Raw genomic sequence first — 113,759 nt, 5'->3', positions numbered from 1 at the left:
CTTCCGAAGACCCTCCCTGGAGGCCGCAAGTGACGGACACCAACGAGCGACCGCTGCGTCTGGCGGTGGACATCGGCGGCACCTTCGTCGACGCCCTCGCCTACGACGAGACCACCGGCAGGGTGAGCCTGCACAAGGCCTCCACCACGCCCGCCGCCCCCGCCGAGGGGGTGATGGAGGCGGTCCGGGGCCTGGCCGAGGACCTGGCGCCGGTGGCCGCCTTCGTGCACGGCACCACGCTGGGGCTCAACGCGATCCTCCAGCGGCGCGGCGCCGACGTCGGCATCATCACCAACGAGGGCTTCCGCGACCTGTTCGAGGTCGCCCGCGCCGCCATCCCCGCCGACCACATGTACGACTTCTCCTACGCCCCGCCGCCGGTGCTGGTGCCCCGGCGCCACCGGCTGGGGGTCCCCGGCCGGCTGGACGCCCAGGGCCGGGAGGTGCAGGCCCTGGACGAGGACGCGGTGCGCGAGGCGGGCCGGGTCCTGGTGGAGGAGCACGGGCTGGGCTCCATCGCCGTGTGCTTCCTGCACTCCTACGCCGACCCCCGGCACGAGCAGCGGGCGGGCGAGATCCTGCGGGAGGCGTTCCCGCACGTGTCGGTGTCGCTGTCCACGGACATCACCCGCGAGTACCGCGAGTACGAGCGCACCAGCACCGCCGTCATGGACGCCTACATCCGCCCGGTCCTCAACGACTACATCAGCGCGCTGGAGGCGGGGCTGCGGGACAGGGGGCTGGCCGACCCGCTGCACATCATGCGCTCGGGCGGCGGCGCGATGACCGCCGACCTGGCCCGGAGCGCCCCGCTGACCACGGTCCTGTCGGGGCCGGCCGGGGGCGTGGTGGGGGCCGGGCACCTGGCCTCGGAGCTGGGCATCGGCCGCCTGCTGTCCTTCGACGTCGGCGGCACCAGCATCGACTCGTGCGTGATCGTGGACGGCGAGCCCAGCGAGGTCCACGAGGCGAGCATCGACGGGTTCCCGCTGCTCATCCCGATCTTCGACCTGCGCACCATCGGCGCCGGGGGCGGCTCCATCGCCTGGGTCGACGACGGCCTGCTGCGGGTGGGCCCGCACAGCGCGGGCGCCGTGCCCGGACCCGTCGCCTACGGGCAGGGCGGGACGGAGCCCACGGTCACCGACGCCGCCCTGACCCTGGGCTACCTGGACGCCGCGGAGTTCCTGGGCGGGCGGATGGGCGTGGACGCCGACGCCGCGGCCGAGGCGGTGCGGCAGAAGATCGCCGAGCCCCTGGGCGTGGACACCGCCGAGGCGGCGGCCAGCGTCTTCCGCGTGATGATGGCCCGCTCGGTGGGCGCGCTGCGCGAGATCACGGTGGAGCGCGGCCTGGACCCGCGGGAGTTCACCCTGCTCGCCTTCGGCGGTGCCGGGCCGATGCTGGGCCCCATGCTCGCCCGCGAGATGGGCATCGCCACGACGGTCGTGCCGCGCGTGCCGGCGGCGTTCTCCGCCTTCGGCATGCTGATGTCGGACCTGGAGTACGAGTTCTCCGGCACGGTCCTGCGCGCCCTGGACGAGGAGGGGCTGGCCGGCCTGGCGCCCGTCTTCGGCGACCTGGAGGAGCAGGCCCGCTCGGTCCTGGCCGAGCAGGGCATCCGCGAGGAGCAGGGCCGCCTGGTCCGCCGGGTGGACGTGCGCTACCGGGGCCAGGAGCACACCCTGGGCATCGACCTGGAGCCCGGCGACACCGCCGGGGCGGTCCGGGACCGGTTCCACGCCCTGCACCGCTCCCGCTACGGGCACGCCATGGACGAGCCCTGCGAGGTCATGACGGTGCGCGTGCGCGCGGTGGGCCGCCTGCCCAAGCCCGCCCTGGCCCCGGAGGAGCCCGCGCGCGGCCCCGCCGTCGCCTGCGGCTCGCGCAAGGCCTTCGACCTGGCGACCGGCGCGGTGGCGGAGTTCGCCGTCCACCGGCGCGGGGACCTGGCGCCCGGCCACCGCGTGGCGGGCCCGGCCATCGTCGAGGAGGGCACCGCCACCACCGTCCTGTTCGGGGACCAGGTCCTGACCCTGGACGCCTACGGACACCTGCTGGTCACCGCCGCCGCGGACGCCGGCACCACCACCGGGGAGGAGCACCCGTGAGCACCACCGCCGCACCGCTGGACGGTGCCACCGTCGAGGTCATCCGCAACTACGTCCACTCCGTCGCCGAGCAGATGCGCCGCACCCTGGTGCGGTCGGCGTTCAACCCCGTCATCTACGACGTGCTCGACTTCGGCATCTCCATCTACGACTCCACGTGCCAGCTCATGGCCGAGGCCGCCGGCATCACCCACTTCCTGGGCGCCAACGACCACGCCCTGCTGAAGCTGGTGGAGTACGTGGGGCGGGAGGCGATGCGCCCCGGCGACGTCTACCTCATGAACTACCCGTACTGGAGCGGCGCCCACTCCTACGACGCGATGCTGTGCGCCCCCGTGTTCCGGGAGGGCCACGAGGGGCCCGCCGCCTACCTGGCGGTGCGGGCGCACTGGATGGACCTGGGCGCCAAGGAGGCCGGGTACGTCCTGGACTCCACCGACATGCACCAGGAGGGGCTGATCTTCCCCGGGACCCGGATCGTCGCCGACGGCGAGGTGGTCCGCGACATCGTGGAGCTGATCCGGTTCAACTCCCGGCTGCCCGAGGCCACCATCGGCGACTTCCACGCCCAGCTCGCCGCGCTGCGCACCGGCGAGGAGCGGCTGCGCCAGGTGTGGGACAAGTTCGGCGGGGCCACGGTGGAGCAGGCCATCCACCAGGTCATCGAGCACGGGGAGCGGGTCGCCCGCCGCGCCGTGGCGGCCCTGCCCGACGGGACGTGGCGGGCGCAGGACTACGTCGACGACGACTACGTCACCGACGACCCGATCCTCATCGCGGTGGAGGTCACCATCGACGGCGAGGAGATGACCGTCGACTTCAACGGCTCCTCCGGCGCCGTGGCGGGCCCGGTCAACCTGCCGATCGGCTCCACCCTGGGGCTGGCCAAGGCCGCCTTCAAGGGGCTGACCACCCGCGATGAGGCGACCAACGCCGGGCACTTCCGCCCGCTCAAGGTCGTGGCCGACCCCGGCACGTTCTTCCACGCGGTCTACCCCGCGGCGACCTTCACCCAGTGGAGCGCCATCGTGGCGTTCGAGCTGATCTACAAGGCCCTGGCCGGGGTCATCGACTCCCTGCCCGCCTCCAGCGGCGGGGACGAGCCCGGGTTCATGGCCCTGGGCAACGACCCGCGGACCGGCCGCGACTTCGTGGTCAGCAACAACGAGGGGATCGGCTGGGGCGCGGCCCGCGACCACGACGGGGGCACCGCCCAGCAGCACCCCTCGCAGACCACGGTGCGCAACACCCCCGTCGAGGTGCTGGAGCACAAGGCGGCGCTCTTCCACGAGAAGGTCGAGCTGATCCCCGACTCCGGCGGGCCCGGGCGCCACCGCGGCGGCCTGGGCGTGGAGCGGGTGGTGCGCTACACGGCGCCCGGCGAGGTGCTGTCCATGAAGAAGAAGAGCAAGACCCGGCCCTGGGCGATGCACGGCGGCCACGAGCCCGAGCCCAGCCACATGGACCTGTGGCCCGGCACGGACCGCCACAAGCGGGTCGGCATGTACCGGGCCCCGATGGCCGAGGGGGAGCGGTTCGCCAACCGGACCGCCGGGGGCGGCGGCTACGGCCACCCCCTGGAGCGCGACCCCGCCGCGGTGGCCGCCGACGTCCTCGACGGCTACGTCACCGCGCGCTCCGCCCGCGAGCACTACGGGGTGGAGGTCGCCGCCGACGGCACCTGGAGCCCCACACCCGAGAGGACCGCGCACACCGGTGCGGAACCCGGGGCCTGAGCGCCCCGGCCCGGACCGCAGCACGAGTCGTCCGCGCGGGCGCACCACGCCCGCGCGGACGAACCCCCGGCGGAACACGGACACCGAGTCCCGCCCCCGCTGTACCGAGACCGCAGCGCACGCCCCGCGCACGGTCCATGGCGCCCCCGGGCGCCGTCGGGGCAGGCGGTCCCGCGCGAGGACCGCCACAGGACGAAGGGCAGGCAATCCCCAGTGCGACACTTCCACGGTCGGCCGAGCCGACACCACACACCGCGTCCGGGCGGACCCGTCGGGCGGTGCGCCACCGCGGGCGCGCTCGTGCTCGCGGCCTCCCTGCTGATGACCGCCTGCGGCGGCGCCCAGGGCGGCGCCGGAGCGGACCTGCGGGCCGCCTCGCTGGTCATCGCGGAGAACGAGCCCCCGGCCACGTTCGACCCGGTCCAGGCCGACAACTCCACCGTCAACGAGGTGTCGCGCCCGGCCTACGACACCCTGGTCCGGTTCGAGGGCACCGACCTGGCGCCCTCGGTGGCCACCGAGTGGACCGTCTCGGAGGACGGCACCACCATCGGCCTGACCCTGCGCGACGACGTGGTCTTCCACGACGGGACCGCGCTCACCGCCGACGACGTGGTCTACACCCTGGACCGCGTCCAGCGCCTCCAGATCGGCGTGGCCTCGTTCCTGTCCGCCTACGAGTCGGCCGAGGCCGACGGCGAGACCGGGGTGACCATCACCCTGTCCGAGCCCTCCGCCCCGTTCCTGTCCGCGCTGAGCCGGGTGTACCTGCTCAACGCCGACCTGGTGGAGGAGAACGCGGGCGGGGACGACGCCCAGCAGTGGCTGTCGGCCAACGACGCCGGGTCGGGCCCCTACCGCCTGACCGGGTACACGCCCAACCAGGAGGCCACGTTCGAGCTGTTCGAGGACTACTGGGGCGGCGTCGACGGGCAGGCGCCCAACGTCGTGTTCCGCTACCTCGCCGAGGCCTCCACCCAGGCCACGGCGCTGCGCCAGGGCGAGATCGACATCGCCATGGACATCTCCCCCCAGGACTGGGAGGCCCTGGAGGCCGAGGGCTTCACCGTCGACCGCGCCGACACCAACGTCCAGCTCTACGCCCTGTTCGACATGACCGGCAAGGGCGAGACCGAGCAGCGGGCGCTGCGCGAGGCCGTCTCCTACTCCTACGACTACGGGCAGCACGTGGAGAGCATCCTCAAGGGGGCCGGGGAGCCCGCCCGCGGCGTCCTGGCCGCCGGGATGCCCTGCCACGACCCCGACGTGGCCGCCCCCTCCTTCGACCCCGACCGCGCGCGGGAGATCCTCGCCGACGAGGGGCTGGAGGGCACCTCCCTGACCATGACCTACCTGGAGGCCACGGCCGAGATGGAGCAGGCCGCGACCCTGCTCCAGTCCAACCTCGCCGACGTCGGCGTCGAGCTGACGCTCCAGGCCATCACCTACCCGCAGTACATCGAGATGACCTCCGCGCCGGAGGACGTCCCGGACCTGGGGATGATCTACTCCTTCCCCGCGTTCCCCGACGCCTCCGCCGTGCTGTACCAGGGCTTCCACTCCTCCAACGCCGGCGGCGGGCTGAACTTCGGCGGCTACTCCGACGAGGAGGTCGACGCCCTCGTCGAGCGCGGCCAGACCGCCACCGACCCCGAGGAGCGGTGCGCGGCCTACAACGAGGCGCAGGACATCGTCGTCGACGACCACGCGGCCATGGTCCTGTCCAACCCGCAGTACGTCACCGTGATCGGCGAGGGGGTCTCGGGCTACGCCTACGACCCCGCCCACCACCAGACCGTGGACGTGTACCGCATCAGCAAGGGCTGAGGCCCGCCCCGGGCGGCGCCGCCAACGGCGCGGCGCCGCCCGCACCCCCGCAGAACCACCACCGGAAGGGGAGGCGCGGTGCTCTCGTTCATCGCCCAGAGGCTGGGCATGATGGTCCTGGTCCTGGCCGGCCTCATCACCGTCACGTTCCTCATGACCCAGGTCCTGCCCGGGGACCCGGCGCGCGCGGCGGCCGGCCGCAACGCCACCGCGGAGCAGGTCGAGGGCGCCCGCGAGCGCCTGGGCCTGGACCGGCCGGTCCCCGAGCAGTACGTTTCCTACCTCGGCCGGGTCGCCCAGGGCGACCTGGGCACCTCGGTCTTCACCCAGCGCCCCGTCAGCGACGACATCGGCCGGGTGCTGCCCTCGTCGGTGGAGCTGGTCGGCGCCGCGATGCTCATCAACATCGCCGTCGCCCTCCCGCTGGGGGTGGTCTCCGCCTACCGGCGGGGACGGGCGGCCGACCTGGCCGCGCGCCTGGTCGCCCTGCTCGGGGCCGCCGTCCCGGTCTTCTGGCTGGGCCTGATACTCCAGGCGTTCCTGTCCGCCCGCTGGGGGCTGTTCCCCCTCACCGGGCACCTGGGCTTCGGGGCGAGCGTCCCGGCGGTGACCGGGATGACCACGGTCGACGCGCTGCTGGCCGGGGACCTCGCGGCCTTCGGCGACGCGCTGCACCACCTGGCGCTGCCCGCGGTGACGCTGGCCGCGTCCTACATCGCGGTGGTCACCCGGACGCTGCGCTCGACCATGATCGGCGCCCTGGACGCCGACTACATCACCCTGGCCCGCTCCACCGGGGCCTCGGAGTGGCGGGTGGTCCTCTCCCACGGGCTGCGCAACGCCCTGGTGCCCACCAGCACCATCCTGGGCATGCAGCTGGGCTGGATGCTGGGGTCCACCGTCCTGGTGGAGTCCATCTTCGGCCGGGTGGGCGTGGGCGCCTACTCCGTCACCGCCGTCCTCCAGAACGACCTCTACGCGGTCATCGGCGCCGTCCTGGTGATCGGCGTCGTCTTCATCCTCGCGAACTTCGTCGTGGACCTGCTCCAGCTGTGGCTCAACCCGCGCCTGCGGCGGGGCGGGCGCCGCCGGCGCGCGGGCGCCGACGAGTCCGCCGTCCAGGCCTTCGACCTCGCCGGGGAGCGCACATGAGCACCACCACCACACCGGCCCCGGCCCGCTCCGCGGGGCTGCGCGCCCTGCTGTCCCGCACCGGGGGCGAGCGGCGCGGCCACACCACCGTCGTCGACCGGATCGCCCTGGGCACGGCCGGGCTCATGGTCCTGCTCGCCCTGGCCGGCCCCTACCTGGCGCCCCTGGACCCCTACGCGGTGAACCTGCCCGCCGCGCTGACCCCGCCGGGGGCCGAGCACTGGCTGGGCACCGACGCCAACGGCCGCGACATCCTCAGCCGCATCCTGGCCGGCGGGCGCACCACCCTGCTGGCCACCGTCGCGGTGATCGCCGCGGCCACCGTGATCGGCACCGTCATCGGCACGGCCGCCGCGCTGGGCGGCCGGATCGTCGACGAGGTCCTCATGCGGATCTGCGACGTGGGCCTGTCCCTGCCCGCGATCGTGGTGGCCCTGGGCCTGGCCGCCGCGATGGGGCCGAGCCTGCAGTCCGCGGTGATCGCCCTGGCGGCCACCTGGTGGCCGGGCTACGCCCGGCTGGTGCGGACCCTGGTCCGGGAGGTGCGCGACGCCGAGTTCGTGGAGTCCGCGCGGGTCCTGGGCGTGTCCCGCACCCGCCTGGTCCTGCGCCACGTGCTCCCCAACTCCCTGAGCGCCCTGTACGTGCAGACCACGCTGGACGTCTCGGCGGTCATGCTCGTGATCTCGGGCCTGTCGTTCGTGGGCGTGGGCGCCCAGGTGCCCGCCTCCGAGTGGGGCGCGATGATCGCGGCCTCCCGCGACACCGCCGTCACCGCGTGGTGGACGGTGCTCTTCCCCGGACTGGCCATCGCGATCACCGCGATCGCCTTCAACCTGGTCGGTGACTGGCTGCGCGTGCGCACCGACCCCACCCTGAGAACGGGAGGGCGCCGATGAGCGCGCACCCCACCCAAGGAAGCCCGCTGCTGGACATCCGCGGGCTGACCGTGTCCTACCCGACCCCGCAGGGGCCGGCGCAGGTCGTGCGGGGCGTGGACCTGGCGGTCGCCCCCGGCGAGCGGGTCGCCCTGGTGGGCGAGTCCGGGTCCGGCAAGTCCGTGACCGCCCGGTCGGTGCTGCGCCTTGACCCCGACGCCCGCACCGGCGGGCGCATCCTGCTGGAGGGCGAGGACGTCCTGGAGATGACGCCGCGGGAGGTGCGCCGCGTGCGCGGCGCCCGCGCCGGCCTCGTCTTCCAGGACCCGCTGGCCTCGCTCAACCCGGTCAAGACCGTGGGCTGGCAGATCACCCAGCCGCTGCGCATCCGGGGCGTGGGGCGGCGCGAGGCGCGGCGCCGCGCCGTGGACCTGCTGGGCCGGCTCGGGGTGGCCGACCCCGACCGGCGCTTCGACGACCACCCCCATCAGTTCTCCGGGGGGATGCGCCAGCGCGTGGTCATCGCCATCGCGGTGATCGCCGAGCCGCGGCTGCTCATCGCGGACGAGCCCACCACGGCGCTGGACGTGCGCGTGCAGGCCCAGGTCCTGGAGCTGATGGAGGACCTGGCCCGGGAGCGGGGCATGGCGGTCCTGCTCATCACGCACGACCTGGGCATCGTCGCCGGGTTCGCCCGGCGGGTCGCCGTCATGCGCCACGGGCTGATCGTGGAGGAGGCGGACGTGGACCGGCTCTACGCCTCCCCGTCCCACCCCTACACCCGGTCCCTGCTCGACGCCGTCCCCCGCATCGGCGACGCGCCCGGCCGCCGGCTGGGCGCCCCCGTCCCCGCCACGACCGAGGGAGAAGCACTGTGAACACCGCGGGGGAGCCCCCGATCCTGGAGGCCCGCAACCTGGTCAAGACCTTCCCCGGACAGGCGGGGACCCGCGCGGTCGACGACGTGTCGTTCACCGTGGGCCGGGGGGAGGCGCTGGGCCTGGTCGGGGAGTCGGGGTCGGGCAAGTCCACCACCGCGCGCTGCGTCGCCGGACTCGTGCGCCCCGACTCCGGGCGGGTCCTCATCGGCGGCCAGGACGTCACCCGGGCCCGGGGCCGGGCGCTGCGCGCCACCCGGCGCCGGGTCCAGATGGTGTTCCAGGACCCCTACTCCTCGCTCAACCCGCGGATGACCGTGGCCGAGCTGGTGGGGGAGGGTCTGTACGTCCACGGCATCGAGCCCGACCGGGCGCGCCGCCGGGACCGCACGGTGCAGATCCTGGAGACGGTGGGGCTGGGGGCGGAGCACCTGGACCGCTACCCGCGCTCCTTCTCCGGGGGCCAGCGCCAGCGCATCGCCATCGCCCGCGCCCTGGCGGTCGGCCCCGACCTGCTCATCTGCGACGAGCCCGTCGCCTCGCTCGACGTGTCCGTGCAGGCCCAGGTCCTGGACCTGTTCTGCGACCTGCGGGAGAAGCTCGGGCTGGCGCTGCTCTTCATCGCCCACGACCTGGCGGTCGTCCACCACCTGTGCGGGAGGGTCGCCGTCATGAACTCCGGGCGGGTGGTCGAGCTGGGCGGGCGCGAGCAGGTGTACACCGCGCCCGAGCACCCCTACACCCGCGCGCTGCTGGACGCCGTCCCCGTTCCCGACCCCGCGGCGGAGCGCGCCCGCGCGGGCGCGCTCCGCCCCGTTCCCGCACACCACGACCCCGAGGAGACCCGGTGACCACGGTCCGCATGTTCGTCAACGGCCAGGCCATGTCCGGCGGAGAGATCAACCACGCCCTGGAGGGGGCGCGCTTCCTGGGCCCGGCGCTGACCGCGCCGCGCTACCGCTTCTACTCCGTGCGCGACGAGTTCCCGGGCCTGCACCCGGTCGCGGAGGAGGGCCGCGCCGTCCCCGGCGAGCTGTACGAGGTGGAGTACGCGCAGCTGCGCGAGCGGCTGCTGCCCGAGGAGCCCGAGGAGCTGGAGCTGGGGGTGGTGGAGATGGCCGACGGGTCGGGGTCGCTGGCCATGCGCATGCGCGCCGCCTCCCTGGAGCTGCCCGGCGTGAGCGACATCAGCGACCGGGGCGGCTGGCGCGCCCACCTGGCCGCCGGGGAGGAGCGGTGAGCGCCGCCGACCTGGTCGTGCGCGGGGGCACCGTCGTCAACGCCGACTGGCAGGGCGCGGCCGACGTGTTCGTCGGCGCGGGCCGGGTGCTGGCGCTGGCCGAGCCCGGCGCGCCCGCCCCGGACGGGTCCCGCCCCGAGGAGGTCGACGCGACCGGCCTGCTGGTCCTGCCGGGCGGGGTCGACCCCCACTGCCACGTCGGGTTCACCTCGGGGGAGTTCACCTCCCTGGACGACTACCGGGGGTGCACCACCGCCGCCGTCTTCGGGGGCACCACGACCATCGTGGACTTCGCCATCCCCGGGCCGGGGCAGAGCCCCCTGGAGGCCGTGCGCGAGCGGCAGGGGGCGGCCGGGCAGGGCCTGTGCGACAGCGCCCTGCACGGGTGCGTGGTGACCTGGGACGACACGACCGGGGAGCAGCTGGCCGCCATGGCGGGCCTGGGGGTGAACACGATCAAGATGTTCACCACCTACCGCGGCGAGACCATGGCCGACGAGTACACGGTGCTGCGGACCATGAAGGCGGTGGGCGCCACCGGCGGCATGGTGGTGATCCACTGCGAGGCCGACCACATCATCGAGGAGGCCCAGCGGCTCAGCGGGGACCGCGGCCGGACGGGCGCCGAGCACATGGGGGACACCCGGCCCGAGCTGGCCGAGACGGCCTCGGTCGCCGAGGTGCTGGCGATCGCCGAGTCGGTGGGCGCGCCGGTGTACTTCGTCCACCAGTCCTCCGCCGAGGCCGTGGAACTGGTCGCGGCGGCCCGGCGGCGCGGCCGGCCCGCCTACAGCGAGGCGGTCGCCCACCACCTGGTGCTGGACGAGGGCGCGTACGCGGGCGAGCACCCCGAGCGGTTCGTGTGCTGCCCGCCGCTGCGCCCGCGGGCCACGGTCGAGGCCCTGGGGCGGCACCTGTTCACCGGCGAGATCAGCACGGTCGGCAGCGACCACTGCTGCTACGACACCGCGCAGAAGGAGCGGCACCGCCACGACGTGCGGGCCATGCCCAACGGGCTGCCCGGCGTGGAGACCCGCCTGGCGGTGCTGTACTCGGAGTACGTGGCGGGGCGGGGGCTGTCGGCCACGCGGTTCGTGGACCTGGTGGCGGCGGCCCCGGCGCGCCTGAACGGGCTGTACCCGCGCAAGGGGGTGCTGGCGCCGGGGTCGGACGCCGACATCGTGCTGTGGGACCCGGCCGCCCGGTGGACGGTGCGCACGGGGGACCTGCACATGGCCACCGACTACACCCCCTATGAGGGGCGGGAGCTGACGGGCCGGGCCCGCACGGTGGTCGTGGGCGGGCGGGTGGTGGTCCGCGACGGGGCGCTCGCCGACCCCCGCCCGCTGGGGCGGAGCATCCCGTCGGGGCCGGTGGGCCCGCTGCGCTGAGGGGCGCGCCGCCGCGGGCCGGGGAAGGCCCGCGGCGGCGCGCGGCTCCTGTCGCCGCGGCCGGAGCCGGCGGCGTCCGGCGGTGTGCGGGGCCCGCCGTGCGCGGCCCCGGGTGTCCTGCGCCGGGGCCGGATCCGATGCCGTCCGGTAGCGCCCGCGAGAGACGCGCGGCCCCCGGCGCCGGGGGTGCGCCACGCGCCCTGCGGCGCCCCGCCGCCCGGTGAGGGCCCGCGGCGGCGCGCGTCACACGGCCGGGGACGGGGCGGCTCCGGCGGGCGGACGGCCGTGGATCATGATGGTCCGATGAGCGATCCCCTGACGCACGCCCTGGACCTGCACGCCGAGCGGGAGGGGCGCCCGCCCACCGTCCTGGTGGACATGGACGACGTCCTGTGCCGCTGGGAGGACCACTTCGTCTCCTCGCGGCGGCGCCTCTTCCCCCACATCCCCGTCGCCGACGCCGGGAGCCGGGAGAGCTTCGACCTGTTCACCGGGTTCTCCGAGGAGGAGCGGGCGGCCACCGTCACCGTGGTGGACGAGCCCGGGTTCTTCGCCGCGCTGGAGCCGGTGCCGGGCGGGGTGGAGGCCGTGGGGGAGATGGTCGGCGCGGGCATCGACGTGGCGGTGTGCACCAGCCCCTGGCTGAGCAACCCGACCTGCGCCTCGGACAAGCTGCGGTGGGTGCAGGAGCACCTGGGCGCGGAGCTGGCGGACGCCACCGTCATCACACGGGACAAGACACGGGTCCTGGGCGACGTGCTGATCGACGACAAGCCGCAGGTCACCGGCGCCGTCCGGCCGCGGTGGTCGCTCCTGCGGTTCACCCGCCACTACAACCGGCTCCTGGCGGGGCCGCGCATCGACGACTGGTCGCAGTGGCGCGCGGGGCTGGCCCGGGTGCTGGCGGACCGGCTGGAGGGCCGGCCGCGGAGCCGCTGAGACGGCCCCGGCCGGGGGAGAGAGCGGATAACGGGTTCCTGTTAGCGTTGATAGCCTGGCCGCATGGGAGACAGGCAGGACACCCGCGGCCGCATCATCGGCGCCGCCGCCGACCTTCTCACCCGCGAGGGGCGCGAGGCCGTCACGACCCGCTCGGTGAGCGCCGCCGCGGGGGTGCAGCCGCCCGCCCTGTACCGGCTCTTCGGCGACATGGCCGGGCTGCTCGACGCCGTGGCCGCCGACGGGTTCGAGCGCTACTTCGCCGGCAAGGAGGCCCAGGTGCCCTCCGGCGACCCGGTGGAGGACCTGCGGGCCGGGTGGGACCTGCACGTGCGCTTCGCCGTGGAGAACCCCGCCCACTACGTGCTCATGTACGCGCCCGGCTCCCCGCACGGGGGCGACTCCGCGGCCCGGGCCCGCGTCTTCCTGCTCGGCCTGGTGGACCGGGTGGCCGAGGCCGGGCGGCTGGCCGTGGACGCCGGCACCGCCGCCGACATGATCCACTCCTGCTGTACGGGCGTGGCGCTGGGCCTGGTCGCCCGCGGCGCCGACGACCCGCGCCTGTCCGAGGCGGTGCGCGAGTCCGTGCTGGCCTCCGTGGTGGCCGACGCGCCCCGCACCTCCGGGGGCGGGGCCTCCGCGCACGCCGGGGCGCTGCGCGCGCTGCTGGCCCGGGACGGGACCCGGGGGGTGCTCACCCCCGGCGAGGCCGCCCTGCTGGACGAGCTGCTGGTGCGGCTGGGCGCCCCGCGCCCCGCAGCCGGCTGATCCGCCCCCGAGAGCGGGCCCCGGGGGCACGGGGGAGGGCCGGAGCGGCCCCGCTCGCCACCCCGGCCCCGTCCTGTGCCGCCCCTGCGCGATCGGGGTCCTGCGCGATCGGGGCTTCGCGCGGTCTCGACCCCTGCGCACCCCGGACTCCGTGCGGCCCCGGTCCCCGTGCGATCGGGGCCCTGTGCGGCCCCGGTCCCGGTCCGCCTCAGGCCTCGGGCGCCCCCTCGCGGCGGCGGTGGGTGGAGGCGTCGCGGAACCCGGTGTAGGTGTAGGGGTTGTCCAGGACCTCGGCGTCGGGCACGTCCGGGTTCATGCCCTGCTCCCAGGCCCGGTCGCCCATCACTTCGCGCAGGTAGTCCAGGGTGGACTCCACCGCGCGGCGCACCGCCGCCATGTCCGCGCCGACCAGCCGGTGCTCGTGCTTGACCACGCGGCCGTCGACCACGACGGTGTGCACGTCCGCCCGCTGGGCCTGGAAGGCGACGTGGCCGTAGGGGTTGAGCAGGGGGAACATCGCGGGCGAGGTGTCGTTGCGCAGCAGCACCACGTCGGCCCTGCGGCCCGGCTCCAGGCTGCCGACCGCGTGGGACAGCCCCAGGGCGCGGGCGCCGCCGCGGGTGGCCCAGCCCACGACGTGCTCGGCGCGCAGGTGGCTGTGGGTCACCGTCTCGCCCCGCTCGTGGGCGCGCAGGTGCTCGCGGGAGCGGTCGGCCCCCAGCGTCGCGCGCATGGCGCTGAACAGGTCGGCGCTCCACCACACGCCGGTGTCCATGGACAGGGAGACGGGGATGCCGTGGCGGCGCAGCCGCCAGGTCGGCGGGTAGCCCTGCCCGGCGCTCTGCTCGCTCTCGGTGGAGACCGACACCGAGCCGCCGGTGGCGGCGATGCGCTGGTAGGAGTCCTCGGACAGGGACGCGGCGTGCACGTACACGGTGCCCGGCCCCATGAACCCGTGGTCGTGCATGAGGCGGATCCCGGCGTCGCCGGTGGCGCCCCACACCCCGGCGTGGGTGGTGACCTCGGCGCCCATCTCCCGGGCGGCCTCGAAGGCGGCCAGCTCGGGGAAGGACTCCTCGCCCGTGACGTCGAAGGCCAGCTGGAAGCCGCGCATGTCGTCGGCCCGGCCGTGGAAGCGGCGGTCGTGGAAGGAGCGCAGGTCGGCGGAGGGCGCCCACTCCCACGGGGCCGCGTGGATGTTGCCGTAGGCGAACACGTACCGGGTGGGGACCTCCTCCAGCGCGTCGACGGCGGCGTCGGCGTGCTCGGGGGTGGCCAGGCCGTGGGACCAGTCGGCGGTGGTGGTGACCCCGGCGTCCAGGGCCTCCCACGCGCCCAGGAGGTTGCCGGCGTGGATGTCCTGGGGGCGAAAGCGCAGGCCCCACTCCAGGTAGAACCACACGAAGTACTGCGTGAGGGTCCAGTCCGCGCCGTAGCCGCGCAGGGCGGTCTGCCAGGTGTGGCGGTGGGTGTCGACCATGCCCGGCATGACGATGCCGCCGCGGGCGTCGATCTCGCGGGCGTCCTCGGGCACGGCCAGCCGGGGGCCGACGGCCTCGATGCGCCCGCCGACCACGAGCACGTCGGCGCCGGTCAGCACGGTCCCGGCGTCGTCCATGGTCAGGACGGTGCCGCCGCGGAAGACCAGGGGGCGGCCGGGCTCGGGGACGGGGGTGGGCCGGTGGTCGGAGGGGTGGTGCGTCATGGCGACCTCTCCCGGGGGCACGGACCGGCCGGACACTCGTCCGCCCAGCGATCTCCTTGGGTGCCACCAGGGTGAATCGGGTGCGGCCCCCTTGTCAACGGGGGTCGGCCTGTTTTTCCCGAAGCTCCCTCATCCGCTGTTCGGAGGGGTTTCGGGCCCTTGACACGGTGGTGCGATCGTCCGACGATATTTGCGGACGCACGTCCGTAGAGCGGTCAACGAAAGGTCGTCCCGATGCAGGAAGCCACCCAGGGGCCGCTCTCCGGCCTCCTGGTCGCGGACTTCTCCCGGATCCTGGCGGGTCCCTACGCCACGATGCTGCTCGCCGACCTGGGCGCGGAGGTGGTCAAGGTCGAGTCGCCCGCCGGCGACGACACCCGCACGTGGTCGCCGCCCCTGCGCGGGGACCGGTCCACGTACTACCTGTCGGTCAACCGCAACAAGCGCTCGGTGGTCCTGGACCTCGCCGACCCCGGCGACCTGGAGGCCGCCCGCACCCTGGCCCGGCGCTGCGACGTGTTCATCGAGAACTTCCGCCCCGGGGCGCTGGAGCGGTTCGGCCTGGACCACGCCTCCGTCGCGGCCGGCAACGAGCGGGTCGTGTACGCCTCCATCTCGGGGTTCGGCACCGGGGAGGGCGCCCGCATCCCCGGCTACGACCTCATGGTGCAGGCGATCTCCGGCCTCATGAGCCTGACCGGCGACCCCGACGGCCCGCCCTACCGCGCCGGGATCTCGGTGTTCGACGTGGTGACCGGCCTGCACGCTGCGGTGGGCGTCCTGGCGGCCCTGCACGAGCGCGAACGCTCGGGGCTGGGCCGGCGCGTGTCGGTGGACCTGCTCTCCTCTGCCCTGTCGGGGCTGGTCAACCAGAGCGGCGCCTACGCCGCCGCCGGCGTGGTGCCCCACCGCATGGGCAACGCGCACCCCAGCCTGTTCCCGTACGAGCCGCTGCCCACCGCCGACGGGGACCTCATCGTCATCGCCGGGAACGACCGCCAGTTCGCCCGGCTGTGCGACGCGCTGGGGGTGCCCGGACTGGCCGCCGACCCGCGCTTCGCCCGCAACCAGGACCGCACCGCCCGCCGCGACGAGCTGCGGCCCCACCTGGTGCGGGCCCTGGCCGCCCGCCCCCGGGCGGCGTGGTTCGACCTGCTCATCGCGGCCGGGGTGCCCTGCGCGCCCATCAACAGCGTCGCCGAGGGCGTCGCCTTCGCCGAGGGGCTGGGACTGGGGCCGGTGGTGGCGGCGGGCGAGGGGGAGGACGCGGTGCCGGGGGTGCGCAACCCGCTCTCGTTCTCGCGCGGCGCGCCCCGCTACGACCTGCCCCCGCCCCGCCTGGGCGAGCACACCGAGGAGATCCGCGCCTGGCTGGAGGAGGACGACCGTGAACGCTGAACCCGAGGGGCCCGGCGGCCCGGGCACCGGGGCCGAGGGTCCCGGGGGCGCGGGAGGGGGCGCCGCCTCCCGGGGGCCCGCCGGCCGGCCCGGCCGTACGGGCGGCGCGGCCCCGGGGACCGGGACGCCCGCGTTCCCCACCGCCCTGGGCGCCTCCACCGCCGCGGACATCACCCTGCTGGGCCACGACCTGGCCGACGACCTCATGGGCCGGGTGGGGTTCGGCGAGCTGGTGTTCTGGATGGTGGCCCGGCGCAGGCCCGGACCCGGCCAGGTGCGGCTCTTCGAGGCCTGCCTGGTGGCGCTCGCCGACCACGGGTTCACCCCCACCGCCATCGCGGCCCGCCTCACCTACCTCAGCGCCCCGGACTCCCTCCAGGGGGCCCTGGCCGCCGGACTGCTGGGCGGCGGCTCCCGGTTCCTGGGCGTCACCGAGGACACCGGCCGCTTCCTCGCCGACACCCTGGCCGCGGCCGGGGACCCGCCCGCGGACGACGCCGGGTGGGACGCCCTGGCCCTGGAGGCCGTCACCGCCGCGCGCGCCGGCCGCCGGATCATCCCCGGCCTGGGACACCCCGTCCACAAGGAGCGCGACCCCCGCACCCCCGCCCTGGTCCGCATCGCCCGCGAGGAGGGCCTGGAGGGCCCGCACCTGCGCCTGTTCCAGGCGGTGGGCCGGGTCCACGCGCCCGTCCTGGGCCGCCGGCTCCCGCTCAACGGGGCCGGGGTGTGCGGGGCGGCCCTGGCCGACCTGGGCCTGCCGGTGGACCTGCTGCGCGGGTTCGCCCTCCTGGCCCGGGCGGGCGGGCTGCTGGGCCAGCTCGCCGAGGAGCGCGAGCACCCCGTGGCCATGGACGCCTACCTGCTCGTCGACCGCAACGCCACCCGCCTTCCCCCCGGAGACGACGATGCCCCACGCGACTGAGGACAACATCACCGACCTGGCCCGGCAGCGGTGGGCCACCGCCGCCGAGCCCCGGCTCGCCGAACTGATGACCGCGCTGGTGGACCACCTGCACGCGTTCGCCCGCGAGGTCCGCCTCACCGAGGCGGAGTGGGCGCGCGCGGTGCGCTGGCTCGCCGACACCGGCCGGATCAGCGACGACAAGCGGGAGGAGTTCATCCTCGCCTCGGACGTGCTGGGCCTGAGCATGCTGGTGGTGCAGATGAACCACCGGTTCGACGCGGGCGCCACCCCCGCCACCGTGCTGGGGCCCTTCCACATCGACGGGTCCCCGCCCGCCCCCTACGGCTGGGACATGGCCGCGGGCATCGACGGCACGCCGCTGTTCGTGCACGGCACCGTGCGCGACCTGGCGACCGGGGAGCCGGTGCCGGACGCCGTCCTGGACGTGTGGCAGGCCGACGGGGAGGGCGTGTACGAGGCCCAGCTGCCGGAGGTGGAGGAGGCGCGGCTGCGCGCCAAGTACCGCGCCCGCCCCGACGGGCGGTACTGCCTGCGCACGGTGGTGCCGCTGGGGTACACCATCCCCATGGACGGGCCGGTGGGGGAGCTGGTCTCGCGCACCGCGATCTCGCACTTCCGGCCCGCGCACATCCACTTCCTCATCGAGGAGGCCGGGTACGAGCGCCTCGTCACCCACATCTTCGAGGAGGGCACCCGCCACCTGGACGAGGACGTGGTGTTCGGCACCAAGGAGGAGCTGGTGGTCCCGTTCACGCGGCACGCGTCCGGGACCGCGCCGGACGGCACCCGCGTGGACGGGCCGTTCGCCACCGCCGAGTTCGACTTCACGCTCCAGCCGGCCCGGGGGTGAGCGCGGTGGACGCGGGCCTGCTCCTGCTGCGCGCGGCCCTGGCGCTGCTGCTGCTCGGCCACGCCGCCCAGAAGACGCTGGGGTGGTTCCGGGGCGCGGGCCTGTCCGGGACCGCGGGGATGTTCCACACCCTGGGGTTCCGGCCCGCCCGGCCGATGGTGGCGGTCGCCGCGGCGTCGGAGACCGTCGGCGCGGTGCTGCTGCTGGCCGGGGCGGCGGTGCCGCTGGGGGCGGCGGTCGTGTGCGGGACGATGGCGGTCGCGGGGGCGGCCAACGCGGACAAGGGGCTGTGGGCGCACCGGGGCGGGTACGAGGTGGCGCTCGCCTACGGGGTGACGGCCGCGGCGCTGGCGTTCACCGGGCCGGGGGCGTACTCCGTGGACGCCCTGCTGGGGGCGGCGGAGCACCCGTGGTGGGTGGGTGCCGCCGCGGTCGGCCTGGGCCTGGCGGCCGCGCTGCCGGTGCTGCTGCGCCGCCGGGCGGCGCTGCGCCGCGGTGAGGCGGACTGAGGCAGGGTGCCCGCTCCTTCCCGGTGTGCGGGAGGGGTGCGCGTTCCGGAGACGGGGGCGTGCGGCCGGGACGCCGGCCGGGGGTCCGGGCGCAGGGGGCGCCCGCCGGGCCGGCGGTCCCGCCCGGCGCGGGCCCCGCGCCGCCCCGGGGGAGAGAGGGGCGGGGCGCTAGGCTGGACCGATGGCCGCCCGGGACGGCGCCGCCCGCCCCGGGCCCGCGTTCCGGCGCCCCGGGGTGCCCTGAGCCGCCCGCGCCCCGCCGCCGCGCCGTCCACCACCGGGCCGTGCGCGGCCACCGAGAGAGCCGGAGAGTCCGTACATGCGTCGAGACAGCACCCCCGACTTCATCGAGGCGCTCGCGCGCGGGCTGGACGTGCTGCGGTGCTTCGGCCCCGGGCGGCCCTCGATGACCCTGGCGGAGGTGGCCGCGGCCACCGGGCTCGCCCGGCCCACGGTCCGGCGCATCCTCATCACCCTGGAGCAGCTCGGCTACGTCCGCTCCGACGACGGCGCGTTCGCCCTGACCCCCCGCGTCCTGGAGCTGGGCACGGCCTACATCGGCTCCCAGAACCTGGGGGACCTGGCCCTCCCGCACCTGCGCGCCCTGGTGCGGCGCACCGGGGAGTCGTGCTCGATCGCCCAGCTCGACGGCTCCGACATCGTGTACGTGGCGCGGGTGGCGGTGCCCAAGCTGGTCACCCTGGCGGTCACCGTCGGCACCCGGTTCCCCGCCGCCGCCACCTCGCTGGGCAAGGTGCTGCTGGCCGACCTGCCCCCGCGTGAGCTGGACCGGGTGCTGGCCGAGCCCTCCCGGGCCGGGGTGCGGGCGCACCGCCCGCTGGAGCGGGAGGAGCTGAACGCCGTCCTGCGGGAGGTGCGGGCCCGCGGCTGGGCGCTCACCGACGAGGAGCTGGCGCCGGGCATCCGGTCGGTCGCCGCGCCGGTGCGCGACGGGTCGGGGCGGGTGACGGCGGCGGTCAACGTCAACGCGCACGCCGCCGAGACCCCGGTGGACACCCTGGTGGAGGGGCACCTGCCGCTGCTGCTGGCCGCGGCGGGGGAGGTCAGCGCCGACTGGGAGGCGTGGCGGGCCCGCCCGCTGGAGGTCGTGTCCACCGACCGGGGCTGAGCCCCGGCCGCGGCGGGCCCGCGCCCCCTCAGGAGGAGGCGGTGAGCACGCGGACGCGGCCGTTGGTGCTGCGGACCTCCACCCGGTGCGGGCTCGCCTGGTCGGTGTCCACCTGGGTCAGGACCTCGCCGTTGCCGGAGGAGGCGTCCACGTCGTAGGCGCCCTCGGGCAGGGTGACGTCGGCGTCGCCGTTGGAGGTGTGCACCTCCACGGCGTCGGGGACCGCGGTGAGTTCGAGGTCGACCCTGCCGTTGGAGGTGGCGGCCTCCACCCGGCCCGAGGTGAGCCCCTCGCCGGTGAGGTCGCCGTTGGAGCTGTCCAGGGTGAGGTTCCCGGCGATGTCGGAGACCGAGACGTGGCCGTTGTCGGTGTCGACGGCCAGCGCGCCCTCCAGGCCCGAGGCGGTGACGTCGCCGTTGCCGGTCCGCAGGGTCAGCGCGGTGTCCGCGGGGACGACGACCTCGTACTCGGCGGAGCAGTCGCCGAACACCGCGCAGCGCACCCGCAGTTCGAGGGTGTCGCCGGTCAGCTCCCAGGTGGCCTCGGGGGAGCCGCCCAGGGAGCTGGAGGAGAGCCGCCGGGTCACCTCCACCTCCTCGACGTCGCCGGTGGTGACGCTCAGCCCGCCCTTGTCGGCGTCGATGGTGAGCGCGTCCGAGGTGAGCGCGAACGACGCCTGCTCGGGTTCGTGCTCCTGGCTGGTGCAGGCGGTGAGGGGTAGCAGCAGGGCGGCGGCGGTCGCGGCGGTGACGAGGCGGCGGGGGGTCATGCGGGTTCTCCGGATTCGGTGGGGGGAGCGGCGGTGAGCGCCGCCAGGACGGTGGACAGGGCGCGCTCCACGGCCCGGGCGTCGACCGCGTCGGGGTCGGCCAGGTGCTCCATGGACAGGCCGTTGGTGAGGCAGTGCACGATGAGCGCGGTGGTGGCGGGGTCGGCGGCCAGGGGCAGTCCGCGCCCGGCCAGGCGGGCGATGGTGTCGGCGGCGGCGTCGCGCTGGGTGCGGCGCATGCGGGCGACGGCCTCCCGGGTGGGGGCGTCGTGGGTGGCGTGGGCGGCGAACTCCAGGCCCAGGCGGCCGTGCTCGGTGTCGCCGGTGATGCGGCGGGCGGTGTCGCGGGCGAGGCCGTCCAGCACGGCGGCGGGGTCGGAGCCGCGGGCGCGCTCGGCCAGGGCCGCGGCCTCGGCGGCGGAGCGCTCGCCCAGGACGGCCGCGAAGAGGTCGTGCTTGCCGCCGAAGTTGGAGTAGACGGCGCCCTTGGTGAACCCGGCGGTGCGGGCGATGTCGTCCAGGCGGCTGCCGGCGTAGCCGTGCTCGGCGAACACCCGGGCGGCGGCGTCCAGGAGGCGGCGGCGCACCTGGTCGCGCGGGGTCCGGGGCGCGGGGCCGCCGGGGGACGGGGCGTTGCTCATCCCGGCGAGGTTAGCATACCCGCCGGTATCCGATACTCGCGGGTATGGAAAAGTCGGTCCGGAACACCGCGGGGCCCCGGGGCGGAACACCCCGGGGCCCCCGCGGGCCCGGCCTACTCCTGGCCGAGGGTGTCGTGGATGAGGGGGACGATCCCCTCCAGGGCGTGCGAGATGCCCAGGGTGGAGCCGCTGGAGAAGGCGTTGGCCAGCTCCGGGTCGTCGATGATGAGGAGGCGGTCGTCCTGCGCCGAGCCGATGCCCTGGAGCACCGGGTCCTCGCGCAGGGTGTCGGCGGTGTCGCCGATCGGGAAGACGACGGTGAGGTCGGCGTCCAGGACCTCCACCAGCTCCGGGCTGAGGTCGACGTAGAACGCGCCGTCGGCCATCTCGGTGATCTCGGACTTGTACTCGAAGCCCAGGTCCTGGAGGACGTCGACGCGGCTGTCGCCGGGCACGTAGGCGCCGTACTGGCCGTCGAAGTAGGCGCCCACGGCGATGGTGACGTCGGCGAAGTCCGGGTTCTCCCCGCGCAGGGCCTCGAACTCGCCCTCCAGCTCGGCGATCAGCTCCTCGCCGCGCTCGGCCTCGTCGAGCACCGCGGCGACCTGGCGGGTCTGCTCCTGCCAGGTGGTGCCGTAGGTGACCTCCACGCCCGGCGGCGGGCCGACCACCGGGGCGACGGGGGAAAGCAGGTCGTAGCGCTCCTGGCTGTTGTCGGAGCGGGTGTCCAGGATGACGTCGGGCTCCAGCCCGGCGATCTGCTCCAGGTTGGGCTCCATGGTGTCGAGCTGGGCGGGCTCGGAGTCGAACAGGTCCGCCGCCCAGGGGCCGACGCCGGGGGCGCCGTAGCCCTGCCAGTCGGCGACGCCGACCGGCTGCACGCCCAGGGCGAGCGCGGTCTCGGCGTCGGACCAGCCGGTGGCCACGACGTTCTCGGGGCGGTCCTCGACGGTCACCTCGCCGAAGAGGGTGTCGACGGTGACGGGGTAGCCCTCCGCGGCCTCGCCCGAGGCGTCCGGGGAGTCGTCGGCGGCCTGGCCGCCGCAGGCGGCGAGCATCAGGACGGAGAGCGCGCCGGCGGCGAGCGCGCCGCCTCGGGTCAGCGGGCCACGGTACATGGAGCCTCATTCTCGGGAGGGACGTAGTCAGCTTAGGCTAGCCTAAGCAGAACAAGGATGACGGACTCCGGGGGTGGGTGCAAACCGGCACAGAGGGTGCAAAACGCTAATCAGGGCCTGGCGTACCGCTGTGGCCCGCGCCTCCCGGGGGCCGTCGCGGCCCGGACGTGTGGCGGGAGTCACGGCCGACCGGTCCGCGGCGCTGCCCCGGCGGGCCGGTCGGGGCCCCGTTCGCGCGGGTGCCGCCGCCTGGCTAGCCTGATCGCGGCACGACGACAGGGGAATGGGACGATGATCGGATGACCACATGTTCAAGGGCGGGCGTGCGCCCCGGCCCGGACGGGACGGCCGCGTGAGCACCCCGGTACCCCCCGACGTGCGGGCGCTGAGCCGGCGCACCCTGAGCCGCAACCGCCGCGACGTCGCCTGCGCCACCGTCCTGCACTCCCTGCACCAGCTCGCCGAGGCGCTGGTCCCCGTCGCCATCGGCGTGACCATCGACCAGGCCGTCGCCACCGGGGACCCCGGCGCCCTCGCCCTGTGCGTCCTGGGCATGGTCGTCCTGTTCACCGTGCTGGCGCTGGCCTACCGCACCGGCGCCCGGTTCTCCGTCCGCGCCGTCGAGAACGAGGCCCACCTGCTGCGGGTGGAGGCCGCCCGCCGGGCGCTGGACCCGCGCGGGGAGCGCAGCGGGCTGCGCGCCGGTGAGCTGCTGTCGGTGGCCACCTCCGACGCCGAGCAGGCCTCGCTGTACGTGCGGGCCTGGGTCGGGCTCATCGCCATGGGCACCGCGATCACCGCCACCACCGTCGCCCTGCTGGCGATCGACGTCCCCCTGGGGATCGGCGTCCTGGTCGGGGTGCCGCTGATGATGTTCCTGCTGCGCTTCCCCGCCGCCCGCATCACCCGGCGCAGCGAGGCCAAGCAGGCCACCGCCGCCGGGGCCACCGCGCTGGCCACCGACCTCGTCGGGGGGCTGCGCGTGCTCATGGGCATGGGCGCGCGCACGGCCGCCGCAGACCGCTACCGCCGCGCCAGCGGGCAGGCCCTCACCGCCTCGGTGTCGGCCGCCGCCAGCAACGGCGTGTACCGGGGGATGGTGTCGGCCGCGGGCGTGCTGTTCCTGGCCGCCGTCGCCGCCGTCGCCGGGTGGATGGCGCTCCGGGGGCGGCTGAGCATCGGCGAGCTGATCACCGTGGTCGGGCTGGCGCAGTTCCTGGCCGAACCCGTCCAGGGGCTGGGTATCGTCGGCCAGGTCTTCGCCACCTCCCGCGCCTCGGCGCGGCGCCTGGTGCGCCTGCTGACCGCCCCGGCCGCCGTCGCCCCCGGCGGACGGCCGGTGCACGCCGAGCCGGTGGTGGCGCTGGAGGGCGTCTCCTACCGCACCCTGCGCGGGGTCGACCTCACCCTGGCCCCCGGCGAGACCGTGGGCGTGCTGGCCACCGACCCCCGAGACGCCGAGGCGCTGCTGGACCTGTTGTCGGGCCGGGCCGTGCCCGAGGAGGTCGAGGCCGGCCGGGCCGCCGTGGGCGGGGTCCCCGTGCACGAACTCGACCTGGCCGCGCTGCGCACCGCCGTCCTGGTGGAGGAGCACGGGGCGACCCTGTTCGAGGGCACGCTGCGCACCAACCTGGCCACCGGCACCGACCGCGGCGAGGAGCACCTGCACGAGGCGCTGCGCGCCGCCGCCGCCGAGGACCTGGTCAGCGGGCACTCCCTGGGCCTGGACCGGCCCGTGGCCGACCGGGCGGCCAACCTGTCCGGCGGGCAGCGCCAGCGCGCGGCCCTGGCCCGCGCCCTGGCCGCGGACCCGCCGGTGCTGGTGCTGCACGACCCCACCACGGCGGTGGACGCCGTCACCGAGGAGGCGATCGCGCGCGGGCTGGCCCGGGCGCGCGCGGACCGCGCCCCGGCGGGGGCCACCCTGGTGGTGGCCTCCAGCCCGGCGCTGCTGGCCCGCGCCGACCGGGTGGTGGTGCTGGAGGAGGGCCGGGTGCGGGCGCTGGGCACCCACACCGACCTGGTCCGCGGGGACTCCGGGTACGCCGAGGCGGTGCTCCGGTGACCTCCCCCTGGAACACGGCGACCCCCGCCGCCGGCGGGTCCGCGGCACCGGTGGGTGCCGCCCGGGCGAGCGGTACGGGTCCGGCGGCGGCGGTGGAGCACGCGGGCGCGCCCGCGACGGAGAGGACGGTGGCCGCGTGAGCGCGACCGACGAACACGCGGAGCTGCTGCCCACCGCGTCGGCCCGGCGCACCTGGGCGGTGCTCGGCGACGGGGTGCGGCGCAGCGGATGGGGCACCCCCCTGTCCCTGGTCGTGGTGCTGGCGGGCAGCGCCGTGGGCCTGGTCGCCCCCTGGACGCTGGGCGTCATGGTGGACGACATCACCGACGGCGCCGGGCTGGACGCCGTGCTGCGCGCGGCCGTGACCATCGCCGCGGCGGCGCTGGCCGGAGGCCTGTTCACCGGCCTGGGCGCCTGGCTGGTGACCCGGGCCGGGGAGCGCGTGCTGGCGCGGCTGCGCGAGCGGGTGATGGACCGGGTCCTGCACATGCCCGCCGCGCAGGTGGAGCGGGTGCGCATCGGCGACCTGCTGGCCCGGGTGGGCGACGACGTCGCCGTGGTCACCACCGGGATCGCCCGCAACGGCCCCGACGTGGTGATCGCCCTGGCCATGGTGCTGTCGACGGCGGCCGGCATGACCGCCCTGGACTGGCGGCTGGGCCTGGCCGGGCTGTGCGCCCTGCCGGTGTACGTGTGGGCGGCCCGCTGGTACCTGCCGATCTCGGGCCCTTACTACGCCCGCGAGCGGATCGCGATGGGCGAGCGGTCGCACGCCATGATGGGCGCCCTGCGCGGGCGGTCGGCGGTGCGCGCCTACCGGCGCGAGGAGGAGCACGAGGGCCGGGTCTCCGACCGCTCCCTGGCGGCGATGGACATCACGGTGTCGGTGTTCCGGCTGCTCACCCGGTTCGGGTCGCGGCTCAACGCCGCCGAGTGCGTCGGCCTGACGATGGTGCTGGTCACGGGCTTCTGGCTGGCGCGCGGCGATCTCGTGACCGTGGGCGCGGTGACCGCCGCGGCCCTGTACTTCCACCGGCTGTTCGGGCCGATGATGTTCCTGGTCATGAACTTCAACGAGGTGCAGTCGGCCGGGGCGAGCCTGGCCCGGCTGGCCGGGGTGGTGGACCTGCCCGAGGTCGCCGAGCCCGAGCACGCGCGCGAGCCGCAGGACGGGTCGGTGCGGGTCAAGGGGGTCGGGCACCGGTACGGCCCCGACACCCCGCCCGCCCTGGACCGGGTGTCGCTGGAGATCGCCCCCGGGGAGCGGGTGGCGCTGGTGGGCGCCAGCGGCGCGGGAAAGAGCACGCTGGCGGCGGTGGTCACGGGCCTGCGCGTCCCCGACACGGGTGAGGTGCACCTGGGCGGCGTGCCGCTGGCCGACCTGGGCGAGCGGCTGCTGCGCGGGCACGTGTACCTGGTGAGCCAGGAGACGCACGTGTTCGCCGGGACCCTCCTGGAGGACCTGAGGCTGGCCCGCCCGGAGGCGGGCGCCGCCGAGGCCGAGGAGGCGCTGGAGCGGGTGGGCGCGCTCGCGTGGGTGCGGGCGCTGCCCGAGGGGCTGGACACCGTGGTCGGGGAGGGCGGGCACGCGCTGACCGCCGAGCAGGCCCAGCACCTGGCCCTGGCCCGGATGGTGCTGGCCGACCCGCCGGTGGCCGTCCTGGACGAGGCCACCGCGGAGGCGGGCAGCGCCGGGGCGCGGCGCCTGGAGCGGGCCTCCCTGGCGGCCACCGAGGGGCGCACCACGCTGGTCGTGGCGCACCGGCTGACCCAGGCGCAGGCCGCCGACCGGGTGGTGGTGATGGACCGCGGCCGGGTGGTGGAGCAGGGCCCGCACGAGCGGCTGGTGGCGGCCGGGGGACGCTACGCCGACCTGTGGCGCAGCTGGCAGGGCTCGGCCTGACCCCGTGACCCGCGCGGGGAGGCCCGCCGGGAGCCGTTCCGCTCCCGGAGCGGAACGGCGGGCCCGTGGTCCGTCGGCGGTGCCCGCCGCAGTCCCGGGCCGGTGCTGTCGTCCGGTGCGGGCCCGTGCGGGGCACGGCCGTCCGTGGGTGTGTCCGGACCGGTGGCGGGCCGGTGCCCCGGGGAAACGTATCCCTCCGTCCCCGCGGGCGTGGCCGACGACGATCGCCTCAGCCGCCCCGGCGTAGGGAGGCCGCTGCCTTCCCGGCCTGGGGCGGATGCCGGACGCCGCCCGGCGGGCCCGTGGTCCGTCGGCGGTGCCCGCCGGTGCCCCGGCCCGCGGCGGGCGGCCCGGTGTTCCGGGGCGGTCAGCCGCTGGTGCGGACGACCACCCGGACCCCGCGGTAGTCGTCCAGGCCGGTGAGCAGGGTCGGCCGCCCGTGCACCCCGCCCCGCTCGTCCTCGCGCACGGAGCCGCCGAAGAAGTCGGCCCAGGCGTACGCGGCCTCCGCGCCTCCCCGGGAGGCGGTGCCGTGCAGCCCGCCGTCGCGGTCCAGCAGCCATTCGACCGGTGGAAGACGGTGTTCGGACTCGGCGGCCACCAGCCGGGGCAGCAGGGCCGCGGCGCGGCTGCGCGCCTCGTACGCGGGTTCCTCGGATGCGTGCGTCACGGCGTCCCCCCGTCGTTGCCCGCGCGGGTGCGGGGCGTCGTTCGTCTCCGGCCCCCATTCTTGCCGGTCGGGGGCGGGAGCGGCGGGGAAAACCCGAATCCGTGGACGACCGCCGTGACCGGCCCGACCCCGCCCCGGCGTCGAGGGGCCCCGGCGCGGCTGCTTTGATGCACCGGGGCGGACGCCGCCCCGCCACGGACACGGAAAGGCCGGTGGGCCGCGATGACCCCTCCCGCGACGGGAACGCCCTGGCTGCGTCGCTTCCACGACAGGCCGCACGCCCGGACCACGCTGGTGCTGTTCCCCCACGCGGGCGGCACGGCCAACTTCTACCGCGACTGGTCGGCCGACCTGCCCGCGGAGTACGCGCTGGCCGCCGTCCAGTACCCGGGCCGCGAGACCCGGTTGCGCGAGCCCCTGCCCGAGCGCCTGGAGGACCTGGCCGACGGTGCGGCGGCGGCGCTGGAGGGCCACCTGACCGGGCCCTACGCGCTGTTCGGCCACAGCATGGGCTCGCTGGTCGCCTACGAGACCGCCCTCCGCCTGGCGGCCGGGCCGCTGGGCCCGCCGGTGCGCCTGTTCGCGTCGGCGCGGCGCCCGCCGGGCCGGGAGGGCACCGCCTCCGGGGTGCACCTGCTGGACGACGACGGGCTGGTCGCCGTCATCGAGAAGCTCGGCGGCACGCCCCCCGGCCTGTTGGACGACCCCGACCTGCGGTCCCTGGTGCTGCCCGCCGTGCGGGCCGACTACCGCAACATCGCCGCCTACCGCCCCGGGGACCCCGTTCCCCTGGACGTGCCGGTCACGGCGCTGGCGGGGGCCGACGACCCCTCGGTGGCCCCCGCCGAGGTGGACGGCTGGGGCGCGTTCACCACCCGGGGGCACGTCCTGGAGGTGCTGCCCGGCGACCACTTCTTCCCGGTGCGGCGGCGGGCCGAGGTGCTGCGCATCGTCGCCCGCGACCTCGCGGGCGGAGCCTGACCGGTGCCGTCGGGGGACGTCGCCTCCGGGGCCGCGCGGTGCCCTCCCCGGCCGGGCACGAGGGCACGGCTCGCTTTCCGGTCAGGCGCGCGGGTCGACCGGGTCGGCGGCCGGGCCCTCGATCCGGAACCGGTCCAGCGCGGTGACCACGTACGCCCCCTCGCCGTCGGAGCCGTCCGTCCACGAGGGCGTGCCGGTGACCCCGAGCAGCGCTTCGGAGGTCAGCGCCTCGCACACGTCCTCGACCCCGCCTGCGGCGACCGCCCGCGCCCGGTCCGCGTCGATGCGGTACACCGCGTAGGAGCGGGCGCCGTCCAGGGCGTCCCAGGACAGCTCGGTGCCCTCCCCGCCGGTCTCGGCGCTCAGGCCGCGCACCGCCCCGACCTCCGGGTCGGTGTCGGGGGCCACGTCGCCCAGCGGCGGCAGCGCCGGGTCGGTGTAGTACTCCCCGGCCAGGTGGGCGAAGGCGTCGGCGGCCTCCTCGGTGAGCGAGGTGAACGAGAAGTACACGTCGCCGCCCACCTCCTCCACACCGTCGGAGTAGTCGAGCTGGTCCGTCAGGGAGCTCTCGCCCCACCCCGGCTCGCCCACCCGGTAGGCGGCCTGGCCGACGTACAGGTCCACGCCGGTGCCCTCGACCTGGTCGGCCCACCAGTCGGTGAGGACCTCGTAGTCGGCGGCGCCGAACCCGCGCTCCCAGTACAGCTGGGGCACCACGTAGTCGATGGTCCCGTCCTGGATCCAGGTGCGGGTGTCGGCGTGCTGGGCGGCGTAGGACTCCAGGCCGTCGGTGTCCGAGCCGGCGGGGTCGCTGCCGGAGTTGCGCCAGATGCCGAACGGCGAGATGCCGAACCGGACCCAGGGCTTGGTGTCCTCGATGCGCTCGTGGATCCCGGCGACGAAGCGGTCGACGTTGTCGCGGCGCCAGTCGTCGCGGTCCTCGAAGCCGTCGCCGTGGGCCTCCCACGAGTCGTCGTCGCCGAACTCCTCCCCCTCCTTGGGGTAGGGGTAGAAGAAGTCGTCGAAGTGGACGCCGTCGATGTCGTAGCGGTCCACGACGTCCATGATCACGTCGGTGACCCAGCCCCGCACCTCGGGGTTCCCGGGGTCGAGGAAGCCCTCGCCGCCGTAGCGGACCATCCAGTCGGGGTTGTCCTTGACGGGGTGGTCGTCGGCGAGGGTCTCCAGGTCGGAGGAGATGCCGACCCGGTAGGGGTTGAACCAGGCGTGCAGTTCCAAGCCGCGCTCGTGCGCGCCGGCCACGGCGTACTCCAGCGGGTCGTAGCCGGGGTCGCCGCCCTGCTCGCCGGTGAGGTAGCGCGTCCAGGGCTCCAGGTCGGACTCGTAGAGCGCGTCGGTGGTGGGGCGCACGTGCAGGAAGACGGTGTTCAGGCCCAGGTCGGCGGCCTCGTCGAGGCGGGCGTCCAGCTCCTCCTGCTGCTCCCCGGCCGACAGGCCGGGCTCGGAGGGCCAGTCGATGTTGCCCACGGTGGTGAGCCAGGCGCCGCGCATCTCCCGCTTGTCGTCGGCGGCCCGGCACAGGGAGGAGCCGGGGCCGGGCGCGGGGGTGTCCGCGGCGCCCGCGACCACGTATCCGGCGGCGACCACCGCGGCGGCGGCGCCGAAGGCCGCCCACTTCCGGTAGGGGCGGGGAGCGGGGCGGGTGCTGTGTCGACCGGGTGCCACATGACCTCCTCGGGGCCTGGCTGGGGGCGCCGAGCGGCGCACCAGGCATCAGAGTAGGTCATTGCATAACATTTTGGACACGCAGAGGCGCCCTGGAGAATATTTTTACCTTTGCCGGGTAAACCGACGCGCCGGTCCGTGCCCGGAGCGGCCGGGCTCAGTCGGTGACGGCCTGGCCGTGCTTCCAGTACCCCACGAAGGTGATGTCGTCCTTGGCGTAGCCCCGCTCGCGCACCAGGTGGCGGCGCAGCTCCGTGGGCAGCGCGTTCTCCCCGGCGACGAAGCAGTACGTGCGCTCCTCGGGCAGGTCGGCGGCGCGCACCGCCTCCAGGGCCAGGCGGCCGGGCACGTCATGCGGGTCGGTACGAGCCAGCCAGTGCACCTCGACCCCCGGGAGCGCGCGCAGCGGGCGCACGTCGTCGGAGGAGGGCACCTCCAGGTACACGCGGGCCCGCAGTGTCTCGGGCGCCTGCTCCAGGATCGACACCAGGGCGGGGAGCGCGCTCTCGTCGCCCACCAGCAGCTGGGCCCGCGCCCCGGGGGAGGGCAGGTAGTAGACGCCGTCGGTGAGCAGGCCGATCTCGTCGCCCGGGCGGGCGCCGCGGGCCCAGGCCGAGGCGGGGCCGCCCTCGCCGTGGTCGACGAACTCGATGTCCATCTCCCGGGCGAGCGGGTCGAACCGGCGCACCGAGTAGTTGCGCACGTAGGGCTGGCGCTCCTTGGGCATGTCGTACAGCTGCGACACCCAGCGGCGGTCGGCGTCGGTCGGCAGGTGCAGGTTCTCCTGGCCGGGCCGCGTCAGGAACAGGCGCACGAACTGGTCGCGGCCCAGGAACTCGAAGTCCGCCAGCGCGTCCCCGCCCAGGGTGACGTTGATGAAGTGCTCGGTGACGCGTTCCGTGCGCACGACGCGGGCGCGCATGATCGCGCGGTGGGCGGGGTTCTCGACACGCACAGAGCACTCTTCTCAGGATCGGACGAAGGAACACGAACTTCACATGAGGTTAGCCTTACCAACCCGTGCCCGTCGAGCCGGGGCGGCGGCTCCGGCCCCGGCGTTCTTCGCGCACCCCGCTCCCGCGGCGGCCCCCGGCCCGGCGCCGCGGGGCTGTGCGCCGTGGCCGCCCTGCTGTCCTGGGCGATCCGCACCCGCAGCCCGGAACCGGGCCCCGACCGGGTTCGTTGAGTCCTGCGCAGAACTCCCGGTTCTGCCCAGAGCCTCAGGAAGGCCACCGATGGAACCCGCCGCCCCCGGCAGTCCCCGCGTCCTCGAACTGTTCCGCTTCCACGACCCCCGGCACGCGGTCGCCGCGCTGGTCACCGTCCCCGACACCCCCGGTGCCCCGGCCGTGGCGGCCGAACTCGTGGTGGAGAGCGCCTTCGTCAGCGGCCGGGTCGGCCTGTCCCTGACCGGCGCGGACCTGGCCGACTGGGAGCTGCGGCTGGCCGACTTGGAGGCCCTGCGCGCCGTGCAGTGGCCGCCCGCGGAACAGGGGGCCTGGCTGTCGGTGGTGCCCGACGCCCCGTTCCTGATCACCGTGTACGACGCCGGGCGCGTCCCGGTCGAGGTGCGGGTGCCCGTGGACCCGGCGGGGCGGCAATGGCAGGAGGAGAACCGGGCCGCCCTGGACCGGGTCCGCCGGGCCTGGGAGGAGGCCGGCGGCTGAGCACCGGACCTCCCGTGCCGCGCGCCGCCCCGCCCCTCAGGCGGGGCCCAGGCGCCGGTCCAGGAGGTCCGCCAGAACCGCGCAGCCGCGCCGCAGGCCGGCCGCCGACACCGATCCGTACCCCAGCACCAGGCCGTGCACCGTGGGCGTCCCGTGGCTGGTGCGGCCGGTGTCGTCCACCACCACCCCGCGGGCGGCGGCCCCGGCGACCACCGGGGCCACCTCCGCCGCGGGCAGCGGCAGCATCGCGTGCAGCCCCGCGGTGTCCCCGGTCAGCCGCGGCCCCAGGTACTCGATGAGCAGGGCCCGGCGGCGCGCGTACTCGGCGCGCATCCGCCGCAGGTGCCGGTCCAGGTCGCCGCGCTCCAGCAGCAGCGCCGTGGCGGCCTGCACCGGACCCGGCGTGCGGTCGGTCAGGCCGCGGCGCACCCGGGCCAGGTGCTCCACCAGGTCGGGCTCGGCGACGATCCACCCGATGCCCAGGTCGGGGGTGAGGGTCTTGGACAGGGTGCCCAGCAGCACCACCCGCCCCGGGTCCATCCCGTACAGCGCGGGCAGCGGGGCCACGTCGTAGCGGAACTCGGCGTCGTAGTCGTCCTCGACGACCACCGCCCCCGTCGCGCGGGCCCAGGAGATGAGCAGCTCGCGCCGGGGCACCGGCAGCCGCCCGCCCAGCGGGTACTGGTGGGCCGGAGTGGTGTACACCATGCCCAGGCCGCCGGGGAGCGCGTCCACGACCAGGCCGTCCCCGTCCACCGGGCAGGGCACGATGCGGGCGCCGCGCGCGGCCAGCACCGTGCGGGCCCTGCCGTACCCCGGCTCCTCCACCCCCACCCGGTCGCCCGGGGCGATCAGGGCGGCCCCCGCCAGGTCCAGTCCGTTGCCGGTGCCGCGGGTGACCAGGATGTTCTCCGGACCCACGGCGATGCCGCGGGCCCGGCGCAGGTGGTCGGCGAGCAGGGCGCGCAGCCGCGGCAGGCCGCGCGGGTCGGGGTCGTCGTCCTGGGGCAGGTCGGCGGCCGAGCGCCAGGCCCGGCGCCAAGCGGCCCGGTCCACCGACCCCACCCAGGGTGCTCCGGGGCGCAGGTCGATGAGGCCGCGGGCGCGCAGCTCGCCGCGCGAGGGCCGCCCGTCCGGCCCGGCGATGCGGCCGCCGCGGGCGGCGGCGGTGCGCCAGGCGGGCTCGATGGGCGCGGGCTCCGCGGGCGCGGGCGCGGCCCCCGGGGCGACGAACGTGCCCGACCCGTGGCGGCCCTCCAGCCACCCCTCGGCGTAGAGCTGCTGGAAGGCGTCGGTGACGACGGTGCGGCTCACCCCCAGCCGGGCGGCGAGGGACCGGCTGGAGGGCAGGCGCTCGCCCTCGGCCAGGGACCCGTCGGCCACGGCGGCGCGCAGGGCGGCGGCCAGCTGGACGGTGAGCGGCGCGCCGCTGGACCGGTCCAGGTGCAGGGCGGGTTCGGTGTGCTGTCGTGGCACGGGCACCGGCTCCTAGTCCCGGAGGTGGTAGAGGCCGACCGGGGCGGGCGGCGGCAGCGGAGGGGCCGCCGCGGCGTCGGCGCGGAAGGACCGCAGCAGGTGGGCGACCAGGCGCCGGGCGGCGGCGCCCGCCGCCTGGGGGGTGTCGGCGCGGATGCCCTCGACGGCCATGAGGACCAGGGTGAGGTCGGTGCGGTGGAAGTCGGTGCGCAGCGCGCCGGACTCCTGCGCGCGCCGGATCAGCCGGGCGATCCCCTCCTCGGCCCGGATGCGGCGCTCCTCCAGTTCGGGGGACAGCGCGGCGTTGCGCAGGAACGCGGCGCCGAACCCCCGGTCGGCGACCTGCATGGCGGCGACCCGGTACAGGGTGGAGGCGAACCCGCGCCAGGGGTCGGGGTCGGCCAGGGCGTGGTCGACGGTGTCGGCGCAGGCGGAGGCCTGGTCGGAGAACGCCTCGGCGACCAGGGCGTCCCGGGTGGGGAAGCGCCGGTAGAGGGTGGCGGTGCCCACCCCGGCGCGGCGGGCGATGGTGGCCATCGGCACGTCGATCCCGTGGGAGGCGAACGCGTCCCGGGCGGCGAGCAGGATGCGTTCTCGGTTGCGGAGGGCGTCGGTGCGCAGCGGGGGCTCGGGCGGGGCCATCTGAGACGAATCGGCGGGCATGTGTCTCACATTACCGCTAAGTGGACGATGCCCTCCGTTTCCCTGGTTAGCGTTCACGTGGCGCCGGCCGAGAGCCGGTCCGGCGCCCGCGGGTGAACGGAGGAGACGGGTGGCACAGGAGATGCGCGCGGCGCTGTTCGACCGGGTCGGACCGCCGGAGGTGATCTACGAGGGGCGCCGCCCCGTTCCCGACCCCGGGGACGACAAGGTGCTGGTGCGGGTGCTGGCCTCCAGCGTCAACGGAGGCGAGCTGTCCGGCCGCTCCGGTGACCTGGGGCTGCTGGGCTCCCTGGTCATGGGACCCTTCCCCCGGGCGGTCGGCCTGGACTTCGCCGGGGAGGTGGCCTCGGTCGGGGCGGACGTGCGCGGCGTCGCGGTCGGCGAGCGGGTGTGGGGGCTGATCCGCGGCTTCGGGGCCATGGCCGAGTACGTGGCGGTCCCGCCGGACCGGATGGCCCGGATGCCCGAGGGCATGGAGCCCGTCGCGGCGGTGACGATCCCGGTCGCCACCACCGTGGTCACCGCGCTGCGCGACAAGGCGCGGCTGCGCCCGGGGGAGCGGCTGCTGGTGCGCGGCGCCACCGGGGGAGTGGGCGTGGGCGGGGTGCAGCTGGGCCGGGCCTACGGGGCGCACGTCACCGCCCTGGCCAGGGCCGAGCACCTGGACCTGGCCCGGGACCTGGGGGCGCACGAGGCCTTCGACTACCGCACCACCGCCCCGGCCGGCCTGGGCCGGTTCGACGTCGTCCTGGACACCGTCGGCACGGACCTGCGCGCCTACCGGCGGCTGCTGGCCCCGGGCGGGCGGATGGTCGCGGTGTCCTTCGACACGGCCAGGCCCCTGCGCTCGGTGGGCTACATCCTGGGCTCGGCGGTGTTCGGCCGCCGCCGGGTGCGGTTCTTCAGCGGGAACCCCCGCCGGGACCTGCTGGAGGAGGTGGCCCGCCTGGCGGAGGCCGGGGACCTGCGGCCGGTGGTGGACCGGGTGTTCCCGCTCTCCGACGTGGCCGGGGCGCACCGGGCGCTGGAGGCCGGGGGAGTGCGGGGCAAGGTGGTCGTCGACGTCACGGCCTGAGCCCGAGAAGTGGTCGTGCGTTCCGGGGCGGAAGTGGACCTGTCCACAGGTCCACCCGGCCCCTAGCGTGAAGGCATGCTCTCGACCACCGAAACCGCGGACGCCCGCGGCCCGCAGGCCCCGGACGCCGGGTCCGCCCCGCTGTCCCCCACGGACCGGACCCGGCTGCGCCGGGGAAGGCACAAGCAGCGCGCCGACCGCGCCGAGCTGTACGCCCTGCTCGACGAGGGGCTGTTCTGCCACCTCGGCGTCGTCGTGGACGGCGCCCCGCGGGTGCTGCCCACCGCCTACGGGCGCGTCGGCGACACCCTGTACCTGCACGGGTCCACGGGTGCGCGCTCGCTGGACACCGGCGGCGAGGTGTGCGTGGCGGTCACCCTGGTCGACGGCCTGGTGCTGGCCCGGTCGGCGTTCCACCACTCGGTCAACCACCGGTCGGCGGTGGTCTACGGCCGCCCGCGGGTGGTCGACGACGAGGACGAGCGCACGGCCGGGCTGCGGGCCCTGACCGAGCAGGTCGCCCCGGGGCGGTGGGACGCGGTTCGCGTGCCCACCCGCAAGGAGATGGCGGCCACCCGGGTGCTGGCGCTGTCGCTGGCCGAGGCGTCGGTCAAGGTCCGGACCGGCCCGCCGGTCGACGACGAGGAGGACCTGGCGCTGGACGTGTGGGCCGGGGTCGTCCCGGTGCGCTCGGTGTTCGGCGAGCCGGAGCCGGACCCGCTGCTGCGGGAGGGCATCGGGGTGCCGCGGCACATCGCGGAGCACCGCTCGCCCTGAGGCTGTGGGGCGGGCCGGGACCGCTTGCGCGGAACCGGTTGTGCGCGGGGCGTGGGATGGCTATGTTCTGCTGTGATCACTCACTGTAGTCATGACATCACTCGAAGGAGTGTGCCCTGGTGCTGCACGGCCTCCTGCTCCCGGCCCTCGCCCTCGCCCTGCTGCCGGCCCCGGCGGTCCCCGCGGCTGTGGCCACCGCCGGACCCGCCGCCACGGGCGAGGCGGTGCGGGCGGCGCCGGGCCACTGCGACGGGGCCGTCCGCTCCGGGACCGCCTGGCAGGCCTCCTGCCGGGCCCTGCCGCGGCTGCCCGGCGACGCCGGGCCCCGGGCGCTGGCCGAGCGGGTCCGCGCCCTGCTGCCCCTGCCCGCGCCGATGGGCGCCGACGACCGGGCGGTGGCCGCCGGGGCCCGCCTCGAACTGCGACCGGCCGCCGACGCGCGCCGGGAGGTGCGCGTGGGGGCGTCCGCCCGCGGCCACCGCGTCACCGTCGCGGCCGTGCCCCGCCGCGCCCGCTGGGAGATGGGGGACGGCACCGTCGTCACCTGCGAGATCCCCGACGGGGACTGCGCCCACACCTACACCGGCCCCTCCGAGCACGAGCCCGAGGGCGCCTACTCCGTCACCGCCGCCCTGTCCTGGGAGGTGCGCTGGTGGGACGGGCTCGGCAACGGCGGCGTACTGGACCCCCTGGTCACCGACCGCACCCGGGTCGTGCGGGTGCGCGACATCGACGCCCAGCTGCGGTGACCGCCGCCGGGGGCGGCCCGGCGGCGCCCCGCCCCGGGGTCGACCGGAAGACGGGAGAAGTCGCGTGAGTGGAGGACATCAAGTGTCCTCCACTGCCGGGAAGGTGAGGCGATCGAACCGAGACGAACGAGACGGGGGACGGCCATGACCGTTCTGGTGACAGGAGCGACGGGCACCGTGGGGCGCCATCTGGTGCGGGGGCTGGCCGAGCGGGGGCACCCGGTCCGGGCGCTGACCCGGCGCCCCGACCGCGCCGACCTCGGCCCCGGGGTGGAGGTCGTCGGCGGCGACCTGACCGACGCCGCGACGCTGGAGGAGGCGTTCACGGGGGTGGACGCCGTCCACCTCATCACCTTCGGCGGGGACGACGGGGCCGAGCTGGCCAACGCCGGCGAGATCCTCGCCCTGGCCCGGGAGGGCGGGGCGCGGCGCGCCACCGTCCTGGGGGCCTTCGGCGGCAGTCCCCTGGAGGACGCCGTGCGCGGGTCGGACCTGGAGTGGACGGTGCTGGTACCGCTGGAGTTCATGTCCGGCGCGCTGGAGTGGGCGCCCGACGTGCGCGAGACGGGAGCGGTGCGCACCCTGGCCGCCTGGCCCAGCGCCGCGGTCCACGAGGCCGACATCGCCGCCGTCGCGCTGACGGCGCTGACCGAGGGCGGGCAGGGCGGGCGCGACCTGGTGCTGACCGGGCCGCAGGCGCTCACCCCGGCCGAGCGGGCGCGGGACCTGGGGGACGCGCTGGGGCGCGAGGTCGCCTGGGTGCGGCTGACCGAGGAGCAGGAGCGCGAGCGCCTGCGCGCGCAGGGGTTCCCCGAGGACTACGTCGAGTTCGGGATCGCGCTGGCCACCGACCCGCCCGGGACGGCGGGCCGGGTGCTGCCCACGGTGGAGGAGGTCACCGGGCGCCCGGCGCTCACCTTCGCGCGGTGGGCGCGGGAGAACGCCGACGCCTTCCGCGCCTGACCCCGGCGCCGGGGGCCGGGCCGCGCGTGCGGGACGGACGTCCCGCACGCGCGGCCCGTGGCCCGGATGCGTCGGAAGCGGGACGGGTCCGACGCCCCCGGGCACGGGTCCGGCCCGCGCCCGGGGCGCCCGTGGGTCAGGCGGGGGCGGCCTCCAGGAGCGCGTACCCCGACGGGGGCGCCAGGATCCGCACCGAGGCCAGCGTGAACCCTGCCCGGGAGCACAGCGCCTCGAAGTCGGCGCGGGTGCGCTCGCGCCCGCCCGTGTTGACCATCATGTTCAGGTCGCTCAGGAACGGCACCGGCGGCCCGTCCGCGCCCGGCCCGTCCGGCAGCATCGGCTCCACCAGCAGCACCCGGCCGCCGTCGGACACCGCCTCCCGGCAGCGCGACAGGATCGCCCCGGCCCGCTCGTCGTCCCAGTCGTGGATGATGCTCTTGAGCAGCAGGACGTCCCCGGCCGGGACCGACCGGAAGAAGTCCCCCGACACCACCGAGCACCGGTCGGCGACCCCGGCGCGCTCCAGTACCGCCGGGGCCCGCCCGGCACCGCCCGGCGCGTCGAACAGCACCCCGCGCAGCCGCGGGTGCGCGGCCAGGACCGCGGCGACCAGCGTGCCGTCCCCGCCGCCCACGTCCACCACGGTGGAGAACGGCGCGAAGTCGTAGGCGCCCGGCAGCACCCGGGCGGTGCCGCGGGTGCCGTCGGCCATGGCGCCGTGGAACATCTCCGCCTCTTCGGGGCGCCCGTCCAGGTGCTCGAAGAACGTCTCCCCGTGCGCCCGCTCGAAGGCCACCGACCCGTCCCGCACGCTCTGGGGCAGCCCCCGCCAGGAGTCCAGCAGCAGCGCGTCGGTGTAGAAGCGCGCGATGGCCGCCATGGACCCCGGGTGGCCGGTGCGCAGCAGGCGCCCGGCCGGGGTCAGCGCGTAGCGGCCCCGGCCGGGCTCGGCCACCAGGTCCACGGCGGCCAGCGCCCGCAGCAGGCGCTCCAGGGTGTCGGCGCGGGCGTCCAGGGCACGGGCCAGCTCGGCGGCGGTCGCCTCCCCCTCGCCCAGGGCGTCGGGCAGGCCCAGGCGCACGGCGCCGCCGATCAGGTGGGCGACCATGCCCCCGTACAGCATCCGGCCCAGGGCGAGGTGGGCGCGGGTCTCCTCGTTCGCGTCGGCCACCGGCTCACTCCCCGGAGCCGGCGCGGTGGGGCAGGACCGCGACCGGGACGGTCGCCGCGTGCAGGACCCCCTGGCTGACCGAGCCCAGGAACATGCCGCGGACGCTGCCCCGGCCCCGGGACCCGACCACGACGAGGTCGGCCTCCGCCCCGGCCTCCACCAGCGCCTCCACCGGGTTCTTGCGGGTGCGCACCACGGACACGTCCACGTTCTCGACGGTGTCGTCGAACACCTCGGCCAGCACCCCGGCGACGACCTCCTCCGACTGCCGGTCCAGGAACTCCTCGTGCGGGGTCCAGCCCGAGGCGATCAGCGCCTGGGACGCGAACGGGGTGGGCGCCTCCCAGCTGTTGACCACGACCACCTCGGCCCCGGCGGTGCGCGCCGCCTGGTGCAGGGCGAAGTCCAGGGCGTGCTGGGAGTCCAGCGAGCCGTCCACGCCGACGACGATGCGCCGCGGGTCGACCGGGACCGCGCCGCCCTCGGCGGGCCGCGGCACCACGACCACCGGGCAGGAGGCGCGCGAGGCCAGGCGGATGCCCGCCGACCCGGCCAGGGCCGAGCGGACCGGGCCGAAGCCGCGCGAGCCCACCACGAGCAGGTCGCCGGGGCCGGCGCGGTGCAGCAGCGCGGACGCGGGGTCCTCCGGCGCGAGTTCGGTGAGGACCTCCACGCCGGGGCCGGCCCCGCGGGCGTGGGCGGCGGCCTCCTCCAGGATGGCGGTGCCCTGCCGGGAGATCTCCTCGGTGGGAGGGAACCGGGTGCGCCCGGCGTAGACGCTCGTCACGACCGGCATCGACAGGGCGTGCACCGCCTTGAGCGGCCACCCCCTGCGCGCCGCCTCGGCGGCGGCCCACTCCAGGCCCGCCCGTGCCTCGGCGGAGCCGTCCACACCCGCCACCACCGCCGGCGTGCGCTCCTGGTCGTCGGTCATCGCTGCTGCCTCCTCGGCCCGGGGCGCCCTGGCCCGCGTCTTTTCTGGAGTGTGCCCCACGGGTGCCGCGGGAACCGGGAGCACGGATGGTGCTGCGGTGGACCCCGCCGTCTCAGGGGCGGGGTCCGCTCCCCGCGGGCGAGCGCTCCCCGTGCGCGGCGGCGCGGGCGGCGTGCTCCTCGGTCCAGGCGACCAGCGGCACGAGGCGCTCGGTCACCTCGCGTCCGGCCGGGGTGAGGCTGTACTCCACGTGCGGGGGCACCACCGGCCGCGCGTCGCGCAGCACCAGGCCCTCGGCCTCGAAGGAGCGCAGGGTGCGCGCGAGCATCTTCTCGCTGACACCCTGGATGCGGCGCAACAGGCCGCTCCAGCGCATCGGACCGTCCTTCAGCGCCACCAGGACCAGGACGCCCCACTTGGAGGTGACCTCCCCCAGCAGGCGCCGGGACGGGCAGTCGGCGCTGAACACCTCGCCCTGCGGAAGACCCCCTGCGATGCTCACGCCTCCAACCTACCCGCAGGGTGCGCGAGCCGCGCTGCGGAGCCGCCGACCCTCCGGGGCGGCTATCGTCCGGTAGGCGGGAACCGGTCCCGGACCCCCGGCGCGCTCCCGCGCCGCGCAGTACAGACAAGGAACCTCAGGCTTGCAGACGAACTCCCCGGCGCCCCGGCCGCCGAGCACCGACCGGCGGGCGGGCATGCCCCCGTGGCTGCCCCGGGCCATCATGCTGGTGATGTGGACCGTCACGGCCTTCGGCGTGGCCCTGTGGCTGTTCCTCCAGTTGCAGGGGCTCATCCTCCTGCTGCTGATCTCCCTCTTCCTGGCGCTGGCCCTGGAGCCCGCCGTCAACTGGCTGCACCGCCGCCGCTGGCCCCGCGGCCCGGCCACCGGCGCGGTCATGCTCCTGGTGCTGCTGGCGACCGGGATCTTCCTGAGCATGCTCGGCTCCATGCTGATCGGGCAGGTGCTGGCGCTGGCCGCCGAGACGCCCCGGATGCTCCGCTCGACGCTGGAGGAGGTCAACTCCGCCTTCGGCACGGACTACTCGTCCACCACCCTGATCGACCAGGTCACCAGTGCCAGCGGGGTGGTCCAGCAGTACGCCTCCCGGATCGCCGACAACGCGCTGGGGGCGGGGACGACCCTGCTGGGGCTGCTCTTCAACGGGCTGGCGATCGCGCTGTTCACGTTCTACCTGTGCGCGGACGGCCCGCGCTTTCGGCGGGTGATCTGCTCGGTGCTGCCGCCGCGCACCCAGCGCGAGGTGCTGCGGGCCTGGGAGATCGCCATCGAGAAGACCGGAGGGTACCTGTACTCGCGGGCGCTGCTGGCCCTGGTCTCGGCGGTCGCGCACTACCTGGTGCTGGTGGCGCTGGACGTGCCCTTCGCGTTCGCGCTGGCGCTGTGGGTGGGCGTGCTGTCGCAGTTCATCCCCACGGTCGGCACCTACATCGGCGGGTTCGTCCCGGTACTGGTGGCGCTGCTCCAGGGGCCGTGGGAGGCCGTGTGGGTGCTGGTGTTCGTGATCGTCTACCAGCAGTTCGAGAACTACGTGCTGCAACCGCGCATCACCGCCCGGACGCTGGACATGCACCCGGCGGTGGCCTTCGGGTCGGTGCTGGCGGGCGTGGCGATCCTGGGGGCGCCGGGCGCCCTGCTCGCCCTGCCGATGGGTGCGAGCATGCAGGCGTTCCTGGGGTCCTACATCCGGCGCTACGAGGTGGAGCAGCACCCGCTGCTGAGCGAGGCGGAGCGGTCGGACGGGCCCGGCGCGGACGGGAGCGGCGGGGAGGGGCCCGCGCAGGAGGGACCCGGGGAGGAACCGGGGCGGACACAGGCCGGAGGGCCCGGGGGGCCGCGGGGCCCGGGGGAGGGCTCCGGGCGGGACGGCGGGGCGGCCGGGGCCACGGATTCCACGGCCCCCTGACACCCTGACCTCCTGCCTAACCTTCAGGTGGGTACCTGACAAAAAGGTGGGTACACGCAGATCGGAATGTGCCTCCCACCTGGCCCGTTGTCCCAGGGCAGCGGCCGGGGACGTCCCGGCCCGGCAAGGGAAGGACCATCGCTCATGTCCGTCGTCATCGTGGGTGCCACCGGCCACCTGGGCCGTCTCGTCGTGGAGGAACTCCTGGAGCGGGGGACCCCGGCCGAGCGGATCGTCGCGGCCGGCCGCGACACCGGGCGCCTGGCGGAGCTGGCCGGGCGCGGGGTGCGCACCGCGCGCATCGACCTCGACGACCCCGCCACCCTCGCCCCGGCCTTCGAGGGCGCCGCCGCCCTGCTGCTGGTCTCCACCAGCGAGCCGGGCCGCCGGGTGCCCCAGCACAGGGCTGCCGTCGAGGCCGCTGCCGCCGCCGGGACCGGGCACATCGTCTACACCAGCGCGCCCCGGGCGGACGACACCCCGCTGGTGCTGGCGCCCGACCACAAGGCCACGGAGGAGCTGCTGGCGGCCTCGGGCATCGCCCACACGGTCCTGCGCAACAACTGGTACAGCGAGAACTACCTGCCGCAGCTGGAGCAGGCCCGCGCCACCGGCGCGTTCCTCGGCAGCGCGGGGCGGGGCCGGGTGCCCAGCGCCTCCCGCCGCGACTTCGCCGCGGCGGCGGCGGTGGTGCTGGCCGACCCGGCGGCCCACGCGGGCGCGGTGTACGAGCTGACCGGCGACACCGCCTGGACCCACGACGAGCTGGCCGCCACCCTCGCGGACGTCCTGGGCCGGGACGTGGTCTACAAGGACCTGTCCACCGCCGAGCACACCGCCGCCCTGGTCGGGGCGGGCCTGGACGCGGGGACCGCGGCGTTCGTCGCCGCCCTGGACGGCAACATCCGCGACGGCGCCCTGGGCGAGCCCACCGGCGACCTGCGCCGCCTCATCGGCCGCCCGTCCACCCCGCTCGCCGACACCCTGCGCGAGTCGGCCTGACACCTGCCGGGGCGGGTCGGGCGGCGCGCCGCCCGACCCGCCCCGGGTCCTCGCCGCCGCGTCTGCCCGCGCCGAGCGGGGGAGGCCGCCCGGGAGCGACGGCGTCCCTCCCGACCCACCGCGGCCGCCGTCCGCGCCCGGCCCCCGGCAACCACGGCCGCTGCGCCGGGCACCGCCGCCCCGGGGCCGGAGCAGCGGGCCGGTCACTCCTCGGACAGGACGCGCCGGGCGCTGCGGAACGCGGCGTCGGCGTCGGGGACACCGCGGCAGACCGCGCTCCGCGACACGACCTCCCCGCTCTCCGCCGCGGTCCCGTGTCGGGGACGTGCCGCCCCCGGCGTTCGCGTCCGGCACGAAGCGGGTACGCGTGGTGGCGAAGGGCGAGTACAGAGGTCAGGAGGCCGCGCATGCACCACCGCACCGCACCGCGAAGCCCCGGCGGACCCGGCGCGCCGACCGGGGGAGGCCGCCCGTGAGCGGCGGCGCCCCTCCCGCCGCCCCCGGCTCCGGCCCCGCCGTGACCGCCGTGCGCGGCTCCCTGGCGTGGTTCTCCGACGACCCCTTCCTCACCTCCGACGACCGGGCCCTGGAGTACGTCGAGGACGGCCTGCTGGTCTGCCGCGACGGCAGGATCACCGCCTCCGGCCGCTACGGCGACCTGGTCGGCTCCCTGCCCCCGGGCACCGCCGTCGTCCACCACCGCGGCAAGCTCGTCCTGCCCGGGCTCATCGACCCCCACGTGCACTACGTGCAGACCCGGATCACCGGCTCCTACGGGGAGGAGCTCCTGGACTGGCTCCAGCGGTACGTCTATCCGGAGGAGGTCCGCTTCGCCGACGCGGCCTACGCGCGCTCCTGCGCGGCGCTGTTCTGCGACCAGCTGCTGCGCAACGGCACCACCACCGCCCTGGTCGGCTGCGCCACCTTCCCGGTCTCCGTCGACGCCCTCTTCGAGGAGGCCGCCCGGCGCGGGATGCGGATCGCCGCGGGCAAGGTGCTCATGGACCGCAACGCCCGCACCGACCTGCTGGACCGGTCGCCGATCCGGGCGTACGAGGAGTCCGAGGCGCTCATCCGCAGGTGGCACGGCGTCGGCCGGAACCTGTACGCCGTCACACCCCGGTTCGCGGTGGCCTGCACCGACGAGATGCTCCGCCTGGCGGGGCGGCTGTGGCACGCGCACCCCGGCACCCTGGCCCAGACCCACCTGGCCGAGAACCGTGAGGAGGTCGGGCAGGTCCGCGAGCTGTTCCCGGACCGCAGGGACTACGTGGACGTGTACGACCACTTCGGGCTCCTGGGGCGCGGGGCGGTCTTCGCGCACGCCGTCCACCTGAACGGGCGCGAGTGGCGCAGGCTGTCGGAATCGGGCAGCGGCGTCGCGCACTGCCCCACCTCCAACCTCTTCCTGGGCAGCGGCCTGTTCTCCGCCCGCGCCGCCAAGGACCCCCGGCACCCCGTGCGCACCGGCCTGGGCACCGACGTGGGCGGGGGCACCGGCCTGTCGCTGCTGGAGACGATGGGCGAGGCCTACAAGGTCGGGAGGCTCCGGGGGTTCCCGATGAGCGGGGTCGGGCTTTTTTACCTGGCCACCCTGGGCGGGGCGCAGGCGATGGGGCTGGAGGGGACCGTGGGCTCCCTGGCCCCCGGCAACGAGGCCGACTTCGTGGTCCTGGACCCCTCCGCCACCCCGATGCTCGCCGCCCGCACCGCCGAGAGCGAGACGGTGGGCGACCTCCTCTTCGCCCTCGGCCACCTGGGCGACGACCGGGCCGTGGCCCTCACCTACGTCGGCGGCCGTGTGGCGCACGAGCGCGGCCCCTGCCGGGACGCGGAGGGGTAGGGCGCCCCCCGGGGGCGCCGCGCGGGGCTGCACCCCTGCTCTGGCGGGGCTGCACCCCTGCTCTGGCGGGGCTGCACCCCTGCTCCGGCGGGGCCTGCGCCCGCTCCGCGCGGGCCCCCTCCGGGACCGCGGACCGCCGCGGCGGCGCGGGGCCGTCCGGCCGGGACGGTCCGCATCGGGGACACCCCCGCACGACTCCGGCGTGGGTCCCGCCGCACGCGGACCGCACGGCCTCCGGTGGTCGCGCCTCGGGCGTGCCCGGCTCTCGCCGGCCGCCGGGGGCCGCCGTGGTTCCCCGCGGGGCCCTGCCGAACACCGCAGCGGCCCCGGTCCCGGTCCCGGGACCGCTGCGCTCACGCCGGGCCCGGCTCGGACAGGACGCGCTGGGCGATGCGGAACGCGGTGTTGGCGTCGGGGACACCGCAGTAGACCGCGCTCTGCAACACGACCTCCTCGATCTCCGCCGGGGTCAGCCCGTTGCGCAGTGCGGCGCGCACGTGCATGGCGAATTCCTCGTGGTGGCCGCGGGCGATCAGCGCGGTCAGGGTGATCATCGACCGGCTGCGCCGGTCCAGGCCCGGCCGGGTCCACACCGTGCCCCAGGCGTAGCGGGTGATGAAGTCCTGGAAGCCGGCGGTGAAGTCCGTGGTCGCCGCGACCGCCCGGTCCACGTGGGCGTCGCCCAGCACCTCGCGGCGCACCGCCATGCCCGCCGCGTGCACCTGCTCCTGGGTGAGGGCGCCCGGGCCGGTGCCCGCGCCGGGACCGTCACCGGCGCTTGCCCCGGGGTGCCGGCCGGTGTCCGGGGCGAGCCTCGCGCCGGTGCCCGGGCCGGTCGGTGGTCCCGTGGGCGCGCCGGCGCCCGGGTGGATGTCCGTGTCCAGGTTTCCATCGGCGCCCGGGTCGGTGGGCGGGCCGGTGCCGGGGCCCGCGGCGAAGTCCTCATCGGGATCCTCACCGGAGCCCCTGCGGGTGTGCGGGCCGGACGGTGGGGCGGTGGGCGCGCCGACGCCGGTGCCGGTGGGCGGTCCGACGGCCCGGGAGGCGTCCGGGGGCGACCCCGGGTCCGCGAAGTGGGCGCGCAGCAGGGCGGCGACCCGGTCGGGTGCCTCCGCCGGGGCCAGGTGGGCGACCCCCGCCAGGACCTCCGCGCGGCCCCGGCGCACCCCGCGCGCCAGGGCCTCCAGCGACGCGGGCGGGGTGGCGCCGTCCCGGGCCCCCGCCACGGCCAGCACCGGCGCGGTGACCTCCCCCAGCCGGTCGCGCACGTCGAACCCGGCCAGCGCCCCGCAGGCCAGCGCGTAGCCCCCGGCGTCGGTGTCGCGCAGCGCGTGCAGCAGGGCGGCGGCGGTCGTCGGCTCGCGCCCGGCGAAGCCCGGGGCGAACCACCGCCGTGCCGAGCCCTCCACCACGGCGGCGGTGCCCGAGGCCCGCACCGTCGCGGCCCGCTCCCGCCACGCGCCGGGTTCGCCGATGCGCGCCCCCGTGCACAGCAGCGCCGCCGAGCGCACCGCCTCGGGGGCGTCCAGCAGCAGGTGCAGGCCCACGGCCCCGCCCAGGGAGACGCCCGCGTAGCGGAACGAGCGGTCGGCGCCGCCGCGCGCGGCGGTGACGCCCCGGGCGAACCCCAGGACGCCCCGCGCCAGCTCCTCCACGGTGAACGGCGCGTCCGCGGTCGGGGCGCCGCCGTGCCCGGGCAGGTTCCAGCCCACCACGTGGAAGGCGTCGCCGAGCCGGTCGGCGGCGGCCGACCACAGCGCCGCCGCCGAGGTGCCCAGCGAGGGGCCCGCCAGGAGCAGCGGCCGGTCGGGGCCCCCGGCCAGTTCGACTCCGGTGATACGGGGGACCGTCATGCGTGGGCCTCCAGGAAGCGGTCGGCGCGGTCCAGGACGGCGTCAACGAGGGCGCCGGCGGCCCCCGTCCCGTCCGGGGGGCCGTGGCCGGCGGCGTCGGCGCCGGTGAACGCGGCCACGGCCCGCGCCTCGGCGGTCAGCGCCTCCCGGGCCCCGGCGGCGGTGGCCGCCATCCGGTCGGCGTCCACGGTCAGCCCCGCCAGCAGCTCCCGGGTCTGGGAGGCGGCGGTGGCGGTGCGCCGGGCCAGGGTGCGCAGGGTCGCCCACTCGGCGTGCCAGGCCCCGTCGGGGCGCTCGTCCACGGTCAGCGCCGACGCCAGGTGCAGGGTCGAGGCCAGCGGGGGAGCGGCCAGCGCCGCCCGCCGGACCAGCACCGACAGCACCGGGTTGCGCTTGTGCGGCATCGCCGAGGAGCCGCCGCGCCCGTCGGCGGCGGGCTCGGAAACCTCGGCGATCTCGGGCCGGGACAGCACGGCGACGTCGGCGGCCAGACGCCCCCAGGCGTCGGTGCAGATCACCAGGGCGTCGCCCAGGGCGGTGACGGTGGCGCGGCGGGTGTGCCACGGCGGGTCCGCCGCCAGGCCCAGGCGGCGGGCGGCGTCCCCCGCCAGGGCTTCCGCGGCGGCCACCGGGTCGGCGGACCCGCGGGCCCCGGCCAGGGCGACGACGGCCGAGCGGGTCCCGGCGGCACCGCCGACCTGCACCGGGAACCGCAGCCGGCCCAGGGTGCCGGCGGCGTCCAGCACCCCGGCCAGCCACCCGGCGGCCTTGAGCCCGAAGGTGACCGGCACCGCGTGCTGGGTGAGGGTGCGCCCGGCCATCACCGTGCCCCGGTGGGCGCGGGCCAGGCGGGCCAGGGACCCGGCCTGGTGGCGCAGGTCGGCGCGCAGCCGCGCCACGGTGTCGCGGGCGCACAGCACCAGCGCGGTGTCCACCACGTCCTGGCTGGTCAGGCCCCGGTGGATCCAGGCGGCGGCGGGTCCGCCGGCGCGTTCGCGCAGCAGCCCCACCAGGGCGATGACGGGGTTGCCGCCGCCCTCGGCGGCGCGGGCCAGGGCGGGCAGGTCGCCGGGGCCGGCCAGACCGGCCAGGTCGGCGCGGGCCGGGGCGATCCCCGCCCCGGCCAGGGCGTCCAGCCAGGCCTGCTCGACGTCGGCCATGGCGCGGAGCCAGGCGCCCCCGGTGAACAGGTCCCCGGCGCGCTCGTCGCCGGGCCAGAAGAGGTCGGTCACGGCGCCCGCCGCCCCGACAGGTCCAGGAACACGGTCTCCCCCTCGCCCTGGAGGCGGATGTCGAACACCGGTCCCCGCCCGTCGCGGCGGGCGACGAGCGTGGCGCGGCGCCCGGCCGGCAGGGACGCCAGCAGCGGGTCGGCGGCCAGCGCGGCGGTGTCGTCGGGCAGGTAGGCGCGGGTGAACAGCCGGTCCGTCAGCCCGCGGGCGAACACGGTGAGGGCGAAGAACGCCGCCGCCCCCGGCCGGTCGGGGCCCGGCTCCAGGGTGCTGAACCAGTACCGGCCGTCGCGGCCGGTGCAGGTCCGGCCGAACCCGGTGAAGGTCCACCCGTCGCGGCGCAGCGACCCGGTCTCGCGCGGGACCGCGCCGTCGGGCCCGGCCTGCCAGACCTCCACCAGGGCGTCCCGCACGGCCTCCCCGGCCCCGTCGGTGACCCGCCCGCCCAGGCGGACCGCGCCCGCCGAGCCCGGGGGCACGAGGTCGCGGTCGCCGTCGTAGGGCAGGGCGTAGTGGAAGAACGGGCCGACCGTCTGGCCCGGGGTGGTGCGCGTCGGCGGCTCTTCGCGTGGAGCGGTGCTCATGCCCGGTCCCCCTCCCCGTCCTCCAGCGGCGTGCCGTGCGCGCCGCCCAGGACGATGTCCCACCGGTAGCCGGTCGCCCACTCGTGGGTGGTCACCCCGTGGTCGTAGGCGGCCACGAGCATCGCCCGGCCGCGCGGGTCGGTGACCGACGCCAGGATCGGGTCCAGGGCCAGCAGCTGGTCGCCGGGGAAGTACATCTGGGTGACCAGCCGCTGGGAGAACTCCGTCCCGAACAGCGAGAAGTGGATGTGCGCGGGCCGCCAGGCGTTGTGGTGGTTGCGCCACGGGTAGGGCCCCGGCTTGACCGTCTGGAACCGGTAGTACCCGTCGTCGTCGGTCAGGCACCGCCCGGCGCCGGTGAAGTTGGGGTCCAGCGGGGCCGGGTGGCGGTCGCCGCTGTGCACGTAGCGTCCGCCCGCGTTGGCCTGCCAGACCTCCACCAGCTGGCGGCGGACCGGCCGGCCCCGGGCGTCGGTGACGCGGCCGGTGACGACCGTGCGCTCGCCCAGGGGCTCGCCGGCGCCGCCGAGGGTGAGGTCGGCCTCCAGGGGGTCCACGTCGCGCTCGCCGAAGCAGGGGGCGAAGAGCTCGACGGCCTCGGGGTCGGCGTGGTGGAGGTCCTTGGTGGGGTGGCGCAGCGCGGTGCTGCGGTAGGGCGGGTAGTCGAGGGCGGGCTGGCGCGGGTCCGCGCCCGTGGCGCGGCGGGCCTCCTCGACGGCGGCCATCCGCGCGCTGAGCGCCGACTGGGGCTCCAGGCCGGAGGCCGTGACCGGGGTGCTGTCCATGGCCGGAGGCTACGGCCGGGGCGGAGGGCGGCGCAGGTCTCCTTTCCGCTCAGCGGAAGGCCGGTCTGCGGGGGATGGCACAATGCCTGCCATGGCGGGGAACACCGGCACACCCGGGGCGACCGTGGCCGGCAGGGTCATGGCCGTGCTGGGCGCCTTCGACGAGCACCACCGGCGGCTCACGCTGTCCGCCATCGCCCGGCGCGCCGGACTGCCGCCGCCCACCGTGCACCGGCTGGTGGGGGAGCTGGTGCGCCACGGCGCGCTGGCCCGCGAGGACGGCGCCTACGTGGTGGGCCGCCGCCTGTGGGACATCGGGCTGCTGGCCCCGGTGCAGACCACGCTGCGCGAGGCGGCCTCGCCCTTCCTGCACGACGTGTACGCGACCACCCTGGCCACCGTGCACCTGGCGGTGCGCGACGGCGACGAGGTGCTGTACCTGGAGCGGCTGGCGGGCCGGGCGTCGGTGCCGGTGGTCAGCAGCGCGGGCTCCACGCTGCCGATGCACTGCACCGGGGTCGGCAAGGTCCTGCTGGCGCACGCGCCCGAGGAGGTGCGCTCCCGGGTGCTGGGGTCGCTGCGGCGGGTCACCCCGTACACGGTCACCCGGCCGGGGGTACTGCTGCGCCAGCTGGAGCGGGTCCGCCGCGAGGGGTACGCGACCACCGTGGAGGAGATGACGCTGGGGGCGTGCTCGGTGGCGGTGCCGGTGCGGCGGGGCGGGGAGGTGGCGGCGGCGGTCGCGGTCGTGGTGCCCACGCTCAAACGCGACCGGGGCAGGCTGGTCACCGCGCTCCAGGTGGCGGCGCAGGGCATCGCGCGGAGGTTGTGACCCCCCTCGTTCCGTCCCGGCCGTCGCCGACCCGGCGCGCGCCGGGGACACCCGCCCGGCCGGCGCCCGCCCCGGCACCGCGCCGCGCCGGGTGCGGCGGCGCACCCGCCTCTCGTGGTGGACGGCCGCCGTGCCGCACACGGGCGGGAACCCCTGCGACGTCCGGCTCCGGCCGTCCCGGCCGCACCGGGCACCACCGGCCGGCCGGGCGGGCGCCGCAGACCCGGAGAACCACGCGGTCCCGTCCCCGGTGCCCCGTCCGCGCCGCCGAGCGGACGGTGCGCGGTCCCCGGCGACCGGGCCCCGCGCATCGCCCGCTGTGGGGCCGGGCCCCGAGGTCAGCGGTGCCCCGGCGCTGCGTCCTCCTCCGGATCGCCCGTCCGTTCCCCCTCGCCCCGCCCGGCGCCCCCGCGGCGCGCCGCCAGGTCCTCGGCGATGAGCAGCCCGGCCGGGACCAGGCCCAGCAGGAAGCCGCTGGGCCCGATGAGCAGGGCGCACCCGGCCGCCCAGAGCCCCAGTCCCCAGCCGACGTAGGCGGGCACGCGCCCGCCCCGCCGTCCCAGCCGCGCCACCAGGAGGCCGAGCAGGACGAGGGGGACGACGAAGCCCCCGGGCAGCGCCCAGAACACGGACAGGGAGGCGTCACCGCCCTCGCCCGAGCGCAGCCCGCCGCCGAGCCACTCGCTCCAGTAGGGGTGGGGCAGGAAGACCAGGGTGTGCAGGACGCCGATGGCCGCCGTCGACCACCCGGCGGCGACCGTCAATCGCTTCTTGGACATGACCCCAGCCTCCCCCTCCCGCCCGGGAGCGCGCTTCCCCCGGGAGAGCGACCCCCTCCCCCGCGGGAGGGAGTCCGCGCGCGGCTGCGGGGGAGTCCGAGCGGGGCCCGGGACTCCGCCCTCGGCCCGGGCCGCCCCTCACGGAACGGCGCGGCCCGAGCCGGCACCGCGGATCCTGGGACCATCGGCCGCGGGTGGTCCCGCTCAGCCTTCGGGCGGCGTCAGCCAGTCGACGATCTCCTCGACCAGCGCGGGTTGCATCGCCGCGTAGGCGAGGTCCTCGAAGACCGTCGAGAGGCCCTCGCGCTCCTCGGTCTCGATGAACCACTCCCCGGCCGCGGCCTCGGTCGCGTGGATCCGTCCCGCCAGCGCGGCCAGCGCGGTGCGCACGAGGGGGCGTCGGGGCTTGGGCCCCAGCGCGGCCAGCTCGCGCTCCGTGTCCCGGATGTGCTCGACGATCGCGTCCCGGAACGAGGCCGGAGGGAACGGTGGTGAGGGCTCCCAGTCCTGGAGCAACGGCTCCTCGAGCAGCTGCGCGAAGGTGAGTGTTCGCAGCCGCGTCCGCAGCCTGCGCTCCCGCTCCGCGGACTCCCGGTGCCGGCGCTCCTGCTCCAGCTGCTGCTCGCTCCGCATCTGCCGCAGCTCGTGACGCCAGCGCCACCGCTCCTCGATCTCGTCGCTCAGTCCCTTGGCCGTGCCGTGCACGATCTGCCACGCCTCACCGGTCAGCGACGGGTGCGCCAGGCGTGCCTCGACGTCGGTGACCTCACGCCGACCCAGCAGGGTGAGCTCGGGCAGGCGCGCGTTCTCCCCCTTGACGATCGTGACGACGACGGCGGTGCCACCGCGTCCGCCCTTGCCCCGTGTGATCGCGGCCGCGGCGGCGGCCGCCGCCAGCGAGGGCGGCTCGGTCCAGACCTCGGCGAGCGGGACGAGGACGACGACGCGTGCGGTCCGGCCGATGACGACCGCGGCTGCGTAGCGGCCGGTGTTCTCGGGGGAGACCGGATACAGCGGCACGGTCCGGAACGACAGGACGCTCCCCGGATCGGCGAACAGGTCGGTCGCGGGTTCCGGCATGCCGCAATCTTAGGCGCACCTGCCTCGATCCCGTGGTCTGGACCCGTCCCGGCCATGCTGGGCGGCGCACGCTCCGGCGCTGGGTCGCGCGAACCGGGAAGCTCCGGCCAACGGGCGCGCGGCGCCCATCGAGTGCCCGCCGAGAGCGCGCGATCGCATCATCTTCATTTCGCCACAAGGCCTGAGGAGGCGGCGGCCTGGGCGATGGCCTGGGCGTGCAGGCGCAGCTGCTCCCGGGCGAACCACCGGACGACCCGGTTGGCGATCCGCCCGCGCAGGGCGTTGGGCCACTCCATGGTCATGCGGAGCCGGGCGCGGTGCCCCCGCGGCTCGATGACGATCCGCAGCGACCGGGGCGCGGTCCTCTCCCCCTGGTCCCGGGTCCAGACGACCTCGCGGCCCTCGACGCGGTGGGTGATCTCCTCGCGGGTCCTCTCGCCGTCCCGCGAGGTCAGCTCCACGGCGCCGCCGCCGAGGCCGCGCGCCGACGCGGCGCCCGCGTCCCACTCGGCCCGGCGCCCGGGCTCGCGGACCAGGCTCCACACCCGTTCGGCGGAGACGGGGACGTCGAGGTCGTAGCGGGTGCGCTCCCACCCCCGGGGCTGCGGGCCGGGGGCGTCGGCCCCCTCCCCGTCCGCGGGCGCCGGGTCCGCCGCGGGCCGGTCCGGGGCGTCCGGGTCCAGGGCTCCGGCGTCCACGCCCAGCCGGTCCAGCAGCCGCCGCACCCGGCCGCCGCCGTCCGCGACCAGGGCCGCGAGCAGCGCCCGGTCGCCGCCGGAGGAGGGGCACTCCTCCAGGAGCTCGTTCACGCGCGGGGCCACGGGGAGCCGGGCGGCCTCCTCGGCGAAGGACGCCGAGGGGGAGGGCAGGGGCGTGTCGATGCCCAGCGAGGCGAGGTCCTCGGCCAGGAGGGCGTCGATCGCGGCGCGGGCCCGCCCCAGGTCGATCCCGGCGTCCATGAGGAGCCGGGCCCCCGGGCCGCCGTTGACCAGGATCCCCAGGAACAGGTGCTCGAACCCGACCTCGGGGTGGCCCGCGCGCGCCGCCTCACCGCTGGCGGCCATCAGCATCACCGCGCGGTCGTAGCCGCGGGCCAGGGCGTTGGGGCGGGGCGGAGAGTCCGTCATCGTCAACCTCTCGTGTCGGTGATGTGGCGCAGGCGCTTGCCGTACTTCTTGTGGACGGCCTGGCGGGTGACCCCGAGCGCGGCGGCGATGGCCGTCCAGGACTCCCCGGCGCGGAGGGCGTGCTCGACCTGGCGCAGCTCCAGGGTGTCGACCAGCGTGCGCAGCGAGGCCACGGCGCGCAGGCCCTCCACGGGGGAGGTGGTGTCGGAGGCGGCGCCCGCCAGTTCCACAGCGTCCATGGTGTCAACCTAGGTTGCTCATTCGGTCGGTGTCAACCCGGGTTGCGCTACGTTCCGTGTCCGGGGTGTCCCGGCGCGCAGCGCGGGTACCGCCGCACCCTGCCGTCGGAGCAGGCCGCGAAGACGGGGGGCGCCGGGCCACTGTGGGGCCGCCGCGGCCCCCACCGCCGCACGCCGTGGCGGCGGTCCCCGCCCACGGCGCCCGCGGGCGGGGGCGCCCGGCGGGGAAGTTCCCCTGAGCGGACCGATGTCCCGGCCGGAGCGCCTGCCCGGACCGCCCGGCCGGCGGCGCGATGCGTCAAGCCCAGGGGAGGGGCGCCGGGGCACGAGGGGTATTTCCGCGATTTCGGGAAGACGCCTTTTTGCGTATTCCCTCCGGGGGATTTCCGGGAAGCCTTTCCGCGCCCCGGCGCACGTGGAGCGGAGTCCGGCGCCGGAGCCTATTCCCCGGAGAGCCCGTCCCGGATTTCCGGCGGAACTCCGCGGCGCCCGGAGCGCCCTCACTTTCCCAGGTACACCAGCACGGCCAGCACCCGGCGGTTGTCCCCGGAGGCGGCCGGGAGGCCGAACTTGGCGAAGATCCGGCCGATGTGCTTGGCCACCGCCGCCTCCGTGACCCCCAGTTCCCCGGCGATCGCCGCGTTGGACCGGCCCCGGGCCACCAGCTCCATGACCTGCTCCTCCCGCGGCGACAGCAGGTCCAGGACCGACCGGTTCCGTTTCCGCCCGATCAGCCGACGCACCACCTCGGGATCGACGACGGTCCCGCCGCCCGCCACCTCCTCCAGGGCGGCCAGGAGGTCGCCGACCTCGCCCACGCGGTCCTTGAGCAGGTAGCCGACACCGGCGCCCGCCGCCTCCAGCAGCTCGGTCGCGGTGCCGCGGACGACGTACTGCGACAGGACCAGGACACCCGTGTCCGGGTGGGAGCGGGTGAGGGACAGCGCCGCCCGCAGGCCGTCGTCACCGTGGTCCGGCGGCATGCGCACGTCGGTCACGGCCACGTCCGGCCGGTGCTCGGCCACCGCGCGCAGCAGGCCCGGGGCGTCCCCCACCGCCGCCACCACCCGGTGCCCGGCCATGGTGAGCATCTGTACCAGCCCCTCGCGCAGCAGGGCCGAGTCCTCGGCGATCACGACGCGCACGGGATCTCCACCTCCACCGACGTGGGGCCGCCCGCCGGGCTGCTCAGCCGCACGGTCCCCAGGTAAGCCCCCGCCCGGTCCGCGAGCCCCGCCAACCCCGACCCCCGCCCCGGGTCGGCGCCCCCGACGCCGTCGTCCACCACCCGCAGCACCAGGCTCCCCGCGCGCGAGACCCGCACGCTCAGGCGGATCTCCCCGGCCCCGGAGTGCCGGACGGCGTTGCCCAGGGCCTCCCGGGCGCAGAAGTACGCGGTCGACTCCACCGCCCCGGGCAGCCGCCCGGTCTCCCCGGCGTCGAGCACCACCGGCACCGGACAGGAGTCGGCCAGCTCCTCCAGGGCGCCGACCAGGCCCCGCTCGGTGAGCGCCGCCGGGTGGATGCCGTGCACCAGCTCCCGCAGCTCGGCCAGGGCGCCCCGCGCCTCCTCGTAGGCCTGTTCCACCAGCTCCCGGGCCTGCTCCGGGTCGGCGTCGAAGCGCGTGCGCGCCATGCCCAGCCGCAGCGTCAGCACGGTCAGCCGCTGCTGCGCGCCGTCGTGGAGGTCCCGCTCGATCCTGCGCCGCTCGGCGGTGAAGGCGTCCGCCAGGCGCGTGCGCGACCGGACCGCCTCGCCCAGGCGCTCGCCCAGCTCCTCCTCCCGGTCCGCGGCGAGCATGACCCGCGCCAGGCGCGCCCGGCCCACGGCCAGCGCCGTCACCAGGTAGGCCGCCGCCACCAGGGCGAGCGCCCCCAGCGCCATGTCCGCCGCCCAGGGCAGCGCCGGGAACAGGCGCGCGCCCGCCGTCAGCGACGACTCGCGCGCGTCCAGCCCGCCGGTCGCGCGCAGCAGCGGGGACAGCAGCAGTGTCAGCGGCAGCGACACCAGCAGGACGACCGCGACCGCCTCCAGCAGCGCGAGCGGTAGGAGCAGCAGCCCGTAGGCGAGTTCGCGCCACGTGGCGGCCTCCCGCGCCCGGAGGCGGATCCAGCGCGCGGACGGCACGGGGGCGGACGCCGGCCCGTGCGGGGAGGGGGCGGCGGCGCGGTCCACCAGCGCCAGCCGGCGGCGCTCCACCGCGCCCAGCGGCACGCCCGCCAGCAGCCCCAGCGGCCAGCACACCGCCGCCCACACCACCGCCACCGGCAGCGAGGTCGCCAGGTACAGGAGGGAGCGCAGGGGCCAGAGCGTGAGCGGCACCCGGAGCGGCCCGCCCGCCACCGCGCCCGGGAAGCCGGGCCCCGGGACCGCCGGGCCGTCCGCCCCGCGCCGGGGGCCCAGGAGGGGGAGGGTCTTCGGTTCCATCGGCCCTCCGAGTCCGTTTCCGCGGAGGGCGTCCGTCCCCTCGGTGCGAGAGCATACGAGATCCACAAAAGTGGAGGAGGGAGGTAGAGGTTCCTCCACCCGGGTGCTCCGGCCACCGCCAGTGACGCCCCCCGTGCCCTTCCGCTTGGCTTTCCCCGACACACGAGACGGGCCGTGGAACACCCGCGGCCGCGTGGACGAGGAAAGGACCGCCATGCGAGGACGGGGTGCCGGATCCGGCGCCGGAACGGAGCGCGGCGCCGGCGCGGGGCCGCCCGGGGGAGACCCGCGGGACCCGGCCGCACTGCGGGTGGTCGGACTGGAGAAGACGTTCGCCGGGGGCGACGCGCCCGTGCGCGCCCTGCGGTCGGTGAGCGCGGCCTTCCCCCGCGGCGGGTTCACCGCCGTCATGGGCCCCTCGGGGTCCGGCAAGAGCACGCTCCTGCACTGCGCGGCCGGGCTCGAACGCCCCGACGCCGGGACCGTCCTCGTGGACGGGCGCGACGTCACCCGGCTCGCCGAACCCGCCCTGACGCGCATGCGGGCGCACGCCTTCGGGTTCGTGTTCCAGTCGTTCAACCTCCTGCCCGCGCTGACCGCAGAGGAGAACATCACCGTCGGACAGCGCTTCGCCGGGGTCCCCGTGGACGCGGCCTGGCGGGACCACCTGGTCCGGTCCCTGGGGCTGGAGGGGCGCCTGCGCCACCGCCCCTCCGAACTCTCCGGGGGCCAGCAGCAGCGGGTGGCCATCGCCCGCGCCCTGGTGCACCGCCCCCGGGTCCTTTTCGCCGACGAGCCCACCGGCAACCTCGACTCCCGCTCCGGCGAACGGGTGCTCCAAGCCCTGCGCGACGCGGTGTCCGACCACGGCCGGACCGTCGTCATGGTCACCCACGACCCCGTCGCGGCGGCCCGCGCGGACCGTGTCCTCTTCCTCCGGGACGGCGCCGTCGAGGGAGAACTCGCCGACCCCGCCGCCGACTCCGTGCTCGCCTGGATCCGCCGCCTGGAGTCCCTGTGACCGCCCTCGTGCTGCGCGGCCTCCGCGCCCGCGCCGGCTCCCTGGCGGTGTCGGTCCTCACCCTCGCCCTGGGCGCCGGGCTGACCACGGCCGCCCTCTCCCTCCAGCACTCCGCCGACCTGGCGGCGGCCGACGGCTCCGACGCCGCCTGGCGGCTGTCCGGGGCGCCGGTCGTGGTGGTCGCGGAGACCGACCTGCGCGCCATCACCGCCACGCCGTCCGGGGAGCCGCCCCGGCTGGACCCGGGGGTCCTCACCGCCCTCGCGGACCTGCCCGGCGTGGAGCGGGTGGAGGCGGAGGCGCCGTTCGCCGCCTACGTCGTCGCGGACGGGCGCACCCTGGGCGGCCAGGCCGACCGCTCCTGGGGCCACTCCTGGGCGCTGGCCCGCGCCGAGCGGCTCACCCCGGAACAGGGCAGGGAGCCGCGGGACCCCGGCGAGATCGCCGTGGACGCGCGGACCGCGGCCGAGGCCGGCCTCGGGCCCGGGGACCGCACCGAGGTCCTCACCGCCGACGGGACCTTCCCGGCACTGGTCACGGGCGTCCTCGCGCCGGGCGCGGGCGGCGACCGGGAGCGCGCCCTGTTCTTCGCCCCCGGGGAGGCGGCCGAGCGGGGCGGCGCCCCGGTCCTGGCCGCCGTCCTGCCGCGGGAGGGCGCCGACACCGGGCGGCTCGCGCGGGAGATCGCGGAACAGGTGCCCGGGACCCGGGTGCTCACCGGTGCGGACCGCGGCGACGCGCTCGCCCTGGACCGGGCCGGACGCGAACTCGGCTCCGGCATGGGCCGGTTCCTGGGGACGGTGGCCGTCCTCGCCTTCGTGGTCGCGGGCGTGATGGTGTCCGGCCTGATGAACCTGTCCGTGCGGCGGCGCTCCCGGGAGTTCGCGCTGCTGCGGCTGGCCGGGGCCACACCCGGGCTGGTGCGCCGCCTCGTCCTCGGGGAAGCCCTGGTCCTGGGGGCCGTCGCCGCCGTCCTGTCGCTCGGGGCCGGGGTGGCGGCGGCCGTGCTGCTGCGCGGATTCTTCGCGGCCATGGGCGTGCTGCCCGCGGGCTTCGACCTGGTCATCGGCTGGTCGCCGCCGCTGGCCGGGGCGGCGCTCGCCCTGGCGGTGCCGCCGGCGGCCTCCTGGCGGCCGGTCCTGGCGGCGGGGCGCACCGCGCCGGTGGAGGCGCTGCGCACCGCCGCCGCGGACCCCGCCCCCGCCTCCCGGGCGCGCCTGGTCCTGGGCGCGCTCACCCTGCTCGGCGCCGCCGCGCTCTTCGCGGTGTCCTGGGCCGCGGCGGGCTCCCAGGGCGCGGTGGTGGCGGCGTACACCGCGGCGATGGTGCTCGTCCTGGGGATCGCCCTGCTCACCCCCGACCTGGTCCGCGCGGCCCTCTTCGCGCTGCGCCCGCTGACGCGCGGGCACCCGGCGTCGCTCGTGGTCCACCGCGAGGCGCTGGCCGACCCGCGGCGGTTCTCGGGCGTGGTGACGCCCCTGACGGTCACCGCGGCGGTGGCGTGCCTGCTGATGTTCCAGGGGAGCACAGCCACCGAGGCGCGCCTGTACTCGCTGGGCGAGCGGCTCGGGGCGGACCTGGTGGTCGCCGGGCCCGAGGGCGTGGGGGTGCCGCGGGACGCCGCCGAGCGGGCGGCCCGGGTGCCCGGGGTCGCCGCCGCGGGCGGGTTCCGCCAGACCGTGGCCTCCGGTGGGGGCCCGTACATGTTCGCCTACACGGTGGACCCGGGAACGGTGCCCGACCTCTTCCGCCTGCGCACCGAGCAAGGGGAGTGGGGCGCCTTCGACGAATCCTCGGTCGCGGTGCGGGCGGACGTCGCCGCCGCCCGGGGGTGGGCGGCGGGGGAGGAGGTGACGCTCGCGGGCCCGGACGGCCGGGAGTTCGGGACCGCCGTCGCGGTCGTCTACCGGGCGGGGCTCGACTTCCCCGAGCTGCTGCTGCCCCGGGACCGGATCGCGCCCCGGATGCTCGACGGGATGGACAGCGGGGTGTACGTGGCGCTCGACCCCGGCGCGGACCCGGACGAGGCCGCGCGCCTGCTGGCGCGGGAACTCGACGGGACGCCTGGGCTGCGGGTGATGGACCGCGGCGGACACCTGGCCGACCAGGCCGCGGCGGCGGAGGAGGACGGCTGGATCACCCACCTGATGGTGGCCCTGGTGGCGGGGTTCGCGGCGATCGGCGCCGTCAACACCCTCGTGGTGTCCGGCTTCGCCCGCGCCCGCGGGTTCGCGCTGCTGCGCCTGGTGGGGGCCTCGCGGCGCCAGGTCGCGGGCATGGTCGCGGGCGAGTCGCTCGCCACCTCCTGCGCGGCGGTGGCGCTGGGGACGGCCGCGGCGGCGCTGGGCCTGGCCTGCACCGGCTACGCGTTCACCGCGCAGGCGGCGGTGCTGTCCATGCCGTTGGAGCGGTACCTGCCGATGGCGGCAGCCGTCGTGGGGATCGGCCTCCTGGCCAACCTGGCGCCGCTGGCCGTGGTCCTGCGCGCCCGCCCCGTGCACGCCGCCGCCCCCTCCGCCTGACCGGCCGCCGGGAACGCTGCCGGTCGGTCGGCGGGCCCGGCCGGGCCCGCCGACCGACCGGAGAGGGGCCCGCTCCCCCCGCCGGTGCGCCCGCCCGCCGGACCCCGGCCCGGCGCGGGTCCCCGCGCCACCGCGTCAGTAGAGCTTGCGGAGCACCAGCTCCAGGGAGAACTCCACGTGGAGGCGGGCGACCTCCTGGGCGGCGTCGGCGTCGCGCGCGAGCAGGGCGTCGATCAGCCTCCCGTGCTGCTGCGAGGAGGTGCGCAGGTCCTCCTGGTCGTAGAGCGCGGCGATCCTGCGGTTGAAGTGGAACAGCCGGTGGTCGCGGATGGTGGCCAGCATCCGCGCGTTCCCCGACGCCCCCGTGATGAGGTCGTGGAACCCGTCGTTGGCCCTGGCCCGCTCGGGCAGCACCATCATCGACTCGTTGGTCATCGCCTGCCGCTGCGCGGCGATCTCCTCCAGCTGCCCGTCGGTGGCGCGCTGGGCCGCCAGCCGCGCCGCGTGCGACTCCAGCGCGGCCCGCACCCCGTAGATCTCCGTGACCTCCTCGGGGGTGAAGACGTGCACCACCCAGCGGCGCCTGCGGGACACGACCAGCCCGTCGACCGCCAGCCGCTGGATGGACTCCCGCACGGGGGTGCGCGAGACGCCGAGCCGCTGCGCGAGCTCGTCCTCCACCAGGGGCGAGCCCGGCGGCAGGAGGCCGTCGGTGATCTCCGCGCGCAGCGCCTCGTAGACCTCGGCGGAACGCAGCCGCGGGTGTCGCGTGGTCATCGGGCTCCTCCTGATGCGGGGTGAAGGGGATGGCCGGGCGGGGCCGCCGAACGCGTCCGGCGGCCCCGCCCGGCGAGAGGGGTGTCCCTCTCAGTACACCGGACGTTCGGCGTCCCCCGTCAGCCCGCGGTCCCAGGCGGGGACGGGAGGGGCGAAGTCGATCATGTGGGGCACCCGCACGTCGGCGTAGAAGGGCCGCGGGTTCGCCGCGAAGTCCGCCAGGACCGCGTCCAGCGCCTCCACCGACTCCACCCGCGCCCCCTCCATGCCGTTCGCCGCCGCCACGGCCACCGCGTCCACCGGCCCCGGGTCGACGCCGAAGTACCGGCCCCCCGTGTAGAGGTGCTGGAGCATCTTGATCCAGCCCATGGAGTTGTTCGTGAGCTGCACGAACAGCACGGGCAGGCGGTGGCGGACCACCGTCTCCAGCTCGCCGCAGGCCATGGAGAAGCTGCCGTCGGCGGTCACGGACACCACCGGCAGGCCCGGCCGGGCCTTGGCCACGCCCACGGCGGCCGGGATCGCGTAGCCCATGGGGCCGTGGCCCCGCGGGATGACGGTGCGGCGGCCGGGGGAGTCCTGGGTCCAGAACGCGGCGACGTTGGGGGTGGGGGTGCCGGGGTCGGCCACGACGGTGGTGCCCTCGGGCAGGACCGCGCGGATGCGCTCCACGACCGGCCGGGGGTAGAGGATCCCGGGGGCGAACTCGTCCCCGTCGGTGCGCGGGGTGGCGGCGGCGCGGGCGGCGGCGGCGCGCTCCTCGCGCTCGGCGCGGGCGGGGCCCTCCACGCGCCGCACCTCCCCGGCCAGCTGCCGGAGCACCTCGGCGCAGTCGCCGACCAGCCCCAGCGAGCCGGGGAAGTTGCGCCCGGCCCGCCCCCGCTCCACGTCGATCTGGATCACCGAGGCCGTGGTCCGGTTCGGCGCCGTCCAGCTGTTGGTGTCGGTGGCGTTGCCGCGCGTGCCGACCAGCAGCACGACGTCGGCCCCGGCCACGAGGTCGTTGGCGCCCGGCTGGCCCGAGTTGTTGCCGACGATGCCCACGTTCCACGGGTCGGAGGTGGCCACCGCGCCCTGGCCGTGGATCGTGGTGGCGACCGGCAGCGCCAGCGCGTCGGCCAGCGCCGCCAGCTCCCCGTGCGCGTCGGACAGGTGGACGCCGCCGCCCGCGACCACGGCGGGACACGCGGCCTCCTCCAGCAGCCGGGCCGCCGCGGCGACCGCGCCGGCGTCGGCGACCGGGCGCGCCGAGGGCACCCGCGCCCCGGGGGCGCCGACCTCGACGGGGGCGTCGGTCAGCTCCTCCAGCAGGTCCTCCGGGACGATCACCGCGACCGGCGCGGGGCGGCCGGTGGTGGCCTCGTGCAGCGCCTGCGCCACGGCCCCGGGGATCTCGTCGGCCGACTCCACCATGGTCCGCCACTTGGTGACGGCGGTGAACAGGGCGACCTGGTCGATCTCGGTCAGCGCCCCGGTGCCGCGGCTGGAGGTGTGGATGTCGGAGGTGATGAGCAGGACGGGGATGCCCGCCGCGTAGGACTCGCCCAGGCCGCCCACGACGAAGGTGGTCCCCCCGCCGCTGGAGACCTCCACGACCCCCACCCGGTTGGACACTCGGGCGTAGCCGTCGGCCATGGAGGCCGCGTGTCTCTCGTCCCGGGCCAGGACGTGCTCGATGTCGCCGGTGCGCCCGTGCAGCGCGTCGTAGAACACGACGCCGGTGTCGCCCGGCACGCCGAACAGCGTCGTCACCCCGTGGGCGACCAGCGCGTCCACCAGCGCGTCCGCGCCCCTGCGCGGGGCGGGCCGGTCGGCGCCCGGGATCGTGTCGGTGCTCGTGGTGGTCATCGTTCCCCCTCATCACGGCCCGCGCTCGCGCGCGGGTCGGTCGGTGCGGTCAGGTGGCGCAGCGCCAGCGCGCCCAGCAGGCGCGCCATGTCGCCGACCACGGAGTCGTCGAAGAGCGCGGTGGGGGCGTGGTTGCCCGCGACACCGGCCCCCGGGTCGGTGCCGCGGGCGGCGGCGCCCATGTAGGCGAAGGCGCCGGGGACCCGGGCGAGGATCTCGGAGAAGTCCTCCGAGCCCGTGCGCGGGTGTTCGAGGGTGACGTAGCGGTCGTCGCCCAGGAGGGCCCGCGCCTCGCCGGCCAGCAGGTCCGCCGAGACCGGGTCGTTGACGGTGGGCTCCATGACCCGGCGCCAGGTCACCCGGGCCGCGATGCCGTGGGCGGCGGCGATCCCCTCGACCAGCGCGGGCAGCTCCCGCGCGACGCGCTCGGTGGTCTCACGGCCGAAGCTGCGCACCCCGGCGCGCAGGGTCACCGTGTCGGGCACGACGTTGGGGGCCGCGCCGCCCTGGAGCTGGCCCACGGTCAGCACCACCGGGTCGAACGCGTCGAACCGGCGGTCCACGTAGGTGTACAGCGCCGTGACGATCGCGGCGGCGACGGGGACCGGGTCGGCGCCCTCGTGCGGCCGGCCGCCGTGGGCGCCCAGGCCCACGACCTCGGCCTCCAGCACGGAGTAGCCCGCCATCACCGGCCCCGGCCGCCCGTGGACCACGCCGTGGGGCAGGTCCGCGATGGCGTGCAGGGCGTAGGCGGCGGCCGGCCGCTCGCCGGAGACGTCGAGCAGCCCGTCCTCGATCATCGCCCGGGCTCCGCCGTGCCCCTCCTCCCCGGGCTGGAAGGCCAGGACGACGGTGCCCGCCAGGTCGGCGGAGCGCGCGGACAGCAGCCGGGCGGCGCCCACGAGCGCGGCCATGTGCAGGTCGTGGCCGCAGGCGTGCATGGTCCCGGCCGGGGCCGCGTAGGGCAGCCCGGTCCGCTCGGTGAGCGGCAGGCCGTCCATGTCCGAGCGGAGCAGGACGGTGGGGCCGGGGCGGGCGCCGCGCAGCACGGCGGTGACGGAGGTGCACCTGCTCCCCTCGACCAGCTCCACCGGCAGCCCGGCCAGCTCGCCGACCAGGGCGTCGCGGGTGCGCGGCAGGTGCAGGCCGACCTCCGGGACGGCGTGCAGGCGGCGGCGCAGGGCCACCAGTTCGGCGTCCAGGCCCCCGCTCACGGCCGCTCACCCGCCCGGAGCCGCGGCAGCACGTCGGCGACCACCTCGGCGAAGACGTCCGGGTCGTGCGGCCCCCGGAGCGGGAACGGGAACATGAACTCGGTGATGCCGATGTCGGCGTACCGCCCGACGGTGTCGCGGAAGGCCTCCACGGAGGTCCACGGCTCGTCCCGGGTGAAGGCGAGCATGAAGGAGCGGGCGACCGAGGCCGGGTCGCGGCCGATCCGCTCGCACTCGCGGTCCAGGACGCGCGACAGCTCCGCGGTCCGGCGCAGGCTCTGCTCCGCGGTCGGGGGGCCGTCGCCGCCCAGCTGCGAGAACGGCGTCCCGTAGCTGTTCCACACGTCGGCGTGGGGGGCGGCGGCGCGCAGCGCGGCAGGGCCGTGCGCGGCCACCAGCAGCCGCACCCCGCCGGGCCGGACCGGCCCGGGGGCGGTGGGCCCGTGCGTGCGGTGGTACACGCCGTCCACGCCCTCGCGGGAGCCGTCCAGGACGGCGCGGACCACGCGCGCGTACTCGGCCAGGCGCGGGGCCCGCTCGCGTGCGGGCACCGCCTCCCCGCCCGCCACGGCCAGGTCCGCGGCGTTGCCGCCGGAGCCGATCCCGGCCACGGCCCGGCCGCCGGACATGTGGTCCAGGGTGAGGGCCTGCTTGGCCAGGACCGCGGGGTTGTGCCGGCCCATGGGGCTGACGAGCGTGCCGACGTCGACCCGGCGGGTCGAGGCGGCCATGCCCGCGGCCATCATCCACGCGTCCAGGCGGGGGCGCGTGGCCGCGCCGTCGTCGCCGACGGCGCTCCACAGGTGGTCGCCCGCCCACAGGGCGTCGAAGCCGGCGTCCTCGTGCCCGCGCCAGCGCCGTGTCAGCTCCTCCCACGGCGCGGCGTCGTAGGTCATGAGCCCGAACCTGAGCCCGGTCATCGTGCGTCTCCCGTCGTCGTGGCCCCCGCCGCCCCCGAGGGCTCCCCCAGTGCCGCGGCGAGCGCCGTGTCGAGCAGCGCGTCCGTCACCCGGCCCGCCCCGGCGGCCCGGTCCAGCGCGAGGTAGAGGTCGCGGTAGGCGCGCGGGCGCCCGGCCGCGGGCACGCGCTCGTTCACGGCGTCGACGAGGCGCCGCTGCACCCCCTGCGGCCACCGGTCGTCCGCCGCCTCCCGGGCGGGGCCCAGGGAGAAGCGGGTGCCGCCCGCGGGGGCGTGCGGCCCCGCCGCGTCCCGTCCGCGGTCGGCCGGGTCGCCCAGGCCCCCGCCGCCGGGCGTCTCGATCCGCAGCAGGTCGCCCGCGCGCAGCCGCACGGTGCCCACCCGCCCCAGGTCGCGCTCGCCGGGGCCGCCCGGGTTGAGCGTGGCCCGCGTCCCCTGCCCGGGCTCCCCGCCGTTGACGCCCCAGGGCTGGAGCGCCATCCGCTCCAGCCCGCGCACGGCGAAGGTCACCCCGTCCTCCAGGCAGCGCAGGGACACGACCAGCCCGTCCCCGCCGCGCCAGGCCCCGTCGCCCCCCGAGCCCCGCCGGTAGCGGTACTCCTCGACCAGGACGGGCACCTCGTCCTCCAGGACCTCGTTGGGCACGTTGCGCAGCCAGCCGCCCATGTAGCTGGTGCCGTGCAGCCCGTCGCGGCCCGGGCGCCCGCCCGAGCCGCCGGTGAGCGGCTGGCCCACGGAGACCCGCGGGCGGCCGTCCGCGCCGGTGTAGGAGATGGCGGCGATGGCCACCGCGCCCGCGCCCGTGGCCATGGCGCTCTCGGGCCGGGCCTGGGCCAGGCAGGCCACGACGAGGTCCATGACGCGGAAGAACACCGCGGCGCGCACCCCGCACGGCGCCCCGGGGCCCGGGTTGAGGACCGACCCCTCGGGCAGCAGCGCGCTCAGCGGGCGCACCAGGCCGGAGTTGTAGGGGACGCCCCGGTCGTGCGAGTAGATCCAGTTCACCAGCGCGAACGCCAGCATGTAGTGGCCGGGCTCGTCGCCCGTGTGGAGGTTGACCGCCTCCAGGACCTGGGGCGAGGTCCCCGCGAAGGACAGGTGCGCGGTCCGGCCGCGCACGGTCAGCTCCAGGCTCAGCCGGACCGGGGGCACCTCCACGCGCGGCGTGCCGTCGTCGCCGGTGCCGTCGACGCCCTCGATGTAGTCGACGAACCGGTAGGTGCCGTCGTCGAGGTCGCCGAGCATGTCCCCGGCGCGGCGCTCGGCCGTGTCGAGCAGGTCGGCCATCGCGTCGCGCACGGCGCGCACCCCGAAGGACGCCACGATCTCGTCGAGCCGCCGCTGGGCGGTGCGCAGCCCGGCGACCTGCGCCTCGATGTCGCCCCGGTTCTGGTCGGGGACGCGGGTGTTGCGCGTGACCAGGTCGAGCACGCCGCGGTCGGGCTCGCCCGCGTCCACCAGGCGCACCGGCGGGACGAGGACGCCCTCCTGGTGGATGTCGGTGTGCCCCCAGTCGATCGACCCCGGCACGCTCCCGCCGATGTCGGAGGAGTGCACGAAGCTGAACGCGTAGGCGATGACCTCCCCGTCCGCGTACAGCGGGGCCCACGTCCACAGGTCGGGCAGGTGCGTGACCAGGCCCCCGGTGGCGTCGGGGTCGTTGCTCAGCCCGATGTCGCCGGGCCGGTAGGGCGCCAGCGACGCGATGGCCGCCCGCGCGGGGATGCCGATCATGAGGTTGCCGGAGATGCGGCGGGGGGCGGCGAACACCTCTCCCTCCGGGGTCACCAGGCAGGTGCCGAAGTCCGCGGTCTGCTTCACGAACACGCTGAAGCTGGTCCGCCGGATGTTCTCGGCCATCTCCTCGACCACGGCGGAGAAGCGCTGCGCGAGGATCTCCAGGTCGACGGGGGAACTACGCACGCTCGGTCCTCTCCTCGCGGTCGTTCGCGCGGATGCGCAGGTCGGCGGCCCCGTCGACCACGGCGGTGAACCCGCTGGGGACGTAGACCGTGGTGTCGGGCGCCGTGACCACGGCGGGGCCGCGGAACCGCGTCCCGGGGGCCAGCGACGGGCGGCGCAGCACGACGGCCTCGCGGGGCTCACCGCCCTCCACCACCCGGTGCGGGATCCGCTCGGCGGCGCGGCCGGTCCCGGCGGCCGTGTGTCCGGCCATGCGCGAGGACGCCGTGAGCCCCACCCGCAGGCTGCGCACGTCGAGCGCGCCCTCGCCCGGGTCGACGCTGTACGCCTTGCGGTAGGCCCGGGCGAAGGCCGTGCGCAGCGCGCCGACCGAGGGCTCCGCGCCGTCGGGGAGCACGATGGGCAGGGTGAACGACTGCCCCTCCAGCTGCACGTCCGCCCACCGGGTGACGTGCACGGACGGGTGCAGCGCGTTCTCCTGCGCCGCGTACCAGGCGCGGGCCCGCGCCTCCAGCTCCTCCCAGCCGCGGACGAGGGAGGCGTCGGTGACCGGCCGCGGCGCGGGCGCGACCACGTCGGTGCGCAGGTCCGTGGCCAGGGCGCCGTAGGCGCACAGGGTGCCGGGCGAGGCCGGGACGAGCACCTCGGCGGTGTTCAGGGCGCGTGCCAGCAGGGCCGCCTGCACCGGCCCGGCCCCGCCGTAGGCGACCAGGGTGAACCCGCCCGGGTCCACGCCGCGCTGGGCGCACATGGGCACGAGCTGGGCGTGCATCATGGCGGTCGCGACCGCCACGGCCGCCTCCGCGGCCTCCTCGACGGAGGTGCCCAGCGCGGCGGCGACGGGTGCGAGCGCCCGCCGCGCGGCGCCGGCGTCCAGGGGCACCCCGCCCTCGGCGAAGTCGGACGGGTCGAGGTAGCCGCACACGGCGTAGGCGTCGGTCAGCGTCGGCTCGGTGCCCCCGCGCAGGTACGCGGCCGGCCCCGGGAAGGCCCCGGCGCTGCGGGGCCCCACCTTGAGCACGCCGGCGGCGTCCACCCGTACGATCGAGCCGCCCCCGGCGCCGATGGAGGACACCTCCACTGAGGGGATGATGAGGGGGAGGTCGCCCAGGGAGCTCTCGGTCGAGTACGGCACGGCGCCGTCGACGATCGCGCAGTCCACGCTGGTCCCGCCCATGTCCATGGTGATGAACCGGTCGGTCCCCGCGGCGCGCGCCGTGCGCGCGGCCCCGGCCACGCCCGAGGCGGGGCCGGACAGCAGCGTCTCCACCGCGGCGCGCAGCACCTCGCCGGGCTCGTGGACGATGGACGCCACCCCGCCGTTGGACTTGGTGATGTGCAGCGGGCAGTCCAGCCCGAGCGCGCGCAGCTCCCGGACGAGGTGGTCCAGGTACCCCTCCAGCGCCCGCCCCACGTGGGCGGCGAGCACGGCGACGATGCCCCGCTCGTACTCGCGCTCCTCGGGCCACAGCGCCGAGGAGCAGGCCACCGGCAGGTCCGGGTGGGCCTTGAGGACGGCCTCGCGCGCGGCCCGCTCGTGCGCGGGGTGGCGGTGCCCGTGCAGGAACACCACGGCGATCGCCTCGACCCCGGAGGCCACCAGGTCGTCGGCCGCGGCGGCGACCTCGGCCGCGTCCAGCGGCCGCACCTCGCGCCCGTCGGCGCTCACCCGCGCGGAGACCTCCCGCACGTCCTCCCGGGCCACCGGGGAGCGCCGCGGCTCGGCGAACAGGTCGATGGGGTCCTCCAGCCGCAGCCGCCCGATGTCGAGCAGGTCGGGGAAGCCGCGGGTGACCAGCAGCCCCACCCGGGCGCCGGACCGCTGGAGGACGGTGTTCAGGGCGAAGGTCTGGCCGTGGGAGAAGTACTCGACCTGGTCGGGCCGTACCCCGGCCTCGTCCAGCACGGCCCGGACGCCGGAGACGACCGCGCGGGCCGGGTTGTCCGCGTCCGAGGGCACCTTGGCCGAGCGCAGGTCCCCGGTGCGGGGGTCGGCCAGCACGATGTCGGTGAAGGTGCCGCCGACGTCCACGCCGAGTCGGTAGCGCGGTGCGGGGGTCATGTGCGTGCTCCTCTGTTCAGGCGTCCGCCCGCGCCGAACAGGCCGGACCGGCGCAGGGCGAGCGCGGTCAGGCCCGCCAGCAGCAGCGAGCCGACGATCATCAGGCTCGACACGGCGGAGGTGGTCGGGTCCTGGTTCTGCTCCAGCCGCAGGAAGATGGCGACCGGCAGGGTGGTGACACCGGGGGGCATGAGGAAGACCGAGGTGTCGACCTCGTCGAACGAGGTCAGGAACGCGAAGACCGCGGCGATGGCCAGCGGCATCCGGATCTGGGGCAGGGTGACGCGCAGGAACACCTGGGAGGACGAGGCGCCCAGGTCCCGGCCGGCCTCCTCCAGCGACGGGTCCAGGTTCGCCAGCCCGCTGCCCACGAGGGCGACGACGAACGGGAGCAGCAGCAGGACGTGGGCCAGGGCGACCCCGCCGACCGTCCCGTAGGCGGTCGGGAACACCGACGCGTACAGGACGAAGAACCCGAAGCCGGTGACGACCCGCGGCATGCTCAGCGGGGCGACGAACAGCGACCGCAGCACCCCGGTGCCGGGCAGGCCGCCGCGCGCGATGACGTAGGCGGCGGGCACGCCCAGGGCCAGGGCCACGGCGGTCGCCACGGCCGCCACCTGCACGGAGTACACGAACCCGATGCGGAACGGCTCGTAGGTGACCGCCTCCTGGAGCCAGCGCAGGGTGAACCCCGACGGCGGTCCGGTGAGCACGTGGTCGGTGCTCACCGAGGCGACGAGCACGATCAGCAGGGGCGCGGTGATGAAGACGACGCACGCGGCCAGCCAGCAGGTCCGCAGCGCGCGTTGGAGCACGGTCATCGGGTCACCCTTCCGCCGCCCACCAGGCGGGCCGCCAGGCCGAACACGCTCAGGACCAGCAGCGCCAGCACGAGCAGGATCACCGCCTGCGCCGCAGCGGTGGGCCACTGGAGCAGCTGGATGTTCTGGTAGATGGTCTGCGCCAGCACCGTCACGCGGCCCCCGCCCAGCAGCGCGGGCGTCGCGAACGCGCTGATGGTGAGCGCGAAGACGAGCTGGGCGCCGCTGAGCACCCCCGGGACGGTGAGCGGCAGCAGCACCCGGGTGAACCGGCGCAGCGGCCCGGCCCCGAGGTCGGCCGCGGCCTCGCCCAGGTCCGCGGGCACCGACCGGATGGAGGCCAGGATCGGGAAGACCGCGAAGGGCAGCTCCACGTGCACCAGGGCGATCACGACGCCCGGCTCGTGGTAGAGCCAGCCCTCGAAGAGCGGGCCGAGCGGGCCCCCGTCGCGGAGCAGCATCGCCCACCCGTAGGTGCGCACCACCACGCTGACCAGGATCGGCGAGAACACCACGAACAGCAGCGCGGCGGCCTGCCAGCCCCGGCGCACCGTGTGGATGCACCAGGCCAGGGGGTAGGCGATGAGGACGGTCAGCACGCTGACCGTCACGCCCAGGCGCAGGGTGGTGCCCACGACCGACCACGTGTAGCCGTCGCCCAGCACGGACCGCCAGGTGCCCCAGTCCAGGGTGGCGACCAGCGCGGCGGTCTGCTCGGTGCGGGCGCTGTAGGAGAGGAGCAGCGCGATGATCGAGGCGAAGACCAGGACGAGGTAGGCGGTTCCGGGCGCGATCAGCGCCGCCGCCGCGCGGCGCGCCCTCATGCCGCGGCTTCCGTGTCCCGGGCCGGGATGCGCACCACGGCGTCGGGGTCGAAGGCCAGGCCGACGGTGTCCCCGGCCTGGACGCGGGTCCCGGCGGGCAGCTCCGCGAGCAGCTCGCGGCCGGACTCGTTGGTCAGGCCGATCCGCAGGGTGCGCCCGGTGAAGCCCACCGTGACGACCCGCGCGGTCCCCGCCGACTCCGGGGCGCCGGGGTCGACGAGGCGGATCCGCTCCGGCCTCACGGCCAGGGCCGACACCAGGTCCGCGTCCACCCCGGGGAAGAACACGTGGTCGGCGCGGGCCCCGCCGCGGTCGGCGGCCAGGCCGGTGAACACGTTGTTCTCCCCGATGAAGTCCGCGACGAAGCGCGTCGCCGGGGCCTCGTAGAGGTGCTCGGGCGCGGCGGCCTGCTCGATGCGCCCGGCCCGCATGACGGCGATCTCGTCGGCCATCTCCATGGCCTCGGCCTGGTTGTGGGTGACGCAGACGAACGTGGTGCCGGTCTCCTGCTGCCAGCGCTTGAGCTCGCGCCGCATGTGCAGTTGCAGGCTCAGGTCCAGGGCGCTGAGCGGCTCGTCCAGCAGCAGCACGTCGGGGCGCTTGACCAGCGACCGGGCGATCGCCACCCGCTGGCGCTGGCCGCCGGAGAGGGTCTGGGGCATCCGGTCGGCGAACTCGCCCATCGCCACCAGTTCCAGGCTCTCCTCCACGCGCTCGCGCGCCCGCGGCCCCCGGACCCCGGCGCTGCGCAGCCCGAAGTCGATGTTGTCCCGGACCGACATGTGCGGGAACAGCGCCCCGCTCTGGAAGACCAGGTTGGTGGGCCTGCGGTGCGCGGGGGTGGCGGTGTGGTCCCTGCCGCCGATGAGCACCCGGCCCTCGTCGGGGGTGTCGAGCCCGGCGATCAGGCGCAGCAGGGTGGTCTTGCCGCAGCCGGACGGGCCCAGCAGGCAGTAGAAGCTGTTCTCCGGGATCCGGAGCGACACGCGGTCCAGGGCCGCGGTGCCGTCGAACCGGCGGACGAGGCCGACGGCCTCGACCGAGCTGGCGTGCGGTGATCCCATCAGATGTTCGCCTTGACCTCGTCGTTCCAGGCGGTCGTGGCGTCCTCGGTCGACGCGACGAGCCCGGACCAGTCGATCTGGATGGCGGCCTCCACGGTCTCCAGCTGGAACCCGGGGCGGTCGGCGTAGGACTCGCCCAGGGCGGCGCCCTCGACCAGGGGGATGGTGCCGGTCGCCTCGCAGTAGGCGCTGACGTTGTCGGGGGTGAAGATCTCGTTCATCAGCCCGGCGGCGGCCCGGACCTGGTCGTCGCCGGAGCCGGCGACGATCTGGAAGCCCTCGGGGAAGGCCATGACCCCCTCCTCGGGGATCGCGAACCCGATGGGGTCGCCGTCGCGGATCCAGGGCTCGGCCACGCCCTGGAACCCGGGCGCCAGCACGACCTCGCCGCTGATCAGCTGCTGGCGCAGCTGGTCCAGGGAGGAGATGAAGCCGTTGAACTGCCCGTCGCGGGCGGCCCGCGCGAACACGTCGATCCCGGGGCCGAAGTCGGTCTCGCTGCCGCCGTTGAGCAGGGAGATGACCGGCAGCGCGTTGACGCCGAACGCCGGGGCGTCCCAGGTGGTCACCTTGCCCGCGTACTCGGGGTCGAAGAGCTGCATCCAGCCCGCGGGAGGCTCGGGGAACGCCTCGGTGCTGTAGATCAGGCCCATCGCGTCCATGACCATGTACGCGCCCAGGCGGTCCTCGACCCGGTAGTCCTCGAAGACCAGTTCGGTGTTGGTGACCGAGTCCGGGACCGGGAGCCACAGGTCGCTGTTGGCGCCGGTGGCGAAGGACTGGGCGTTGAAGAACCCGAGGTTGAGCAGCGGGTTGTCGGGCGAGACCTGCACCGAGCTGACCAGCCGGGGGAAGGTGTCGGCGTTGGTGCCCTCGATGTAGGAGATGTCGATGTCGTTGGCGGCGGCGTACTCGTCGCCCACCCGGCGCGGGACCTCGCCCTGGGCCCCCGCCCAGTGGAACATGGTCAGCGACGTCCGGCCCCCGGAGGAGCCGCCGGGAGCGCCGCAGGCGCTGAGCAGGGCCGCGGCGCCGGTGGCGGCGCCGAGCCCGAGGAAACCGCGGCGGGGGATTGCGTGGGCACTCATCTGGCTTCTCCTCGCTGATGTGTGGGGGGTGTCCGAGCTGTCGCGCGACGCCGGTGTCGCCTCACCATCTCGTATGCAGCTTCGCATACGAAAGGGCATGCGAAAAGTGGGAGACGGGGCGGCAACCGTTTCGGAACAGGGTTTTTACATCTTTACGGGGAGGCCGTGGCCCCGGACGCGCGGCCTCGCGCGGGCGCGCGGACCCCGCGCCGGGGCGCCGGGCCGGGGGATCCGGCGGTCGGACCCCCTGCGCCCGGCCCTGTGCCGGGGCGGCGCAGCGGCCTCCGCGCCGTTCGGCGACTCGGCCGTCCGGGGCGGGCGGGTCCGGCGGCGCGGTGATCGCGTATCGCCGGTGGGACACGTGGTCCGGGGGTGTCGGAGGGGCGGCTGTGCCGGGTGGGGCGCCCCGTTCGGGCAGGGCGCGTGGTGGTGACCCGGCGGGACCGGGGCCGTCTCTCAGTGGGACGAACGGCCGGGGATCGGCGGGCCGGGGGACACGGTGATCGCGTATCGCCGGTGGGACACGTGGTCCGGGGGTGCCGAAAGGGCGGCTGTGCCGCGCGGGACGGGTGTCCGTCCGGGGCCCGCCGGGCGTCAGCCCATCCACATCCCGCCGTTGACGTCGATCACGGCCCCCGTCACCGAGGCCGCGCTCGGCGAGCACAGCCAGGCCACGGTGCCCGCGATCTCCCGGGCCGCGGTCATCCTGCCCAGGGGCACCCCGGCGAGCAGGTCCCGGGTCTGGTCCTGTGTCAGCCGGTCCACCATCGGCGTGCGCACGGGGCCCGGCGCGACGGTGTTGACACGGATCCCGCGCGGCGCGAGGTCCTTGGCCAGGTGGCGCGCCAGGCCCGCGATCCCGGCCTTGGCCGCCGCGTAGGCGGGACCGGAGAGCCGGTTGCCGCCGTGCCGCCCGTTCACCGAGCCGAACAGCACGACCGAGGCCCCGTCGCGCAGGGCGGGGACCACCGCCTGGGACACGGCCATCGCCGACACCAGGTTGTCCTCCAGCACCCGGCGCCACTGCTCGGGCCCCTCGTCCCCGATGCCCCCGGACCCGACGGACCCCGCGGCGTGGACCACGTTGTCCAGGGGCCCCGCGTCCGCGATCAGCCGGCGGACCAGGTCCGGGTCGCAGGCGTCGTGGCCCCGGGCGCGGTCGACCACCACGATCCGGTGCCCCGCGCCCTCGAACTCCTCGACGCAGGCCCTGCCGATGCCGCCGTCGCCGCCCACCACCAGTGTCGTCGCTCCCATGGGCGCCCATTAGTCCACGAGCCGTGCCGTTCTGGCAAGACACAGGGGCGCGGGAGCCGCCGTTGCCCTATCCTCGGGTGACATGTCCGGCCGCCCGTTCCTGACGATCCGAGGTCCCTCATGAGCACCCCGCCGGCGTCGCACGCTCCCGCCGACCACGCGGACGACCGCCAGGGGGCCAACGGAGTCCACCGGGCGCTCCAGATCATCTTCGCCGTCGCCGAGGCCGAGGGCCCCGACATGGGCGTCTCGGAGCTGGCGCGTTCGCTGAACCTCAGCAAGACGGTCGTGCACCGGGTGGTGCGGACCCTGGTCGACGACGGCTTCTTCCAGATGGACGAGCGGACCCGGCGCTACCGGCTGGGGCCGGCCGCGGTGAGCGTGGGCCTGTCCGCCCTCGCCCGTATGGAGGTGCCCGAGATCGTGCGCCCGCACCTGGAGGCCCTGGTCGACCACAGCTCGGAGACCGCCACCTTCTCGGTCCGCTACGGGGACAAGCGCATGTACCTGTCCCAGGTGCTCTCCCCGCAGGAGATCCGGATGGCGGTCCCGCTGGGCAAGCTCTTCCCCCTGCACATCGGCGGCTCGTCCCGGGCGATCCTGGCCGGCATGGCCCCGGAGGAGCTGGACCGCCACCTGGAGCGCGCCCTCCCCGGGGAGGGGAACGCGCCGGAGCGGGCGCGCATCGCGGACGAGGCCGCCGCGGTCCGCGCCCGGGGCTTCACGGTCAGCGCGGGGGAGCGCCAGGCCGACGCCGGCTCCGTCGCCGCCCCGGTCTTCGACGCCCGCGGCCAGGTGTACGGCTCCCTGTCGGTGTGCGGCCCCCTCAACAGGGTCCGCGACGAGCGCGCCCTCGCGCTGGGGCCCGTGGTCGTGGAGGCCGCGCGCGCGGTCTCCGCCGGACTGGGCTTTCGCGCCCCGGCCTGACCGCCCGGCCCGCCGGGCCCTGCGAGCGCCCGACCGTTCGACCTCCCTGCCCCCCTGACCACCCGGTCCGCCCGGCCCCCGGGCGTCCGGCGGCGCGGCCGTCCCGGCCCCCGCACGGTCCCGGCCCTCCCGCAAAAGACACCCTGCGTCACCTCCGGCCCGGCGGACACGGCCGCGGGTGCCCGCGCGCAGGAACGCGCATCGCCCACCGGAACGCCTTTCCCGCCCTCCGGGCCCGGGAACGCCCTTCGTTACGGGCCGTATTGTCACACTAATGCGTTCCTATCAGCGGAACGTCAATCTTTGCGTGAAATTTCTTCCCTTTTGTGTTTTTCTGTACTGCGAGTGTCGCGGCAGGTCACGTCACTCCATGTGTCTGCTTTGTTCATTTTTGCGAGGTTTCCCCAGGAGGAAACGCGAGTTTAACGACGGAAGTCCGAAAAGGAGGACTTCTCCCTTGACCCCTTCCGGGGCACCGGCTTAGCCTGTGACTCAAGAGGAACAGCGTTTCTCTGAGCGGAACACTTGCTGGTGTCTGGGAGGTACATATGGCTGCGGTGTCCGAAGTGGCACGAGCGGACCTGCGTCGGTTGCGCCACCGCCGCCTGCTGGAATCGCGCTGGATCCTCTGGATCACCACCCCCGTGCTCCTGCTGCTCCTGCTGGGGGCGTGGAAGCTCTACACGGTCGTCTCGGGGGTCAGCGCCCTCACCGTGCCGCCGCCCGAGGCCGTGGGCCGGGCCCTGTTCGAGCTCATGGGCCGCAGCATGCTCTACGAGGCGGCCTACTACACCTTCTACTCGACGGTGATGGGCTTCCTCATCGCCGTGGTCGTCGGTGTGGGCCTGGGCATCGTCCTGGGCAAGCTGCACCTTCTGGAGAAGGTCTCCGCACCCTTCCTCGTGGCCACCCAGGTGGTGCCCAAGGTCGCGATCGTCCCGCTGGTCCTGCTCTGGTTCGGTTTCGGCATCGCCTCCAAGATCTTCATGGCCGCGGTCATCTCGTTCTTCGTGGTCATGCAGAACACGATCCTGGGCATCCGCTCCATCGACCCCGGCCACCGCGACCTGATGAAGGTCATCCAGGCGCCCTGGTGGAAACGGGTCATCTCCCTGGACATCCCCTCCTCCCTGCCCTTCGTGCTGACGGGGATCGAGCTGGGGGTCGTCTTCGCCATCACCGGTGCCATCGTGGGCGAGTTCCTCGGCGGAGACGACGGCCTGGGCGCCCTCGCCGTCGTGATGCTCGCCGGCCTGCGCACCGACCAGCTCTTCGCCACGGTGATCGTGATGACCCTCATGGGGTTCGTCCTCTACGCCGTCGTCTCGGCGATCCGCAGGTTCGCCATCCCCTGGCACGAATCATCGGGGCGAGTCACCTCGCTCTGAGAAAACCGAGGAGAACACACCATGGAACGTCGTCGGTTCCTCGCCGGAGTCGGTTACTTCAGCGTCATGGCCGCCGGAGGCTCCTTCGTGGTCGGGTGCGCGCCGGGCAGCGGCTCTCCCGCCGCGGACCCCGACCTGTCCGGCCTGACCTTCATCACCCCCTTCCAGCACCTCATCAGCTACGCGGACGTCTACGTCGCCGCGAGCCAGGGCTACTTCGCCGACGAAGGCCTGAGCATCGAGGCCGTGGGCGGCAACGGCACCGCCACCTCCGTCACCCAGGTCACCGCGGACCAGGGGCAGATCGGCAAGGCGGCCAGCGTCATCACCTGCCCCCTCATCGCCGACGAGGGCGCCGACATCATCACCATCGCCCAGGGCGACCAGCGCAGCCAGTACAGCGTCGCCTCCGCGCCCGGCTCCCCCCTCGCCCACCCCTCCGAGTGGCAGGGCAAGACGATCGGGGTGATCTCCAAGGGCGGGACCACGGAACTGCTCCTGGACGCCATGTCGGTGGCCGAGGGGCTCGACCCCACCAAGGTCTCCAAGGTCGTCACCGGCGGCGACCTCAGCTCCCTGGAGTTCCTCCGCAACGGCGAGGTGGACGGCTTCATCACCTTCCTCGGGTCCGAGTCCGTTTTCCGCCAGATGAACGAGGAGCTGCACTACCTCAACACCGACGACTTCGCCCCGATGCCGGGGGACGCCTACTTCGTCAAGCGCGCCGTCCTCCAGGAGAGGGAGGACGAGCTGGTCGGGTTCCTCCGCGCCTGCCGCAAGGCCTTCGAGTTCATGGCCGACCCCGCCAACACGGACGCGGTCCTGGACGCCGTGGGCGAGTTCAACGAGGTCGAGGTGGACGACAGGGAACTCGCGGAGATCAAGCTGCGGGCCCAGGTCGAGCTGTGCACCCCCGACTCCGGCCGGTTCCTCGACATCGACCCGGCCGCCTGGGAGAGCGCGGTCGACCTCATGCGCACCGCCGAGATCATCCGCGACCAGGACGTCTCCCTCGACGACCTCGTCACCACCGCAGTCCTGGACCGCCTGTGAGCACCGCCCGGGCGGCCCGCGGAGAGAAGGGGGACCGATGAGCGAGCGCGTCGACCTGCTGGTCGTGGGCGGCGGCACCGCGGGCCTGCCCGCGGCGGCGGAGGCCGCCGAACAGGGGCTCGACGTCCTCCTGGTCGAGAAGGCGGACCGCCTGGGCGGCACCCTCTGGCGCTCCTGGGCCCAGATGGCCGCCGCGGGCACCGGACTCCAGCGCACGCGCGGCATCCGCGACACCCCCGACCTCCACTACGACGACGTCATGCGCATCAGCCGCGGCACCGCCGACCCCGACCTCGTGCGCCTGGCCGTGGACCACGCGGCCGAGACGGTGGACCGCCTCATGTCCGCGGGGTTCGACATGGACCCCGACGCGCCCGCCGTCCTCTACTTCCACGAGCCGTACTCGGTGGCCCGGACCTACTGGGGGCGCGAGGCCGGGAAGTCGGTGCTCGACGTCCTCCTGCCCCGGGTCCGGGGCCTGGCCGACCGGGGCCGGATCCGGGTCCGCACCCGGACCGCGCTGACCGGGCTGCGCGGCGGCGGGGGCCCCTCCGTCGAGGCCGCGGTGCTGCGCGACGCGGCCGGCGCCGTGGAGGAGGTCGAGGCCGGCGCCGTGGTGCTGACCACCGGCGGATACGCGGGCAACCCCGGCCTGTTCCCCCTGCTCACCGGGGGAGCGCCGCTGCGGGGGCCCGCCGCCGAGACCTCCGCGGGCGACGGCATCCTCGCCGCCCTGTCCCTGGGCGCCCGGCTGCGCGGGAGCGACATGTTCCTGCCCACCTACGGCGGGACCCTGCGGGCCGGCAGCGACTGGGAGACCGCCCACCTGGACGACTTCCCGCAGCTCACCCCGCAGGAGCGCCCCCCCTGGGAGATCCACGTCAACCGCTCCGGGCTGCGCTTCGTCGCCGAGGACGACGCCAGCGTCGACGTCCGGGAGCACGCCCTGGCCCGCCAGCGGGGGGTCGAGTTCTGGGTCGTGTACGACCAGCGGGCGGTCGAGGAGGCCCCGCCGCTCTTCCCCTCTTGGGGGGAGGCTGACCTGGAGCGGGCCTTCACCGGGAACCCGTCCTTCACCCGCGCCGACGACCTGGACTCACTGGCGGAGGCGGCGGGGATCGACCCGCAGGGCCTGCGGCTCACGGTCCGGGAGTACAACCGGGCGGTCGCCGGGGGCGGCGACCCGCTGGGCCGGACCCACCTGCCCGCCCCCCTGGAACGGGGGCCCTTCTACGCGGTGCGCAACCACGGCACCGTCCTCAAGAGCCCGGCCGGGCTCGCGGTGGACGGGCGGCTGCGCGTCCTGGGGGACGACGGCCGCCCCTTCACCAACCTGTACGCCGCGGGAGAGGCCCTGGGGGGATCGAGCATGTCCGGGCGGTCGTTCGTCAGCGGCATGAGCGTCACCCCGGCGCTCTCCTTCGGACGCCTGATCGGCCGCGCGGCCGCGGGCGAGGACCAGCATTGGAGGCCTTGATGTGGGACAGGAATGACGTCGACTTCGCCGACACGCACCTCCTCCCCTGGGAGAGGGTGCCGGACGGGGAGTTCGGAGCCGCCGGGGGCGGGGTGCACCGGGTGCTCAGCACCTCGCTGTCCGGCCCGGCGCGCACCACCGTGACGCGGGTGCGCGAGCGCCAGAGCGGCACCCTCGCCGCCGACCTCGACCTCTACGTGCTCGCGGGTTCGGGGACCCTCAACGGCGCCCCCGTGGGACAGGCCGACTACCTCTACCTCCCGGCCGGGACCGCCGTCGACCTCGCCCCCGCCGTCGTCGGGCTCACCCTCTACTGCGGGTTCTGGGGCGCCGCCGCCCTCCTCCCGGAGGAGGGGTCCGCCGCGGGCACGGTGCACCTGCGCACGGAGGAGCTGGACTGGGACTCCCCGGGGTGGAGCGGCGACGTCGCCCTGCGCCCCGGCGCCCTCGTCAAGCGCCTGCGCGACGACGACCGCGCCCACATCTACCTCGCCGCCATGGTGCCCGGCTGGCGCAGCGAGATGGAGGAGTCCCACCCGGTGTACGAGGAGTCCTACAAGGTCTACGGCGACATCCTCATGGGCGCCCGCGGCGTGATGCGCGAGGGGTCCTACTTCTTCCGCTCGCCGGACGTCTACCACGGCCCCCTGTACTCGCGCGGCGGAACGATGTCCTTCATCCGCTCCAACGCCCCCACCACGACCGACTACCGCACCCCGCCGACCGGAGGGAACTGGGATGAGCTCGCGCACCGAGCCTACGGCGACTGAGGAAGCGGCCGCACCGGAGGCCGCGCCCCCGGCCCCGGCCGGGAGGACCCCCTCCGGCTGCGCCATCACCATCGAGGGCGTGTCCAAGACCTACGCCGCGGACGCCGGCCCCGTGCACGCGCTCACCCCCACCGACCTGGAGGTGGCCCCGGGGGAGTTCGTCGTCCTGCTGGGGCCGAGCGGCTGCGGCAAGACCACCCTGCTCCGGATGCTCGCCGGCCTGGAGGTCCCCACCGAGGGGTCCGTCCGGATGGGGGACCGCACCCTGTTCGCGCCCGGGGCCCTGGCCCCCCAGCGCGACGCCCTGGGATCGCTGGGGTTCGTCTTCCAGGCGCCCACCTTGATGCCCTGGCGGCGGATCGGCAGGAACATCGAGCTGCCGCTGGAGGGCAAGGGCCCCCGGCGCCGCGAGCGCCGCGAGCGCGCCGCCCTGATGGCGGAGAAGGTGGGCCTGGAGGACTTCCTGCGCCACTACCCCCGCCAGCTCTCCGGCGGCATGCAGCAGCGCGCGGCCATCGCGCGCGCCCTCGTCCACGACCCCGACGTCCTGCTCATGGACGAGCCCTTCGGCGCGCTGGACGCGATGACCCGCGACCAGATGAACATCCTGCTCCAGCAGCTGTGGATGGACACCGGCAAGACGGTCGTCCTGGTCACCCACTCGATCTCCGAGGCCGTCTTCCTGGCCGACCGGATCGTCCTGCTCTCCCCGCGCCCCGGCCGGGTCAAGGACGTCGTGGAGATCGACTTCCCCCGGCCCCGCCCGCTGAGCGTGTCCGCCGACCCGGAGTTCGGCGAGATCGTCGCCCGGCTCCGCGCCCAGCTGGGAGAGCACGAATGAGCGGCGGACCGGTCCGCGCGTTCGCCCGCTTCACCGGCGGACTCGGCCGCGACGACCCGCCCGAGGCGGTCCGCGCGTACGCGCGGCGGCTCCTGCTGGACTTCCTGGGCACCGCCGTGGGCGGACGCTCCAGCGCCGAGGTCCGCGCGCTGACCGGACCCGGGCAGCTCGGCGAGGCGCCGCACGAGGCCGGCGTGCTGGGCACCGGCCGGGTGCTGCCGGCCGCCGACGCGGCCTTCGCCAACGGCTGCGCGGCCGACGCCTACGAGCACCAGGACGGCTACCGGTTCGGCGGCTTCCACCCCTCGCACCTGATCCCGCCGGTCCTGGCGCTGGCCCAGGTCCGGGGGGCGACGCTCGGCGAACTCGTCACCGCCGTCATCGCCGGCTACGAGGTGGCCGACCGCATCGGCGAGGCCCTGCACCCCGGGGCCACCCCGCGGGGGTGGTTCCCCACCGCCGCGGCCTACGGCGGGGCCGCCGCCGCGGCCCGCGCGGCCGGCGGCGGGGCCGACCGGATCGAGCGGGCCTTGGGCCTGGTCGCCTTCCACGTCCCGGCCGTCACCCTGGAGTCCATCTTCGCGGGGGTCACGGGCAAGCCCGCCTTCGCGGGCCAGATCGCCCGCACCGGCGCCTGGGCGGCCCTGGCCTCCGGCGCCGGCCTGGGCGGGTGGGACGGGGTCCTGGACCACCCGCGGGGGCCGCTGGCCCTCATGGCCGGGGAGCCCCGGCCGCTGAGCGTCGACGACCTGGGCGAGCGGTGGAGCCTGACGGAGGTGCACCAGAAGCGCTTCGCGGCCTGCCGCCACACCCACGCCGCGGCCCAGGCCGCCGTCGAGCTGGCCACCGCCCGCGGGCTCGGCCCCGGCGACCTGCGCTCGGTGGAGGCCGAGGTCTACGACGTGGCCGCCGAGCTGGTGGACCGACCCGTGCACGGCGCGCCCACGGCCGCCGCCGCCACGCTCAGCCTCCAGTACGTGCTCGCCTGCGCCGTGCGCCACGGCACGGTGCACGGCTCCCACTACACACCCGAGCGGCTGGCCGACCCCGACGTCCTCGCCCTGGCCTCGCGGGTGCGCGTCCGGACCGCGCCGGACCTCCAGGCGGCCTACCCCGAGAGCACCCCGGCCCGGATCACGGTCACCACCGCCGACGGGGAGAGGTTCACCCACGGCGTGGACGTCCCCGTCGGCGACGGCCGCTCGCCCCTGGAGGAGGGGGAGGCCGAGGCCAAGTTCCTCGCCTACACCGAGCCGGTCGTGGGAGCGGACGCGGCGCGCGCCGCACTCGACGCGGTCCTGTCCGGGGAGGACGTCCCCGTCACCGAAGTCATCGCCGCACTGACCCTCCCGGTCGGTGCGCGGGAGGAGGCACCGTGAGCAACGAGACCGAGACCCTCACCCTCGACCCGGCCCCCCTGGAGGGGCAGGACTTCTCGCCCTTCGGCGAGGTGATCTCCCTGGAGGCCACCCCGCGCCTGCCCATCGACCTCTACTCGGGCCGCAACGCCGTCCACGGCCCCGTGGTCCTGGAGTCGGACGAGACGCCGGAGTTCATCCTCTTCCGCGTCGGCTACCGCGGGGGCGACATCCGCTACCTGGAGCGGCACACCGGGATGACCCAGACCTTCATCCCGCTGGGCGGGGACCCCTACGTGTGCGTGGTCGCCGCCCCCGGGGCGCCGCTCCGGGACGGCTTCCCCGAACCCGGGGCCCTGCGGGCCTTCCTGGTCCCCGGGGACGTCTGCCTCAACCTGCGCCGGGGGACCTGGCACGAGCCGCCCTTCCCCACCCGCGACGGGCAGATGTTCCTGATCAGCAGCCAGCCGGGCGTCACCCGCGGACTCCAGGCCAGCCCCGACCCGAACGGAGAGGTGCACCTGATGGACGTGGACAAGCGCAACCCTGTGCACCGCACCGGGCGCGCGCTCCGGGTGAGCATGCCATGAGCGCGACCGCGACGGACCGGGGGACGGGCCGGATCGGCCAGGCCGCGCGCAAGCGCGACGGGGCGCTCCTGCTCACCGGGGGCGCGCGCTACATCGACGACGTGCGCCCGCCCGGTACGCTGTACGCCGCGGTGGTGCGCAGCACCGTCGCCAACGCGCGCATCCGGCGGGTCCACGCCGGGGAGGCCGAGGCCCTGCCGGGGACCGTGCTGGTGCTGACCGGCGAGCGGGCCCGCGACCTGGCCGCCCCGACCCCGTACTTCATCGACCCCCTGGTCCGCGGGGCGCGCCGGGTGGACATCCGCTGCCTGGAGCCCGACCGGGTGGTCTTCGTCGGCCAGCCCGTCGCGGCCGTGGTCGCCGACACCCGGGAGGGGGCGCAGCGGGCCGCGCGCCTGGTCCGGGTCGACTACGACGTCCTGCCGCACGTCCTGGACGCCGAGCGGGCGCTGGAGCCGGACGCCCCCCGCGTGTACGCGGAGTGGCCCGACAACGTCGTGCTCTCCAAGAGCTACGGCACCGGCGACCCCGACGGGGCGCTGGAGTCCGCGGACGTGGTGGTGGAGGGGACCTTCCGCTCCGGGCGGACCACGACCGCGCCCATCGAGCCCCGCGGCTTCCTCGCGCACTGGGACGAGCACGCGCAGACCCTGACGATGCACGGCTCCTGCCAGAACCCCCACCAGCTGCGGTGGATGCTCTCCGCCACGCTGGGGATCCCGGAGAACCGCATCCGGGTCGTCACCGAGAAGGTCGGCGGCAGCTTCGGCCTCAAGATGCAGGGCCAGCCGGAGGAGACGCTGGTGGCGCTGCTGAGCATGCTTGCGGGCGCCCCGGTCAAGTGGATCGAGGACCGCCGGGAGTCGTTCCTGGCCGGGTCCCGCCAGCAGGTCCACCGCTTCACGGTGGGGGCCCGCTCCGACGGCCGGATCGTGGCGCTGGTCGACCGCATCGTCGCCGACGCCGGCGCGATGACGGCCCAGGCGGGCTGGGCCATGCCCAACATGTCCGCGACCACCCTGCCCTCGGGGTACCGGGTCCCCGACTGCCGGATCGACCTGTCGATCGTGGCCACCAACAAGCCCCCGCTCAGCGCGGCCCGCGGGTTCGGCAAGGACTCGGCGCACCTGGTGATGGAGCGGGCCGTGGACCTGGTGGCGCGCCGGCTCGGCCTGGACCCGGCCGTGGTCCGCGAGCGCAACTTCATCCGGTCCGACGAGTTCCCCTACCGGACGAGCACCGGCCTCAACATCGACAGCGGGGACTTCCACGGCCTGCTCGACAAGGCCACCACGAGCCTGGGGTACCGGCGGTGGCGGGAACGCCAGCGGGAGGCCCGCGCGTCCGGCGAGCACATCGGGCTGGGCCTGGCCCTGGAGCTGACCCCGGAGTCCTCCGACTCCCCGGGCAGCTTCGTCTCCGGATTCGACACCACCACCGTCCGGATGTCCGTGACCGGCTCGGTCACCGTGCTGACCGGGGTCACCTCCCCCGGGGGCGGCAACGACACCGGCATCGCGCAGATCGTCGCCACCGAGCTGGGCGTCCCCCTGGAGTGGGTGCGCGTCGTCCAGGGGGACACCGACCGCTGCCCCAACGGCTTCGGCAACTTCAGCGGGCGCAGCATGGTGGTGGGCGGCGGCTCGGCGGCCCTGGCCGCGCGGGACGTGCGCCGCACCCTGGCCCTGGTCGGGGCTCGGATGCTCGGCGTCCCCGACGCCGAGGTCCGGGACGGGGCGGTCGTCGACCCGGCGGGGGCCGGCGCGGTCCCGGTGCCGGAGGTGGCCCTGGCCGTGCTCACGCGCTCCTTCGACGTGGCCTCCGGCGTCGAGCCGATCCTGGAGTCCACCCGCGCCTACAAGCCCGGCAACATCGACCACCGGCCGGACGCGCACGGGCGCATCCAGCCCTACCCCACCTACTCCAGCTGCGTCCACGCCGCCGCCGTGCGGGTGGACGCCGAGACCGGCAGGGTGGAGATCGCGGACTACGCCATGGCGCACGACTGCGGGACCATGATCAACCCCGCGCTGGTGGAGGGGCAGGCCTGGGGGGCCGTGGTCATGGGCCTGGGGGCCGCGCTGTCCGAGCAGCTGGTCTTCGGCGAGGACGGGGCCACGCTCAGCGACCGCTTCAAGTCCTACCTGATGCCCCGGGCCGCCGACGTGCCCGAGATCCGCATGGAGCACCAGGTCACGCCCAGCCCGTACACGATGCACGGCAACAAGGGGGCGGGCGAGGCCGGGGTCGGCGGCGCCCAGGCGGCGATCGCCAACGCGGTGGAGGACGCCCTGTCCCCGTTCGGGGTCGTGGTGGACCGCGTGCCGCTCACCCCGCCGGCCGTGCTGGAGCTCATCCGGCGCGCGGCTCAGGAGGTGGCGCCGTGACCGGCGAGGACACCCCCCGCTACACCGCGCCCGCGGACCTGGACGGCGTGGTCGCCGCCCTGGAGGGCGCCGACGAGGGCACCGTCCTGGTGGGCGGGGGCACCATGGTGGTCCCCGCCATGACCCACGGGCACGTCGTGCCGTCCGCCCTGGTGGACCTGGGCCGGGCCGGTCTGACGGGCATCCGCGAGGAGGACGGCGCGACCGTGGTCGGCGCCATGACCGACTACGCGTCCCTGCTCGCCGCGGATACCGACAGGGGACCCGGCCACCCCCTGCGCCTGCTGGCGCGGGCCGCCGCCGGGATCACCGGCGGCCCGCAGATCCGCAACAGGGGCACGCTGGGCGGCTCGGCCTCCTACGCCAACCCCGCCTCCGACGTCCCCGGATGCCTGGTGGCGCTCGGAGCCCGCCTGCGCCTGGCGTCCGCGCGCGGCGTGCGGGAGGTGCCGGCGCAGGAGTTCTTCCTCGGCGCCTTCCGGACCGCCCGGCGGCCCGACGAGGTGCTGGCCGAGCTGGTGCTCCCGCACGGGGACGCGCTGGCCTGGGGCTACGTCAAGTTCAAGCTGGCCGAGAGCAGCTGGCCGGTCGTCACCTCGGCCGCGGCCGTCCTGGCCGGCGGGGGCCTGCGGGTGGCGCTGGGCGCCGCCGCCGACCGGCCGGTGGCGCTGGACGTGCCGGCCCCGCACCGGGGCACGGCCGACCCGGCGTGGCGCGCCCTGGTCGCCGACGGCGCCGCCCGCGCCCTGGCGGACCGCGGGGCCGCCTTCGTGGACGACGTGCTGGCCGACGCGCACTACCGGGCCGCCGTCACACCGGTGATCGTGGCCCGCGCGGTGGAGGGCGCCCTGCGCGGTGCCGACCGACAGGAGAGGGGGAGGGCGTGAACCGGATCCGTCTGAACGTCAACGGCGAGGACCGCGAGGTCGAGGTGGACCCGCGGCGGCTCCTCGTGCACGCGGTGCGCGAGGAGGTGGGGCTGACCGGCACGCACGTCGGCTGCCTCACCGGGGACTGCGGCGCGTGCACCGTGCTGGTGGACGACCGCAGCGTCAAGTCGTGCTCGGTGCTGGCCGTCAGCGCCGACGGCGCGCGGCTGCGGACCATCGAGGACCTGGGGACCGAGGACGACCTCGACCCCGTGCAGCGGGCGTTCCTGGAGGAGTTCGCCTTCCAGTGCGGGTACTGCTTGCCCGGGATGCTCCTGACGGTGCGCGAACTCCTGGACCGGGACCCCGACCCCGGCGAGGAGGACATCGTGCAGGCCGTCAGCGGGAACCTGTGCCGCTGCACCGGCTACGGGCCCATCCTGCGGGCGGTGCGCTCGGCCGTGCGCGCGACCCGTGAGGCGGACCGGCCGTGAGCGCCCTGGAGGCGGCCGTCGCCGTGGTGGAGGACTTCCTCGCCCACGTGGGGGCCGGCCGCCTGGAACAGGCCGGGGCCCACCTGGCGCCCGGGGCCGTGATGGTCTTCCCCGGCGGCGTGGTCCACCGGGACCTGGAGTCGGTCCTGGCCGACGGCCGCCGCCGGTACCGCAGCGTGGACAAGCACCGCGACGCCTACGACGGGGCCGGGGACGGCGGACACGTCCTGTCCACCGGCCGGCTGTTCGGGGTGAACCTGCACGGGGTGGCCTTCGACCACGTCCGCTACGCCGACCACTTCCACCTCTCCGGCGGGCTCATCACCCGCCAGCGGGTGTGGAACGACCTGGCGGTCACCGGGGTCCTGCTGGCCCGCTCCGCCGACGACCTGGACCCGCGCTGGCGCCCCGGCCCCGAGGGGGGTCCCCGGTGACCGGCCGCGCCGTCCCCGGGCACCGCCGCCGGGCCCTGTCGCCGGTCCGCCTGGCCGGGCTGGAACTGCGCAACCGCGTCTTCGTGTCCGCGCACACCACCAACTTCGCCGAGGACTTCCTCCCCACGGACCGCCACGTGGAGTACCACCGCGAGCGCGCCCGGGGCGGGGCGGCCCTGATCATCACGGAGCCCCTGCGGGTGCACGAGACCAGCCTGGGCCGGGTGGGAGGGCTCTCGTCCTCGCCCGCGGCGCGCGGGGGCCTGGCCCGGATCGCCGAGGCGGTCCGGGCCGAGGGGGCGGCGGTCTTCACCCAGATCACCCACGCCGGCCGGCACAGCGAGAACCACTTCCGCAGGCGCGAGTCCTGGGGGCCCTCGCCCCGCCGGTGGCACCTGACCGGCCAGGTGCCCCACGCCATGACCCGGGCGGAGATGCGGACCGTCCGCGACGCCTACCGCGCCGCGGCCCGGCTGGCCGCGGACGCCGGGTTCCAGGGCGTGGAGGTGCACTTCGGGCACGGCCACCTGCTCCACCAGTTCCTCTCGCCGGCCTCCAACGGCAGGTCGGACGCCTACGGCGGCGACGAGGGGGCGCGCACGCGCTTCCCCCTGGAGGTGCTCGACGCCGTCCTGGACGAGGTCGGGGCGGACGTCGCGGTGGGCGTGCGCCTGAGCGCCGACGAGCTGGTCCCGGGCGGCCAGGACCTCGACCAGGGGGTCCGCCTGGCCGCGCTGCTCGACACCACCCGCGACCTCGGCTTCCTGAACGTGTCGCTGGCCTCCTACACCGCGCCCTCGATCGGGCACCACGTGGCGGACATGAGCGAGGGCCGCACCCCCTACCTGGACCAGGCCCTGCACGTGGCCCGCGCGTGCTCCCGCACGCCGGTGCTGGCGGCCTGCCGCGCGGTGGACCTCGACGACGCCGAGCGCGCCCTGGCCGGGGGAGAGCTGAGCATGGTCGCCATGACCCGGGCCCACATCGCCGACCCCCTCCTGGTCTCCAAGGCGCTGCGGGGCCGCGAGGACGAGATCCGGCCCTGTGTGTCCTGCAACTTCTGCATCGGCGAGATCGGCGCGCACCGCCCGCTGACCTGCATGATGAACCCCGAGGTCGGCCGCGAGGGCGAGCGCCGCACGGCCGGCCGGGCCCCGCGGCCCCTGGAGGTCGGCGTCGTGGGCGCCGGGCCCGCGGGGATGGAGGCCGCGGCCACCGCCGCGGAGCGGGGGCACCGCGTCACCCTGTGGGAGCGCGAGGAGTCCGCCGGCGGCCGGACGGCGGTGGCCCGGCGCGGTCGCGGCCGGGCGGAGCTGGACCTGCTGCGCGCCTACCAGGAGGGGCGCCTGGAGCGCCTGGGCGTCCGGGTCCGCACGGGGACGCCGGTGGACCCCGGGCTGCTGGAGAGGGAGCGGCCCGACGTGCTCGTCGTGGCCTGCGGCGCGGAGTCCGAGCGCCCGCACGTGCCCGGCTGGGGGACCGCCCTGACCGCGGAACAGGCGCTGGAGGAGCCCGGCCGCTGGGCGGGGGAGTGCGTCGTCGTGCTCGACGAGGAGGGCTCCTGGGCCTCCGGCTCGGTCGCCGAGACCCTGGCCGGCGCCGGGGCCGACGTCCACCTGGTGACCCCGGCCGCCGCCCCCCTGTGGGCGGTCAACGACTACAGCCGCATGACCATGCTCGAACGCCTGGAGCGGGCGGGCGCCGCGGTGTGGACCTCCAGCGCCGTCGAGTGCCTGCGCCCGGCGGTCACGGTGTACGCCCCCCGCAACCCCGGGCGGCACACCCTGCCGGAGGTGGCGGCGCTGTTCCTGGTCCGGCCCGCCCGCGCGCGGGACGGGCTCGCCCGCGGCGCGCGGGAGCACGGCGTCCCGGTCCGCCTGGTCGGGGACGCCCTGGCGCCCCGGTCGCTGCTCCAGGCCGTCCACGAGGGGCGCGAGGCCGGGCTCGCGCTCTGACGGTTCCCATGTCCGCCCGGACACCGAAGAACAGGAGAGGCAATGGCACGCGAACTGGTCCTGCTCACGTACAACGTCCGCCCGGGGGTCCCCGCCGAGGAGTACGCGGAATTCACGCGCACCGTGGACTACCCCGTGTTCCGGCAGAACCCCCGCATCCAGGAGTACTCCAACTACGTCGTCACGGGCCGCGGGCGCGGGCAGGGGGAGTGGTTCCGCCACTTCGACCTGATGTTCGTCGACGACCTCGACGCCTTCGACGCCCAGGGGAGGCTGCACTTCGGGGACGCCGTCATCCTCGACCACGCGCAGAAGTGGCGCGACCGGTGGGGCAGCGACCCCGAGACCGGGTGGCACAGCGACGTCAACATCACCTACGCCCGGGAGATCTGGGGGTGAGCGACGGGGGCACCGCCCCCGGATGAGGTCCGGCGGGTCCGCGCGGTGAAGGCGCGCGGCGCGGACGTCCGACGGGTGAAAGGCGGCCGGCCCCCGGCCCCGCGGGGCCGGGGGCCTTTTCGGGCTGCCTTTCTTTCGGGGAATTGCCGGAGAAATTCGTCATTGACGCGGCCGGTGAAAATTGCCTAACCTCTAAGCGGACCGACGTTCCTCTCAAAGGAACAGAGTGAAAGGAAGGGGGAGCCGATGCCGAAAGCACCTCTCGAAGGGCTGCGGGTGCTGGACGTGTCCACCATCCTCGCGGGTCCGCTGTGCTGCCAGATCCTCGGCGACCAGGGCGCCGACGTGATCAAGATCGAGCACCCGCGGCTGGCGGACGGGATGCGGGGCCACGGGCCCGCCAAGGACGGCGTCCCCCTCTGGTGGAAGGAGATCTCCCGCAACAAGCGCGGCCTGGCGGTGGACCTGTCCACCGACGAGGGCGCCGACCTCCTGCGGTCCCTGGTCCGCCGGGCGGACGTGCTGGTGGAGAACTTCCGCCCCGGGACCCTGGAGAGGTGGGGCCTGGACCCGCGGACGCTGCACCGCGAGAACCCCGCCCTCGTCCTGGTGCGGGTGACCGGGTTCGGGCAGAAGGGCCCCTACGCCCGGCGGGCCGGCTTCGGCACCCTGGCCGAGGCGATGAGCGGGTTCGCCCACCTGACCGGCCCCGCCGACGGGCCGCCGACCCTCCCCGCCTTCGGGCTCGCCGACAGCATCTGCGGCATCGCCGCGGCGGCGGCGACCCTGACCGCCCTGTACGCGCGCGAGCACAACGGCGGCAGGGGAGAGGTGATCGACATCAACCTCCTGGAACCCATCATGGCCGCCGTGGGCCCCGGACCCACCGTCTACGACCAGCTGGGGCAGGTCGGCCGGCGCAACGGCAACCGGTCGCACAACAACGCCCCCCGCAACACCTACCGGACCCGCGAGGGCAGGTGGGTGGTCGTCTCCTCCAGCGCGCAGCGCATCGCCGAACGGCTGATGGAGCTGGTGGGCCACCCGGAGGTCGTCGGGGAGGAGTGGTTCCGCACCGGCGCGGGCAGGGCCGCGCACGCGGACCTGCTCGACCGCCACGTCGGCGACTGGATCGCCCAGCGCACCCTCCCGGAGCTGGAGGAGGCCTTCGCCGAGGCGGGCGTCGCCCTGGCCGCCGTCTACGACGCCCGCGACCTGACCCGGGACCCGCACGTGCGCGAGACGGAGATGCTCACCCGCGTCGAGGACGACGAGCTCGGCAGCGTCCTCATGCACAACACCCTGTGGCGCGCGGAGCGCGCGCCCGGGGGCATCCGCTTCCCCGGGCGCCCCCTGGGCGCCGACACCGACGCCATCCTCGGTGAACTCGGCATGGCCGCCGAGGAGATCGAGACCCTACGTGAACGGCGGATCATCGCGTGACGACCACGAACCAGTACAACGAGCCGGCGCCCGCCGCCCCCGCCCGCGACGCCCTGCTGGAGGCGGTCTCCGCCGGGGTGCGCGTGCACGACCTGGGACGGCCGCTGAAGGTCGGGATGCCCCAGTCGCCCAACCACCCCGCGTACTGGCACACCCTGCCGCGGCGCCACGGCGACATGGTGCGCGAGGACGGCGGGTCGGCCGCCAACGACATGATCACGATGGGCACCCACGTGGGCACCCACGTGGACGCCCTGGCCCACGTCTCCCACAACGGCCTCCTGCACGGCGGGACCGACGCGGCCGAGGCCGGCCGGGGCGGACGCTACCTGGACCACGGCGTCCACACCATCGCCCCGATGGTCTGCCGCGGCGTCCTGCTGGACGTCCCCGCCGCCCTGGGCACCCCGCAGGGGTGCCCGCCCGGATACGAGGTGACCCCGGCCGACCTCGAACGCGCCGAGGAGGCGCAGGGGACCCCGGTCCGCGAGGGCGACGTCGTCCTGGTCCGCAGCGGGTGGGGGCGCCACTTCGACGCCGACCCGACCCGCTACACCGGGCGCGAGAGCGGCGTTCCGGGCGTCGGCGCCGCCGGGGCCTCCTGGATCGCCGGCCGCGGGGCCCGTGCCGCGGGGGCCGACACCATCGCCTTCGAGCGGCTGGCGCCCGGCGCCGGGCACGCGGTCCTGCCCGCCCACCGCATCCTGCTCGTGGAGCACGGCGTGTACATCATCGAGGCGATGGACCTGGAGGGGATCGCCGCCGCGGGGGTCCACGAGTTCACCTTCGTCCTGGCCCCGCTGCCCCTGGTCGGCGCCACCGGCTCGCCCGTCCGCCCGCTCGCGGTGGTGACCCGATGACCGACACCGTCGCACGCTCCCTGGCCCGGTTCGCCCACGGCCTGCACGACCGCGGCCTGCCCGACGAGGTGGCGCGCAGCGTGCGCCGGCGGGTGCTGGACACGCTGGGCCTGTGCGTGGCCGCGCACCGGCTCCCCACCAGCGCCGCCGTCACGGGGTACGCCCTGGACCAGGGGGGATCGCCCCGGGCGGGGATCATCGGCACCCGCGAGCGCGTCCCGGCGCCCCTGGCGGCCCTGGCCAACGGCGTTCTGGCCCACTCCCTCGACTACGACGACACCCACCTGCCCTCGATCCTGCACCCCAGCGCCGTCGTCGTCCCCGCGGCCCTGGCCGCGGCCGAGTACGCCGGGGCGGACGGGGCGGCCACCGAGCGCGCCGTCGCCGCCGGGCTGGAGACCACGGTCCGCCTGGGGATGGCCGGCTACGACCGCGCGCTGGGCAACTCGGTCTTCTTCGAGCACGGCCAGCACGCCACCTCCATCTGCGGCGCCATGGGCGCCGCCGTGGCGGCGTCCCTGCTGCTCGGCTCCGGCCCCGAGGACACCGTCCACGCCCTGGGCCTGACCGCCTCCTTCGCCTCCGGGGTCATCGAGGCCAACCGGACCGGCGGCACCGTCAAGCGCCTGCACTGCGGCTGGGCGGCCCAGTCCGCGCTCGGGGCCGCCCAGCTGGTGGCGCGCGGGTTCACCGGGCCGCCCACCGTGATCGAGGGCCGCTTCGGCTTCCTGCGGGCCTTCCTGCGCGAGGACGCCGACGTCGACACCATCACCGACCGGCTGGGCGAGGAGTGGGAGGTCCCCGGGATCTTCTTCAAGCCCTATCCCGCCAACCACTTCACCCACACCGTGATCGACGCCGGCATCCGCCTGCGCTCCCGCGTGGACCCGCAGGACGTCGCCGGCATCCGGGTCGGCGTCCCCGCCGCGGTGATCCGCACCATCGGCGAGCCCCTGGAGGTCAAGCGCACCCCCGAGACCGGCTACCAGGCGCAGTTCAGCGCGCCCTACGCCGTGGTGGCCGGGCTGCTGGGCGGCGGGGGCCTGGGCGTGGGCACCGGGGACTTCACCGACGACCTCGCCCGGGACCCGCGGAGGCGGGCCCTCATGGCGCTGGTCGAGGTCGTCCCCGACCCGGCCTGCGACGAGATCTACCCGCACCAGTTCCCGGCGGTGGTCACCGTGCGCACCCGGGACGGGCGCCTGCTGCGCGAGGAGGTCCTCCAGAACCGCGGCGGGCCCGCGAACCCCCTCACCGACGACGACCTCACCCGCAAGTTCCTGGACAACACCGACGGGCGCCTGCCCCGGGAAAGCGCCCTGGCCGCACGCGAACTGGCCCTGAACCTGGGCGACCTGGCACACGCGGGGGAGCTGGTGCGCGCCCTCGAACCACCGGAGCCCGACGCCCGCGACCCGCGACCCGCATCCCACCTCTGAAAGGCCCACACCATGCCCTTCGACCTCATCGTCACCGACGCAGCCGTCGTCCACCACTCCTCCCCCGAGCCCCGCCGCGCCGACATCGGCGTCGTCGACGGCCGGATCGCCGAGGTCGCCCCCGGCCTGGACCGCACGGGCGCGGGGAGGGTCGTGGACGCCGCGGGGCGGCTCGCCTTCCCCGGGGTCGTCGACGCCCACCAGCACTGGGGCATCTACAACCCGCTCTCCACCGACGCCGAGACCGAGAGCCGCGCCTGCGCCCAGGGCGGCGTGACCTCCGCGCTGAACTACATGCGCACCGGCCAGTACTACATGAACACCGGCGGGAGCTACGCGAAGTTCTTCCCCAAGGTGCTGGAGGCCGTCGACTCGCGCTCCCACGTCGACTACGCCTTCCACCTCGCCCCGATGATGGGGGAGCACATCGACGAGATCCCGCGGCTGGTCGAGGAGTACGGGGTCACGTCCTTCAAGATCTTCATGTTCTACGGGAGCCACGGGCTGCACGGCCGCTCCAGCGACCAGAGCTCCTTCCTGATGATCCCGGAGGGCGAGCGCTACGACCTGGCCCACTTCGAGTTCGTCATGCGCGGGGTCCAGGAGGCGCGGCGCCGCTTCCCCGAGCTGGCCGACGAGATCTCGCTGTCCCTGCACTGCGAGACGGCCGAGATCATGACGGCCTACACCCGGATGGTCGAGGAGGCCGGGGAGCTGTCCGGCCTGGAGGCCTACAGCGCCTCGCGCCCGCCCCACTCCGAGGGGCTGGCCGTCACCATCGCCTCCTACCTGGCGCACGAGACCGAGCTGCCCACCATCAACCTGCTCCACCTCAGCTCCGCCAAGGCCATGGAGGCGGCGCTGACCATGGCGCGCGCCTTCCCGCACATCGACTTCCGCCGCGAGGTGACGGTGGGCCACCTGCTGGCCGACCACACCACCGCCTCGGGCATCGGCGGCAAGGTCAACCCGCCCCTGCGCGGCCCGGACGACGTCGAGGCCCTGTGGGGGCACGTGCTGCGGGGCGAGGTCGACTGGGTCGTCAGCGACCACGCCTGCTGCCGCGAGGAGCAGAAGTTCGGGGACCCGGGCGACGACGTGTTCGTGGCCAAGTCCGGCTTCGGCGGCGCCGAGTACCTCCTCCCGGGCCTGGTCACCGAGGCGTCCCGCCGCGGACTGCCGCTGGGGGAGGTGGCCCGGCTGACGTCCTGGAACCCCGCCCAGCGGTTCGGCCTGCGCACCAAGGGGGCCGTCGAGGCCGGGTTCGACGCCGACTTCGTCCTCGTGGACCCCGAGCGGACCTGGACGGTGCGGGCGGCGGAGTCGGAGTCCACGCAGGAGTACACCCCCTTCGAGGGGTTCGAGCTCACCGCCGCCGTCACCGACACGTTCCTGCGGGGGAAGCAGGTGCTGGCCGACGGCGAGGTGACCGGCGCGCCCGCGGGCCGCTACCTGTCGCGGCCCACCGGGCGGTGACGGCGGTGCACCCCCGGACCTACCTGTACGTGCCCGCCGACCAGGAGGACAAGCTCGCCAAGGCCCGCACGGCCGGGGTGGACGCGCTCATCCTCGACCTGGAGGACTCGGTGGCGCCCGACCGCAAGGACGCGGCGCGGGCGAACCTGCGCGCCTGGTTCGCGGAGCCGGGGGAGCCGGGGCCCGAGGTGTGGGTCAGGGTCGGGGCCGACACGGTGGAGCGGGACCTCGCGGTGCTGCCGCGCCACGGCCGCGCCGGGGTGGTCCTGCCCAAGGCCGACCCCGGCTCGGTCGGGCGCGCGGACGCCCTGGCCGGGCGCTGGGAGGAGCGCGCGGGCGTGCGCCCCGGGACCGTCCGCGTGCTGGCCCTCCTGGAGACCCCCGAGGGCATGGCCGCGGTGGACCGGGTGGCCGGCGCCCCCCGGGTCCACCGGCTGGGCATCGGGGAGGCCGACCTGGCCGCGTCCCTGGGGCTGCTGCCGGGCCCGGACCGGGCCGAGCTGGCCCCGCTGCGGTCGGCGCTCGTGCTGGCCTCGGCCGTCGCCCGGCTCCCCGCCCCGGTGGGGCCGGTGGAGACGGCGGTCCACGACACCGCACTCCTGCGCGAGGGCACCCGCCGCCTGCTCCGCCAGGGGTTCCGGGCCAGGACCCTGCTCTCGCCGCGCCAGGCCCGCGCGGTCACCGAGGAGCTGACCCCCACCGCGGAGGAGGTGGAGCGGGCCGAAGCCGTCCTGGCGGCCCTGGAGCGCGGCGGCCGGGGCGCCACGGTGGACCGCAGCGGGGGCTTCGTCGACGAGGCCGTGGCCCGCGCCGCCCGCGAGGTGCTCTCCCGGGCCCGCTGACACCGGGCGGAGTGGACCTTCGGGGCCGTGCGCCCCTTCCGGGGCGGTCGGCCGGGGGCGCGGCCGTGCTCCCGGCGGGCGCCGCCGACCTGCCGGGCCGGGGCCGGCCGACGACGACGGCGGCACGGGCGCACCGCGGGACTACAGCCGCCGCGCGTCCGGGAAGCCCGTCCAGCGCAGCTCTTCGGGCAGGTGCGCGGTGTCGTTGAACACCACGAGGTTCGCCGGACCGTCGTCGCCGAACTCGACCACCGTCAGGGAGGCGTTGGCGACACCGGCCAGGGACATCCACTGCCCGGGCGGCGCCCCGAGCGCCGCGCGGACCAGCCAGGCGATGGGGTAGGCGTGCGTCACCGCCACCTCGTGGGTCTCGCGCCGCCCGCCGCTGTTGGGCCCGCCGAACCGGTCCACCGAGGCGTCCGCGGTCCGCCGCCCCGCCTCGGCCTCGGCAGGGCCGTAGCCGTCGAAGAACCCGGCCCACGAGGGCGGGACGCGGTCCGGACCGGGGACGAAGGGGACGTTGTCCACGAGTTCGGCCGCCTCGTCCACCAGCACGCGCGGCATCTGCGCCGCGATGAGCCGGGCGCTCTCCGCCGCCCGGGGCAGCGGCGAGTGCCAGACGGCGTCGACGGGCAGCCGGGCCAGCCGCTGCCCGATCAGCCGGGCCTGCTCCCGGCCCTGGTCGGTCACCCGCCCCAGGGCGTCGGCCGCCCCGTGGCGCACCAGGTAGAGCGTGCGTCGGGCCACGGTTCACCTTTCTCTCTGCGGGTTCACGTACGACCGCCGGGCCGCGGGTCCGCCCGTGCGCGGTCCGGCGGTGCTCAGTCCCCGCGCCGGGCGTCGTCGCCCCGGCTGCGGTGCGACACGCGCTGAAAGCGCTGCTGGGCGGCCTGGGGCGAGCGCACGCCGAGCTGCTCGGCGATGTCGGGCCAGGTCAGCCCCTCGGCCCGGGCGATCAGCAGCAGTCCGGCCTCCAGGGCGTCCAGGTCGCCCCGGGCCGACTCCACCAGCCGCAGCGCGGCGCGGAGTTCGTCGTGGCCGACGTCCCCGGTGGCGGTGTTCGCCCGCCACACGGCGAACCGGAGCAGGGTGGCGTCGTCCGGCGCGTCCCGGGCCCGCGCCCACGGGGGGAGGGGCACCGCGTCGGCGCCGGACTCCAGCAGTCGGCGCCGCGCCGCGTCCAGCGCGTTCCTCTCGTCGGACTCGTCCGGGACGGCAGGGCTCATGCGGGGATCGTGCCAGCCTCAACAATGAGTTGTCAACAAGAAGTTGAGATTTGTACCGCGGCAGGTCCGGAGACCCCGCTCCCGGTACGGGCCCGAGCGCCGCCGACACGGTGCGGCCCCTCCGCGCCGCCGACCCCGGACGCGACCTCCCGGAGAGGCCCGCGCACCCGAGCGGCTCGGCCCTCCTCGCCGCCGGGCACCCGCGCCACGGGCGGCCGGGCGCGCGGGCGGGCCCGGAGCCAGGGCCGGGTTCCGCACGACCCGCTCCGGCCGCGGGTGCGCGGTTTCCGCGTGACGCGCGTCGGCCGCGGCCCCGGGAGCGGGGGCTCCTACGGGCGCCGGCCGGGCCCCAGGCGGCGCCCGACACGGGCGAGGACGTCCAGCTGTGCCGGGCTGTACAGGTCCGCGAGCGCCACCCGCAGGCTCCGCGCGGCGAAGGACGGCCGGTGCGGGACCCGCAGCACCGGGTCGCGCAGCAGCGGCGCCTCCTCGTGGATGGCCCGCACCGCCGCGGCCAGGCGTTCGGCGAGGTCGTCCCGCGCGTCGTCGCCGGTGTCCGCGGGCAGGCGGGTGAACTCCGCCAGTGCCCCGGTCGCGGGCGTGCGCTCGTGGAGCGCCTCCCAGGCACCGTAGGTCTCGGGCTCCATCACGCGCGACAGGACCACCAGGAAGCCGTGGTCCGGGGAGGCCGGCGCCGGTCGCCGGAGCCGCTCGAACGAGGCCGAGTCCGGGCCGCGCTCCAGCTGGCGGGCGATCTCCTCCCGCACCCCCAGCAGCCTCTCGATGGTCGCCGCCGCCTCCGCGTCGAGCGCGCGGAGGGTGTCCTCGAACCGGTCCGCGTCGGGGTCCATGGCCCGGATCCGGGACAGGGGCGCGCCCAGGTCGACGAGGCGGCGGATGCGCAGCAGCTGCGTGAGGTGGGCGACCCCGTAGCTCTTGTACCCGTTGGCGGATCGCGGGGGCTCGGGGAGCAGCCCCCGCTCGTGGTAGTGCCGGACCGCCTTCAGCGTCGTGCCCGCGAGTTCGGCGACCTCGCGCGTGCTCCATCCCATCGCTGCGACCTCTCCGCGGGAGCGCGCCCGCACGGTGTGCCTTGACCATGCCCCTGGGGCCGAGTGTGCAATGGCCGCGCCGCGCCCGCCGGACCCCCGTCCGCCGGGCCGCGTGCCGACGCCCGACCGCGGGCCCCGTCCGGCGGGGCCCGCCGCCACAGGAGAAGCCGCCATGGACGAACACACCGCCACCGCCCCGGACCCCGCCCCCGCCGGCGCGGCGGGGAACGGGGACACGGAGAACACTACGGGCACCCCGCCGCCGCGGCCCCGCCCGCGCAGGGCGCTGTGGTGGCTGCACGGCGCCGTGCGATTCGCGCTCGCCCTCATGCTCCTCTACAACGGCGCCATCAAGCTCGGGCTCGGCCAGTTCGGGGTGCCCGACGTGGGCGACGCCCTGATCGCGTACGGCGAGATGAGCCCGATGGGCCTGCTGTCGCGCATGGTGGGGTTCTCGCCCCTCTTCCAGTTCCTGGCCGGAACCGCCGAGGTCGGGGCGGCGTTCGCGCTGGTGTGGCGCCGCACCGCCCTGGCCGGGGCACTGGTCTCCCTGGCGGCGATGTCCTTCATCCTCGTGCTCAACCTGGGCTACGACATGCCGGGGAAGCAGGTGGCGCTGGTCCTGCTGGCCATGTCCGCGGTCGTCGCGCTGCCGTGGGCGGCGCGGGTGCTCCGCGCGCTCCTGGGGAGCGGGCCGGTCCCCGCGGCCGCCGTGCCGGTCCTGTTCTCCTCGCCGCGGGCCTCCCGCGTGTCCGGCATCGCCGCTCCCGTGCTGGGCGGGGTCGTCCTGGCCGTCTTCGGTGCGCTCGTCCTCGCCTCCCAGCCGTCGCGGGGCGTGGACGACACCGCCCCCGCCGGCGTGTGGGCCGTCCGCGAGGACACGGCCGAGCCGGCGCCGCAGCTGTCGCGGGACCCGCGCTGGCAGCGGGTGGCGTTCGGCGGGGTGGCGACGGCGGGGGAGGCCGCCGTCCAGGTCCGGACGGCGGACGGCTCCCTGCTGGTGGGGACGTACCGCCACGCCGAGGGGGTGCTGGAGGCCGAGGTACGGCCGCTGCTCGCCCCCGGACAGAGCGCGGCGGAGTACGCCGCGTCCCCGGCCCGGACCCTGGTCTTCGCGTTCGAGCGCGGTGAGGACGGGACCCTCGTGCTCGTCGACGGAGAGCACCGGATGGTGCTCGCTCCGGACCGGGACGCGACGCTGCTCTTCGACCGCGGCTTCCACTGGGGGATCCGTGCGGACGACCCCTTCGAGAGGTGAGAGGGCGGGCCCTGTTCCCGCGCCCACCTGCGCGGTCATCGACAGCTCGCGTCCGGCCCCCGGGGCGCGGCGCGGGGCCGGGGAAGTCGGAAAAGGCCCCGCACCGCGGCGGCGGATGCGTTCCCCGCCCCTGGGCGCCGGGGCGGGGCGGTGGATGCGTGCGCCGCCGGGGCGTGATCGTCGCCACCCCGGGCGGCGAGGCCTCGATAATATGGCATTGCTTTGCTATGTTTTTCGTGTCCGCACAGAGAGGGAACAGACCATGACCGTCACGCTGGTACACCCCGAGAAGGTCAACCGGGTCGACGTCCACCACCAGGTCGCCGTCACCCAGGGCACGCGCACCGTGTACCTGGCCGGACAGGTCTCCTGGGACACCGGGGGCAACCTGGTGGGCCGCGACGACGTCGCGGCGCAGGCCGAGCAGTGCTACCTCAACATCGCCGCCGCGCTCGAAGCGGTCGGCGGGACCGCCGCCGACCTGGCCAAGGTCACCGTCTACGTCGTCGACCTCGACGAGGACAAGGCCGAGCGGTTCGTCGTCGGGCGCGACCGGGCGGGCGCCGCGCTGGGCGTGGAGTTCCAGCAGCCGAGCACCTGGATCGGGGTCACCGCGCTGGCCGCGCCGGGCTACCTGGTCGAGGTCGACGCCGTGGCCGTGCTGCCCTGAGGCGGGCGCAACGCCGCCCAGCCCGCCTCCACCGAGCCCCGGCACACCGCGGGGTCGTCGCCCGCGGCGACGATCACCGCGGTGAGCAGGGGGATGCCGGAGGCCAGGGTGCGCCGCGAGGCGACCCGGCTCACGACCAGCGACACGATGCCGTGGCACACCGTCCAGACCTCGGTGCCGAGCCGGTCGGGGTCGGTGTCCGCCGCGACCCGGCCCGCGTCGCGGCAGCGCCGCGCGGCCCGCACGAGGTAGCCCAGGGTCGCCTCGGCGGCCCCGACGTCCTCCAGGTCCACGGTCGCGTCGAACATGACCCGGTAGAGGTCGGGGTGCTCCAGGGCGTTGGCCGCGTAGGCGGCGGCCCCCGCGACGAGGTCCTCGACGGGGTCGTCGGGGACGGTGAGGGTCTCGAAACGGGCCGCCAGCCGGGTGAACCCCTCCTGGCGCAGCGCGCGCCACACCCCGTCCATCCCGCCGAAGTAGGTGTAGACCGCCATCGTCGAGACGCCGGTCCCCTCGACGAGCGACCGCAACGTGATCGGTTCGCGCTCGCGGAGCATCCGCGCCGCGCGCTCCAGCAGCTGCGTGCGCACCGCCGGGTCCTTCTGCCTCGCCATCCGGGAATTCTAGGGCACCGGCCCCGGACCGGGCCGACCGCTCGCGCAGACCCTCCCGGACCGGGCCCCGCGGCCCGGCCCGGGACGGCTCACTTGACGCTTCCGGCCGTCAGCCCCGAGCGCCAGAAGCGCTGGAGCAGCAGGAACGCGATGACCAGCGGGAGCAGTGCCGGCAGAGACCCGATCACGACCAGCGGGGAGAAGTCGGGGTCGATCGGCGCGGCGGCGTTCCAGCTGTACAGGCCCGGGCTCAGCGGGTGCAGGTCCTCGTCCGAGAGCGGGGCCCCACCGCACTCACGGCCCGAGCCACCGGCAGCGGTGCCCTTGAGGAGACACCTGCATCCCTCTCCGACACCGAGTACCCCCGTCGATGCCGTCGCACAGGACAGGTGCGGTCTCTGGGCCCCGCTCCCGGAAGACACGCACACCCCGGGGAGCGCCCGCAGGTCACGCTCACCGGTGCCCCACGGGACGACGAGTGGATTCAGGGCGTTCGTGTACTCCTCGACCGGATCGTCGCGTCGTGGCGATGAAAGAATGTGTCCGCGCGAGGAGGCACTCAACGGTGTGGGGAAGACGGCACGATGACCGACGGGACCGGAGCGGCGGCAGCGCGCGGCGATGCGCACGGCACGACGGGGAGCGGTGACACCCCAGAGGAACGGTTCGCGTCCCTCATGCGGCAGCCGAGGAGGGCCGCCCTGATCAGCGGCGCCCTGGTCCCGGTCGCGGTGGCGGTGAACCTCTTCCTGCTCGATGACACGTCCGGGGCGCTGATCGGCGTGGCCGTGGTCGCGTCGGTGGTCTGCGTCCTGGCGGTGTGGAACGTCGTCAACTTCTCGCCGACCGCGGTCGCCCGCCTGGAGGATGCGTCGACGCGGGTCGGCGGGAGGTTCACGCTGTGGAAGGAAGGTACGGGCGGCCATACGGGCGTACCGTTCGCGTACGGTGCCGAACACCAGCGCTTCGGCGTGCTCGACCATGTCGTTCACGGCCTGCCCGTCGAGATCGGCCACCTGGCCTCCCAGGTGTCGGCCCGCCATACGGCGCCGACCGGCCGCCGTCACGCGTACGTTGTCGTCCGCCTGCCGCAGCGCCTCCCGCACATGATCGTGAGCTTCGGGCACCTCACGCGGGTCCTGGGCGTGCGGGTGGTGCCGGACCAGTGGCACCGGTCGCAGCGCGTCGACGTGGGGGCAGGGCGCCGCTTCCGGCTCTTCGTCGGTGACGGCGGAGAACAGCTCGCGCGGAGTTTTTTCAGCCCTGACGTCGTGCGGTGCTTCCAGCGGGTCGGGCGGCACTACGACATCGAGATCGAGGGCCGCGACCTCTACCTCTTCGGGGCCAGATCAGTGGCCGCGGGCACCGAGCGGCGGTGGAACGCGCAACGCGAGCTCATCGAGGACCTCGCCGCCACGGTGGCGGCTTCGGGGGTGTGGGAGATCCTGCGTCGCCGGAGGGCGGGGCGCGGGGGCGGCCGTGCCGCGCTCCGCGCGGACGTCGGACGCGCGGTCGCCCTCGTCTTCGGCGCGGCGGCGGTGATCGTCGCCGTCCTCTCGCTCGTCGTGCTCAAAGCCGCCGGCCTGCTCGACTGATGTGCAGCCCTGTTCGTCGAGCGGTCGGCGCGCGGGGGAGGGGCGGCCCCGGCCGGACGCAGCGCGGCCGTGCGCAGTGCCGGCGCCGGTTCGCGTGGGCGGCGGCCGTCCTCGGGCCGGCCCGGCACGCGGGGGAGGAGGCCGATCCGTGCGGGGGCGGCGCGCATCCGGTGCCGCTCGGAGCCGTGGCACAGGAGCCCCCGGGCGAGGGCCGCGCAGACGATTCCAGGGCCGGTGGGCCGCCGTTCGGGTCCGCGTTCGAGGGGGGTTCACGCGGGGGCGGGACGTGGTCGTCCAGGGGGGACGCGGAGTGCTGTCGGAAGGGCGCCGAGGTCACGGCCGTGCTCTGGTCCCGGCATCCTTCGCCACGGGCGCAGGGGTTCCAGGGGACTCCCGCCGACGACCTAGGCTGAGCGCGAACCCCGACCCCTCAGCGAAATCCGGTGCCATGACCACCCCTCCCCCCGTCGACACCTCGCAGGCCCACTCCGCCCGGATCTGGAACTACTGGCTGGGCGGCAAGGACAACTACCCGGCCGACCGCGAGGCCGGGGACCGGATCGTGGCGGTCCTGCCCGAGATCGTGGACATCGCCGTCGCCACCCGCGCCGTCCTGGTCCGCATGGTCACCCACCTGGTCCGCGAGGCGGGCATCGACCAGTTCCTGGACATCGGCACCGGCCTGCCCACCGCGAACAACACGCACGAGGTCGCCCAGGCCGCGAACCCGGCCGCCCGGGTCGTCTACGTGGACAACGACCCCCTGGTCCTGACCCACGCGCGCGCCCTGCTCGTCGGCACCCCGGAGGGGGCGACCGACTACATCCACGCCGACCTGCGCGACCCGGCCGTGATCCTGGAGCGCGCCGCGCGGACGCTGGACCTGGGCCGCCCGGTCGCGATCACGCTGTTCGGGGTGCTGCCGTTCGTGGGCGAGGACGCCGAGGCCCGGCGCATCATCGACCACCTGATGGGAGCGCTCCCCCCGGGCAGCCACCTGGCGATCGTGCACAGCACCAGCGCCGTGACCGGCGAGGCGATGGAGGAGGCGGTGGACCGGTGGAACCAGGCGGGCTCGGCCGTCTACCACCTGCGCACCCCGGAGCGGATCCGGGGGCTGTTCGCCGGGCTGGAGCCGGTGGAGCCCGGTGTGGTCTCGTGCCCTCTGTGGCGGCCGGACCCCGTCGAGGTGGGGCGGGCCCGGGAGATGGACGAGTTCTGCGGGCTGGCCCGCAAGCCCTGACCCTTGCGGTGCCCGGGCCCGTCGCCCGATCCGCCGCGGCGCGGTGGCGCCGCCGGGGGAGCCGGTGCGGTGATGCGGGTCGCGGCCCGTGCGGGGGCTCGGCCGTGTGCCGCGCGTTCGCGGCGGCGGGGCCGTGTGTCCCGCGCCGTGGACCGGGCGTCGTTCCGTGAACGCGGTCGGCCGTGTCGCTCCGGCCCCGACCGGGGCGTGCGGGCCCGCCGGTCCAGGCTCCGGCCGGGCGCAGCCCGTGGCGGGCGCGGAGGGCTCGGCCCCGCGCGGTTCTGCCGATGCGGGCGGGCCGGAGTGGCTCGGCCGCGGGTCCGGCCGCGCGCCGTCCGTGGTGGGCGACGCGGTGCTCGGCCCGACCCGGCTCGACCCGCGCGAGTCGGAGTGCGATCGGGCACGGGTCGGCCGGGGCGCCGCCCGTTGCGGGGCAGGGAACGGGCGGCCGGGGGCGGCTCAGCCGGCGCGGGCGAGCCAGGGGGCGATCGGGCCCAGGTCCAGCAGCGCGCTCCCCGCGGCGCGCTCGTCCGCCGCCGGGCGCAGGGCGTCCGCCGCGCGGCGCACGGCCTCCGGGTGGCCGGCGCGCAGCGCCGCCTTGAGCACCAGCAGCCACAGCGCCTCCTGGAGCAGGTCGCGCGGGGGAGCGGCGAGCGCGTCCAGCAGCGCCCTCGCGCGGGCGCCGTCCCCGGCCCGGGCGGCGAGCCAGGGCCGCACCCACGGCGTGTAAGGGCCCGTGTCCGGCGCCGGGCCGGGCGCGGCGCCCTCCTCGGGCAGGGCGCAGACCGCGACCAGGCCGGCGGTGCCCTCTGCCAGGCCCGCCATGTCCGACCCGGCCAGGACCTCGGCGGCACGCGAGGGCGGACCGTCCCGGCGCATGCGCCGGTACAGCGCCGTGAAGACCCCGGCCAGCGGCCGGTCGAACCCCTCGGCCAGCGCGTCCACCCGGTCGGCGTCCGCGTCCGCCTCCCCGAACCGCCCCAGCGCGCTGAGCGCCTGCATCCGGCTGATCCGCCCGTGCACCTCGAACGTCGCCAGGTCGTGGTCCACCGCCAGGCCGACGACCTCCGCCGCGATCCCGCACCGCTCCCGCGCCGTCCCGGTGCGCTCGAACGCCTGCATCAGCCGTCCCGCCAGGGCCGAGCACAGCAGCCGCGGGTCCCCCAGCTCCCGGGCGATCCGCTCCGCCTCGCGGGCCTGCCCGCCGCGGTCCGCCGTGCCCCGGCTCTCCATGGCGACGGTCGCCAGCAGCCGCGCCCGCCCCGCGCGGCTGCCGCCGTCGCCGAGCCGCTCCAGGGTCCGCTCCGCCGCGGCCACGACCGCCGCCGCGCCCGCCGGGTCGTCCGAGCGCGTCCACACCCCCGGCACGTCGAACCGCCCGATGACGCGCGCCGTCAGCTCCGGGTCGCCGAACCGCTCGGCGGCGGCGATCGTCTCCAGGCGCTGCTCCGCCGCCGCGGCCACGGCGCCCGACACCGCCAGGTCGGAGACGAGCGCCGCCGTCGTCTCCAGCCGGCTGCGCGCCGGGACCGCCGCGTACGCCGCCGTGGTGTCGGACCACACGTCGCGGGCGGAGGACGGCGGGCGCAGGGCCGGGTCGCCGCGCAGGATGCCCACCTCCAGTTCGGCCAGCCGGGGGTCGGGGTCCAGGCCCAGCTCCCCGACCAGCCGGGCGCGGGCGGTCGCCAGTGCGGCCAGGGCGTCGGAGCGCCTGCCGCCCCGGTACAGCCCCAGGGCGAGCAGCCGCCAGGCCTCCTCGCGCCAGGGGTGGTCGGCGACCAGCGCGTGCAGCGCCGCGACCGCCTCGTCGGTCCGCCCGGTGTCCAGCCGCGCCTGCGCGAGCCGCTCCACGGCGCGCACGCGCAGCTCCGCCAGGCGGGCGCGCTCGCCGCGCGCCCACTCGGCCCCGGCGAACTCCGCGAACGGCTCCCCGCGCCACTGTGCCAGGGCCTCCTCCAGCAGCCGGGCGGCCCGCTCCGGCGGCGCGTCGCGGGAGGCCTCCACCCGCTGCTCGGCCCGGAGCAGGTCGACGCGGTCGGGCGGCGGGCGCAGCGCGTACCCCGGGCCCTCGGTGACCAGGACGCGGGGACGGGCGCGGTCGGCCTCCAGGGCGCGCCGCAGGTCGGAGACGAAGGTGCGCACCGAGCCGCGGGCGCGCGGGGGCGGGTCGTCGGGCCACAGGTCGTCGACGAGCCGGTCCAGGCCCACGATCCGGCCGCGGGCGGTCAGCAGCAGGCAGAGGAGTTCGCGCTGGCGGCGCCCGCCCAGGGCGATCGGCCGCCCCTCCGGGGAGAGGACCCCCACCGGCCCCAGAACGCGCAGGTCCCACGTGTACACCGTCGTCACGCTAGCACCGCGTTCCCGCCGCGCCGGACCGTCGCGGCCCACCACCTCCCCGCGCCCCCGTTGCCCCGCGCGCCGTCCGCCGCCGCGCCGCCCTCCCGCGGCGCTCCGCCGTGCCGCGCCCCGCGCCGCCCTCCTCTCGGGCGGCCCCGCACACGGCGCCGGAGGTGCGCCCCCGCCCGCCGGGGGCCGCGCGCACACGGCGCCGTCCTCTGCCGCCGCGGGGCCGTCCCCCCGTGGGTCGCCCGTGGACGACGCGGTTGTTTCCCGCCCGCCGGGCGGGAGGCGTGTGCGGTACGGCCCCCTGCCGCTGTGGACCGTCCGTCCGCGCGGTGGCCGTGGGAGCGCGGGCGTTCCCCGCCCGCCGGGAGGCGCGGGCGTGCGCGCCGGCGCCGGGCGCGCGACCCCCGCCCGCGCGGCGGCCCGGCACGCGGGCGCCGCGTACTGATCGAACGCTGATCGGGGCGCGCGATGCTCACCGGTGTCAGGTTCCACGCACCGAGAAAGGGCGTCCATGTCCCTCGCCATCCCCGGCTCCGAGACCGTCACCGTCGAGACGGCCCCCGGCGTCCGGACCACCGCCGCCGTCCTGGGCTCCGGCCCCGCCGTCGTGCTGCTCCACGGCTTCCCGCAGACCCACCTCATGTGGCGCCGCGTCGCGCCCGCCCTGGCCGCGGACCACACCGTCATCTGCCCCGACCTGCGCGGGTACGGGGCCAGCGACAAGCCGGAGGAGGACTCGCCCGACACCTACTCCAAGCGCACCATGGCCGCGGACGCCGTGGCCCTGGCCGCCGCGCTCGGACACGACCGCTTCGCGCTGGCCGGGCACGACCGGGGCGCGCTCGTCGCGTTCCGCGCGGGGCTCGACCACCCCGGCACCGTCACGCACCTGCTGTCGCTGGACGTGCTGCCGACGCTGGACATGTGGGACGTCCTGCACGGTGCCGACGCCCGCGTCGCGTTCCACCTGTACCTGATGGCGCAGCCGCCCGGCCTGCCCGAGCGGATGATCGCCGCGGTCGCCGACGAGTTCTTCGCGGGCTTCCTCGACGGCTGGGGCGCCGACGAGCGGGCGATCCCCGCCGACGTCCGGGCTGCGTACCTGCGGGCCTCGCGGGAGGCCGTCCCCTCGATCGTCGCGGACTACCGGGCCTCGGCCGGGATCGACCTCGACCACGACCGCGAGGACCGCCGCGCCGGCCGCACGCTCGCCATGCCCGTCACCGTGATCCAGCAGGACTGGGGCGCGCAGCTGGGCTACGACGCCGCGGGCCTGTGGGGGGCGTGGGCCCCCGACCTGGAGCACCGCACCCTGGACGCGGGGCACTTCATGGCCGAGTCGGCCCCGGAGGAGATCGTGGACGCCCTGCGCGCCCTGCTCCAGCGTTAGGCGGCGCTCTCCCGGGCCGCCGCCCGGCCGCGTGCCCGCCCGCCGCCGCGCTCGGCGGACGGTCCGCGGCCGGGCCCCTTCCCGGAGGCCGGCCGGAGCCGCGCCCCGCACCCCGGACGGGGCGCGGGGCGCGGCTCCGGCGCCCGGGAGGGTCAGTCGGCGCGGGCGATGGCGATGGTCGCGCCCAGGCGGTGGCCCGCCTCGTAGAACATGTACTGCACGCCCCCGTCGGAGCCGAAGGACGGCGCCGCCGAGCGGCCCGAGTCCGGCGGCCCGGCCATCGGCGTGTGGACCGTGCCCAGGTGCTCGCGGCGGGAGAAGTCCGCGCCCACGTCGGTCGCCCGGATATCCCCGGCGCTCGTGTGGTAGACGACCAGGGTGCGCCCGCCGCGGAGCACCAGGTGGGGGCTGGAGATGTCGGACACGCCCACGTCGGAGTGGCGGATGAGCGGGTCCCGGGCGAAGTCGAACGTGATGCCGTCCGCGGACCACCCCCACCCGATGTCGCGGTGGTTGTTGGTCCCGTTGCGCATGAACACCATGACGTAGCGCGCCCCGCGGTCCGCCAGCCGGTGCTCGAACACCCGCGCGTAGGAGGCCTCGGTGGTGCCCGGCACCATCGAGGTGTTCAGCACCACCCCCTGGTAGCGGAAGGTGATCCCGTCCGTCGAGCGCGCCAGCCGCGTGGTGGTGTTCTCGCCGTGGAAGTACAGCCACATCTCGCGGTGCTCGGTGTTCCACATGACGTGCGGCGAGGACACGTGGCTCACCGAGTAGTGCGGCGACCAGTTCCGGGACACGATCGGGTTGCCCGGGTGCTCGGTGAACGGCCCGTCCGGGCTGTCGGCGTAGGCCAGACAGATCCCGCCCGGAGCGTCGTGCGGGGCGTAGTAGAGCAGGAAGCGGCCCGGGGCGCTGCCCAGGCGGCCCACCGTGCCGCGCAGGCAGGGGAAGATCAGCTCCCCGGTGGGGTTGTAGGCCAGGGAGTCGGTGTCCAGCGCCCTGCGCAGGAACCGGTAGGCGGGCAGCACGTTCGCGGCGGCGGGCGCGGCGGGAGCCGCGGGGGCGCCCGCCGCGGCAGCCGCGGCCGGGGCCGCCGCCCCGGCGAGCAGGGCCCCGGCGGCCAGCGTGCCGGTGCCCAGCAGGGCGGTCCTGCGGTTCATTCCCCGGGGTCGGTCGTCTCGGGGGTCGGTCGTCTCGTGGGTCATCTCGGTTCCCTTCGAGCGGGGGGTCGGGGGTGCCCGATGGCCTCCGAGTGTCGACCAGCGCCGATGCGCTGGTCAAGGTTCTAATACGTATTAACGAAACTCGCCCGTCACCGGGCGGAAATCTCCGAGAACCCCTTGACGTAGACCTGAGACGCGGCTCACAGTCATGGACTAATGCGCATTAGGACGACGAATCGGAGGGAGAACCGGTGGAGAGCACACGGCAGCCGGGTGGCAGAGGGCGGCGCAGACCGCGCCAGTCCGACATCGCGCGGGTGGCGGGCGTCTCCCAGACCACGGTCTCCCTCGTCCTGCGCGGCACCACCGTGGGGATGTCCCTGGCCCGGGAGACGCGCCAGCGCGTCCTGGACGCCGCCGAGCGGCTCGGGTACGTGCCGGACCCCGTCGCGACCCGCCTGGCCTCGGCGGACAACGCCATGCTGGGGCTCTACTCCTTCAGCGCCACCTTCCCCACCGACGTGGCCCACTCCTACTACCCGATCCTGGTCGGGGTCGAGGAGGAGGCCGCCGCCCAGGGACAGGACCTGATCCTGTTCACCGGGTCCTCCCGGACCGGCACCGGGGCGGGGGACCCCGCCTCGGTGCGGCGCGTGCGCGTCGCCGACGGCTGCCTGTTCTTCGGCCGCCACGTGCCGGAGGAGCCCATCCGGCGGCTGGTGGAGGACGGCTTCCCGTTCGTCTACATCGGCCGCCGCGACGAGCCCGACGTCCCCTACGTGGGCGCCGACTACGTCTCGGCCTCGGCCGGGGTGATGGCACGGCTCGCCGCCGCCGGGCACCGGAAGGTCCGGTACCTGCGCGAACACGACCAGGCCCCCGCCTCGGGGGACCGGGAGGAGGGCGTCCTGCGCGGCGCCCGCGCCGCCGGGGGCGCCACCGCGGGACTGGTGGTGCGCACCGACGGCACCGACCTGGACGCGCTGCTGCGGGACTGGCTGGCCGAGGGGGTCACCGCGGTCGTCGTCGAGCAGACCGACACCGGCGCGGCCCTGTCCGGCCTGGGCGCCGCCATCGAGCGGGCGGGCCTGAGCTGCCCGCGCGACCTCTCCCTGGCCGTGCTCGGGGCGCCCGTCGGCGCCCGCGGGCGGGCGCCCGGGGGAGGGGCGGTGTTCAGCGGGTTCGACGTGCCGATGCGCGAGATGGGCCGCGACGCGGTCCGCCTGCTGCTGCGCCTGATCGCGGGCGAGGAGGGGGTGCGGACCCGCAGGCTGCTGCCCTGCGAACCGGTCGCGGGCGGCACCGTCGCCGCCCCGCGCCGGGAGTGAGACCGCGCCCGCACCCGGACAGAGAACGACGGGGGACCCCGCGGCGCACCGCCGCGGGTCCCCGCACCCACCGCACCGGAGCCACCGGGCCCGTGCGGCGAACAGAAAGGAGAAGGGCACCGCCCCGCGCCCCGGGGCGCCGTGCCCGAGTGAGCGTATGACCGAGAGCAGAACCGAGATCCTCGTCGTCGGCGCGGGACTGGGCGGCGTCGCCGCCGCCCTGGCCGCGGCCGACTCCGGCCGCAGGGTCGTCCTGACCGAGGAGACCGACTGGATCGGCGGACAGCTCACCTCCCAGGCGGTCCCCCCGGACGAGAACCCCTGGATCGAGATGTTCGGCGCCACCGCCTCCTACCGGCGCCTGCGCGAGGGCATCCGCGACCACTACCGCCGCGTCTACCCGCTGCGCGCCGAGGCCGCCGCGTCGCGCACCCTCAACCCCGGTGCCGGCCGGGTCAGCAAGCTCTGCCACGAGCCCCGCGTCGCCCTGGCCGTCCTGGAGGAGATGATCGCCCCCCACCGCTCGGCCGGGCGCATCACCGTCCTGGAGCGGCACCGCCCCGTCGGGGCGCTCACCGAGGGCGGCCGGGTGCTGGCCGTGACCCTGCGCGGCGCCGACGGCGGCGAGCACACCGTCCACGCGGACTACGTCCTGGACGCCACCGAGAACGGCGACCTGCTCCCGATGGCGGGCATCGACCACGTCACCGGCGCCGAGGCGCGCTCCGAGCACGGCGAGCCGCACGCCCCGGAGACCGCCGACCCGGCCAACCTCCAGGGCATCACCTACTGCTTCGCGGTCTCGCACCACGAGGGCGAGGACCACACCATCGAGCGCCCGGAGATGTACGACTTCTGGCGCGCGTACCGGCCCGACTTCTGGCCCGGCCCGCTGCTGGGCTTCCAGGCGCCGGACCCGCGCACCCTGGAGGCGGTCCCGCGGACCTTCGCGCCCAACCCCGGCAACGACCCGCTGGCCGTGGACGCCGACCAGAGCGCCGACGCCGGGGACAAGGAGCTGTGGGGCTTCCGCCGCATCCTGGCCCGCAGGCTGCACCGGCCCGGGGCTTTCGACTCCGACATCACCCTCGCCAACTGGCCGCTCAACGACTACTGGCTCAAGCCGGCCCTGGAGATCGAGGGCCTGGTGGACGCCGCCGCGGTGGAGCGGGCGCACGAGGAGGCCCGCCAGCTGTCCCTGTCGGTCCTGTACTGGCTCCAGACCGAGGCGCCGCGCCCGGACGGCGGCACCGGGTTCCCGGGCCTGCGCCCCCGCCCCGACGTCACCGGCGCCGAGCACGGCCTCGCCAAGGCCGCCTACGTGCGCGAGTCCCGGCGCATCCGCGCGCTCACCACGGTCACCGAGCACGACGTGTCCCTGGAGATCCGCGGCCCGCACGGGATCGTGCGCCGCCACGACTCCGTGGGGGTGGGCAGCTACCGGATCGACCTGCACCCCTCCACCGGCGGCGACACCTACATCGACATCGCCAGCGTGCCCTTCGAGATCCCGCTGGGCGCGCTGCTGCCCCGCGAGGAGACCAACCTGCTGCCCGCCGCCAAGAACATCGGCACCACCCACATCACCAACGGCTGCTTCCGGCTGCACCCGGTGGAGTGGAACATCGGCGAGGCCGCCGGGCGGCTGGCCGCCTTCGCCCTGGACCACGGGACCACCCCGCACGCGGTGCACGCCAAGGACGAGCTGCTGGAGCGGTTCACCGCCCTGCTGGACCGCACCGGCGTCGAGCGCCACTGGCCCGACGTCCGGGGCTACTGACCCCTCTCCCCATCCCCCCGCCCCAACCCACGAAAGGGGACCACCATGAGCGACCCGGCCACGAGGTCGGTACGCGACCCCGTACGCGTCGGCATCGACGTCGGCGGCACCTTCACCGACGCGGTGGCGGTCAGCGCCACGACCTTCGAGCTCCTGGGCCAGGTCAAGGTGCCCACCAGCCACGACCACGAGGACGGGGTCGCCCACGGCATCATGACCGCCCTCGAACGCCTGCTGGCGGAGGTGGGGGTGGACGCCGACGACGTCGGGTTCCTCGCCCACGGCACCACCCAGGCCACCAACGCCCTGCTGGAGGGCGACGTGGCGACCATCGGCATCGTGGGCGTGGGCTCGGGCTACGACGCCTTCGCCGTCGGGCGGCTGCGCTCGCTGGGCCGGCTGCGCCTGGACTCCGGGCGCCGCCTGCCCGTCCGGTACGCGGCCCTGCGCCGGCCCGAGGACGCGGACGCCGCCCTGGCCGCCGTCGACTTCGTGGTGGCGGAGGGCGCCGACGTCATCGTGGCCGCCGAGCCCTTCAGCGTCGACGACGCCGAGGGCGAGCGGGCGGTGCTGGACGCGGCGTCGGTCCGCGGGGTGCCCGCCACCGCCACCCACGAGATCACCCGCCTCTACGGCCTCACCAAGCGCGCCCGCACCGCCGCCCTCAACGCCGGGGTCATGCCGCGCATGCTCCAGACCGCCGACCTGGTCGAGAGCAGCATCCTCAAGGCGGGGATCACCGCCCCGCTCATGGTGATGCGCTGCGACGGCGGCGTGATGTCCCTGGGGGAGATGCGCAACCGCCCCCTGCTCACCGTGCTGTCCGGCCCCGCCGCCGGGGTCGCCGGCGCCCTCATGGGCGAGCGGGTCAGCGAGGGGGTCTTCCTGGAGACCGGCGGCACCTCCACCGACATCAGCGTCATCCGCCGCGGCCGGGTCCAGATCAAGCACGCCGAACTCGGCGGCAAGGAGACCTACCTGTCGGCCCTGGACGTGCGCACCGTCGGCATCGGCGGCGGCTCCATCGTCCGCCTGGGCGGCGGGGAGGGCGGGGGCGCCGCGTCGCTGGCCGACGTGGGGCCGCGCAGCGCGCACATCGCCGGGCTGCCCTACGCCTGCTTCGCCGACCCCGCCGAGCTGGAGGGGGCCCGGCTGGTCCGGGTGGCGCCGCTGGAGTCCGACGCCGCCGACCACGCGGTGCTGGACAACGGCACCCGCCGCTTCGCCCTCACCGTCACCTGCGCGGCCAACGCGCTGGGCCGGGTGCCCGAGGGCGACTACGCGCGCTCCGACCCGCGGGCCGCCCGCGCCGCCCTGGAGCCCCTGGCCCGCGCCCTGGGCACCGACGTCGAGGGCGCCGCCCGCGCCGTCCTGGACAAGGCCACCGAGCGCGTCGAGGCCGTGGTGGAGTCCCTGGTCTCCGACTACGGCCTGGACCGGTCGGTGGCCGCCCTGGTCGGGGGCGGCGGAGGCGCCGCCACCGTCACCCCGCACCTGGGGGAGCGGATGGGGATCACCGCCCGCATCGCCTCGCACAGCGAGGTGATCAGCCCGCTGGGCGTCGCCCTGGCCCTGGTCCGGGAGTCCGTGGAGCGCATCATCCCCGGCGCGACCCACGCCGACGTCCTGTCGGTGCGCGCCGAGGCGGAGGAGGCCGTGGTCGCCCAGGGCGCCTCGCCCGAGGGGGTGGAGGTCGACGTCACCGTCGACCCCCAGCGCAACCTCGTCACCGCCGTGGCCACCGGCGCCACGGAGCTGCGCACCAAGGACCGCACCGCCGACATCGCCGAGGACGAGGCGCGCGGCGCGGCGGCCGACAGCCTGGGCGCCGCGCCCGCCGACCTCACCGAGTACGCGGCCACCGGCCGCTACCGGGTGCTGGGCCTGGTCCGCAGGCCCTCGGGCCCGCTCGGCCGGTTCTCCCGCGAGCGCCGCCACATCCGGGTCGTCGACGGCGAGGGGGTGGTCCGGCTGCACAACAACGACGCCGAGGTCGACACCCTCGTCGCCGGACAGGCCGAGGGCCGCCTCAAGGACCTCGTCGACGAGCGCACGGCCTACGGGGACGGCGGGGCCGTCCCGCCCGCCGTCTGGCTGCTGCTGGGCCCCAAGATCGCCGACCTGTCGGGGGTCATGGACGCCGGGCACCTGCTGGCCCTGGCCGGGACCGAGATCGCCCGGCGCGCGCCCGACGAGAAGGTCGTCGCGATCATGGAGCGTCGGCGGTGAACCGCCCGCCGACCCCCGGCGGCGACGGCGCGCCGCACGGGGAGTACGCCCGCATCGGCGCCGCGGACGACGTCGACCTCGCCGCCGGCCTGCTGTCCGGGCTGGCCCTGCACGAGACCCGCGACCCCGAGCGGCTGCGCGCGTGGGCCGCCCGCGCCCTGGAGTTCGGCCGCGAGATGGCGCGCCGGGCCCCGGACGGGGAGGCCGGCTCCGGGCCCGAGGTCGTGGAGGAGGCGACGGGCGGACTCGCCCCCGGGGAGGTGCTGCTCGCCGAGTACCTGCACCGCTCCTCCGGCGACCGGATCGTCGTCCACACCGACGCCCTCGACTACGCCCACCGGGTGGCCCGCGCCGCGGGCTGGGAGCGGGACTTCCCGGTCCGGGCGGTGCGCCGGGCAGCCCTGGCCCACGAGGAGGCCCACCGCATGCTGCACGGCCGCCGCGGCCGGGCGCTGCGCGACCGGCTCGGCCACGACCTGCTCCGCCTGGGGCGCCTGCGCCTGCGCGGCCACGTCGCCGGAGCCGACGAGATCGCCGCCCACGCCTACGCCCACGCCCGCTGCGGCCTGCGCCGCAGCCCGCTCGCCCTCACCGCGGCCATCGCCGCGACCCTCGAACACCAGGGGACCGGTCCCGGCGGACCGGGCCCCGGCACACCCCTCGGAGACCGCCCGTGACCGCCCTGGGAATCCTTCTCGCCATGGCGGTGGGCGTCGGCCTCATGCTGACGCGCCGCCTGCCCACCGCCTTCGCCCTCGTCCTGCTCGCCGTCGCCATCGCGCTCATCGCCGGCGCCCCGCTCACCGGCGAGGAGGAGAGCGTCGTCGGCACCGTCGTCCAGGAGGGGGCGCCGCGCCTGGCCGCGACCATGGTCGCCATCCTCCTGGGCAGCTGGCTGGGCACGCTCCTGTCCGAGACCGGCATCGCGTCCACGCTCGTCCGCAAGATCGTGGAGTTCGGCGGGGAGCGCCCCTCCCTGGTCGCGGTGGGCATCTTCCTCGTCGCCATCCTGTGCGGCAGCATCACCGGGTCGGCGCCGGCGGCGATGCTCGCCGGCGTGGTCGGCATCCCGGCGATGATCGCCGTGGGGGTGACGCCCACCGTCGCGGCGGGCACGGTCCTGGTCGGCATCGCCGCCGGGCTGCCGCTGGAGCTGATCAACTGGCAGTTCCTGTCCGACGCCATCGGCGTGCCGGTGTCCACCGTCCAGCACTTCCAGCTGCGCATGTTCCCGATCGCCCTGCTGGGCGGGCTGGCGTACATCCTCGTGGAGATGCGCCGCAAGGGCGTGCGGCACACCTGGGCGGTGCGGGTCGGCGCGGGCGCGGGCGGCTCCGGAGCGTCCGGCGGCGGGTCCGGCACCCGCCGGGAGCGGGCCGCCCGGCGGCGGCAGCGCCGCGGGGACGCCCCCTGGTACGCCCTGCTCACCCCGCTGGTGCCGATCGTGCTGGCGCTGGGCCTGGAGATCCCGATCGTGCCCTCGCTGCTGGCCGGTGTGGTGTTCGCCCTGGTCACGGCGGTGTCCTGGCGGGAGATGACGACCACGGCGCTGCGCACCCTCTACCGCGCCTTCGACGTGGCGGCGCCGCCCATCGTGCTGTTCATCGCGATCGGCATGCTGCTGGCCGCGGTCAACCTGCCCGGCGCGGTCCAGGCGCTGAGCCCGATCGTCGTGGCCATCAGCCCGGGGCACGTGGCGCTGTTCGTGCTGGTGTTCGCGCTCATGGTGCCGCTGGCGCTGTACCGGGGGCCGATGAACATCTTCGGCCTGGGCGCGGGCGTGGCCGGGGTGCTGGTCGCGGGCGGCATCTACCCGGCCCCGGCGGTGGTGGGGCTCATGGCCTCCTACGGCCAGGTCCTGGGCGTGTCCGACCCGACCAGCACGCAGACCGTGTGGAGCTCGCAGTACGCGGGGGTCCGGCCGGAGCGCTCGATGCTGTCCACCCTGCCGTACACGTGGGTGATCGCCGTCGCGGGCCTGTGCCTGACCGCCTACCTGTACCTCCTCTGAGCGGAGCGGCCCCGCGGCGCGGCCCCGGCACCCGGGAAACGGGTGCCGGGGCCCGCACCGGCCGGATCCGGCCGGTCCCGGGGTGTTCGCCGCGCGCCCTCCCGGAAAGGGGAGGCGCATGGACACCTCCGAGAACACCCACGGATCCGAACCGTCCCGGGACTCCCCCCGGCAGAACCGCGTCGCCCTCGCCTTCGGGCTCTTCGGCCTCGTCCTGGGCGCGGGCGTGCTCTTCTTCATCGACCCCGCGGCGTCGGACTTCTCCGCACGGCGCTGGTGGGCCGCGGCCGTCCTGGTACCGCTCCTCGTGGTCTGCGTCCCGCTCCTGGCCGGGCGCTCCCGCCGCGGCGGGAGCCGGGAGGGGGACTGAGCGCTCTCCCCGGCCCCGGGGCCGAGCCGCGCCCGGTGTCAGCCGCCGACGGTGACGCGGAAGCCCCCGGGCCGGGTGTGGATCCCCCACAGCCGCCCGGCCAGCGCGTCGGGTTCGAAGAGCGGGTCGCCGCCGCCGATCGCCCCGGGCACGATGAGCTGCCCCACGTGGACGCCCTCCGGGGCCAGGGCCTCGTGGAGCATCGCGCCGTAGGCGGACTCCCCGGCGAAGGCCACCGAGGTCCCGGCGACGTTTCCGTTGGGCGCCGCCGCGCTGGCGCCGTTGACCAGCAGGACCGTGCCGCGCCCCAGCTCCCGCATGCCCGGCAGCACGCGGTGCACGGCCGCGGCCGGCCCCAGCACGGAGAACGCGGTGGCGGCGGCCAGGTCCGCGGGGGAGGTCTCCAGCACCGGGCGCAGGAACTCCCGGCTCGGCACCGGGCTGTACTGGAGGACCTCGACGGTCCCCAGCTCCGCGGCGGCGGCGTCCAGCGCCCGCTCCAGCGACGCGGTGTCGCGCACGTCGGCCGTGTAGCCGCGCGCCTCGATCCCCTCCCGCGCGAGTTCCCCGCGGAGCGCGTCCGGTCCCCGGGCCCCGCGGGAGACGAGGGCGACGGAGAACCCCTCGCGCCCGAACCTGCGGGCGCTCGCCGCGCCCAGCCCTGGGCCGGCGCCGAT

102 protein-coding genes (2 of these 102 only partly in view) are annotated in these 113,759 nt (G+C 76.1%); 61 read left to right on the top strand and 41 right to left on the bottom strand.

Annotated elements, in window-relative coordinates; genetic code table 11:
• From BUE45_RS04260 to BUE45_RS04195, 12 genes are all read left to right on the top strand, one after another.
• Positions 1-33, top strand: partial view of an amidohydrolase family protein gene (locus BUE45_RS04260; protein ID WP_084736870.1) — the 3' end only. It extends 1,263 nt beyond the left edge of the window; 33 of the gene's 1,296 nt are visible here — the last part of the coding sequence; the start codon falls outside the window, past its left edge; it ends in the stop codon at positions 31-33.
• Complete coding sequence (locus BUE45_RS04255; protein ID WP_073375084.1) at positions 30-2,111, top strand: hydantoinase/oxoprolinase family protein; 2,082 nt, start codon at positions 30-32, stop codon at positions 2,109-2,111. Before BUE45_RS04260 ends, BUE45_RS04255 begins: the two co-directional genes overlap by 4 nt.
• Positions 2,108-3,847, top strand: coding sequence for a hydantoinase B/oxoprolinase family protein (locus tag BUE45_RS04250; RefSeq protein WP_178378438.1), 1,740 nt, complete (start codon positions 2,108-2,110; stop codon positions 3,845-3,847). Before BUE45_RS04255 ends, BUE45_RS04250 begins: the two co-directional genes overlap by 4 nt.
• A 300-nt stretch (positions 3,848-4,147) precedes the next feature.
• Positions 4,148-5,674: an ABC transporter substrate-binding protein gene (locus tag BUE45_RS04245; protein WP_073375081.1), complete on the top strand. Its 1,527-nt coding sequence runs from the start codon at positions 4,148-4,150 to the stop codon at positions 5,672-5,674.
• A 78-nt stretch (positions 5,675-5,752) separates the two neighbouring features.
• A complete protein-coding gene (locus tag BUE45_RS04240; RefSeq protein WP_073375078.1) occupies positions 5,753-6,826 on the top strand; it encodes an ABC transporter permease in 1,074 nt (357 codons plus the stop codon).
• On the top strand, positions 6,823-7,725 hold the full coding sequence (locus BUE45_RS04235; RefSeq protein ID WP_073375076.1) for an ABC transporter permease: 903 nt from the start codon (positions 6,823-6,825) through the stop codon (positions 7,723-7,725). The genes BUE45_RS04240 and BUE45_RS04235 overlap by 4 nt, the downstream gene beginning before the upstream one ends.
• Positions 7,722-8,582: an ABC transporter ATP-binding protein gene (locus BUE45_RS31115; RefSeq protein WP_084736868.1), complete on the top strand. Its 861-nt coding sequence runs from the start codon at positions 7,722-7,724 to the stop codon at positions 8,580-8,582. Before BUE45_RS04235 ends, BUE45_RS31115 begins: the two co-directional genes overlap by 4 nt.
• Positions 8,579-9,433, top strand: coding sequence for an ABC transporter ATP-binding protein (locus BUE45_RS04215; protein ID WP_084736866.1), 855 nt, complete (start codon positions 8,579-8,581; stop codon positions 9,431-9,433). The genes BUE45_RS31115 and BUE45_RS04215 overlap by 4 nt, the downstream gene beginning before the upstream one ends.
• Positions 9,430-9,822 (top strand): allophanate hydrolase-related protein, encoded by a 393-nt coding sequence (locus BUE45_RS04210; RefSeq protein ID WP_143173252.1) that lies wholly within the window; start codon positions 9,430-9,432, stop codon positions 9,820-9,822. Before BUE45_RS04215 ends, BUE45_RS04210 begins: the two co-directional genes overlap by 4 nt.
• The gene (gene hydA, locus BUE45_RS04205) at positions 9,819-11,213 is read left to right on the top strand and encodes a dihydropyrimidinase (protein WP_178378437.1); all 1,395 of its coding nucleotides are present in this window, start codon (positions 9,819-9,821) and stop codon (positions 11,211-11,213) included. Before BUE45_RS04210 ends, hydA begins: the two co-directional genes overlap by 4 nt.
• Before the next feature lie 303 nt (positions 11,214-11,516).
• Positions 11,517-12,152, top strand: coding sequence for a 5' nucleotidase, NT5C type (locus BUE45_RS04200; protein ID WP_084736864.1), 636 nt, complete (start codon positions 11,517-11,519; stop codon positions 12,150-12,152).
• A 63-nt stretch (positions 12,153-12,215) separates the two neighbouring features.
• On the top strand, positions 12,216-12,920 hold the full coding sequence (locus BUE45_RS04195; RefSeq protein WP_073375073.1) for a TetR/AcrR family transcriptional regulator: 705 nt from the start codon (positions 12,216-12,218) through the stop codon (positions 12,918-12,920).
• Between the two features lie 208 nt (positions 12,921-13,128).
• On the opposite strand, the gene BUE45_RS04190 is transcribed toward BUE45_RS04195, so the two are convergent.
• Positions 13,129-14,625 carry an amidohydrolase family protein gene (locus BUE45_RS04190; RefSeq protein WP_073375439.1) on the bottom strand — a complete coding sequence of 499 codons (1,497 nt, stop codon included), beginning with the start codon at positions 14,623-14,625 and terminating at the stop codon, positions 13,129-13,131.
• 234 nt (positions 14,626-14,859) lie between these two features.
• Here BUE45_RS04190 and BUE45_RS04185 point away from each other — a divergent pair, with 234 nt between their 5' ends.
• The 5 genes from BUE45_RS04185 (at position 14,860) to BUE45_RS04165 (ending at position 19,439) form a co-directional block, all read left to right on the top strand.
• Positions 14,860-16,023 carry a CaiB/BaiF CoA transferase family protein gene (locus BUE45_RS04185; RefSeq protein ID WP_073375071.1) on the top strand — a complete coding sequence of 388 codons (1,164 nt, stop codon included), beginning with the start codon at positions 14,860-14,862 and terminating at the stop codon, positions 16,021-16,023.
• A complete protein-coding gene (locus tag BUE45_RS04180; RefSeq protein WP_245832759.1) occupies positions 16,013-16,948 on the top strand; it encodes a citryl-CoA lyase in 936 nt (311 codons plus the stop codon). The genes BUE45_RS04185 and BUE45_RS04180 overlap by 11 nt, the downstream gene beginning before the upstream one ends.
• On the top strand, positions 16,932-17,801 hold the full coding sequence (locus BUE45_RS04175; RefSeq protein ID WP_073375069.1) for a dioxygenase family protein: 870 nt from the start codon (positions 16,932-16,934) through the stop codon (positions 17,799-17,801). The genes BUE45_RS04180 and BUE45_RS04175 overlap by 17 nt, the downstream gene beginning before the upstream one ends.
• Positions 17,798-18,310: a DoxX family protein gene (locus BUE45_RS33745; RefSeq protein ID WP_218619484.1), complete on the top strand. Its 513-nt coding sequence runs from the start codon at positions 17,798-17,800 to the stop codon at positions 18,308-18,310. The genes BUE45_RS04175 and BUE45_RS33745 overlap by 4 nt, the downstream gene beginning before the upstream one ends.
• Before the next feature lie 319 nt (positions 18,311-18,629).
• Positions 18,630-19,439, top strand: coding sequence for an IclR family transcriptional regulator domain-containing protein (locus BUE45_RS04165; RefSeq protein ID WP_073375067.1), 810 nt, complete (start codon positions 18,630-18,632; stop codon positions 19,437-19,439).
• Between the two features lie 28 nt (positions 19,440-19,467).
• On the opposite strand, the gene BUE45_RS04160 is transcribed toward BUE45_RS04165, so the two are convergent.
• The 3 genes from BUE45_RS04160 to BUE45_RS04150 all read right to left on the bottom strand — a co-directional run bounded on the left by BUE45_RS04160 (position 19,468) and on the right by BUE45_RS04150 (position 21,967).
• Complete coding sequence (locus BUE45_RS04160; protein ID WP_073375065.1) at positions 19,468-20,208, bottom strand: DUF4097 family beta strand repeat-containing protein; 741 nt, start codon at positions 20,206-20,208, stop codon at positions 19,468-19,470.
• On the bottom strand, positions 20,205-20,849 hold the full coding sequence (locus tag BUE45_RS04155; RefSeq protein ID WP_073375063.1) for a TetR/AcrR family transcriptional regulator: 645 nt from the start codon (positions 20,847-20,849) through the stop codon (positions 20,205-20,207). The genes BUE45_RS04160 and BUE45_RS04155 overlap by 4 nt, the downstream gene beginning before the upstream one ends.
• A 113-nt stretch (positions 20,850-20,962) precedes the next feature.
• Positions 20,963-21,967: an ABC transporter substrate-binding protein gene (locus BUE45_RS04150; protein WP_073375060.1), complete on the bottom strand. Its 1,005-nt coding sequence runs from the start codon at positions 21,965-21,967 to the stop codon at positions 20,963-20,965.
• Positions 21,968-22,274: 307 nt separating this feature from the next.
• On the opposite strand from BUE45_RS04150, the gene BUE45_RS04145 reads away from it, so the two are divergent.
• On the top strand, positions 22,275-24,032 hold the full coding sequence (locus BUE45_RS04145; protein ID WP_073375057.1) for an ABC transporter transmembrane domain-containing protein: 1,758 nt from the start codon (positions 22,275-22,277) through the stop codon (positions 24,030-24,032).
• A gap of 136 nt (positions 24,033-24,168) precedes the next feature.
• Positions 24,169-25,935: an ABC transporter ATP-binding protein gene (locus BUE45_RS04140; protein ID WP_073375055.1), complete on the top strand. Its 1,767-nt coding sequence runs from the start codon at positions 24,169-24,171 to the stop codon at positions 25,933-25,935.
• Between the two features lie 367 nt (positions 25,936-26,302).
• Here the strand turns inward: BUE45_RS04140 and BUE45_RS04135 are convergent, their stop codons facing one another.
• Positions 26,303-26,605, bottom strand: coding sequence for a hypothetical protein (locus BUE45_RS04135; RefSeq protein WP_073375053.1), 303 nt, complete (start codon positions 26,603-26,605; stop codon positions 26,303-26,305).
• Between the two features lie 222 nt (positions 26,606-26,827).
• On the opposite strand from BUE45_RS04135, the gene BUE45_RS04130 reads away from it, so the two are divergent.
• On the top strand, positions 26,828-27,586 hold the full coding sequence (locus BUE45_RS04130; protein ID WP_073375051.1) for a thioesterase II family protein: 759 nt from the start codon (positions 26,828-26,830) through the stop codon (positions 27,584-27,586).
• 81 nt (positions 27,587-27,667) lie between these two features.
• On the opposite strand, the gene BUE45_RS04125 is transcribed toward BUE45_RS04130, so the two are convergent.
• Both BUE45_RS04125 and BUE45_RS04120 read right to left on the bottom strand, forming a co-directional pair.
• The gene (locus BUE45_RS04125; protein WP_084736863.1) at positions 27,668-29,272 is read right to left on the bottom strand and encodes a glycoside hydrolase family 10-like protein; all 1,605 of its coding nucleotides are present in this window, start codon (positions 29,270-29,272) and stop codon (positions 27,668-27,670) included.
• Between the two features lie 157 nt (positions 29,273-29,429).
• Positions 29,430-30,227 carry a siderophore-interacting protein gene (locus BUE45_RS04120; RefSeq protein WP_073375049.1) on the bottom strand — a complete coding sequence of 266 codons (798 nt, stop codon included), beginning with the start codon at positions 30,225-30,227 and terminating at the stop codon, positions 29,430-29,432.
• 280 nt (positions 30,228-30,507) lie between these two features.
• Here BUE45_RS04120 and BUE45_RS32390 point away from each other — a divergent pair, with 280 nt between their 5' ends.
• A complete protein-coding gene (locus BUE45_RS32390) occupies positions 30,508-30,939 on the top strand; it encodes a DUF5959 family protein (protein WP_073375046.1) in 432 nt (143 codons plus the stop codon).
• A gap of 36 nt (positions 30,940-30,975) precedes the next feature.
• Here the strand turns inward: BUE45_RS32390 and pdxR are convergent, their stop codons facing one another.
• Positions 30,976-32,415 carry a MocR-like pyridoxine biosynthesis transcription factor PdxR gene (pdxR, locus tag BUE45_RS04110; RefSeq protein WP_073375043.1) on the bottom strand — a complete coding sequence of 480 codons (1,440 nt, stop codon included), beginning with the start codon at positions 32,413-32,415 and terminating at the stop codon, positions 30,976-30,978.
• A gap of 12 nt (positions 32,416-32,427) precedes the next feature.
• On the bottom strand, positions 32,428-33,078 hold the full coding sequence (locus BUE45_RS04105; protein WP_073375041.1) for a TetR/AcrR family transcriptional regulator: 651 nt from the start codon (positions 33,076-33,078) through the stop codon (positions 32,428-32,430).
• Between the two features lie 121 nt (positions 33,079-33,199).
• Here BUE45_RS04105 and BUE45_RS04100 point away from each other — a divergent pair, with 121 nt between their 5' ends.
• The 4 genes from BUE45_RS04100 (at position 33,200) to BUE45_RS04085 (ending at position 36,642) form a co-directional block, all read left to right on the top strand.
• Positions 33,200-34,153 (top strand): NAD(P)-dependent alcohol dehydrogenase, encoded by a 954-nt coding sequence (locus tag BUE45_RS04100; protein WP_073375428.1) that lies wholly within the window; start codon positions 33,200-33,202, stop codon positions 34,151-34,153.
• Positions 34,154-34,228: 75 nt separating this feature from the next.
• The gene (locus tag BUE45_RS04095) at positions 34,229-34,930 is read left to right on the top strand and encodes a pyridoxamine 5'-phosphate oxidase family protein (RefSeq protein ID WP_084736862.1); all 702 of its coding nucleotides are present in this window, start codon (positions 34,229-34,231) and stop codon (positions 34,928-34,930) included.
• A gap of 119 nt (positions 34,931-35,049) precedes the next feature.
• Positions 35,050-35,679 carry a hypothetical protein gene (locus BUE45_RS04090; protein ID WP_073375039.1) on the top strand — a complete coding sequence of 210 codons (630 nt, stop codon included), beginning with the start codon at positions 35,050-35,052 and terminating at the stop codon, positions 35,677-35,679.
• A 144-nt stretch (positions 35,680-35,823) separates the two neighbouring features.
• Entirely contained in the window at positions 35,824-36,642 is an 819-nt protein-coding gene (locus tag BUE45_RS04085) for an NAD(P)H-binding protein (protein WP_073375037.1), read from the top strand.
• 136 nt (positions 36,643-36,778) lie between these two features.
• Here the strand turns inward: BUE45_RS04085 and BUE45_RS04080 are convergent, their stop codons facing one another.
• The 3 genes from BUE45_RS04080 to BUE45_RS04070 all read right to left on the bottom strand — a co-directional run bounded on the left by BUE45_RS04080 (position 36,779) and on the right by BUE45_RS04070 (position 39,249).
• Positions 36,779-37,813, bottom strand: coding sequence for a methyltransferase (locus tag BUE45_RS04080; protein WP_218619483.1), 1,035 nt, complete (start codon positions 37,811-37,813; stop codon positions 36,779-36,781).
• 4 nt (positions 37,814-37,817) lie between these two features.
• Complete coding sequence (locus BUE45_RS04075; RefSeq protein WP_073375035.1) at positions 37,818-38,747, bottom strand: universal stress protein; 930 nt, start codon at positions 38,745-38,747, stop codon at positions 37,818-37,820.
• Between the two features lie 112 nt (positions 38,748-38,859).
• On the bottom strand, positions 38,860-39,249 hold the full coding sequence (locus BUE45_RS04070; protein WP_073375033.1) for a winged helix-turn-helix transcriptional regulator: 390 nt from the start codon (positions 39,247-39,249) through the stop codon (positions 38,860-38,862).
• Positions 39,250-39,445: 196 nt separating this feature from the next.
• Here BUE45_RS04070 and BUE45_RS04065 point away from each other — a divergent pair, with 196 nt between their 5' ends.
• The 3 genes from BUE45_RS04065 to guaD all read left to right on the top strand — a co-directional run bounded on the left by BUE45_RS04065 (position 39,446) and on the right by guaD (position 43,520).
• Positions 39,446-40,675, top strand: a complete 1,230-nt coding sequence (locus tag BUE45_RS04065; protein WP_073375421.1) for an AI-2E family transporter — start codon at positions 39,446-39,448, stop codon at positions 40,673-40,675.
• 144 nt (positions 40,676-40,819) lie between these two features.
• Entirely contained in the window at positions 40,820-41,677 is an 858-nt protein-coding gene (locus BUE45_RS04060; protein ID WP_073375031.1) for an NAD(P)H-binding protein, read from the top strand.
• 472 nt (positions 41,678-42,149) lie between these two features.
• Positions 42,150-43,520 (top strand): guanine deaminase, encoded by a 1,371-nt coding sequence (guaD, locus tag BUE45_RS04055; protein ID WP_073375027.1) that lies wholly within the window; start codon positions 42,150-42,152, stop codon positions 43,518-43,520.
• Positions 43,521-43,873: 353 nt separating this feature from the next.
• Here guaD and pcaDC read toward each other — a convergent pair whose 3' ends face one another.
• The 4 genes from pcaDC to pcaH are packed head-to-tail and all read right to left on the bottom strand — an operon-like array spanning position 43,874 to position 47,974.
• Complete coding sequence (gene pcaDC / locus BUE45_RS32900) at positions 43,874-45,373, bottom strand: bifunctional 3-oxoadipate enol-lactonase/4-carboxymuconolactone decarboxylase PcaDC (protein ID WP_218619482.1); 1,500 nt, start codon at positions 45,371-45,373, stop codon at positions 43,874-43,876.
• Positions 45,370-46,605 carry a lyase family protein gene (locus tag BUE45_RS04045; RefSeq protein ID WP_073375023.1) on the bottom strand — a complete coding sequence of 412 codons (1,236 nt, stop codon included), beginning with the start codon at positions 46,603-46,605 and terminating at the stop codon, positions 45,370-45,372. The genes pcaDC and BUE45_RS04045 overlap by 4 nt, the downstream gene beginning before the upstream one ends.
• Entirely contained in the window at positions 46,602-47,189 is a 588-nt protein-coding gene (gene pcaG, locus BUE45_RS04040; RefSeq protein ID WP_073375019.1) for a protocatechuate 3,4-dioxygenase subunit alpha, read from the bottom strand. The genes BUE45_RS04045 and pcaG overlap by 4 nt, the downstream gene beginning before the upstream one ends.
• Positions 47,186-47,974: a protocatechuate 3,4-dioxygenase subunit beta gene (pcaH, locus tag BUE45_RS04035; RefSeq protein WP_073375016.1), complete on the bottom strand. Its 789-nt coding sequence runs from the start codon at positions 47,972-47,974 to the stop codon at positions 47,186-47,188. Before pcaH ends, pcaG begins: the two co-directional genes overlap by 4 nt.
• A 91-nt stretch (positions 47,975-48,065) precedes the next feature.
• On the opposite strand from pcaH, the gene BUE45_RS04030 reads away from it, so the two are divergent.
• A complete protein-coding gene (locus BUE45_RS04030) occupies positions 48,066-48,806 on the top strand; it encodes an IclR family transcriptional regulator (protein WP_073375012.1) in 741 nt (246 codons plus the stop codon).
• Between the two features lie 338 nt (positions 48,807-49,144).
• On the opposite strand, the gene BUE45_RS04025 is transcribed toward BUE45_RS04030, so the two are convergent.
• From BUE45_RS04025 to BUE45_RS32890, 6 genes are all read right to left on the bottom strand, one after another.
• Positions 49,145-49,585 (bottom strand): DUF6463 family protein, encoded by a 441-nt coding sequence (locus BUE45_RS04025; RefSeq protein ID WP_073375008.1) that lies wholly within the window; start codon positions 49,583-49,585, stop codon positions 49,145-49,147.
• 204 nt (positions 49,586-49,789) lie between these two features.
• Entirely contained in the window at positions 49,790-50,665 is an 876-nt protein-coding gene (locus tag BUE45_RS04020) for a hypothetical protein (RefSeq protein WP_073375004.1), read from the bottom strand.
• 164 nt (positions 50,666-50,829) lie between these two features.
• The gene (locus BUE45_RS04015) at positions 50,830-51,792 is read right to left on the bottom strand and encodes an SRPBCC family protein (RefSeq protein ID WP_073375000.1); all 963 of its coding nucleotides are present in this window, start codon (positions 51,790-51,792) and stop codon (positions 50,830-50,832) included.
• Positions 51,793-51,794: 2 nt separating this feature from the next.
• Positions 51,795-52,031, bottom strand: coding sequence for a hypothetical protein (locus BUE45_RS04010; RefSeq protein WP_073374995.1), 237 nt, complete (start codon positions 52,029-52,031; stop codon positions 51,795-51,797).
• Positions 52,032-52,531: 500 nt separating this feature from the next.
• Positions 52,532-53,176, bottom strand: a complete 645-nt coding sequence (locus tag BUE45_RS32895) for a response regulator transcription factor (RefSeq protein ID WP_073374991.1) — start codon at positions 53,174-53,176, stop codon at positions 52,532-52,534.
• On the bottom strand, positions 53,164-54,459 hold the full coding sequence (locus BUE45_RS32890; RefSeq protein ID WP_218619481.1) for a sensor histidine kinase: 1,296 nt from the start codon (positions 54,457-54,459) through the stop codon (positions 53,164-53,166). Before BUE45_RS32890 ends, BUE45_RS32895 begins: the two co-directional genes overlap by 13 nt.
• Positions 54,460-54,673: 214 nt before the next feature.
• Between BUE45_RS32890 and BUE45_RS03995 the strand changes: the two genes are divergently transcribed.
• Both BUE45_RS03995 and BUE45_RS03990 read left to right on the top strand, forming a co-directional pair.
• Positions 54,674-55,480 carry an ABC transporter ATP-binding protein gene (locus BUE45_RS03995; protein ID WP_084736858.1) on the top strand — a complete coding sequence of 269 codons (807 nt, stop codon included), beginning with the start codon at positions 54,674-54,676 and terminating at the stop codon, positions 55,478-55,480.
• Entirely contained in the window at positions 55,477-58,002 is a 2,526-nt protein-coding gene (locus tag BUE45_RS03990) for an ABC transporter permease (protein ID WP_073374987.1), read from the top strand. Before BUE45_RS03995 ends, BUE45_RS03990 begins: the two co-directional genes overlap by 4 nt.
• A 135-nt stretch (positions 58,003-58,137) precedes the next feature.
• On the opposite strand, the gene BUE45_RS03985 is transcribed toward BUE45_RS03990, so the two are convergent.
• From BUE45_RS03985 to BUE45_RS03935, 11 genes are all read right to left on the bottom strand, one after another.
• The gene (locus tag BUE45_RS03985; protein ID WP_073374983.1) at positions 58,138-58,779 is read right to left on the bottom strand and encodes a GntR family transcriptional regulator; all 642 of its coding nucleotides are present in this window, start codon (positions 58,777-58,779) and stop codon (positions 58,138-58,140) included.
• Positions 58,780-58,869: 90 nt separating this feature from the next.
• Positions 58,870-60,627: a thiamine pyrophosphate-binding protein gene (locus BUE45_RS03980; RefSeq protein WP_073374979.1), complete on the bottom strand. Its 1,758-nt coding sequence runs from the start codon at positions 60,625-60,627 to the stop codon at positions 58,870-58,872.
• A complete protein-coding gene (locus tag BUE45_RS03975) occupies positions 60,624-61,841 on the bottom strand; it encodes a M20 metallopeptidase family protein (RefSeq protein WP_073374976.1) in 1,218 nt (405 codons plus the stop codon). The genes BUE45_RS03980 and BUE45_RS03975 overlap by 4 nt, the downstream gene beginning before the upstream one ends.
• Positions 61,838-62,761, bottom strand: coding sequence for an LLM class flavin-dependent oxidoreductase (locus tag BUE45_RS03970; protein ID WP_073374972.1), 924 nt, complete (start codon positions 62,759-62,761; stop codon positions 61,838-61,840). The genes BUE45_RS03975 and BUE45_RS03970 overlap by 4 nt, the downstream gene beginning before the upstream one ends.
• A complete protein-coding gene (locus BUE45_RS03965) occupies positions 62,758-64,683 on the bottom strand; it encodes a hydantoinase B/oxoprolinase family protein (RefSeq protein ID WP_073374967.1) in 1,926 nt (641 codons plus the stop codon). Before BUE45_RS03965 ends, BUE45_RS03970 begins: the two co-directional genes overlap by 4 nt.
• Complete coding sequence (locus tag BUE45_RS03960; protein ID WP_073374963.1) at positions 64,676-66,745, bottom strand: hydantoinase/oxoprolinase family protein; 2,070 nt, start codon at positions 66,743-66,745, stop codon at positions 64,676-64,678. Before BUE45_RS03960 ends, BUE45_RS03965 begins: the two co-directional genes overlap by 8 nt.
• Positions 66,742-67,569: an ABC transporter permease gene (locus tag BUE45_RS03955; RefSeq protein ID WP_073374960.1), complete on the bottom strand. Its 828-nt coding sequence runs from the start codon at positions 67,567-67,569 to the stop codon at positions 66,742-66,744. Before BUE45_RS03955 ends, BUE45_RS03960 begins: the two co-directional genes overlap by 4 nt.
• Entirely contained in the window at positions 67,566-68,393 is an 828-nt protein-coding gene (locus tag BUE45_RS03950; RefSeq protein ID WP_073374956.1) for an ABC transporter permease, read from the bottom strand. Before BUE45_RS03950 ends, BUE45_RS03955 begins: the two co-directional genes overlap by 4 nt.
• Complete coding sequence (locus tag BUE45_RS03945; protein ID WP_073374953.1) at positions 68,390-69,457, bottom strand: ABC transporter ATP-binding protein; 1,068 nt, start codon at positions 69,455-69,457, stop codon at positions 68,390-68,392. The genes BUE45_RS03950 and BUE45_RS03945 overlap by 4 nt, the downstream gene beginning before the upstream one ends.
• Positions 69,457-70,545 carry an ABC transporter substrate-binding protein gene (locus BUE45_RS03940; RefSeq protein WP_073374949.1) on the bottom strand — a complete coding sequence of 363 codons (1,089 nt, stop codon included), beginning with the start codon at positions 70,543-70,545 and terminating at the stop codon, positions 69,457-69,459. Before BUE45_RS03940 ends, BUE45_RS03945 begins: the two co-directional genes overlap by 1 nt.
• Before the next feature lie 594 nt (positions 70,546-71,139).
• Positions 71,140-71,802: an SDR family NAD(P)-dependent oxidoreductase gene (locus BUE45_RS03935; RefSeq protein ID WP_073374946.1), complete on the bottom strand. Its 663-nt coding sequence runs from the start codon at positions 71,800-71,802 to the stop codon at positions 71,140-71,142.
• 120 nt (positions 71,803-71,922) lie between these two features.
• Here BUE45_RS03935 and BUE45_RS03930 point away from each other — a divergent pair, with 120 nt between their 5' ends.
• The 19 genes from BUE45_RS03930 to BUE45_RS03840 all read left to right on the top strand — a co-directional run bounded on the left by BUE45_RS03930 (position 71,923) and on the right by BUE45_RS03840 (position 92,804).
• Positions 71,923-72,729 (top strand): IclR family transcriptional regulator, encoded by an 807-nt coding sequence (locus BUE45_RS03930; protein ID WP_073374944.1) that lies wholly within the window; start codon positions 71,923-71,925, stop codon positions 72,727-72,729.
• A gap of 566 nt (positions 72,730-73,295) precedes the next feature.
• Positions 73,296-74,117, top strand: a complete 822-nt coding sequence (locus BUE45_RS03925; RefSeq protein ID WP_245832755.1) for an ABC transporter permease — start codon at positions 73,296-73,298, stop codon at positions 74,115-74,117.
• Between the two features lie 21 nt (positions 74,118-74,138).
• A complete protein-coding gene (locus BUE45_RS03920; RefSeq protein ID WP_084736852.1) occupies positions 74,139-75,170 on the top strand; it encodes an ABC transporter substrate-binding protein in 1,032 nt (343 codons plus the stop codon).
• Between the two features lie 37 nt (positions 75,171-75,207).
• On the top strand, positions 75,208-76,647 hold the full coding sequence (locus BUE45_RS03915; protein WP_073374941.1) for an FAD-dependent oxidoreductase: 1,440 nt from the start codon (positions 75,208-75,210) through the stop codon (positions 76,645-76,647).
• Positions 76,647-77,417, top strand: a complete 771-nt coding sequence (locus tag BUE45_RS03910) for a DUF4437 domain-containing protein (protein WP_073374939.1) — start codon at positions 76,647-76,649, stop codon at positions 77,415-77,417. The genes BUE45_RS03915 and BUE45_RS03910 overlap by 1 nt, the downstream gene beginning before the upstream one ends.
• Positions 77,386-78,258: an ABC transporter ATP-binding protein gene (locus tag BUE45_RS03905; protein WP_073374936.1), complete on the top strand. Its 873-nt coding sequence runs from the start codon at positions 77,386-77,388 to the stop codon at positions 78,256-78,258. The genes BUE45_RS03910 and BUE45_RS03905 overlap by 32 nt, the downstream gene beginning before the upstream one ends.
• Positions 78,255-79,637 (top strand): MmgE/PrpD family protein, encoded by a 1,383-nt coding sequence (locus BUE45_RS03900; RefSeq protein WP_073374933.1) that lies wholly within the window; start codon positions 78,255-78,257, stop codon positions 79,635-79,637. Before BUE45_RS03905 ends, BUE45_RS03900 begins: the two co-directional genes overlap by 4 nt.
• Complete coding sequence (locus tag BUE45_RS03895; protein ID WP_073374930.1) at positions 79,634-80,206, top strand: ureidoglycolate lyase; 573 nt, start codon at positions 79,634-79,636, stop codon at positions 80,204-80,206. The genes BUE45_RS03900 and BUE45_RS03895 overlap by 4 nt, the downstream gene beginning before the upstream one ends.
• Complete coding sequence (locus BUE45_RS03890; RefSeq protein ID WP_073374927.1) at positions 80,203-82,593, top strand: xanthine dehydrogenase family protein molybdopterin-binding subunit; 2,391 nt, start codon at positions 80,203-80,205, stop codon at positions 82,591-82,593. Before BUE45_RS03895 ends, BUE45_RS03890 begins: the two co-directional genes overlap by 4 nt.
• The gene (locus BUE45_RS03885) at positions 82,590-83,480 is read left to right on the top strand and encodes an FAD binding domain-containing protein (protein WP_073374925.1); all 891 of its coding nucleotides are present in this window, start codon (positions 82,590-82,592) and stop codon (positions 83,478-83,480) included. The genes BUE45_RS03890 and BUE45_RS03885 overlap by 4 nt, the downstream gene beginning before the upstream one ends.
• Positions 83,477-83,956: a (2Fe-2S)-binding protein gene (locus BUE45_RS03880; protein ID WP_073374923.1), complete on the top strand. Its 480-nt coding sequence runs from the start codon at positions 83,477-83,479 to the stop codon at positions 83,954-83,956. Before BUE45_RS03885 ends, BUE45_RS03880 begins: the two co-directional genes overlap by 4 nt.
• A complete protein-coding gene (locus BUE45_RS31655; RefSeq protein ID WP_073374921.1) occupies positions 83,953-84,390 on the top strand; it encodes a nuclear transport factor 2 family protein in 438 nt (145 codons plus the stop codon). Before BUE45_RS03880 ends, BUE45_RS31655 begins: the two co-directional genes overlap by 4 nt.
• Positions 84,387-86,345 carry an oxidoreductase gene (locus tag BUE45_RS03870; protein ID WP_073374918.1) on the top strand — a complete coding sequence of 653 codons (1,959 nt, stop codon included), beginning with the start codon at positions 84,387-84,389 and terminating at the stop codon, positions 86,343-86,345. Before BUE45_RS31655 ends, BUE45_RS03870 begins: the two co-directional genes overlap by 4 nt.
• A 42-nt stretch (positions 86,346-86,387) precedes the next feature.
• Positions 86,388-86,744, top strand: coding sequence for a hypothetical protein (locus tag BUE45_RS03865; protein ID WP_073374916.1), 357 nt, complete (start codon positions 86,388-86,390; stop codon positions 86,742-86,744).
• Between the two features lie 246 nt (positions 86,745-86,990).
• A complete protein-coding gene (locus BUE45_RS03860) occupies positions 86,991-88,187 on the top strand; it encodes a CaiB/BaiF CoA transferase family protein (RefSeq protein ID WP_073374914.1) in 1,197 nt (398 codons plus the stop codon).
• Positions 88,184-89,047 (top strand): cyclase family protein, encoded by an 864-nt coding sequence (locus BUE45_RS03855; RefSeq protein WP_073374912.1) that lies wholly within the window; start codon positions 88,184-88,186, stop codon positions 89,045-89,047. The genes BUE45_RS03860 and BUE45_RS03855 overlap by 4 nt, the downstream gene beginning before the upstream one ends.
• Entirely contained in the window at positions 89,044-90,486 is a 1,443-nt protein-coding gene (locus tag BUE45_RS03850; RefSeq protein WP_073374910.1) for an MmgE/PrpD family protein, read from the top strand. Before BUE45_RS03855 ends, BUE45_RS03850 begins: the two co-directional genes overlap by 4 nt.
• Before the next feature lie 12 nt (positions 90,487-90,498).
• The gene (locus BUE45_RS03845; protein ID WP_073374908.1) at positions 90,499-91,962 is read left to right on the top strand and encodes a dihydroorotase; all 1,464 of its coding nucleotides are present in this window, start codon (positions 90,499-90,501) and stop codon (positions 91,960-91,962) included.
• A 5-nt stretch (positions 91,963-91,967) separates the two neighbouring features.
• Complete coding sequence (locus tag BUE45_RS03840; RefSeq protein WP_073374905.1) at positions 91,968-92,804, top strand: HpcH/HpaI aldolase/citrate lyase family protein; 837 nt, start codon at positions 91,968-91,970, stop codon at positions 92,802-92,804.
• A gap of 141 nt (positions 92,805-92,945) precedes the next feature.
• Here the strand turns inward: BUE45_RS03840 and BUE45_RS03835 are convergent, their stop codons facing one another.
• From BUE45_RS03835 to BUE45_RS03825, 3 genes are all read right to left on the bottom strand, one after another.
• On the bottom strand, positions 92,946-93,551 hold the full coding sequence (locus BUE45_RS03835) for a histidine phosphatase family protein (RefSeq protein WP_073374903.1): 606 nt from the start codon (positions 93,549-93,551) through the stop codon (positions 92,946-92,948).
• 74 nt (positions 93,552-93,625) lie between these two features.
• Positions 93,626-94,030 carry a hypothetical protein gene (locus BUE45_RS03830; RefSeq protein ID WP_073374900.1) on the bottom strand — a complete coding sequence of 135 codons (405 nt, stop codon included), beginning with the start codon at positions 94,028-94,030 and terminating at the stop codon, positions 93,626-93,628.
• Between the two features lie 329 nt (positions 94,031-94,359).
• The gene (locus tag BUE45_RS03825; RefSeq protein WP_073374898.1) at positions 94,360-95,082 is read right to left on the bottom strand and encodes a MerR family transcriptional regulator; all 723 of its coding nucleotides are present in this window, start codon (positions 95,080-95,082) and stop codon (positions 94,360-94,362) included.
• 172 nt (positions 95,083-95,254) lie between these two features.
• On the opposite strand from BUE45_RS03825, the gene BUE45_RS03820 reads away from it, so the two are divergent.
• Both BUE45_RS03820 and BUE45_RS03815 read left to right on the top strand, forming a co-directional pair.
• The gene (locus BUE45_RS03820) at positions 95,255-96,340 is read left to right on the top strand and encodes a hypothetical protein (protein ID WP_073374896.1); all 1,086 of its coding nucleotides are present in this window, start codon (positions 95,255-95,257) and stop codon (positions 96,338-96,340) included.
• Positions 96,341-96,602: 262 nt separating this feature from the next.
• On the top strand, positions 96,603-97,010 hold the full coding sequence (locus tag BUE45_RS03815; RefSeq protein ID WP_073374894.1) for a RidA family protein: 408 nt from the start codon (positions 96,603-96,605) through the stop codon (positions 97,008-97,010).
• On the opposite strand, the gene BUE45_RS03810 is transcribed toward BUE45_RS03815, so the two are convergent.
• Positions 96,971-97,624: a TetR/AcrR family transcriptional regulator gene (locus tag BUE45_RS03810; protein ID WP_073374892.1), complete on the bottom strand. Its 654-nt coding sequence runs from the start codon at positions 97,622-97,624 to the stop codon at positions 96,971-96,973. The two genes, BUE45_RS03815 and BUE45_RS03810, sit on opposite strands and share 40 nt — an antisense overlap.
• A gap of 89 nt (positions 97,625-97,713) precedes the next feature.
• Positions 97,714-98,046 (bottom strand): ABC transporter permease family protein, encoded by a 333-nt coding sequence (locus BUE45_RS32885; protein WP_218619480.1) that lies wholly within the window; start codon positions 98,044-98,046, stop codon positions 97,714-97,716.
• Positions 98,047-98,208: 162 nt separating this feature from the next.
• Between BUE45_RS32885 and BUE45_RS03800 the strand changes: the two genes are divergently transcribed.
• Both BUE45_RS03800 and BUE45_RS03795 read left to right on the top strand, forming a co-directional pair.
• A complete protein-coding gene (locus BUE45_RS03800; protein WP_073374890.1) occupies positions 98,209-99,219 on the top strand; it encodes a hypothetical protein in 1,011 nt (336 codons plus the stop codon).
• A gap of 448 nt (positions 99,220-99,667) precedes the next feature.
• Positions 99,668-100,462: an SAM-dependent methyltransferase gene (locus BUE45_RS03795; protein ID WP_073374888.1), complete on the top strand. Its 795-nt coding sequence runs from the start codon at positions 99,668-99,670 to the stop codon at positions 100,460-100,462.
• Positions 100,463-100,921: 459 nt separating this feature from the next.
• Here BUE45_RS03795 and BUE45_RS03790 read toward each other — a convergent pair whose 3' ends face one another.
• Entirely contained in the window at positions 100,922-102,799 is a 1,878-nt protein-coding gene (locus BUE45_RS03790; RefSeq protein WP_073375413.1) for an AfsR/SARP family transcriptional regulator, read from the bottom strand.
• A 520-nt stretch (positions 102,800-103,319) separates the two neighbouring features.
• Here BUE45_RS03790 and BUE45_RS03785 point away from each other — a divergent pair.
• Positions 103,320-104,198 carry an alpha/beta fold hydrolase gene (locus tag BUE45_RS03785; protein ID WP_073374886.1) on the top strand — a complete coding sequence of 293 codons (879 nt, stop codon included), beginning with the start codon at positions 103,320-103,322 and terminating at the stop codon, positions 104,196-104,198.
• A 152-nt stretch (positions 104,199-104,350) separates the two neighbouring features.
• Here BUE45_RS03785 and BUE45_RS03780 read toward each other — a convergent pair whose 3' ends face one another.
• Positions 104,351-105,361 (bottom strand): glycoside hydrolase family protein, encoded by a 1,011-nt coding sequence (locus tag BUE45_RS03780; RefSeq protein WP_143173250.1) that lies wholly within the window; start codon positions 105,359-105,361, stop codon positions 104,351-104,353.
• Between the two features lie 254 nt (positions 105,362-105,615).
• Between BUE45_RS03780 and BUE45_RS03775 the strand changes: the two genes are divergently transcribed.
• From BUE45_RS03775 to BUE45_RS03750, 6 genes are all read left to right on the top strand, one after another.
• The gene (locus BUE45_RS03775) at positions 105,616-106,692 is read left to right on the top strand and encodes a LacI family DNA-binding transcriptional regulator (RefSeq protein WP_073374882.1); all 1,077 of its coding nucleotides are present in this window, start codon (positions 105,616-105,618) and stop codon (positions 106,690-106,692) included.
• 157 nt (positions 106,693-106,849) lie between these two features.
• Positions 106,850-108,472: an FAD-dependent oxidoreductase gene (locus BUE45_RS03770; RefSeq protein WP_073374880.1), complete on the top strand. Its 1,623-nt coding sequence runs from the start codon at positions 106,850-106,852 to the stop codon at positions 108,470-108,472.
• 45 nt (positions 108,473-108,517) lie between these two features.
• Complete coding sequence (locus tag BUE45_RS03765) at positions 108,518-110,701, top strand: hydantoinase/oxoprolinase family protein (RefSeq protein WP_073374878.1); 2,184 nt, start codon at positions 108,518-108,520, stop codon at positions 110,699-110,701.
• Positions 110,698-111,378 carry a hypothetical protein gene (locus BUE45_RS03760; RefSeq protein WP_178378435.1) on the top strand — a complete coding sequence of 227 codons (681 nt, stop codon included), beginning with the start codon at positions 110,698-110,700 and terminating at the stop codon, positions 111,376-111,378. The genes BUE45_RS03765 and BUE45_RS03760 overlap by 4 nt, the downstream gene beginning before the upstream one ends.
• On the top strand, positions 111,375-112,712 hold the full coding sequence (locus BUE45_RS03755; RefSeq protein WP_073374875.1) for a transporter: 1,338 nt from the start codon (positions 111,375-111,377) through the stop codon (positions 112,710-112,712). The genes BUE45_RS03760 and BUE45_RS03755 overlap by 4 nt, the downstream gene beginning before the upstream one ends.
• A 118-nt stretch (positions 112,713-112,830) precedes the next feature.
• Complete coding sequence (locus BUE45_RS03750; RefSeq protein ID WP_073374873.1) at positions 112,831-113,082, top strand: hypothetical protein; 252 nt, start codon at positions 112,831-112,833, stop codon at positions 113,080-113,082.
• 38 nt (positions 113,083-113,120) lie between these two features.
• On the opposite strand, the gene BUE45_RS03745 is transcribed toward BUE45_RS03750, so the two are convergent.
• Positions 113,121-113,759, bottom strand: partial view of an SDR family NAD(P)-dependent oxidoreductase gene (locus BUE45_RS03745; protein ID WP_073374871.1) — the 3' portion only. The gene runs 18 nt beyond the window's last position; the window shows 639 of its 657 coding nt (coding positions 19-657); its start codon lies off the right edge, out of view — the gene reads right to left on this strand; its stop codon occupies positions 113,121-113,123.

The sequence above is a fragment of the Nocardiopsis flavescens genome, assembly GCF_900141985.1.
GTDB lineage: Bacteria > Actinomycetota > Actinomycetes > Streptosporangiales > Streptosporangiaceae > Nocardiopsis > Nocardiopsis flavescens.
This window is presented reverse-complemented; position numbering and strand designations above follow the sequence as displayed.

Excerpts from the sequence above, each read along its gene's own strand:
- BUE45_RS04235 (WP_073375076.1), top strand. The coding sequence starts at position 6,823 with ATGAGCACCACCACCACACCGGCCCCGGCCCGCTCCGCGGGGCTGCGC.
- BUE45_RS31115 (WP_084736868.1), top strand. The coding sequence starts at position 7,722 with ATGAGCGCGCACCCCACCCAAGGAAGCCCGCTGCTGGACATCCGCGGG.
- BUE45_RS04200 (WP_084736864.1), top strand. The coding sequence starts at position 11,517 with ATGAGCGATCCCCTGACGCACGCCCTGGACCTGCACGCCGAGCGGGAG.
- BUE45_RS04195 (WP_073375073.1), top strand. The coding sequence starts at position 12,216 with ATGGGAGACAGGCAGGACACCCGCGGCCGCATCATCGGCGCCGCCGCC.
- BUE45_RS04190 (WP_073375439.1), bottom strand. The coding sequence starts at position 14,625 with ATGACGCACCACCCCTCCGACCACCGGCCCACCCCCGTCCCCGAGCCC.
- BUE45_RS04185 (WP_073375071.1), top strand. The coding sequence starts at position 14,860 with ATGCAGGAAGCCACCCAGGGGCCGCTCTCCGGCCTCCTGGTCGCGGAC.
- BUE45_RS04175 (WP_073375069.1), top strand. The coding sequence starts at position 16,932 with ATGCCCCACGCGACTGAGGACAACATCACCGACCTGGCCCGGCAGCGG.
- BUE45_RS04165 (WP_073375067.1), top strand. The coding sequence starts at position 18,630 with ATGCGTCGAGACAGCACCCCCGACTTCATCGAGGCGCTCGCGCGCGGG.
- BUE45_RS04160 (WP_073375065.1), bottom strand. The coding sequence starts at position 20,208 with ATGACCCCCCGCCGCCTCGTCACCGCCGCGACCGCCGCCGCCCTGCTG.
- BUE45_RS04155 (WP_073375063.1), bottom strand. The coding sequence starts at position 20,849 with ATGAGCAACGCCCCGTCCCCCGGCGGCCCCGCGCCCCGGACCCCGCGC.
- BUE45_RS04150 (WP_073375060.1), bottom strand. The coding sequence starts at position 21,967 with ATGTACCGTGGCCCGCTGACCCGAGGCGGCGCGCTCGCCGCCGGCGCG.
- BUE45_RS04145 (WP_073375057.1), top strand. The coding sequence starts at position 22,275 with ATGTTCAAGGGCGGGCGTGCGCCCCGGCCCGGACGGGACGGCCGCGTG.
- BUE45_RS04130 (WP_073375051.1), top strand. The coding sequence starts at position 26,828 with ATGACCCCTCCCGCGACGGGAACGCCCTGGCTGCGTCGCTTCCACGAC.
- BUE45_RS32390 (WP_073375046.1), top strand. The coding sequence starts at position 30,508 with ATGGAACCCGCCGCCCCCGGCAGTCCCCGCGTCCTCGAACTGTTCCGC.
- BUE45_RS04105 (WP_073375041.1), bottom strand. The coding sequence starts at position 33,078 with ATGCCCGCCGATTCGTCTCAGATGGCCCCGCCCGAGCCCCCGCTGCGC.
- BUE45_RS04100 (WP_073375428.1), top strand. The coding sequence starts at position 33,200 with ATGCGCGCGGCGCTGTTCGACCGGGTCGGACCGCCGGAGGTGATCTAC.
- BUE45_RS04095 (WP_084736862.1), top strand. The coding sequence starts at position 34,229 with ATGCTCTCGACCACCGAAACCGCGGACGCCCGCGGCCCGCAGGCCCCG.
- BUE45_RS04085 (WP_073375037.1), top strand. The coding sequence starts at position 35,824 with ATGACCGTTCTGGTGACAGGAGCGACGGGCACCGTGGGGCGCCATCTG.
- BUE45_RS04075 (WP_073375035.1), bottom strand. The coding sequence starts at position 38,747 with ATGACCGACGACCAGGAGCGCACGCCGGCGGTGGTGGCGGGTGTGGAC.
- BUE45_RS04065 (WP_073375421.1), top strand. The coding sequence starts at position 39,446 with ATGCCCCCGTGGCTGCCCCGGGCCATCATGCTGGTGATGTGGACCGTC.
- BUE45_RS04060 (WP_073375031.1), top strand. The coding sequence starts at position 40,820 with ATGTCCGTCGTCATCGTGGGTGCCACCGGCCACCTGGGCCGTCTCGTC.
- pcaDC (WP_218619482.1), bottom strand. The coding sequence starts at position 45,373 with ATGACGGTCCCCCGTATCACCGGAGTCGAACTGGCCGGGGGCCCCGAC.
- pcaG (WP_073375019.1), bottom strand. The coding sequence starts at position 47,189 with ATGAGCACCGCTCCACGCGAAGAGCCGCCGACGCGCACCACCCCGGGC.
- pcaH (WP_073375016.1), bottom strand. The coding sequence starts at position 47,974 with ATGGACAGCACCCCGGTCACGGCCTCCGGCCTGGAGCCCCAGTCGGCG.
- BUE45_RS04030 (WP_073375012.1), top strand. The coding sequence starts at position 48,066 with ATGGCGGGGAACACCGGCACACCCGGGGCGACCGTGGCCGGCAGGGTC.
- BUE45_RS04025 (WP_073375008.1), bottom strand. The coding sequence starts at position 49,585 with ATGTCCAAGAAGCGATTGACGGTCGCCGCCGGGTGGTCGACGGCGGCC.
- BUE45_RS04020 (WP_073375004.1), bottom strand. The coding sequence starts at position 50,665 with ATGCCGGAACCCGCGACCGACCTGTTCGCCGATCCGGGGAGCGTCCTG.
- BUE45_RS04015 (WP_073375000.1), bottom strand. The coding sequence starts at position 51,792 with ATGACGGACTCTCCGCCCCGCCCCAACGCCCTGGCCCGCGGCTACGAC.
- BUE45_RS04010 (WP_073374995.1), bottom strand. The coding sequence starts at position 52,031 with ATGGACGCTGTGGAACTGGCGGGCGCCGCCTCCGACACCACCTCCCCC.
- BUE45_RS32890 (WP_218619481.1), bottom strand. The coding sequence starts at position 54,459 with ATGGAACCGAAGACCCTCCCCCTCCTGGGCCCCCGGCGCGGGGCGGAC.
- BUE45_RS03995 (WP_084736858.1), top strand. The coding sequence starts at position 54,674 with ATGCGAGGACGGGGTGCCGGATCCGGCGCCGGAACGGAGCGCGGCGCC.
- BUE45_RS03985 (WP_073374983.1), bottom strand. The coding sequence starts at position 58,779 with ATGACCACGCGACACCCGCGGCTGCGTTCCGCCGAGGTCTACGAGGCG.
- BUE45_RS03980 (WP_073374979.1), bottom strand. The coding sequence starts at position 60,627 with ATGACCACCACGAGCACCGACACGATCCCGGGCGCCGACCGGCCCGCC.
- BUE45_RS03970 (WP_073374972.1), bottom strand. The coding sequence starts at position 62,761 with ATGACCGGGCTCAGGTTCGGGCTCATGACCTACGACGCCGCGCCGTGG.
- BUE45_RS03960 (WP_073374963.1), bottom strand. The coding sequence starts at position 66,745 with ATGACCCCCGCACCGCGCTACCGACTCGGCGTGGACGTCGGCGGCACC.
- BUE45_RS03955 (WP_073374960.1), bottom strand. The coding sequence starts at position 67,569 with ATGACCGTGCTCCAACGCGCGCTGCGGACCTGCTGGCTGGCCGCGTGC.
- BUE45_RS03950 (WP_073374956.1), bottom strand. The coding sequence starts at position 68,393 with ATGAGGGCGCGCCGCGCGGCGGCGGCGCTGATCGCGCCCGGAACCGCC.
- BUE45_RS03945 (WP_073374953.1), bottom strand. The coding sequence starts at position 69,457 with ATGGGATCACCGCACGCCAGCTCGGTCGAGGCCGTCGGCCTCGTCCGC.
- BUE45_RS03940 (WP_073374949.1), bottom strand. The coding sequence starts at position 70,545 with ATGAGTGCCCACGCAATCCCCCGCCGCGGTTTCCTCGGGCTCGGCGCC.
- BUE45_RS03935 (WP_073374946.1), bottom strand. The coding sequence starts at position 71,802 with ATGGGAGCGACGACACTGGTGGTGGGCGGCGACGGCGGCATCGGCAGG.
- BUE45_RS03930 (WP_073374944.1), top strand. The coding sequence starts at position 71,923 with ATGAGCACCCCGCCGGCGTCGCACGCTCCCGCCGACCACGCGGACGAC.
- BUE45_RS03920 (WP_084736852.1), top strand. The coding sequence starts at position 74,139 with ATGGAACGTCGTCGGTTCCTCGCCGGAGTCGGTTACTTCAGCGTCATG.
- BUE45_RS03915 (WP_073374941.1), top strand. The coding sequence starts at position 75,208 with ATGAGCGAGCGCGTCGACCTGCTGGTCGTGGGCGGCGGCACCGCGGGC.
- BUE45_RS03910 (WP_073374939.1), top strand. The coding sequence starts at position 76,647 with ATGTGGGACAGGAATGACGTCGACTTCGCCGACACGCACCTCCTCCCC.
- BUE45_RS03905 (WP_073374936.1), top strand. The coding sequence starts at position 77,386 with ATGAGCTCGCGCACCGAGCCTACGGCGACTGAGGAAGCGGCCGCACCG.
- BUE45_RS03900 (WP_073374933.1), top strand. The coding sequence starts at position 78,255 with ATGAGCGGCGGACCGGTCCGCGCGTTCGCCCGCTTCACCGGCGGACTC.
- BUE45_RS03890 (WP_073374927.1), top strand. The coding sequence starts at position 80,203 with ATGAGCGCGACCGCGACGGACCGGGGGACGGGCCGGATCGGCCAGGCC.
- BUE45_RS03865 (WP_073374916.1), top strand. The coding sequence starts at position 86,388 with ATGGCACGCGAACTGGTCCTGCTCACGTACAACGTCCGCCCGGGGGTC.
- BUE45_RS03860 (WP_073374914.1), top strand. The coding sequence starts at position 86,991 with ATGCCGAAAGCACCTCTCGAAGGGCTGCGGGTGCTGGACGTGTCCACC.
- BUE45_RS03850 (WP_073374910.1), top strand. The coding sequence starts at position 89,044 with ATGACCGACACCGTCGCACGCTCCCTGGCCCGGTTCGCCCACGGCCTG.
- BUE45_RS03845 (WP_073374908.1), top strand. The coding sequence starts at position 90,499 with ATGCCCTTCGACCTCATCGTCACCGACGCAGCCGTCGTCCACCACTCC.
- BUE45_RS03830 (WP_073374900.1), bottom strand. The coding sequence starts at position 94,030 with ATGAGCCCTGCCGTCCCGGACGAGTCCGACGAGAGGAACGCGCTGGAC.
- BUE45_RS03825 (WP_073374898.1), bottom strand. The coding sequence starts at position 95,082 with ATGGGATGGAGCACGCGCGAGGTCGCCGAACTCGCGGGCACGACGCTG.
- BUE45_RS03820 (WP_073374896.1), top strand. The coding sequence starts at position 95,255 with ATGGACGAACACACCGCCACCGCCCCGGACCCCGCCCCCGCCGGCGCG.
- BUE45_RS03815 (WP_073374894.1), top strand. The coding sequence starts at position 96,603 with ATGACCGTCACGCTGGTACACCCCGAGAAGGTCAACCGGGTCGACGTC.
- BUE45_RS03810 (WP_073374892.1), bottom strand. The coding sequence starts at position 97,624 with ATGGCGAGGCAGAAGGACCCGGCGGTGCGCACGCAGCTGCTGGAGCGC.
- BUE45_RS03800 (WP_073374890.1), top strand. The coding sequence starts at position 98,209 with ATGACCGACGGGACCGGAGCGGCGGCAGCGCGCGGCGATGCGCACGGC.
- BUE45_RS03795 (WP_073374888.1), top strand. The coding sequence starts at position 99,668 with ATGACCACCCCTCCCCCCGTCGACACCTCGCAGGCCCACTCCGCCCGG.
- BUE45_RS03785 (WP_073374886.1), top strand. The coding sequence starts at position 103,320 with ATGTCCCTCGCCATCCCCGGCTCCGAGACCGTCACCGTCGAGACGGCC.
- BUE45_RS03780 (WP_143173250.1), bottom strand. The coding sequence starts at position 105,361 with ATGAACCGCAGGACCGCCCTGCTGGGCACCGGCACGCTGGCCGCCGGG.
- BUE45_RS03770 (WP_073374880.1), top strand. The coding sequence starts at position 106,850 with ATGACCGAGAGCAGAACCGAGATCCTCGTCGTCGGCGCGGGACTGGGC.
- BUE45_RS03765 (WP_073374878.1), top strand. The coding sequence starts at position 108,518 with ATGAGCGACCCGGCCACGAGGTCGGTACGCGACCCCGTACGCGTCGGC.
- BUE45_RS03750 (WP_073374873.1), top strand. The coding sequence starts at position 112,831 with ATGGACACCTCCGAGAACACCCACGGATCCGAACCGTCCCGGGACTCC.